General features: G+C 32.1%; 103 protein-coding genes and 1 tRNA gene (1 of these 104 running past the window's edge). 40 read left to right on the forward strand and 64 right to left on the reverse strand.

Translation table 11 applies throughout. The features are described from left to right. From Q0807_RS18915 to uvrB, 3 genes are all read left to right on the forward strand, one after another. The coding region (locus Q0807_RS18915) for a T9SS type B sorting domain-containing protein (RefSeq protein WP_367180235.1) at positions 1 to 120 on the forward strand (120 nt) is incomplete at its 5' end. A gap of 74 nt (positions 121 to 194) precedes the next feature. Beyond that, positions 195 to 2,546: a T9SS type B sorting domain-containing protein gene (locus Q0807_RS02730; RefSeq protein WP_299106122.1), complete on the forward strand. Its 2,352-nt coding sequence runs from the start codon at positions 195 to 197 to the stop codon at positions 2,544 to 2,546. 35 nt (positions 2,547 to 2,581) lie between these two features. Further along, on the forward strand, positions 2,582 to 4,585 hold the full coding sequence (gene uvrB / locus Q0807_RS02735) for an excinuclease ABC subunit UvrB (RefSeq protein WP_299106124.1): 2,004 nt from the start codon (positions 2,582 to 2,584) through the stop codon (positions 4,583 to 4,585). A gap of 49 nt (positions 4,586 to 4,634) precedes the next feature. On the opposite strand, the gene Q0807_RS02740 is transcribed toward uvrB, so the two are convergent. After that, the gene (locus tag Q0807_RS02740) at positions 4,635 to 5,036 is read right to left on the reverse strand and encodes a TerB family tellurite resistance protein (protein WP_299106126.1); all 402 of its coding nucleotides are present in this window, start codon (positions 5,034 to 5,036) and stop codon (positions 4,635 to 4,637) included. A gap of 141 nt (positions 5,037 to 5,177) precedes the next feature. Here Q0807_RS02740 and Q0807_RS02745 point away from each other — a divergent pair, with 141 nt between their 5' ends. Beyond that, positions 5,178 to 5,984, forward strand: coding sequence for an alpha/beta hydrolase-fold protein (locus Q0807_RS02745; protein WP_299106128.1), 807 nt, complete (start codon positions 5,178 to 5,180; stop codon positions 5,982 to 5,984). 42 nt (positions 5,985 to 6,026) lie between these two features. Further along, the gene (locus Q0807_RS02750; RefSeq protein ID WP_299106131.1) at positions 6,027 to 6,296 is read left to right on the forward strand and encodes a DUF1456 family protein; all 270 of its coding nucleotides are present in this window, start codon (positions 6,027 to 6,029) and stop codon (positions 6,294 to 6,296) included. A gap of 57 nt (positions 6,297 to 6,353) precedes the next feature. On the opposite strand, the gene sucC is transcribed toward Q0807_RS02750, so the two are convergent. Beyond that, on the reverse strand, positions 6,354 to 7,547 hold the full coding sequence (gene sucC, locus Q0807_RS02755; protein WP_299106134.1) for an ADP-forming succinate--CoA ligase subunit beta: 1,194 nt from the start codon (positions 7,545 to 7,547) through the stop codon (positions 6,354 to 6,356). Positions 7,548 to 7,657: 110 nt separating this feature from the next. Continuing rightward, complete coding sequence (locus Q0807_RS02760; RefSeq protein WP_299106136.1) at positions 7,658 to 8,314, reverse strand: hypothetical protein; 657 nt, start codon at positions 8,312 to 8,314, stop codon at positions 7,658 to 7,660. Between the two features lie 122 nt (positions 8,315 to 8,436). Between Q0807_RS02760 and lysA the strand changes: the two genes are divergently transcribed. Beyond that, a complete protein-coding gene (lysA, locus tag Q0807_RS02765) occupies positions 8,437 to 9,642 on the forward strand; it encodes a diaminopimelate decarboxylase (RefSeq protein ID WP_299106139.1) in 1,206 nt (401 codons plus the stop codon). A gap of 101 nt (positions 9,643 to 9,743) precedes the next feature. Further along, positions 9,744 to 10,778 (forward strand): AI-2E family transporter, encoded by a 1,035-nt coding sequence (locus Q0807_RS02770; RefSeq protein ID WP_299106141.1) that lies wholly within the window; start codon positions 9,744 to 9,746, stop codon positions 10,776 to 10,778. 11 nt (positions 10,779 to 10,789) lie between these two features. Here the strand turns inward: Q0807_RS02770 and Q0807_RS02775 are convergent, their stop codons facing one another. The 10 genes from Q0807_RS02775 to Q0807_RS02820 form a co-directional block, all read right to left on the reverse strand. Then, complete coding sequence (locus Q0807_RS02775) at positions 10,790 to 12,277, reverse strand: carboxypeptidase-like regulatory domain-containing protein (RefSeq protein ID WP_299106143.1); 1,488 nt, start codon at positions 12,275 to 12,277, stop codon at positions 10,790 to 10,792. A gap of 195 nt (positions 12,278 to 12,472) precedes the next feature. Beyond that, a complete protein-coding gene (locus Q0807_RS02780; RefSeq protein WP_299106145.1) occupies positions 12,473 to 13,351 on the reverse strand; it encodes a PPK2 family polyphosphate kinase in 879 nt (292 codons plus the stop codon). Positions 13,352 to 13,529: 178 nt separating this feature from the next. After that, a complete protein-coding gene (locus Q0807_RS02785; RefSeq protein ID WP_299106147.1) occupies positions 13,530 to 17,807 on the reverse strand; it encodes a T9SS type A sorting domain-containing protein in 4,278 nt (1,425 codons plus the stop codon). Positions 17,808 to 18,427: 620 nt separating this feature from the next. After that, entirely contained in the window at positions 18,428 to 19,591 is a 1,164-nt protein-coding gene (locus Q0807_RS02790) for a sigma-54 dependent transcriptional regulator (RefSeq protein WP_299106149.1), read from the reverse strand. Between the two features lie 2 nt (positions 19,592 to 19,593). Next, positions 19,594 to 20,484, reverse strand: coding sequence for a DUF6268 family outer membrane beta-barrel protein (locus Q0807_RS02795; RefSeq protein WP_299106151.1), 891 nt, complete (start codon positions 20,482 to 20,484; stop codon positions 19,594 to 19,596). Between the two features lie 12 nt (positions 20,485 to 20,496). Further along, positions 20,497 to 21,372, reverse strand: a complete 876-nt coding sequence (locus tag Q0807_RS02800) for a mechanosensitive ion channel family protein (protein WP_299106153.1) — start codon at positions 21,370 to 21,372, stop codon at positions 20,497 to 20,499. A gap of 3 nt (positions 21,373 to 21,375) precedes the next feature. After that, positions 21,376 to 22,689 (reverse strand): ABC transporter permease, encoded by a 1,314-nt coding sequence (locus Q0807_RS02805; protein ID WP_299106155.1) that lies wholly within the window; start codon positions 22,687 to 22,689, stop codon positions 21,376 to 21,378. Positions 22,690 to 22,691: 2 nt separating this feature from the next. Further along, on the reverse strand, positions 22,692 to 23,618 hold the full coding sequence (locus Q0807_RS02810; RefSeq protein ID WP_299106157.1) for an ABC transporter ATP-binding protein: 927 nt from the start codon (positions 23,616 to 23,618) through the stop codon (positions 22,692 to 22,694). Between the two features lie 319 nt (positions 23,619 to 23,937). After that, complete coding sequence (gene dnaJ, locus Q0807_RS02815; protein ID WP_299106159.1) at positions 23,938 to 25,062, reverse strand: molecular chaperone DnaJ; 1,125 nt, start codon at positions 25,060 to 25,062, stop codon at positions 23,938 to 23,940. Between the two features lie 48 nt (positions 25,063 to 25,110). Further along, positions 25,111 to 25,662 carry a nucleotide exchange factor GrpE gene (locus Q0807_RS02820; protein WP_299106161.1) on the reverse strand — a complete coding sequence of 184 codons (552 nt, stop codon included), beginning with the start codon at positions 25,660 to 25,662 and terminating at the stop codon, positions 25,111 to 25,113. Positions 25,663 to 25,813: 151 nt separating this feature from the next. Between Q0807_RS02820 and Q0807_RS02825 the strand changes: the two genes are divergently transcribed. Continuing rightward, positions 25,814 to 26,467, forward strand: coding sequence for a YceI family protein (locus tag Q0807_RS02825; RefSeq protein ID WP_299106163.1), 654 nt, complete (start codon positions 25,814 to 25,816; stop codon positions 26,465 to 26,467). Between the two features lie 93 nt (positions 26,468 to 26,560). Here the strand turns inward: Q0807_RS02825 and Q0807_RS02830 are convergent, their stop codons facing one another. Beyond that, positions 26,561 to 26,746 (reverse strand): hypothetical protein, encoded by a 186-nt coding sequence (locus Q0807_RS02830; protein WP_299106165.1) that lies wholly within the window; start codon positions 26,744 to 26,746, stop codon positions 26,561 to 26,563. Positions 26,747 to 26,787: 41 nt separating this feature from the next. On the opposite strand from Q0807_RS02830, the gene Q0807_RS02835 reads away from it, so the two are divergent. Beyond that, positions 26,788 to 27,174: a nucleoside triphosphate pyrophosphohydrolase family protein gene (locus tag Q0807_RS02835; protein WP_299106167.1), complete on the forward strand. Its 387-nt coding sequence runs from the start codon at positions 26,788 to 26,790 to the stop codon at positions 27,172 to 27,174. A gap of 53 nt (positions 27,175 to 27,227) precedes the next feature. On the opposite strand, the gene Q0807_RS02840 is transcribed toward Q0807_RS02835, so the two are convergent. Then, entirely contained in the window at positions 27,228 to 28,295 is a 1,068-nt protein-coding gene (locus Q0807_RS02840; protein ID WP_299106169.1) for a branched-chain amino acid aminotransferase, read from the reverse strand. Between the two features lie 117 nt (positions 28,296 to 28,412). On the opposite strand from Q0807_RS02840, the gene Q0807_RS02845 reads away from it, so the two are divergent. From Q0807_RS02845 to Q0807_RS02860, 4 genes are all read left to right on the forward strand, one after another. After that, positions 28,413 to 28,913: a DUF4920 domain-containing protein gene (locus Q0807_RS02845; RefSeq protein WP_299106171.1), complete on the forward strand. Its 501-nt coding sequence runs from the start codon at positions 28,413 to 28,415 to the stop codon at positions 28,911 to 28,913. After that, positions 28,891 to 29,349 carry a hypothetical protein gene (locus Q0807_RS02850; RefSeq protein WP_299106173.1) on the forward strand — a complete coding sequence of 153 codons (459 nt, stop codon included), beginning with the start codon at positions 28,891 to 28,893 and terminating at the stop codon, positions 29,347 to 29,349. Before Q0807_RS02845 ends, Q0807_RS02850 begins: the two co-directional genes overlap by 23 nt. 2 nt (positions 29,350 to 29,351) lie before the next feature. Further along, entirely contained in the window at positions 29,352 to 30,038 is a 687-nt protein-coding gene (mnmD, locus tag Q0807_RS02855; RefSeq protein WP_299106176.1) for a tRNA (5-methylaminomethyl-2-thiouridine)(34)-methyltransferase MnmD, read from the forward strand. Positions 30,039 to 30,322: 284 nt separating this feature from the next. After that, positions 30,323 to 31,228 carry a TIGR01777 family oxidoreductase gene (locus Q0807_RS02860; protein ID WP_299106178.1) on the forward strand — a complete coding sequence of 302 codons (906 nt, stop codon included), beginning with the start codon at positions 30,323 to 30,325 and terminating at the stop codon, positions 31,226 to 31,228. Positions 31,229 to 31,487: 259 nt separating this feature from the next. Here the strand turns inward: Q0807_RS02860 and Q0807_RS02865 are convergent, their stop codons facing one another. The 11 genes from Q0807_RS02865 to Q0807_RS02915 form a co-directional block, all read right to left on the reverse strand. After that, on the reverse strand, positions 31,488 to 35,681 hold the full coding sequence (locus Q0807_RS02865; RefSeq protein ID WP_299106180.1) for a phosphodiester glycosidase family protein: 4,194 nt from the start codon (positions 35,679 to 35,681) through the stop codon (positions 31,488 to 31,490). Positions 35,682 to 35,691: 10 nt separating this feature from the next. Continuing rightward, a complete protein-coding gene (locus Q0807_RS02870) occupies positions 35,692 to 36,936 on the reverse strand; it encodes a glycosyltransferase family 4 protein (RefSeq protein ID WP_299106182.1) in 1,245 nt (414 codons plus the stop codon). Positions 36,937 to 37,136: 200 nt separating this feature from the next. Next, on the reverse strand, positions 37,137 to 38,624 hold the full coding sequence (locus Q0807_RS02875; protein ID WP_299106185.1) for a pyridoxal-dependent decarboxylase: 1,488 nt from the start codon (positions 38,622 to 38,624) through the stop codon (positions 37,137 to 37,139). A gap of 25 nt (positions 38,625 to 38,649) precedes the next feature. Further along, a complete protein-coding gene (locus Q0807_RS02880) occupies positions 38,650 to 39,144 on the reverse strand; it encodes an ATP-binding protein (protein WP_299106188.1) in 495 nt (164 codons plus the stop codon). A gap of 16 nt (positions 39,145 to 39,160) precedes the next feature. Beyond that, positions 39,161 to 39,382 carry a hypothetical protein gene (locus Q0807_RS02885; RefSeq protein WP_299106190.1) on the reverse strand — a complete coding sequence of 74 codons (222 nt, stop codon included), beginning with the start codon at positions 39,380 to 39,382 and terminating at the stop codon, positions 39,161 to 39,163. 159 nt (positions 39,383 to 39,541) lie between these two features. Beyond that, positions 39,542 to 40,744, reverse strand: a complete 1,203-nt coding sequence (locus Q0807_RS02890) for an aspartyl protease family protein (RefSeq protein WP_299106191.1) — start codon at positions 40,742 to 40,744, stop codon at positions 39,542 to 39,544. 99 nt (positions 40,745 to 40,843) lie between these two features. Then, the gene (locus tag Q0807_RS02895) at positions 40,844 to 41,359 is read right to left on the reverse strand and encodes a hypothetical protein (RefSeq protein ID WP_299106193.1); all 516 of its coding nucleotides are present in this window, start codon (positions 41,357 to 41,359) and stop codon (positions 40,844 to 40,846) included. Between the two features lie 35 nt (positions 41,360 to 41,394). Next, positions 41,395 to 42,117, reverse strand: coding sequence for a hypothetical protein (locus tag Q0807_RS02900; protein ID WP_299106195.1), 723 nt, complete (start codon positions 42,115 to 42,117; stop codon positions 41,395 to 41,397). Between the two features lie 32 nt (positions 42,118 to 42,149). Beyond that, on the reverse strand, positions 42,150 to 43,994 hold the full coding sequence (locus tag Q0807_RS02905) for a hypothetical protein (protein ID WP_299106198.1): 1,845 nt from the start codon (positions 43,992 to 43,994) through the stop codon (positions 42,150 to 42,152). 162 nt (positions 43,995 to 44,156) lie between these two features. Further along, positions 44,157 to 45,722, reverse strand: coding sequence for a phospholipase D family protein (locus Q0807_RS02910; RefSeq protein WP_299106200.1), 1,566 nt, complete (start codon positions 45,720 to 45,722; stop codon positions 44,157 to 44,159). 316 nt (positions 45,723 to 46,038) lie between these two features. Further along, a complete protein-coding gene (locus Q0807_RS02915) occupies positions 46,039 to 48,075 on the reverse strand; it encodes a dihydrofolate reductase (RefSeq protein ID WP_299106202.1) in 2,037 nt (678 codons plus the stop codon). A gap of 88 nt (positions 48,076 to 48,163) precedes the next feature. On the opposite strand from Q0807_RS02915, the gene Q0807_RS02920 reads away from it, so the two are divergent. Both Q0807_RS02920 and crcB read left to right on the forward strand, forming a co-directional pair. Continuing rightward, positions 48,164 to 49,183 (forward strand): SRPBCC family protein, encoded by a 1,020-nt coding sequence (locus tag Q0807_RS02920; RefSeq protein ID WP_299106204.1) that lies wholly within the window; start codon positions 48,164 to 48,166, stop codon positions 49,181 to 49,183. 118 nt (positions 49,184 to 49,301) lie between these two features. Next, positions 49,302 to 49,667 (forward strand): fluoride efflux transporter CrcB, encoded by a 366-nt coding sequence (gene crcB, locus Q0807_RS02925; protein WP_299106206.1) that lies wholly within the window; start codon positions 49,302 to 49,304, stop codon positions 49,665 to 49,667. A gap of 103 nt (positions 49,668 to 49,770) precedes the next feature. Here the strand turns inward: crcB and Q0807_RS02930 are convergent, their stop codons facing one another. Next, on the reverse strand, positions 49,771 to 50,373 hold the full coding sequence (locus tag Q0807_RS02930; RefSeq protein WP_299106208.1) for a DUF1684 domain-containing protein: 603 nt from the start codon (positions 50,371 to 50,373) through the stop codon (positions 49,771 to 49,773). Positions 50,374 to 50,608: 235 nt separating this feature from the next. On the opposite strand from Q0807_RS02930, the gene Q0807_RS02935 reads away from it, so the two are divergent. Genes Q0807_RS02935 through Q0807_RS02945 form a run of 3 tightly spaced genes read left to right on the forward strand, consistent with a single transcriptional unit; the run spans position 50,609 to position 53,178 of the window. Next, the gene (locus tag Q0807_RS02935) at positions 50,609 to 51,820 is read left to right on the forward strand and encodes an MFS transporter (RefSeq protein WP_299106210.1); all 1,212 of its coding nucleotides are present in this window, start codon (positions 50,609 to 50,611) and stop codon (positions 51,818 to 51,820) included. Then, on the forward strand, positions 51,817 to 52,194 hold the full coding sequence (locus Q0807_RS02940) for a VOC family protein (RefSeq protein WP_299106212.1): 378 nt from the start codon (positions 51,817 to 51,819) through the stop codon (positions 52,192 to 52,194). Before Q0807_RS02935 ends, Q0807_RS02940 begins: the two co-directional genes overlap by 4 nt. 9 nt (positions 52,195 to 52,203) lie before the next feature. After that, positions 52,204 to 53,178 (forward strand): YpdA family putative bacillithiol disulfide reductase, encoded by a 975-nt coding sequence (locus Q0807_RS02945; protein ID WP_299106214.1) that lies wholly within the window; start codon positions 52,204 to 52,206, stop codon positions 53,176 to 53,178. A 1-nt stretch (position 53,179) separates the two neighbouring features. On the opposite strand, the gene Q0807_RS02950 is transcribed toward Q0807_RS02945, so the two are convergent. Further along, positions 53,180 to 53,623, reverse strand: coding sequence for an Lrp/AsnC family transcriptional regulator (locus Q0807_RS02950; protein ID WP_299106215.1), 444 nt, complete (start codon positions 53,621 to 53,623; stop codon positions 53,180 to 53,182). 117 nt (positions 53,624 to 53,740) lie between these two features. Here Q0807_RS02950 and Q0807_RS02955 point away from each other — a divergent pair, with 117 nt between their 5' ends. Then, a complete protein-coding gene (locus Q0807_RS02955; protein ID WP_299106217.1) occupies positions 53,741 to 54,136 on the forward strand; it encodes a hypothetical protein in 396 nt (131 codons plus the stop codon). 1 nt (position 54,137) lies between these two features. Here the strand turns inward: Q0807_RS02955 and Q0807_RS02960 are convergent, their stop codons facing one another. The 4 genes from Q0807_RS02960 to Q0807_RS02975 all read right to left on the reverse strand — a co-directional run bounded on the left by Q0807_RS02960 (position 54,138) and on the right by Q0807_RS02975 (position 59,688). Beyond that, positions 54,138 to 54,752, reverse strand: coding sequence for a DEAD/DEAH box helicase (locus tag Q0807_RS02960; protein ID WP_299106218.1), 615 nt, complete (start codon positions 54,750 to 54,752; stop codon positions 54,138 to 54,140). A gap of 60 nt (positions 54,753 to 54,812) precedes the next feature. Then, positions 54,813 to 55,352 carry a sigma-70 family RNA polymerase sigma factor gene (locus Q0807_RS02965; RefSeq protein ID WP_299106220.1) on the reverse strand — a complete coding sequence of 180 codons (540 nt, stop codon included), beginning with the start codon at positions 55,350 to 55,352 and terminating at the stop codon, positions 54,813 to 54,815. A gap of 245 nt (positions 55,353 to 55,597) precedes the next feature. Then, positions 55,598 to 56,071 (reverse strand): OsmC family protein, encoded by a 474-nt coding sequence (locus Q0807_RS02970; RefSeq protein WP_282032065.1) that lies wholly within the window; start codon positions 56,069 to 56,071, stop codon positions 55,598 to 55,600. 131 nt (positions 56,072 to 56,202) lie between these two features. Next, complete coding sequence (locus tag Q0807_RS02975) at positions 56,203 to 59,688, reverse strand: methylmalonyl-CoA mutase family protein (RefSeq protein ID WP_299106226.1); 3,486 nt, start codon at positions 59,686 to 59,688, stop codon at positions 56,203 to 56,205. Between the two features lie 145 nt (positions 59,689 to 59,833). Here Q0807_RS02975 and purU point away from each other — a divergent pair, with 145 nt between their 5' ends. Next, positions 59,834 to 60,688 (forward strand): formyltetrahydrofolate deformylase, encoded by an 855-nt coding sequence (gene purU, locus Q0807_RS02980; RefSeq protein WP_299106228.1) that lies wholly within the window; start codon positions 59,834 to 59,836, stop codon positions 60,686 to 60,688. Positions 60,689 to 60,968: 280 nt separating this feature from the next. After that, complete coding sequence (locus Q0807_RS02985) at positions 60,969 to 62,069, forward strand: OmpA family protein (RefSeq protein ID WP_299106230.1); 1,101 nt, start codon at positions 60,969 to 60,971, stop codon at positions 62,067 to 62,069. A gap of 431 nt (positions 62,070 to 62,500) precedes the next feature. Here the strand turns inward: Q0807_RS02985 and Q0807_RS02990 are convergent, their stop codons facing one another. Beyond that, entirely contained in the window at positions 62,501 to 63,631 is a 1,131-nt protein-coding gene (locus Q0807_RS02990; RefSeq protein WP_299106233.1) for a TlpA disulfide reductase family protein, read from the reverse strand. A gap of 160 nt (positions 63,632 to 63,791) precedes the next feature. Between Q0807_RS02990 and Q0807_RS02995 the strand changes: the two genes are divergently transcribed. Beyond that, positions 63,792 to 64,499, forward strand: coding sequence for a DUF4197 domain-containing protein (locus tag Q0807_RS02995; protein ID WP_299106235.1), 708 nt, complete (start codon positions 63,792 to 63,794; stop codon positions 64,497 to 64,499). A gap of 167 nt (positions 64,500 to 64,666) precedes the next feature. Here the strand turns inward: Q0807_RS02995 and Q0807_RS03000 are convergent, their stop codons facing one another. The 4 genes from Q0807_RS03000 to prfA are packed head-to-tail and all read right to left on the reverse strand — an operon-like array spanning position 64,667 to position 68,017. Continuing rightward, positions 64,667 to 65,437: an ABC transporter substrate-binding protein gene (locus Q0807_RS03000; protein ID WP_299106236.1), complete on the reverse strand. Its 771-nt coding sequence runs from the start codon at positions 65,435 to 65,437 to the stop codon at positions 64,667 to 64,669. A gap of 60 nt (positions 65,438 to 65,497) precedes the next feature. Next, positions 65,498 to 66,313: an orotidine-5'-phosphate decarboxylase gene (pyrF, locus tag Q0807_RS03005; RefSeq protein WP_299106237.1), complete on the reverse strand. Its 816-nt coding sequence runs from the start codon at positions 66,311 to 66,313 to the stop codon at positions 65,498 to 65,500. 16 nt (positions 66,314 to 66,329) lie between these two features. Further along, a complete protein-coding gene (locus tag Q0807_RS03010; protein ID WP_299106238.1) occupies positions 66,330 to 66,899 on the reverse strand; it encodes a nucleoside monophosphate kinase in 570 nt (189 codons plus the stop codon). Positions 66,900 to 66,937: 38 nt separating this feature from the next. Beyond that, complete coding sequence (prfA, locus tag Q0807_RS03015) at positions 66,938 to 68,017, reverse strand: peptide chain release factor 1 (RefSeq protein ID WP_299106239.1); 1,080 nt, start codon at positions 68,015 to 68,017, stop codon at positions 66,938 to 66,940. Between the two features lie 118 nt (positions 68,018 to 68,135). Between prfA and Q0807_RS03020 the strand changes: the two genes are divergently transcribed. After that, the gene (locus Q0807_RS03020; protein WP_299106240.1) at positions 68,136 to 68,423 is read left to right on the forward strand and encodes a hypothetical protein; all 288 of its coding nucleotides are present in this window, start codon (positions 68,136 to 68,138) and stop codon (positions 68,421 to 68,423) included. A gap of 47 nt (positions 68,424 to 68,470) precedes the next feature. Next, complete coding sequence (locus Q0807_RS03025; RefSeq protein ID WP_299106241.1) at positions 68,471 to 69,091, forward strand: ATP-binding cassette domain-containing protein; 621 nt, start codon at positions 68,471 to 68,473, stop codon at positions 69,089 to 69,091. A gap of 45 nt (positions 69,092 to 69,136) precedes the next feature. On the opposite strand, the gene Q0807_RS03030 is transcribed toward Q0807_RS03025, so the two are convergent. The 5 genes from Q0807_RS03030 to Q0807_RS03050 form a co-directional block, all read right to left on the reverse strand. Beyond that, positions 69,137 to 70,141, reverse strand: coding sequence for a DUF3078 domain-containing protein (locus Q0807_RS03030; protein ID WP_299106242.1), 1,005 nt, complete (start codon positions 70,139 to 70,141; stop codon positions 69,137 to 69,139). Positions 70,142 to 70,152: 11 nt separating this feature from the next. After that, positions 70,153 to 71,331 (reverse strand): AIR synthase related protein, encoded by a 1,179-nt coding sequence (locus Q0807_RS03035; RefSeq protein ID WP_299106243.1) that lies wholly within the window; start codon positions 71,329 to 71,331, stop codon positions 70,153 to 70,155. A gap of 43 nt (positions 71,332 to 71,374) precedes the next feature. Next, entirely contained in the window at positions 71,375 to 72,049 is a 675-nt protein-coding gene (locus Q0807_RS03040; protein WP_299106244.1) for an outer membrane protein, read from the reverse strand. A 147-nt stretch (positions 72,050 to 72,196) separates the two neighbouring features. After that, positions 72,197 to 72,334, reverse strand: coding sequence for a hypothetical protein (locus tag Q0807_RS03045; RefSeq protein WP_299106246.1), 138 nt, complete (start codon positions 72,332 to 72,334; stop codon positions 72,197 to 72,199). Positions 72,335 to 72,560: 226 nt separating this feature from the next. Continuing rightward, positions 72,561 to 74,747 (reverse strand): glutamine synthetase III, encoded by a 2,187-nt coding sequence (locus tag Q0807_RS03050; RefSeq protein WP_299106248.1) that lies wholly within the window; start codon positions 74,745 to 74,747, stop codon positions 72,561 to 72,563. A 179-nt stretch (positions 74,748 to 74,926) separates the two neighbouring features. Between Q0807_RS03050 and Q0807_RS03055 the strand changes: the two genes are divergently transcribed. Beyond that, entirely contained in the window at positions 74,927 to 75,952 is a 1,026-nt protein-coding gene (locus Q0807_RS03055) for a glutamine synthetase beta-grasp domain-containing protein (RefSeq protein WP_299106250.1), read from the forward strand. Between the two features lie 67 nt (positions 75,953 to 76,019). Here Q0807_RS03055 and Q0807_RS03060 read toward each other — a convergent pair whose 3' ends face one another. Next, the gene (locus tag Q0807_RS03060) at positions 76,020 to 76,970 is read right to left on the reverse strand and encodes a calcium/sodium antiporter (RefSeq protein ID WP_299106252.1); all 951 of its coding nucleotides are present in this window, start codon (positions 76,968 to 76,970) and stop codon (positions 76,020 to 76,022) included. 152 nt (positions 76,971 to 77,122) lie between these two features. On the opposite strand from Q0807_RS03060, the gene Q0807_RS03065 reads away from it, so the two are divergent. Both Q0807_RS03065 and Q0807_RS03070 read left to right on the forward strand, forming a co-directional pair. Continuing rightward, complete coding sequence (locus tag Q0807_RS03065; RefSeq protein WP_299106254.1) at positions 77,123 to 77,482, forward strand: BlaI/MecI/CopY family transcriptional regulator; 360 nt, start codon at positions 77,123 to 77,125, stop codon at positions 77,480 to 77,482. 2 nt (positions 77,483 to 77,484) lie between these two features. Then, positions 77,485 to 79,782, forward strand: coding sequence for a M56 family metallopeptidase (locus Q0807_RS03070; protein ID WP_299106256.1), 2,298 nt, complete (start codon positions 77,485 to 77,487; stop codon positions 79,780 to 79,782). A gap of 92 nt (positions 79,783 to 79,874) precedes the next feature. Here Q0807_RS03070 and Q0807_RS03075 read toward each other — a convergent pair whose 3' ends face one another. After that, the gene (locus Q0807_RS03075) at positions 79,875 to 81,833 is read right to left on the reverse strand and encodes an endonuclease (protein ID WP_299106258.1); all 1,959 of its coding nucleotides are present in this window, start codon (positions 81,831 to 81,833) and stop codon (positions 79,875 to 79,877) included. A 605-nt stretch (positions 81,834 to 82,438) separates the two neighbouring features. Between Q0807_RS03075 and Q0807_RS03080 the strand changes: the two genes are divergently transcribed. Then, the gene (locus Q0807_RS03080) at positions 82,439 to 82,591 is read left to right on the forward strand and encodes an SsrA-binding protein (protein WP_299106260.1); all 153 of its coding nucleotides are present in this window, start codon (positions 82,439 to 82,441) and stop codon (positions 82,589 to 82,591) included. Positions 82,592 to 82,749: 158 nt separating this feature from the next. On the opposite strand, the gene Q0807_RS03085 is transcribed toward Q0807_RS03080, so the two are convergent. Further along, a tRNA-Arg gene (locus Q0807_RS03085) sits at positions 82,750 to 82,823 on the reverse strand. Positions 82,824 to 82,908: 85 nt separating this feature from the next. Here Q0807_RS03085 and Q0807_RS03090 point away from each other — a divergent pair. The 6 genes from Q0807_RS03090 (at position 82,909) to Q0807_RS03115 (ending at position 87,184) form a co-directional block, all read left to right on the forward strand. Then, the gene (locus tag Q0807_RS03090) at positions 82,909 to 83,544 is read left to right on the forward strand and encodes a Crp/Fnr family transcriptional regulator (RefSeq protein ID WP_299106262.1); all 636 of its coding nucleotides are present in this window, start codon (positions 82,909 to 82,911) and stop codon (positions 83,542 to 83,544) included. Between the two features lie 57 nt (positions 83,545 to 83,601). After that, on the forward strand, positions 83,602 to 84,159 hold the full coding sequence (locus Q0807_RS03095; protein WP_299106264.1) for a YeeE/YedE family protein: 558 nt from the start codon (positions 83,602 to 83,604) through the stop codon (positions 84,157 to 84,159). A gap of 2 nt (positions 84,160 to 84,161) precedes the next feature. Continuing rightward, on the forward strand, positions 84,162 to 84,578 hold the full coding sequence (locus Q0807_RS03100) for a DUF6691 family protein (RefSeq protein ID WP_299106266.1): 417 nt from the start codon (positions 84,162 to 84,164) through the stop codon (positions 84,576 to 84,578). A 2-nt stretch (positions 84,579 to 84,580) separates the two neighbouring features. After that, a complete protein-coding gene (locus tag Q0807_RS03105; protein WP_299106268.1) occupies positions 84,581 to 85,384 on the forward strand; it encodes a sulfite exporter TauE/SafE family protein in 804 nt (267 codons plus the stop codon). Positions 85,385 to 85,453: 69 nt separating this feature from the next. Then, positions 85,454 to 86,860 (forward strand): rhodanese-like domain-containing protein, encoded by a 1,407-nt coding sequence (locus tag Q0807_RS03110; protein WP_299106271.1) that lies wholly within the window; start codon positions 85,454 to 85,456, stop codon positions 86,858 to 86,860. Between the two features lie 48 nt (positions 86,861 to 86,908). Then, positions 86,909 to 87,184, forward strand: coding sequence for a heavy-metal-associated domain-containing protein (locus Q0807_RS03115; RefSeq protein ID WP_299106273.1), 276 nt, complete (start codon positions 86,909 to 86,911; stop codon positions 87,182 to 87,184). Between the two features lie 48 nt (positions 87,185 to 87,232). Here Q0807_RS03115 and Q0807_RS03120 read toward each other — a convergent pair whose 3' ends face one another. From Q0807_RS03120 to Q0807_RS03150, 7 genes are all read right to left on the reverse strand, one after another. Then, the gene (locus tag Q0807_RS03120; RefSeq protein WP_299106275.1) at positions 87,233 to 87,508 is read right to left on the reverse strand and encodes an ATP-dependent Clp protease adaptor ClpS; all 276 of its coding nucleotides are present in this window, start codon (positions 87,506 to 87,508) and stop codon (positions 87,233 to 87,235) included. Positions 87,509 to 87,777: 269 nt separating this feature from the next. Beyond that, positions 87,778 to 88,818, reverse strand: a complete 1,041-nt coding sequence (locus Q0807_RS03125; RefSeq protein ID WP_299106277.1) for a M57 family metalloprotease — start codon at positions 88,816 to 88,818, stop codon at positions 87,778 to 87,780. Positions 88,819 to 89,061: 243 nt separating this feature from the next. Further along, entirely contained in the window at positions 89,062 to 89,901 is an 840-nt protein-coding gene (prmA, locus tag Q0807_RS03130; RefSeq protein ID WP_299106279.1) for a 50S ribosomal protein L11 methyltransferase, read from the reverse strand. 179 nt (positions 89,902 to 90,080) lie between these two features. Beyond that, on the reverse strand, positions 90,081 to 90,830 hold the full coding sequence (gene tpiA / locus Q0807_RS03135) for a triose-phosphate isomerase (protein WP_299106281.1): 750 nt from the start codon (positions 90,828 to 90,830) through the stop codon (positions 90,081 to 90,083). Positions 90,831 to 91,018: 188 nt separating this feature from the next. Then, positions 91,019 to 92,095, reverse strand: coding sequence for an ABC transporter permease (locus tag Q0807_RS03140; protein ID WP_299106283.1), 1,077 nt, complete (start codon positions 92,093 to 92,095; stop codon positions 91,019 to 91,021). Position 92,096: 1 nt separating this feature from the next. After that, entirely contained in the window at positions 92,097 to 93,191 is a 1,095-nt protein-coding gene (locus Q0807_RS03145) for a BT_3928 family protein (RefSeq protein WP_299106285.1), read from the reverse strand. Positions 93,192 to 93,208: 17 nt separating this feature from the next. After that, positions 93,209 to 93,751 (reverse strand): DUF1599 domain-containing protein, encoded by a 543-nt coding sequence (locus Q0807_RS03150; RefSeq protein WP_299106287.1) that lies wholly within the window; start codon positions 93,749 to 93,751, stop codon positions 93,209 to 93,211. A gap of 95 nt (positions 93,752 to 93,846) precedes the next feature. Between Q0807_RS03150 and folP the strand changes: the two genes are divergently transcribed. From folP to Q0807_RS03170, 4 genes are all read left to right on the forward strand, one after another. Beyond that, positions 93,847 to 94,674: a dihydropteroate synthase gene (folP, locus tag Q0807_RS03155; RefSeq protein ID WP_299106289.1), complete on the forward strand. Its 828-nt coding sequence runs from the start codon at positions 93,847 to 93,849 to the stop codon at positions 94,672 to 94,674. Positions 94,675 to 94,677: 3 nt separating this feature from the next. Continuing rightward, entirely contained in the window at positions 94,678 to 95,388 is a 711-nt protein-coding gene (locus tag Q0807_RS03160) for a hypothetical protein (protein WP_299106291.1), read from the forward strand. 137 nt (positions 95,389 to 95,525) lie between these two features. Next, the gene (gene cdaA / locus Q0807_RS03165; protein WP_299106293.1) at positions 95,526 to 96,308 is read left to right on the forward strand and encodes a diadenylate cyclase CdaA; all 783 of its coding nucleotides are present in this window, start codon (positions 95,526 to 95,528) and stop codon (positions 96,306 to 96,308) included. After that, a complete protein-coding gene (locus tag Q0807_RS03170; RefSeq protein ID WP_299106295.1) occupies positions 96,308 to 97,087 on the forward strand; it encodes a DUF3667 domain-containing protein in 780 nt (259 codons plus the stop codon). Before cdaA ends, Q0807_RS03170 begins: the two co-directional genes overlap by 1 nt. A 93-nt stretch (positions 97,088 to 97,180) precedes the next feature. Here the strand turns inward: Q0807_RS03170 and Q0807_RS03175 are convergent, their stop codons facing one another. Together Q0807_RS03175 and truA are read right to left on the reverse strand one after the other, a co-directional pair. Beyond that, positions 97,181 to 98,950: an ABC transporter ATP-binding protein gene (locus Q0807_RS03175; protein WP_299106297.1), complete on the reverse strand. Its 1,770-nt coding sequence runs from the start codon at positions 98,948 to 98,950 to the stop codon at positions 97,181 to 97,183. 48 nt (positions 98,951 to 98,998) lie between these two features. Then, positions 98,999 to 99,754, reverse strand: coding sequence for a tRNA pseudouridine(38-40) synthase TruA (gene truA, locus Q0807_RS03180; RefSeq protein ID WP_299106300.1), 756 nt, complete (start codon positions 99,752 to 99,754; stop codon positions 98,999 to 99,001). A gap of 100 nt (positions 99,755 to 99,854) precedes the next feature. Between truA and Q0807_RS03185 the strand changes: the two genes are divergently transcribed. After that, entirely contained in the window at positions 99,855 to 100,349 is a 495-nt protein-coding gene (locus Q0807_RS03185) for a metallophosphoesterase family protein (protein ID WP_299106302.1), read from the forward strand. 60 nt (positions 100,350 to 100,409) lie between these two features. Here the strand turns inward: Q0807_RS03185 and Q0807_RS03190 are convergent, their stop codons facing one another. Continuing rightward, positions 100,410 to 100,820, reverse strand: a complete 411-nt coding sequence (locus Q0807_RS03190; protein ID WP_299106304.1) for a DUF4293 domain-containing protein — start codon at positions 100,818 to 100,820, stop codon at positions 100,410 to 100,412. 216 nt (positions 100,821 to 101,036) lie between these two features. On the opposite strand from Q0807_RS03190, the gene rho reads away from it, so the two are divergent. Then, positions 101,037 to 102,719, forward strand: a complete 1,683-nt coding sequence (rho, locus tag Q0807_RS03195) for a transcription termination factor Rho (RefSeq protein ID WP_299106306.1) — start codon at positions 101,037 to 101,039, stop codon at positions 102,717 to 102,719. Between the two features lie 91 nt (positions 102,720 to 102,810). Here the strand turns inward: rho and Q0807_RS03200 are convergent, their stop codons facing one another. The 9 genes from Q0807_RS03200 to Q0807_RS03240 form a co-directional block, all read right to left on the reverse strand. After that, positions 102,811 to 103,269 (reverse strand): RNA methyltransferase, encoded by a 459-nt coding sequence (locus Q0807_RS03200; RefSeq protein ID WP_299106308.1) that lies wholly within the window; start codon positions 103,267 to 103,269, stop codon positions 102,811 to 102,813. A 56-nt stretch (positions 103,270 to 103,325) separates the two neighbouring features. Further along, positions 103,326 to 104,150 (reverse strand): endonuclease/exonuclease/phosphatase family protein, encoded by an 825-nt coding sequence (locus Q0807_RS03205; RefSeq protein ID WP_299106310.1) that lies wholly within the window; start codon positions 104,148 to 104,150, stop codon positions 103,326 to 103,328. A 68-nt stretch (positions 104,151 to 104,218) separates the two neighbouring features. Further along, complete coding sequence (locus Q0807_RS03210) at positions 104,219 to 106,066, reverse strand: family 43 glycosylhydrolase (protein WP_299106312.1); 1,848 nt, start codon at positions 106,064 to 106,066, stop codon at positions 104,219 to 104,221. Between the two features lie 3 nt (positions 106,067 to 106,069). Then, the gene (locus Q0807_RS03215) at positions 106,070 to 107,770 is read right to left on the reverse strand and encodes a sulfatase (protein ID WP_299106314.1); all 1,701 of its coding nucleotides are present in this window, start codon (positions 107,768 to 107,770) and stop codon (positions 106,070 to 106,072) included. After that, positions 107,771 to 110,326 (reverse strand): glycoside hydrolase family 2 TIM barrel-domain containing protein, encoded by a 2,556-nt coding sequence (locus tag Q0807_RS03220; RefSeq protein ID WP_299106315.1) that lies wholly within the window; start codon positions 110,324 to 110,326, stop codon positions 107,771 to 107,773. It lies immediately after the preceding gene. Between the two features lie 57 nt (positions 110,327 to 110,383). After that, entirely contained in the window at positions 110,384 to 112,726 is a 2,343-nt protein-coding gene (gene bglX, locus Q0807_RS03225; protein ID WP_299106317.1) for a beta-glucosidase BglX, read from the reverse strand. Positions 112,727 to 112,729: 3 nt separating this feature from the next. Next, complete coding sequence (locus tag Q0807_RS03230; protein ID WP_299106319.1) at positions 112,730 to 113,515, reverse strand: prolyl oligopeptidase family serine peptidase; 786 nt, start codon at positions 113,513 to 113,515, stop codon at positions 112,730 to 112,732. Between the two features lie 13 nt (positions 113,516 to 113,528). Next, on the reverse strand, positions 113,529 to 114,887 hold the full coding sequence (locus Q0807_RS03235; protein WP_299106321.1) for a glucoamylase family protein: 1,359 nt from the start codon (positions 114,885 to 114,887) through the stop codon (positions 113,529 to 113,531). 1 nt (position 114,888) lies between these two features. After that, on the reverse strand, positions 114,889 to 115,343 hold the final stretch of the coding sequence (locus Q0807_RS03240; RefSeq protein ID WP_299106323.1) for a glucoamylase family protein. Its footprint extends 931 nt past the window's final position; the window shows 455 of its 1,386 coding nt (coding positions 932–1,386); its start codon lies off the right edge, out of view; it ends in the stop codon at positions 114,889 to 114,891.

Here is a 115,343-nt window from a genome sequence, read left to right on the forward strand (position 1 = left end):
GGTTGGGACGGAACCTACAATGGACAAAACATGCCTGCTAGCGACTATTGGTTCACTGCGATAATTCAACAAAATGGCAAATCATTTAAGATTTTAGGGCACTTTGCACTACGACGTTAACTTTGTACGTTTAACATCTTTTATAATTTCAGAATAAGTGAGTTGTTTATCTTTGCTTTCCCTTAAGTTTAAAAATGAAACAAAGCATATTATTTTTAGTTTGTACATTCTTCTTTATGTTTACAAACGCTCAGAATATTACGGTAGATAGCCAAAACTACACACCACAACAATTGGTAGAAAATATTTTAATAGATAGCGATTGTATAAATAACATTAACGTTACTAGCGTGGTTGGTGGAGATTTTGGAGGTATAGACCAAAGCTATGGATATTTTGATGCTACAGGCACCACTTTTCCTTTTCAAAGCGGTATTATATTAAGTACAGGAAGACTCAACAATGTTCCTGGTCCAAACGCGAGTCTCAGCGATGACAACGCAACCGATTGGGTTGGTGATGCAGATTTAGAATATGTTCTAAGCGAGTCTGGTACTATTAACGCTACTATATTAGAATTTGAATTCACCTCTGTAGCATCACAAGTAAGTTTCAACTATATTTTTGCTTCGGAAGAATATCAAGAAAACAATGCTAATACCTGTCAATTTTCAGATTTATTTGGGTTTTTAATAAGACGCTCAGGTAGTCAAGATCAATACAGTAATATCGCTATTGTACCTAACACAAACATACCTGTAAAAGTAACAACAGTGACTCCAGGAGTTCCTGGCAGTTGTCCTCCAGAAAATGAAACTTATTTTGGAAGTTTCAATGATTCTACCGCGCCAATTAATTTTAATGGTCAGACCGATGTATTAACAGCTACCGCTAATGTCATTCCGTATGAAACCTATCAAGTAAAACTGGTGATTGCGGATGAATTTAATTACAGATATGATTCTGCAGTTTTTTTAGAAGCTGGTAGTTTTGAATTATCTTCAGATATTGGACCAAATAGACTAATTGCTACGGCTAATGCACTTTGCGAAGGTGAATCTGCAATACTAAATGCTTACCAAGAAGGACCAAATGCCTACAATTGGTATAAAGATGATATTTTAGTACAATCAGATCCAGCTGGTTGTACAGATTGTGGAATTTATACAGTAACTGAAGCTGGTAATTATAAAGTTGAAGTTCTTTTAGCTGATGGTTGCATTGCCTATGGAGAAGCTACTGTAGAATATGCGCTTTTACCTGTTGTTTCAGATTCAATTCTAGTAGAATGCGACCTTAATCAAGATGGTTTAACAACTTATAATTTATTTAATGCAATTAGCGATTTAACCATTCAGAATCAAAATTTGTTTATTGATAATTTTTTCTTGTCAGAAGCAGATGCCATAAACAATTTAAATCCTATTACAAATCCTCAATCATTCGAAAATACCACGCCTTTTCAAACTGTTTTTGCAAGAGTTAAAAATACCGCTAACTGTACTGATATTGCAGCGTTAGAATTACAAACTTCAAATAACATTATTAATATTCCTGATTTAAAAGGATGTGATGGTGCTATAGTAGATGGCTTTGCTACGTTTGATTTATCTGAGATCGAAACTTCAATTCTAGACCAAATTCCAACGGATGCAATAGTAAATTATTTTGAAACAGAAGATGATGCTTTTTTTGAGACTAATCCACTATCGAGCTCTTTTGTAAATACCATAGTAAATTCGCAAACGCTTTACGTAAAAGTAAGTAGCAATAATCAATGTTTTAGTATTTCTACAGTAAACCTAAATGTGCTTTACACACCTTTATTAGAAGCAAATGAAACATTAGTTTATTGTATAAATGGCTTACAAGAACCATTAACTATTTTTGGAGGTGTACTAAATGACCTACCTAATAATTATTATTACGAATGGCAGTTTAATGGAACCACAACAGCAATAAACACTTTGTTTTATGAGGTTATAGAAGCTGGTAGTTACACTGTAATAGTAACTGACCCAAATGGTTGTTCATCTAGCAGAACAATTACTGTTTTACCATCAGCATTGGCAACTATAGAAAGTGTAAACAATGTAGGTATTACACCTAATAATGTGGTGACAATTGAAATTTCAGGTGAAGGTGATTACGAAATTGCAATAGATGATGAAGATGGTATCTATCGAGATAATTTTGAATTTACAAATATCACCCAAGGATTTCATACTATTTATATCAGAGATAAAAATGGCTGCGGAACTATTGAAGAGATTATTTCTGTATTAGGATTTCCAAAATTCTTTACTCCGAATGGAGATGATGACAATCCAATTTGGAAGGTTTCTGGCACAGAAGAACAATTTCAACAAATAACATCTATTGAAATCTATAATAGATATGGTAAATTAATATCTCAGCAAACTAATTATTTTGATGGTTGGGATGGTCAACTAGAAGGAAAACAACAACCTAGTGATGATTATTGGTATGTCGCTAATTTTATTGATGGTACAACTTATACTGGTCATTTTGCTTTGAGGCGTTAATTGGGTTGCGTTAATCTTATTCGTAACTTTGTAAAATGCGATTTAAAATTGAGTCAGAATTCAAACCTACAGGTGACCAGCCACAAGCCATAAAAAAACTTGCTAAAGGCATTACTGATAACGAAAAATACCAAACTCTTTTGGGTGTTACAGGATCTGGTAAAACCTTTACCGTTGCTAACGTTATTGAAGAAGTACAACGACCAACTTTGGTTTTGGCTCATAACAAAACTTTAGCAGCTCAACTATATTCTGAGTTTAAACAATTCTTCCCAGAAAATGCTGTGGAGTATTTTGTATCTTATTACGACTACTACCAACCTGAAGCCTATATTCCTGTTTCTGGTGTTTATATAGAAAAGGATTTATCTATAAACGAAGAAATTGAGAAAATGCGACTCAGCACAACCTCTTCCCTATTGTCAGGAAGACGTGATGTCATCGTTATCGCTTCCGTATCTTGTTTATATGGTATTGGAAATCCTGTGGAATTTCAGAAAAATGTAATTTCAATTGAACGCGATCAAGTTATTTCACGAACTAAATTACTTCATCAATTAGTACAAAGCTTGTATTCTAGAACTGAAGCTGAATTTAAAAACGGAAATTTCAGAATTAAAGGTGATACAGTTGATGTATTTCCTGGATATTCAGATAACGCTTTTAGAATTCACTTTTTTGGCGATGAAATTGAAGAAATTGAAGCCTTCGACTCTAGATCAAATGAAGTTATAGAACGTTACGACCGTCTTAATATCTATCCTGCAAATATGTTTGTGACATCTCCTGATGTATTGAATGGTGCGATTAAAGATATTCAAGATGATTTAGTTAAACAATACGATTATTTTAAAGAAATAGGAAAACATCTTGAAGCCAAACGATTAAAAGAGCGTACAGAATTCGATTTAGAGATGATTCGAGAATTGGGTTATTGCTCCGGAATTGAAAACTACTCTAGATATTTAGACGGAAGAGCCCCAGGCACAAGACCTTTCTGTTTGTTAGATTATTTTCCTGATGATTTTTTAATGGTTGTAGATGAAAGTCACGTAACAATTTCTCAAGTCCATGCCATGTATGGAGGCGACAGAAGCCGAAAGGTGAATTTGGTAGATTACGGTTTCCGTCTGCCAGCTGCAATGGATAATAGACCATTAAAGTTTGAAGAATTTGAAGCACTACAAAACCAAGTCATCTATGTTTCGGCAACACCTGCAGATTACGAAATGGAAAAAACTGATGGTGTTTATGTTGAGCAAGTTATTAGACCTACAGGTTTATTAGATCCAATTATTGAGGTACGTCCAAGCTTAAATCAGATTGATGATTTAATTGAAGAAATTCAAATCCGTGTAGAAAAAGATGAACGTACTTTAGTAACAACGCTTACAAAGAGAATGGCCGAAGAACTAACAAAATATTTAACCAGAATATCAGTAAGAACCAGATACATTCATAGTGATGTAGATACCTTAGAGCGTGTTGAAATTATGCAAGATTTAAGAAAAGGTGTTTTTGATGTTTTGGTTGGTGTAAATTTACTACGTGAAGGTTTAGATTTACCTGAAGTTTCACTAGTTGCAATATTAGATGCTGACAAGGAAGGCTTTTTACGTTCAGCACGTTCGTTAACGCAAACTGTTGGTAGAGCTGCTAGAAATTTAAATGGTAAAGCCATTATGTATGCTGATAAGATTACAAAAAGTATGCAAAAAACAATTGACGAAACGGAATATCGCAGAGAAAAACAAATAGCCTATAATACCAAACATAATTTGGTACCTACTGCTTTAAATAAGAGTTTAGATAGTGCTTTATCTAAAAATTCTGTGAGTACTTACCGAACCGAATTAGATGCACAAATAGCTGCAGAACCAGAAAGCGAATATCTATCTAAGGGAGAACTAGAAAAGAAAATTAGAGAACGACGTAAATTAATGGAACAAGCAGCAAAAGCTTTAGACTTTTTAGAAGCCGCTCGTTTTAGAGATGAAATCACAGCTTACCAAAGTAAGCTCGAAAAATTAAAGGTTTAAAAGAAAAATATATATTTTAGATTACAGTTTAATACTAATAGTGAACAGACTAATTATATTGAACTTTAAAAATATCAATTAAAAAATCTGGCGGTACTATTTTATTTGGAAAGCTATCCATTAAATCCAATACTCTATTAATAGACTCATGGCTTAATCCCATTCTTAATCCAAAGTTATGAATTTTCACTAGTTGCCTCGGAGCGACTTTATGATCTAAATTCATAAGTAATACTAATCTATGAAATTGTACAATACGTTCGCTATGAGATTTTAAATGAACATAAGTAACCGGGTGCTCAAAGAGATATTCAAAATCTGATTTAGAAATATCTAATTGTTTAGCAATACTGAATAAGAAATTATATTCAATAGATTTTATGTTTTCATCTGTTTGAGCAAAAGCTATCATCTCAGATAATAAGCTCAATTTTTCAGCGCGATTAATCATGGTCAAGGGGAATTAATTTACATTGTAAAGTTAATAAGGTTGTTTATTTTATTGTCGTTGATATAATGTATCTTGTCGAAAAATTAAATGTACTTGGTCGACAAATAATAACGTTTATCAATTCATTCATTCTATTTTAGCATGAAAATCAAGCATCTATATTTATTAATATTAGCATTTACAACAGCCACAACAATAGCACAAACCACTGCCTCTAAGCAGATTAGCAAATTTACCATTGCTGCTCCACAACTAGATACAATAAAAACTATTTGGGTCTATTTACCATTAAATTACGAAAACACACAAAAAGAATATCCTGTAATTTACATGCATGACGCTCAAAATTTATTTGATGCTGAAACCTCGTATGTTGGTGAATGGGAAATTGACGAATACATGGATACATTATCAAGCCAGCAAAGTATAATAATTGGTATTGAGCATGGCAATGAAAAACGCATTGATGAACTTACACCATATACACACAACAAACATGGTGGAGGAAAAGGTAATGACTATTTAAATTTTATAAAAAATACTTTAAAACCTCATATTGATACCACGTATAAAACAAAAACAGAAGCTGAACACACCTCAATTATTGGTTCTTCCTTAGGTGGATTAATGTCTTTTTATGCAGTAATAAAATATCCTGAAACGTTTGGAAAAGCAGGTGTTTTCTCTCCTGCTTTTTGGATAAACCCAGAGATTTTCGATTTAGTAAAAACTATTGACATACCTAAAACTTCTAAATTTTACTTTTTAGCAGGTACTGATGAAAGTGAAACTATGATTCCTAGATTAGAAGAAATGCTAAAACTATTAGAAACTAAGGGTGTGAAACAAACACAATATGAAAGTCATATTATTAATGGTGGAAAACACAACGAGAAACTTTGGTCTTCTAATTTCGCAAATGCATATCAATGGCTGAATAACAAATAATAATAACGAACTCTATTTTTCAAAAGAATAAAAAAATCTATTATGACAAATAACGACATATTTAAAAAGCTAAGAGTAGCGCACAAGCTAAGAGACGATGATATTGTAAAAATCTTAGAATTGGTAGATTTCAGAATTTCTAAAAGTGAACTGAATGCTATGTTTAGAAATGAAGACCATCCTAAATATATGGAATGTGGTGATCAGATTCTTAGAAACTTCCTTAATGGGTTAATTATTCATTTACGAGGACCGATGCCTAAGAAAGGAGAGAAAAAGAAACAAGACATAAAAAAAGGTTCTCAAAATTGAGAACCTTTTTATTTATATAAATATGTCTATAAGGTTTTAGAAACCTATTAGAAAAAATTACTTATTCAATACTTCTTGAACCTTATCAGCTGCTTCTTGGAATTCAGTTGCACTCATTACATCTAGACCAGAATTATCAATTAATTCTTTTGCGATGTCTGCATTTGTTCCTTGTAAACGTACAATGATTGGTACAGAAATGTTACCCATGTTTTTATAAGCATCAATAACACCTTGTGCAACACGATCACATCTTACAATACCACCAAAAATATTAATTAAGATTGCTTTTACAGCAGGATCTTTCAATATGATTTTAAAAGCTGCTTCTACTCTAGCTGCATCTGCAGTACCACCAACATCTAAAAAGTTAGCTGGCTCACCACCTGCTTGCTTAATTAAATCCATAGTAGCCATTGCTAAACCAGCACCATTTACCATACAACCAACGTTACCGTCTAAGTCTACATAGTTTAAACCTAAAGCACCTGCTTCAACTTCAATTGGGTTTTCTTCACGTAAGTCACGTAATTCAGCTAAGTCTCTATGTCTATATAGTGCGTTTGCATCTAAAGTTACTTTAGCATCAACTGCCATTATTTTACTATCACTAGTTTTTAAAACCGGGTTGATTTCGAATAAAGACGCATCAGACTTATCGTAAGCTGTATATAAAGCTGTAACGAATTTTGTCATTTCTTTAAAAGCAGTACCTGACAAACCTAAGTTAAAGGCTATACGACGTGCTTGAAAAGGTAATATACCAGTTGAAGGGTCTATTTCTTCATTATGTATTAATTCTGGAGTTTCCTCTGCAACAGTTTCAATGTCCATTCCTCCTTCTGTAGAATATACAATCATGTTTCTACCTGTAGCACGATTTAACAACACAGACATATAATATTCATTTGGCTCATTTTCACCTGGATAATAAACATCCTCAGCAACTAAAACTTGATGAACACGCTTACCTTCTGCAGAAGTTTGAGGCGTTACCAAATCCATTCCTATGATTTGTCCTGCAATTTCTTCAACTTCTTTAAGGTTTTTGGCTAATTTTACTCCTCCACCTTTTCCACGTCCACCTGCATGAACCTGTGCTTTTATAACATGCCATCCCGTTGCTGTTTCGGCTGTTAATTGCTTTGCTGCATCTACAGCTTCTTTAGCACTATGAGCTACAATTCCGCGTTGGATTCGTACTCCAAAACTGCTTAATAATTCTTTTCCTTGATATTCGTGTAAATTCATTTTTAATCAGAAATTTATTGGTCGAACAAAAATAAGCATACTAATAGTTTCTACCAATTGTTTTTATTATTGATTTATATCTTCTCAATTTTACGCCTCTCAATATGTTTTTAATCAATTAATCGCTTTATAGCAGAAAATGCTTTATCTACCAAATAGTCTTCAACTACTATTGTAAATTCGTTAGTAGTAGAAACCACTTCGTATAGTGTAATGTTTTCCCAAGCTAAACGCTTAAATATTTGATAGTATAAACCTACAATTTTAGAATTCCCTTTAGGTAAATAGATACTAATGGCAGACAGTTTTTCTTGCAATCCTATTTGAGTTTCATTTTTAAAAGCCTTGAGAATACTATCTTTTTCTGATGTAGAAATAATTATATTACTCTCAAACATACCACGCGTAAACGCATAGAATATTTGATGATTACTACTTATTTTATCTAGAATTTGAGAATGGCTATCTATTAAAGTTTTTGAATTCTGAAATGTAAAATCACTTAAATTAGACCGTACCGTAATATCTCCTAATTGTTCAAAAGCTTTTTTTAAACTCTTAGAATTTTCAAGATTTATAGGTTGCTGATAGCGACGTAAAGCCATCATAATCGCACCTTCTTTAACAGGTTTGCGTAACATTTTAGAAATTGGCTCATTTAAATCTTTTGCTAAAGCAGAAAAATTTATAATCTGACGAGACAAACCTTCTTCTAAAAAAGGACTTGCTACAATAATCTCTTGAACACAAGAAGCAATGGTTTTCATTTTGTTAATTATTTAACATTATGTGTAAAAATAGGAATATTTTTATATTTTCATGTTTATTATAAGGATTCATTCTATTTTCGACACTTCAAATAAATTGAACTTTAAGAATTTAAAAAAACATGAAAGAGAATACCTTATTAAAAATTGCTAAAGATTTTGGAAGCCCTGTGTATGTTTATGATGCTGAAAAAATTGAATTTCAATATAAACGATTAACAAAAGCATTTGGTAAGGTTAAACAATTAAGATTAAACTATGCTGTAAAGGCATTGTCTAATATATCTATTTTAAAATTGTTTAATAAATTAGGTTCTGGAATCGATACCGTTTCAATACAAGAAGTTCAATTGGGTATTAAAGCTGGTTTTAAACCAGAAAATATCATATTTACTCCAAATGGTGTGTCCCTTGAAGAAATTGAGAAAGCCGCTAAATTAGGGGTTCAGATTAATATAGATAACCTTTCCATTTTAGAACAATTTGGAACTAAACATCCTAAAATACCAGTTTGCATTCGTATTAACCCTCATGTTATGGCTGGCGGAAATACTAATATCTCTGTTGGACATATTGATAGTAAATTCGGAATTTCCATTCATCAGATTCCACTTTTACTTCGTATTGTAGAGAATACAAAAATGAATATTAACGGTATTCACATGCACACAGGAAGTGATATTTTAGATATTGATGTGTTTTTATATGCAAGTGAAATTCTATTTGATACGGCTAAAAACTTTAAAAACCTTGAATTCATAGATTTCGGTTCTGGTTTTAAAGTACCATACAAAGCAGGCGATATCGAAACTAATATTGAAGAGTTAGGCGAAAAACTATCGAAGCGTTTTAACGAATTTTGTAAAGACTATGGTAAAGATTTGACTTTAGCATTTGAACCAGGAAAATTCTTGGTAAGTGAAGCTGGTGTGTTTTTAGCAAAGGTAAATGTAGTTAAGCAAACGACCTCAACTGTTTTTGCCTCAATAGACTCTGGTTTCAATCATTTAATTAGACCAATGCTATATGGTTCTCAGCACGATATTGTAAACATCTCTAACCCAAAAGGACGCGAACGCTTTTATTCTGTAGTTGGTTACATTTGCGAAACTGATACGTTTGCAAATAATAGACGAATCTCAGAAATAAAGGAAGGTGACATTCTTTGTTTTAAAAATGCTGGCGCTTATTGCTACTCTATGGCCAGTAACTATAACTCTAGATACAGACCTGCCGAAGTTTTACTGTATAAAGGAAAGGCTCATTTAATTAGAAAGCGCGAAGTTTTTGAAGATATATTACATAATCAGGTAGAAGTAAATTTCTAATTTAAGACTGATTTATAGCAACTACGTTAATCTTTTAATTGATTGAAGTACGTATAGTATTTGATTACATTTACTTTTGAATGCATCTAAAAGATACTATTATGACACAAATTGCGCCTAAAATTATCCGACAAATATTCGTTTTACTATTAATCTTACTGATAGGAAGTTTAATTTTTAGTGAAATGTTACCTTATTTGAGCGGTGTTTTAGGCGCAATTACATTTTATATTCTACTAAGGAAACCAATGAGACACTTAGTTAATCGGTACAAATGGAAATCTAGTTTAGCTGCATTAACATTAATGTTAGGTTCTTTTGTAATAGTTATGGTACCTCTTACTGGCTTTGGAATTATGCTTGGTAACAAAATTTCTGATGTTGCTGGTAATAGTGAAAAAGTGATTGATGCTTTTAAAGACCAAGTAGGGAAAATAAAATTTAAGACAGGTATTGATATCAACTCTCAAGTAGATACAGAATCTATAACCTCTTGGCTATCTGACGGTGCACAAAGCATGGCTGGCAATACATTTAACTTATTTATTGCAATTGGCTTAATGTATTTTATGCTTTATTTTATGTTAACTAACCGACAAGAATTAAGACAGTCATTGAGAGATTATATTCCTATGGATAATGATAATATCAACGAAATAGGGCATGAAGTACAAACGATGGTAAAATCTAACGCAATAGGTATACCTCTAGTTGCAGTAGCCCAAGGTCTTATCGCTTTAATTGGTTTTTTAATTTTTGGTATTGAAGAGCCTTTATTTTGGTTTGTAATTGTTACAATTGGATCTATGATTCCGTTTGTTGGTACGTTAGTTGGGATTTTACCTTTATTTATTTTAGCCCTATCTTCTGGTGATTCTTTTCAAGCTTGGGGAATTTTAATCTATGGTTTTGTTGTAGTAGGTTCAACCGACAACCTAATACGACTGCTAGTCTTAAAGAAACTAGACAATGTTCATCCACTGGTAACACTAATTGGTGTAATTGTTGGTGTTCCTCTTTTTGGATTTATAGGATTAATTTTTGGGCCATTACTAGTAAGTATGTTTATGGCTTTGGTAAAAATCTATAAAGTTGAATATGGAAAACCAAGGAATACTGAAACAAATAGTTTTTAATTAAGTGTGTTTTATTCAGTTTTCATTAGAGGTGAGTTTAACCAATAATCTGTTATATCTGCATTGTTTAAAGGCGCATTTCTAAGTGACTCTCCTTTTTTTATATATTTCAATTTAGAGTTATATTCACTATTTAGAAATACACGCTGAACAAAAAGCTCTCTAAATTGATAACCTTCTACTTTAGATTTCCCCATACCAAAGCCAATCTCGTCTTTATAATTTTTAAATTTTAAACTAAACAACGCTAGATTTGAGACGTTTTGTTGGTTTAGGAAATCGGAATCTTCCCTTTTAAACTTCAATTCTATGGTTTTGCCATTAATGGCATTTATCTTTAGTATCGTTAATTTCTTATCATTAAAAGAAATTTTAATATTATTTAATTTTTCAATTGATTTTAAATCTATTGGTCTATTAAATTCAATATATAAACTACTATTTTCTTTATTGTAATAATAATTTTCAACTTGTAATGCATCATTTTCTGTAATAAAAAAATTGTTATTAAAAGTTATATAGTTAAGATACATTTTACCATTTTCTCTTTGGTTATATTCAACATCTAACGTAAATATTAATTTTCTCGGACTATTAGAATACAAATTATACTCAAATTGATGTATAGCAAAATCAGACCTAGCGATATAAATATAGCCTGTTGCATTATAAGCAAAACCAGTAATTTCTTTCTTTGCTACAAAAGCTATTTTGTATAGTTCTTCATCATCCAAATAAACAATACCCTTATTTTTAAAACTGTGATTTTTAATAAAATCTTTTTCAAAAATATAAACAAAAGAAAAGCTACCTGTATTAAAGTTCCTTATTGGATTATGTATATTTAATAAAGTTAACTCATTACCAATACCACTTCCCATTTTGCCATCTTTAATTTGTTTTGCTCCATTATAGATAGAATTACTTATTAAAGAATCTTGTTTAAAATCTGTATTTAATTTATAACTATATAATGACGTGGCATTTAATGAGTCACTAATTTTATGACTTGTAAACCCTTGATCAAAAACCTCAACAATTCCTTCATTTAAATTAATATATTCTTCATCTGCAAATTGATAATCTCTATAATATGCTATATATGAAAAAGGATCAACTGGATAATTAATTTTAATATTTTCAATAGCCTTCTTTACTATTTGTCTTGTAGATAATTCTTTAGTTTTTTCAACACTTAATACGACCTCACTAAGCGCTTCTGTTTTAGGAAATAGATAAATAATATGATAAGGCTTTGAGGTTAATAAGCTCAAGTCTACTTTTTTCGAATAATAACCTATACAACTGATATTAAGTGTCTCACTGTCTTTTTTATAGTGAATTGGTATTCTAAAATCACCAAGAATATTAGCAATTGTACCATTATTACTCTTAGTAAATTTAATTGTAGCGTAAGCAACAGGTTGGCTTGATTCTGAATTTACAATTCTGAATAACAACTCATTCTTCTCTTGGGCAGAAAATTTTGACCAACTCAATGTTACAAAAATGATAGAGAGAAAGAAGAAACGCATAAATTAGTTTTAAGTCTTAAATATAAAACCTCATTTTAACTTCATCGCTAAAGTTATCTACTTTATAATTTATTGAATTTACTTTTTTACAATAATTATTTACATTATCAATTGAGCTTAACCCAAAATTGAAAAATTATGTTAGGTCTTTATTATGAATTATTCATTTTCTAATTCAGCGATATAAGAATCTATATTCGCTTTTTGCTTAGCAGGCAATTCTGACTCTTTGATATCTGTATAAGTTTTTAAAGTATCGTATAGAATCTTAGCCACTATATATCTTGCTGTTGGTTTATCATCAGCTGGAATATTGAACCATGGTGCATGTTCTTTTGAAGTTCTGTTTAAAGCGTCTTCATAATAGGTTTGATAATCCTCCCAACATTTGCGTTCATCTAAATCATCTGGAGAGAATTTCCAGTTTTTTTCTGGTTTATTTAATCTTCGAAGTAATCTGTTTTTTTGTTCATCTTTAGAGATATTCAAGAAAAATTTAAAAACGATAGTTCCATTATCTGCAATATGTTTTTCAAAATTATTGATTTCGTTGAATCGTCTGTCCCAAAAATCAGCATTAATATCATCCAAACTATTTACGTTTGGCATATTCTCATACATTAGATATTCCGGATGCACTCTTGTAACTAGTACATTTTCGTAATGCGTTCTGTTGAATATTCCAAATTTCCCTCTCGCAGGCAATGCGTTAACATGTCTCCAAAGGTAATCATGTTTTAACTCTAAATCCGTTGGTTTCTTAAAACTATGCGCTACAATTCCTCTAACGTTAAACTCTTTAAAAACTTCACGTATTAAACTGTCTTTACCTGCTGTATCCATACCTTGTATACACATTAAAACAGCATATTTACCGTGTGCATACATTTTGTTTTGAATGTCTGCTAAATTCTCGCTTACGGTACGCAATTCGCGTTCAATTTTCTTTTTATTTATACCTAAATCAATAAATGTTGGTAAATCTTTTATTTCAATTTGAGATGAGATTTTAAAATCTTCAATTTTGATATCTTTCATATGTCTATTTAATCATTGAAATATAATGAAGATTTATAGCTTTTGCAATAAACGTCTCTCATAACTGATTAAATTAGGCATTTTTAAACCGTTATATATAGCAAAAAAAAAGGCTGACACTAGGTCAGCCTTTTCACGATTAATAGAAATCAATCCTAGTTTACAATAATATATATCTTTAATTATTAAAAATTACTTTCTGTGCTTTAGAGACATTTGCGCCTTCAATTTTAGTGATAAATACTCCAGAAGATAAATTGCTAAATTCAATATTTTGAGTACTCGTATTTGTCTCTAAGTTTATAGAAGAAATTAATCGACCTTGAATATCGTAAAGAGAAATTTTAGCATCCATATCTAATAATCCTTTTAATACTAATACCTGAGAATTAGGGTTATTATAGAGTACTAATTCGGTTTGCTTTACGGTTTCTAAAGACAATGCATTACTTACAATATTTAAATAAAAACGACCTGTTCCGCTCAAATTAGAATTCGGTGTAATTACGTAATAAGATGTTGTTAATAAAGTTGTTGTATTTAACTGCGTATCTTGTAAATAAACTTGCGTACCAGATGGCAGCGTTGATTCGTCTATATTAAAAATTAAAGCTTCACCTGCATTTGCATGCACACCTAAAGGAATAGTAACATTAGCTAAATCAGCATCATTAAGAGACTGAATTGCCATAGGTTTTCCTTCATTATTTTCTACTAAATTAGAGTATAAAGAAAAACTTGGTGTCTCATTATTCCATATTGTAGAATCATAGCCATGATCTAATCCTAAAGTAGAATTAGCATTAAAATAAAAATCAGTATGATATGAATTACTAAATGTACTCGCTTTTAACTTTAGGAAAGTTAATGGAGCAGAACTACTTCTTCCTGCAATAAAATCATCTGAACTTCCAGTACTTCGCATTAGAGGTGTAAATGTCATATTTCCTAACTCATTGGGATCCGTTGCTACAAAGAAACCTTGTCCTGGTGCAATTAAAGTGGACGCTGTTGTATTGGCTAGGTTGTAAATCACCCATCCATCATGTGCTGTTCCATCATATCCATAAATTCCGAAATAAAACCCACTATTCATAGCTTCGATGTTACTGGTCTCGTTAAAAAACTCTTGTACACTAATATAAGATGGATAAGGATTACCTATTAGATTCCAAACATCTCCATTTGAAACCACTGGCACAGTTACTGTTGATGTTTCTACATTACCAGTAAATGTATAAGTTCCATTGTCTGTAGAACCGGTTCTATAACCAACACCCGCATCTAATGTTGACGAATCATCACTTGACCCATAATTTATATAGCTAAATGAGTTAGTATCAAAGGGGCCAAATAAAAATGCTGGACTTCCTCCTATTGTACCAGAAAGTATATTAGAATTAGCGGCTCTAAAATCACCAAATGTTTGACCAGTTAATGGCGCACTAATTAAATCGTTAGAAGCTGTAGCGTTTCCAGAAGATGCTGCTTCGTTAACATGTCTTTGATAAACAACATCACCGATTATAGAACCATCTAAAATTAAACTTGAATAACTTGTAGACATAGATTCTAAAAGAACTTTACAGTTCGCCGTTAAATCTGCTGTTGTGTCAATTAAAAGACCTGCACCAGCTTCAACCTTTACATTATTAGCTTCTGCATTTGCAGTTGCAATAGTCATTGTAACTCCATTAGGTATAATTACATTATCTGTAGCTGTTGGCACACCAATTGGAAACCAATTTTCTGACACATCCCAATCACTGCCTACAGCTGTTTTTGTAAGTCGCTCAGATACTACTGTAAAATATGCACCATCCTCAAAATTAATACCTGCTGGTAACTCCCAATTTGTACCATTTAATGTCAATGGTATCTCTGTTGCTCCTATTGTAAAATCTGCATCACTAAGTTTAATTATTAAACTTAAATTTGTAATACTTGAAGGTAATTTACTTGTTAAGGTACTACTATAATCTGGAATTGAAAGAAATACTGTACCAACAGAACCTGTCTCATCTATACGCCAAACTCTATCTAATATTTGCTTATCGCAAGATTCAGAATCATATGAAGACCATTGAATAGCGTCATCATTATTTCCCCATGTCATAAAACTTAAATCAGCTGCATGCTCAGTATTTCTTGTTGAATAATCTGTGTTTGACGCATCAAAATCATTATCTAGTGCAAACGCAATTAATGCATCAGCATTTCTAGATTTTGAAACACGTTGATCTAACCCTGTTTTTGTATCTAAACCAATGCCTGCAATATTGTTATTATAACCACTATTTTCAGTAGCATCCCAAGAGATATCTCCTGTTGCTCCATCCCAATTACTAGCATAATAGCTTGTTGGAGTAATGGCTTGGTTTAGTGTAATACCATATTTTAAGGCTAAGTAAGATTCTATAGTTTCAATTTTAGAAGCTTCTAATGTAACATTCTCAAAATATATGATTTCTGAAATATCACCAGAATAATACATGTTATTTCCTCCGGAATCAAAGCTAGTTGCCTCAGAACCATCACCGACATAACCATAACGTCTATTAGAACTATTTAAAGAGACATCTGTTAAATCTGCACTAATTTCTTCGGTTCCGTTTAATCTTATTGAAGTTTCATTAACTTCTGTTGTATCAAAAACATAACCTCCAAGTTGTGGTATTCCTGTATTGGTAACAGTTGTTCCTTTTACATCAACTATATCTGAATTTGTTGGGTGGTAAGAGAAACCTAAAGTACCATCACCTCCAACAGAAGTATTAAACCAATCACTTCTATCAAAATCTAAGAATCCCCAATTTCTATTATCGTAAGTATTGTTATTGGTAGATACATCTGAAAACGTTGTTGAATAAACCGTCCATACATAAACTTGATTTAAATTATCTGTACTCGAATAGTTTAAATTTTCTATTGGTAATCTATCATTTGTTCCATCAAACGTAAACGTTGGATTGTAATTCATTAAGTTAGCATTTGAAGGACGACTTGCTGTACTTGATTGTGATAAGTTATAATTATTAGCTGCTTGATTAGAAATAGTTGATACACTTCCACTAGCTTCATCAACACCTGCATCTGCTTTATACCATAATTTAGACCCGAAAACACCTCCTGGAGTAACCGGATTTTTTTCTATAAAAGTTATATAATCACCATCAGTAATATTTAACGAGATATAAAAATGAGTATCATCTTCATTTAATGTATATCTTATATCACCTCCATCAAAAACATCATCAGTACTTACTATTAAATCAACATCGTCACTATTAAAATTAGATTTAGGTACTGCTAAATAAACGTCACCAGTTTCACCAACTTCTTGAAAATACCAATGTCTATCTATTATATATTCGTCATTAGCTAGATCAAAATCAACTGCTTCAAAATCATCATCATTATGACCAAATAATAAGGATGAACCTAATGGTAAATCTGTTCTTGCCGCATCATTATTTAAAGATGAAAAGTCATTATTAGAAGCAATTATTAATTGATCGTTATTGTTAGATTGACCAACCTTTTGATTTATTGAACCAACACTGCTATCATTTATAACACCAGCAACATCATTCCAATAGGTTATGTTATCCCAGATTACAGTATTAGATGAATTTACATAACTGCCAATACTTTGGTTTAGTGTTATTCCATATTTTACGGCTAAATAAGATTCTATTTTATGAATTTCTTCAGCTGTTAAACTATTTTCTTCATATAAAATTATTTCAGCTATTTCACCATCATAATTAAAACCATTTGTAGTTCCGTTTTCTATTCCAGCTTCTGAGCCATCACCTACAAAACCGTATCTATCATTATTAGCTAAAATAGAACTCGAAGTATTATCACCAGAATAATCTACATTACCATCTAATCGCATTACAGATTCATTAGTTTCATCGCTGTTAAAAATGAACGTTCCTATATGTGCTGAATTATCATTAGATGCTGTTGTAGCCACTAAATCATGAGTTTCACCAGATTGATAAGACATAGCCAACCTACCATCTCCATGTACATAGAAATTATAAGTTTCACTTCTATCAAAATCAATAAAAGACCAGTTACCAGAATAACTTGTAGAATTAAAATCGGTCTTATAAATAACAAATCCGTATAGCTTATTAATGGACTGACCTGCTGTATAATTTAAATTAGAAATTGCAAAACGGTCATCCGAACCATCAAAGGTAAATGTGCTATTAAAGTTAATTGCACTACTTTGAGTTGGTTTAGCATTAGAAGTTGACTGATAAAGTTGGTTATTCAGTCCACTATCATCTGACCAATTTAAGGTACCAGAATCACTGACACCAAAATCACCTCTCACCCACATTGACATATCGGTTTTACCAACACCTCCAGGTGATTGCGAAAAAATTATTAAACTGTAACTTGCAAACAAGGCACAGAATAGTAAGGATTTAAAATTCATAACATTAGGGGTTTTTGATTTACTTAAATTTTTAATTAAGGGTTTGCATAAATAATAAGCGTTTACTTTAACCTTTAATCTGATAATTATAGCCCAAAGATACTTGTGATAAGGAGGTGAATTTCATTAATTCGGTGAACCATCTTTGAGATATGACGAATAACTTTTAAGTGTCGACGAATGGATTTAACCATATTTCAAGGTCATCCACACGATACACACAGGATACTAACCATAAACATTTCAACCCAAATTATGGGCATATGTAGATGCTTAATAACATGCAAACGTTACTCTACTAATTGTATTTATGAAGTAATTTTAGACGCAACGCTAAATAGGTATTTAGCGGCTCTAGTTAGGAAAAATATATTCAATAAAACAAGTTGCAATCAGATAATTACGTCTTGTCTAAACTTAAATTTTAAGACTATTTTTTAAACAAAAGAATAAGGGTTTGACTATCACAATATTTAGGGGCATTACTATTAAACTAAGGGTTAAATACAATAGTAATATACACTTTATCGAACAAAACAAACGTTTTATCGCGATTTATTATCACTCAAAAGATAGCTTGAAGCATTAATTGACAGAACGTCAAAACTATAGCTTATAATTTATTTAGAAGCAAAAGCTTTTACATCGCTCTCGCTTACCTCTTTTTCCCCTAAAATAATTAAACGTTCTACAACATTACGTAACTCTCTAATGTTACCTGTCCAATCGTAGTTTTGAAGTAGTTTTATCGCTTTTGCTGAAAAGGATTTTTTAGCGTTACCCTGTTCATTAGATATCTTTTCTGCGAAGTAGTTAATTAATAACGGAATATCTTCACGTCTTTCGTTAAGAGCTGGAACCTCGATTAAAATAACAGCTAATCTGTGGTATAAATCTTCTCTAAAATTACCATCTGCAATTTCCTTTTTAAGATTTTTATTTGTCGCAGCAACCACTCTAACATTTACTTTGATATCCTTATCACTTCCTACACGCTGAATTCTACTTTCTTGCAAAGCACGTAATACTTTGGCTTGTGCAGACAAACTCATATCTCCAATTTCATCTAAAAAAATTGTTCCTCCATTTGCCGCTTCAAACTTACCAGCTCTGTCTTTTGCTGCAGATGTAAATGCACCTTTAACGTGTCCGAATAATTCACTTTCTATAAGTTCACTCGGAATCGCAGCACAATTCACCTCAATCATTGGTCCTTTAGAACGCTCACTTTTTTGATGTAACCAATGTGCTACAAGTTCTTTACCTGTTCCGTTTGGACCAGTAATTAAAACACGAGCGTCAGTTTGTGCTACTTTATCAATCATATCTTTTATACGAGCAATGCCATCGCTCTCACCTATCATCTCATAGTTCTTGCTGACTTTCTTTTTTAGTCTTTTATTTTCAACAACAAGTTCTTTACTATCTAAAGCAATACGTACTGTATTTAATAGTCTATTTAAATCTGGCGGCTTAGATATATAATCAAAAGCACCCAAACGCATCGTATTTACAGCTGTATCTAAATCGCCATGTCCAGAAATCATAACCATTGGAGTTTCTGGTTTTATCTTTTTTACAGCTTCTAAAACTTCTACACCATCCATTTTTGGCATTTTAATATCGCATAGAACTAAATCATAATCATCTTTTTTAATCTTTTCAATTCCTACCAAACCATCTTCTGCTTCTTCTACTTGGTAGGTATCATTTTCTTCAGAAAGTATTTTAACTAATACTCTTCGGATTGCAGCTTCATCTTCTATTATTAATATTTTCGGCATAATTATATTTTAAATTTTATTCCACTTCTAAAATAGAAAGCGTTTAAATCATTTAGTTTATAGACATTATCTCTATTATCATCTCTTAAATGATTACTAAGTAAAAACGTGTAACCAATATAAGAATAAGCAATTAAATGTTTTGTAAAACAATATTCGTACCCAAGTCCTCCTAAAGCCACAGAAAGTGATATATTATCTGCAACTTGCTCATTCACAGTTATAGGTTGTTGAATATTTGCAAAGTAACCATCAAGTCCGGCAAATGTTTGAAGTATACTCTTTTCATTAAAAAAGTATTTTACATTAGATTTTGGGACGCCAATACTATAAGACCATTTTTCATTAACACGTCTAAAATAACTTACAAAAGGTAATGGAAATGGAACACCTGTTGTAGAATTATAAGTAAGACCCAAAACCAAACGATAAGGCTTATCTATATCCTTTGCATCTCTTCTGTCTTTTATTGCAAAAACACCACCATTCAAAAACATATCGTCAGTGGTTAATTTACTTGTTAAGGTAGACGCTATTCTTGGTGTAATTTGTATACCTAATCGCCATTTCTCACTAGTTTTAAAAGTATAACCCAAACTAAAATCTATAACATGTAATTTTTTTAATTGATGCGTGTTAAATGAGTATTCATCTTCGAGATTAAGTAAAATTCTGTTATACTCTCCACCAATTATTAAGTAATCCTTGTTTTTGATTTTTATTGGATAATTTAATGAAGCTCTTAACCTTGTGTATTGATCCTCTGATTTACTACTGGGAATAAATGAATACTCTAAACGTGCTAAATCCGTTAACTGAGCTTGCGCCAAATGAATACAACCTAGTGTTAGTAGAACTAGCAGTGTATAACATTTTGATAAGCGTAAAATCATAAAACTAATTTATTACTTTCTAATAATATGAATATCGCGTTGCGGAAACGGAATAGCAACATTATTTTCTCTAAAAAGGCGGTCAATCTCAAAGCGTATTTCGCTTTTAGGAAACTGCGCTTTAAAACTATCTGATAATGTAAAGACAAGTTTAAAATCTAAAGAACTTTCTCCAAAATTAGTAAAAACAACTGATGGTTCTGGTTCTGAAAGAACGCTATCATTAGTACTTGCGGCTTGTAAAAGTAACTTCCTTACTAATTGAACATCACTTCCGTAGGCTACACCAACTTCAACATTCTCTCGTGTAGTTGAACCATTTTGCGTCCAATTATAAAGACTATTTTCTAAATATAAATGATTAGGAATTACCAAAACCTTATTATCAATAGTTACTGCTCTTGTAGTTCTTAGTTTTATTTCTTCTACTCGCCCAACTTTACCATCAATTTCAATAATATCCCCAACGTGTACCGTTTGATCTATTAAAATAAAAACACCCGAAATAATATCTTGAAATAACGTTTGTAATGCTAAACCAATACCAATTAATAGTGCTGCAGATGCCGCAAAAACAGCTGTAACATTTACACCAACATTATGTAGTGTAATTAAGAATATAATGAGATAAATTACCCATCTAAAGTAGCCATAGACCACATTAAATTTACCTTTATCCTCAGTTGGAAGATTTCTTGTTATTATTTTTAAAACAATTCTTAATACAACTGATGTTAAAAATATAACAGTAATAATGATTATAATATCTAGAATTGAAATACTGATATCTTCACCAATATCCATGTGAAGCCCTAAGAAATTTTTAGTTGACTCCCATATACCACTATTAGTAATAGTCTCTTCAATATGATCTAAATCTTGAATCATTAATTAATATTTCAACCATTTAAATATTTCCTTATAAGTTGGTTTTTTACCATACATTAAAATACCTACTCTATAGATTTTTGCTGCAAACCAAACGGCTAAAATAAAGGTACCTATTAGTAACAATAAAGATAAACCTTGCTGCCAAAGCGGTACACCAAACGGAATACGCATTAACATCACTACAGGAGACGTTAATGGTATAAATGAAAATACTGTTGAAACTGTTCCATGAGGATCTTCAATTACCGTAAATACACCTACATATACAGCCAAAATTAACGGCATTAAAATTGGCAACATAAATTGCTGTGTATCTGTTTCATTATCAACGGCCGCTCCAATAGCAGCATACAATGAACTATACAATAAATAGCCACCTATAAAGAAAAACATAAAGGCTATAATTAAATTAGTCATTGGTAAATTACCAATTGCAGTAATTAAATTCTCTGCCATCGCTTGTGCTCCTTCTGCTTGTATGGCTTGATTCACCATTTCTTGTTGTGGAGTTTTAACTTGTGTTAAATCAATTCCGAAAATTGTAGAAACAATCATCATTAATACACCTCCTAAAATCACCCAAATAACAAATTGCGTAATACCAGCTAAAGAAGTTCCTATAATTTTCCCCATCATTAACTGAATAGGCTTTACTGATGAAATAATGACCTCAATAATCCTACTTGTCTTTTCTTCAATAACACTACGCATAATCATGTTACCATAAATAATGATAAACATAAAAAGCAAATAACCTGCTGCACCACCAAACGCAAGTTTCACAACATTATCTATTTTAGAACTCTTTTCACCTTCAAAACTTTCTTGTTCAATTTCTATATTCGTTTTAGAAGCTTCAATTTGAGCAATGGTAACACCATCTTTTTGAAGTTTCATTTCCCTTAAGCGCTTTTCAATTTTTTGCTCTAAACCAGACATTATGCTTAATGATGGTGAATCTTCAGAATAAAACTTAACATTATCGGCAAACACATCTAGAGAATCTACTTTAGATATATGTAATAATCCGTAATCATTTTTCTCTTTAACCAAAGCAATAGCATCGTCAAACGCTAAGCCGCTTAAGTTAGTATAAGTTGTATTATCTGTATTTTGAAACACATCTTTTAAATAACCTGTTTCATCTAAAATTGAAATTGTTCGTTGCTTGTCATTATTCAACTGAGACAAATAAGCAACAACAGCAATTAGAGCAATCATTATCAATGGACTCAAAAAGGTCATTATTACAAATGACTTGTTCTTCACTTTTGTGAAATACTCTCGCTTTATAATTAATGGTAAATGATTCATCTTTAATTATTTTTAATAGTTTGAATAAAAATATCGCTAGCCGAAGGAATAACTTCTACAAAGTGATGCACTTCTGCTTTGGATGTTAAAAATGAAAGCAAATCGTTTGGCGAGGTATGATCACCAAGTTTTATATTCAACTTAATATCATCATTTAAGTTTTTAAAAGTTGCCGGAAGTACTTCAAATTTATCTTGAATTTCAGCAAACACTCTATCTTTATCTAAAGATTCTAATCCTACTTGGAAGGTATTCGTTTTATTTTGACGTTTAATATCATTTAACTTTCCGTCTAAAATTTTGTTAGATTTATGAATTAAGGCAATATGATCACACAACTCCTCTACAGATTCCATTCGGTGTGTAGAAAAAATAACGGTTGCGCCTTCTTCCCTTAATTGTAAAATTTCATCTTTTATTAAGTTGGCATTTATAGGGTCAAAGCCTGAAAATGGTTCATCAAAAATTAATAATTTAGGCTGATGTAATACCGTAACTATAAATTGAATTTTTTGGGCCTGCCCTTTACTTAACTCCTGTATTTTCTTATTCCACCAATCGCCAATTTCTAACTTTTCGAACCAGTATTTTAAACGTTTCCGAGCCTCAGTTTTACTCAAGCCTTTTAATTGCGCTAAGTATAAACACTGTTCTCCAACCTTCATGGATTTATATAAACCTCGCTCTTCTGGCAAATAACCAATATCTCTAATATGTTCTGCTTTTAATGGCTGACCATCTAAGTGTACAGTACCAGAATCTGGCATTGTAATTTGGTTAATAATACGTATTAACGTGGTTTTACCTGCACCATTTGGACCAAGCAAACCAAAGATGCTACCTTTTGGTACAGCGATAGATACTTCATTAAGTGCTTTAAATTTTCCGAAGTTTTTAGATACGGAATTAGCAACTAATAAGTCATTCATAAAAACTTTGTTTTAGGGTTAGGATATGACGTAAAGATATTAAATGTTCTAGATTATGAATAATTAAAGCTTACTATTTGTTTGAAATTTAAAAATTCTATATTTCAATAAAAGTATGGATTGAAATATACTACAAATTGTGGTTTGTTGATTAAAAAACAGTGCTTTATCTATGTAATATTTAAAAACTAATCTAAAAACAAAACCCACCCTTATGGTTAGACAAGGATGGGAAAAAATTGCTATGAAAAAGAAAAATTATCGCTAATTAGCATTAGCGATAATTCAAATATACTCTTTTTTCTTAAAATTAACAGCTTTATGAAAACATATCTTTTACTTTTTCAAAAAAAGATTTGTCAGAACTTTCAGGTTTAGGTTCAAAATGTTCATCTTCCTTCATACTTTCAAAAAACGCTTTTTGTTTTTTACTTAAAGTCTTTGGTGTCCAAACATTTACATGCACTAACAAATCACCTTTACCGTAACCATTAATACTTGGAATTCCTTTACCTCTTAATCTTAAAATCTTACCAGATTGTACGCCTGGTTCTATTTTAATTCTCACTTTTCCTGTAACTGTATCAATTTCTTTTGAGTTTCCTAAAACAGCATCTGGCAAGCTAACATACATATCATAATGTAAATTATCACCTTCTCTTTTTAAGGTTGCATGCTCTTCTTCTTGTATAGCTACCAAAAGATCACCTGCAATTCCATTTCCTGGGGCATCGTTTCCTTTACCAGTAACTTTTAACTGCATTCCATCTACAACACCTGCTGGTATTTTTACGGTTACAGTTTCTTCTGCAACTTTTAAACCTTGCGCATCTGCATCTGATGGTTTTTTATCGATAGTCTGACCTGCTCCTCCACAAGTAGGACAAGCTGCAGAAGTCTGCATACGTCCTAAAATTGTATTAGTAACACGTGTTACTTGGCCAGCTCCATTACATGTACTACATGTTTTATAAGTAGTACCTGGTGCTTGGATTTTACGTTTTACTTTTATCTTCTTTTCTACACCATTAGCAATGTCTTCTAATGATAGCGTTACACGAATACGTAAGTTGCTTCCTTTTACAACACGTTGTCTGCCGCCTCCACCGAAGCCACTGAATCCGCCTCCACCTCCAAAGCCACCTCCGAAAATATCTCCGAATTGACTAAAGATGTCGTCCATATTCATTCCGCCTCCACCGAAGCCTCCACCACCATTACCATCAAAGGCTTGGTGACCAAACTGATCGTAACGAGCTTTTTTATCTGCATTACTTAGAATTTCATAAGCTTCAGCGGCTTTTTTAAACTTCTCCTCAGCTTCTGTGTTATCCGGATTTTTGTCAGGATGATACTTTAAAGCCATCTTACGATATGCTTTTTTTATTTCTGCCTCAGTAGCACCTTTACTAATTCCTAATACTTCGTAATAATCTTCTTTCATCAACTTTATATTCTTCGTTTCACTAAAATCGAAACTCGTATTCTAATTTTATTGTCCAATAACTACTTTAGGAAAACGAATCACTTTATCTCCCAATTTATAACCAGGTTCAATAACATCGATTACTTTTCCTTTTAAATCGTCTGTTGGTGCTGGTATTTGCGTAATCGCTTCGTGATTATCTGCATTGAAAGTATCACCTTGTCTTACCTCAATTTTAGACAACCCTTTTTGCTCTAACGTATTTACTAATTTATTGTAAATTAATAATACACCTTTTCTTAATTCTTCAGCCTCTTTGTCATCTTCAATATGCGTTAAAGCACGTTCAAAATCATCTAAAACTGGTAACATAGAAACCATTACATCTTGGCTAGCTGTTTTAAATAATTCTATACGCTCTTTTGTTGTTCGCTTTTTATAATTTTCAAATTCCGCGAACAAACGCATAAATTTATCCTTCTCAGCAACCAATTGATCTTGTAATTGCTCTTCTAGAGACCTTTCATCTTGTGCTTCTACCTCTGCTTCTGCAGTTGTTGTAGCTTGATCCTCAACTTGTGGATCTTCAACCTTTGTGTTTTTATCTTTTTTACTCATTTTGAGTTCTTTTTAAATCTTTGATTTAGAATTGGCAAAAGTACTGCCATTATTATAAAAATGTCAAAATGTCATTAACATTTTTTTATCATTCTCTAATCTATCTATTACCTATCTTTGTTTTTTAAAACAAACACTAAATAACACTGACATGAAAACCAAAATTTTTAAAATTTTCACCTTAGCTGCTTTTATCACATTTGCAAGTTGTGGAGACAAAGCAAAAGAAGCTGAAACTAAAAGTGCTGAAGAAGCAGCGATTGCAGAAGTAACAGCCGTTACTTACAATGTAAATACAACTGATTCTAATATTGAATGGAAAGGTTTTAAACCGACAGGTTCTCATAATGGAACAATAGCTATAAAAGAAGGAAACTTAAGTGTAAACGATGGCGTTATTGAAAGCGGAAATTTTGTAATTGACATGACTAGCATTGTAGTTACAGATATACCTGCAGAAGATGAAGGTAATGGTAAATTAACTGGACATCTTAAAAATGCTGACTTTTTTAATGTTGAAGCACACCCAACTGCAACTTTCGAGGTTACTGGTTTAGAAACTGTTAAAGGTAAAACTATGCTTTCTGGAAACTTAACAATTAAAGAAAAGACAAATAACATAAGCTTTCCAGTTACAACTAAAGTAAATGACAACGATGTAACTTTAACAAGCGAAACATTTACAATTGACCGTTCTAAATGGAATATTGAATATGGTTCTAAATCATTTTTTGATAATTTAGGAGATAAATTTATCAATGATGATATTGAAATGAAAGTTTCATTAAAAGCTACTAAAGCTTGATTAAAACTAAATAGTAGTTTAAAGGCAGTCATTTAATATGGCTGCTTTTTTTTGTGATAATAACTTGAAAATTTGAAATAGTAATCAATGATACTACATAAATATAAATTTAATAGCAGCAATCATACCTATAAAACCAAGAAAGGCAATTAACACCCAAATGGTACCTTTATAGTATTTTTTATGAAGTTGAAGATCTTTACGGTATTGATAACCTACAATTATAACAAAGGCTATAAAAAATAATATTCCAAAAATCAATTGACCGTTACTAAACATCTTCTTATTTTTATGCAAAAATAGGAATTAAACCAACAACTATGCAAGATAAAATTAATGCAGTAAAAGCTTTTCATACTGCTTTTAAAATAGGACATCGCGAAACACCAAAAGCTGACCTTGGGTTAGACAAAAATCTATTACGTTACGAGTTAATGCGCGAAGAAAATGAAGAATACCTTGAAGCTGCAAAAACTAATGATTTGGTTGAAGTTGCTGATGCTTTAGGTGATATGCTTTACATTTTATGCGGAACAATCATAGAACACGGCATGCAACATAAAATTGAAGAAGTCTTTGAAGAAATACAACGCAGTAACATGAGTAAATTAGGTGCTGATGGCGAACCTATATATAGAGAAGATGGTAAGGTTTTAAAAGGCCCAAACTATTTTAAACCACACATTAAAGAGATTTTAGAGTCCTAAAAAAAGCAGCCAATTGGCTGCTTTTTTATTTATTTATCTTAAATATAAATTTATTATTTCACTTCTCGTCTCCAACCATGTGCATCTTCAGAAACATTATACTGAATATCCATTAATGTCTGTTTGAATAATTTAGCGTAAGAATCCTCAGCACCAGTAATCTCAAACAATTCATCTTTATGCTGAAATGCAGAAATCTCACTAATTACAGCTGCAGTACCTGCTCCAAAAACTTCTTTTAAACTTCCGTCTTTTGCTGCTGTCTTAATTTCTTCAACCTTAATTTGTCTTACTTCACAATTAATACCTAAATCTTCCGCAAGCTGAATAATACTCTTACGCGTTATCCCATCTAAGATTCTATCACTAACAGGTGCAGTAATCAATGTATCATTAACTCTAAAGAATACATTCATTGTACCTGCTTCTTCTAAATACGTATGCGTATCAGCATCTGTCCAGATAATTTGTTGAAATCCTTCTTTCTGCGCCAAACTCGTAGGATAAAACTGAGCTGCATAATTACCTGCTGCTTTAGCTGCACCAACACCTCCATTTGCAGACCTACTAAATTTCTCTGCAACTAATACACGCACCGGAGAATTATAATAAGATTGCGCAGGCGAACAAATAATCATAAAACGATATGAGTTTGCAGGCGATGCAGAAATTGCAGGTTCTGTTGCAATCACAAAAGGACGTATATATAATGAGTTACCAATACCTGGCTTAATCCATTCGTTATCTAATTTCAATAACGTTTCTAAACCTTCAAAAAAGTAATTCTCAGGAAAAGCTGGCATAGATAAACGCGCAGCAGATTTATTGATTCTTTCAAAATTTTGTTTCGGTCTGAATAAAAATACCTTTCCGTCAGCGTCTTTATAAGCTTTCATACCTTCAAAGACAGCTTGTCCATAATGAAAAACACGAGCCGACGGTTCAAATGTCATGGCTTGGTATGGCATAATCTTAGGCGCTTGCCACTCACCATTTTCAAAATCGCAGACAAACATATGATCAGTAAAGACTTTACCAAAGTCTAAATTACTAAAATCTACACTATTAATTTTTGTAGAATCAGATTTTTCAATGCTGATATTCTCTGTTTCATTAGCCATAATTACATGATGTTTAAGCACAAATGTACATAATCGATTGCTTTAATAAAAAGTAATATTCCTTAAAATTGTGTAAATTAGCAAATAGATAATAATTCAATTCAAAATCTATCAATAATGAAAAAAACCATTTTACTTTTAGCACTTAGTTTAGCCCTATTCTCATGTAAAAATGAAGAAAAAACGACTGAAGAAAAAGCTCCTGAAGCAAAAAAAGAGATTGCATATGCTTCTTTTGGTAAAGAAATCACCGATGCTGACGCCTTAACTGGAGAACGTATGATGGAAAACTATAAAGACTTAAAAGTTGGTGACACTATTATTTCTAAAATGAAAGGAAAAATCATAGAAGTATGTTCTAAAAAAGGATGTTGGATGACTTTAGATACTGGTAATGATGAAGTAATGGTTAAATTTAAAGATTACGGTTTCTTTATGCCATTAAATGCCGAAGGCGATGTTATTATTAACGGAAAAGCTTTTGTAACTGAAACTTCTGTTGACGAATTGAGACATTATGCTGAGGATGCTGGCAAAACAGAAGAAGAAATCAATAAAATTACAGAACCAAAATTCGAATACCGTTTTGAAGCTGATGGCGTTTTACTACAACAATAAATCTCTAGGTTTTATTTTACTTACGTGTTTACTCATTTATAATTGTAAAAACGAAGAGAAAGCACCAGAATCAGCTACAAAAAAGGTTATTGAATACGAGATGTATCAACCTTCAGAAATGGCTAATTTTATGAATGCCATGTATGCATACAATGAACAATTAAAGACTAAAATTGTTGCAGGAGAAACACCTTCTGCTATGCCTTTAGATTTATTAAAATTGCATTCGGCTGAAATGACGAGTGGAAAATCTAGAACTGAAAATTGGCAAAGTTTTGTAAATGTTTTTATTGAATCTCAAAACACAATTATAGACACACTATCTAATTTGGAGTTAAAAGAGCGTTTTAATGCCTCTATAAATAATTGTTTAGGTTGCCATAAAACAGAATGTACAGGACCAATTCCTAAGATTAAAAAACTATTGATTCAATAAAATTGAAACGAAAAATAATTACCACATCAGATGGTTCTAAAACCATACAAATAGAAGATTGGAACGAACAATATCATTCTATTCATGGTGCAATACAAGAAGCAAACCATGTGTTTTTAAAACATGGTTTGCTTTTTTATTCTGAACTTCATTCAGATTCTAAACCCATAGCCATTCTAGAAATTGGTTTTGGCACAGGACTCAATGCTTTCTTAACTTTAATTGAAGCAGAAAAACTTAAATTAAGCCTTAACTATACTGGTGTTGAAGCTTACCCAGTACAACTAGAAGAAATAAATCAATTAAATTATGTTGAATTAATTTCTGAATCTCATGGAGCCATTTTCGAAAAACTACATGAAATTTCTTGGAAAAAACAACATGACATTACACCTAGCTTTAAATTAGAAAAACAGGAAAAATTCTTCAAAGACATCACTGCCACAAATGAATATAACATCATTTATTTTGATGCTTTTGGTGCTCGTGTTCAACCCGATTTATGGACTGAAGACATCTTCAAAATAATGTATAATGCCTTAAAAAAAAATGGTGTTTTGGTTACTTATTCAGCCAAAGGTAGTGTGAGACGCGCTATGCAAGCTGTTGGTTTTGTTGTTGAGCGATTACCTGGACCTCCAGGAAAACGTGAAATGTTGAGAGCAACGAAACATTCAGTGAGCGAATAGCGAATTAAATGTTGAGAGCAACGAAAACATCTAGTTAAGGAACAACATTAATTGTACCTTGACTTCACTTCCAGCGAAGTTTCCTTTCCGAAATTTATTACTTCAATTACATAAGTAAAACTATTAAGAAGCTGTAAATGTAAAATGGTTCTCGATACAATTTTTTTATGCCTCAAAATCACTCGAACTGACGGAAATGTTTCCTTTAATAAATCAAACGTTAAATCCTATCTAAATCTTACTCAGAGACTTCACGCCTTTCGTATCTTTACATAAAAAAGAAGATGACCGTTTTAATAACAGGAGCAACAGGATTAATTGGAAAGGAAATTGTAAAACAATGTCATGCTGAGGGAATTAATGTTCATTATTTAACGACTTCAAAATCTAAGCTTACTGCAGATTCTAATTACAAAGGATTTTACTGGAATCCAAACAACAACGAAATAGACCACAACTGTTTTGATGGTGTTTCTGCTATTATTAATATGGTTGGTGCTTCAATCTCTAAACGTTGGACAGACAGTTACAAAACAATTCTTTTAGAAAGCAGAACCAAGACTGCTCAACTCCTCCAAGACACTATAAAAAATCACAACTATAAAATTGACCAAGTGGTTTCAGCTAGTGCTATTGGTATTTACCCAACAAGCTTAGTTAATTATTACGATGAAACAACTACTGAAATCTCAGATACTTTTTTAGGTAAAGTGGTCCATGAATGGGAAGCTGCTGTAGATGGTTTTAAAGATTTAGGCTGTAAAGTCGCCAAAATTAGAATTGGTTTAGTTTTAGCTAAAGATGGTGGTGCTTTAAAAGAAATTGTAAAACCCATTAAATTTGGTGCAGGTGCTGCTTTTGGCAGTGGTAAACAATGGCAAAGTTGGATCCATATTAAAGATTTAGCTTCACTTTTTGTATTTGCGCTTCAAAATAACTTTGAAGGTATTTATAATGGTGTTGCTCCAAATCCGGTAAGTAATAAAGAACTCACTAAAGCTTCTGCTAAAGTTTTACGTCGTCCATTGATTTTACCCAATATTCCAAAATTTGTAATGAAATTGGTTTTAGGTGAAATGCATATTCTACTATTTGAAAGTCAACGTGTATGTTCAAAAAAAGTAGAAAGTGAAGGTTTTGATTTTAAATATGTGAATTTAAAACCTGCTTTAGAGGATTTGTTAGGATAAGTTTTGATTACTAATAATCGTTATATTAAAAAATAAATCGTCAGTTCGAGTGATTTTGAGGCTCAAAAAAAATTGTATCGAGAACTGTTATAATTCGTTAGCCTCTCGATACAAAATTCCTAAAAAAGGAATTTCACTCTAAGTGACGTTACGCTATAAAAGAGAATTCGACTGCGCTCAACCAGACATTAAGGAATAAATTGAATAAAAAAAGAGGCAAATATCACTATTTGCCTCTTTTTCAACTTTATGCTTCAAATCAGTCTTCAATCCAACCCATAATAGCATTGGCTACAAATCTTGGTTCTGGTGGTAAGGCATAAATATCTTTTTCATAATTTTTATTGTATGGTGAGATATTCATAATATTTCCATCTACAACTAACGTACTACTTCCACCTGGATCAAAGCCCATAGCTTTATCCATTCCGTATTTTAAAAGAATATCTACCATATCAAAATGTGTTGCTCCAACAGATTCTCTAATACGACCATTTACCATCAATACCATCAATTTACCTTCTTTGGTAATACCAACAGCAATTTTTGGTCCACGCATATCTGTATAATCTAATCGTGCTGCTTGTGTTTTTATGGAATTAGAGGTTTTCCAACCTTCGTCTTCCATATTAAGAGTTTGTTTTCCGCCATCAATTAACATTGGTCCTGCTTCAATTGCATAAGAAATCTCATCCCATTTATAAGGATTTTCTTCTGGCTCTAATAACTGAATTGATAATGGTTTTCCTTCCTTAAACATAGCATCTGAAAACAAGTCTATAGGAATAGATAAAGTTATCCCAACCGGAATTACAGAAACAGTTTCTCTAGGCTTCGTTTTAATAATTTCTTTTACCGTATTACCTGCTATTCTTACAATGACATTGCCATTGCCTTCAAACGTATCTTCAGCATAAGACAAATCATAGAAACAAGGTTCTGTAATGCTATGATTATTATAATTGGAACTATTAAAAGTTAACTCTTGGTTTTTCTCTTTAATTATAAATCCGGCTTTACTATTCACTTTTCTAATATCGACATCACCATTTTTATAAATTATAAAGGCTGGTTTATTGAATAATGGTGGACAAAACACCTTGTTATTCATAATTAACAAGCCTAAAGGCGAACCGATATAAGTCTCTGGCAGTCCGAGTTTACCTACCAATTCCGGATTTAAAATATAACCGCCATTCCAAGCTAGTTCAATTTTATTAGGATTGTTACTTTTCTTCTTATACTCTTTTACAAGTGCTGGTACATTTTTAGGTTCTTTGTTAGCAATATGTGCAGCGAATTTCCAATGGTATTTTTTGGTATCAATTTCAGCTAAAACACCACTCCAAGGTAAACCGTCTTCATAAACGCCTCCTGCATAAGATGATTTTACTTTTTCAACGGTTTTAGATAATTTTAAACCCTCTTTAATCTGAATTAATAATTTAGCGATAGGTGTTCCGTTTTCAATAGCATCTTTCGTTATCATACCCAACAACTCCTTTTCGCTTAATGTATCTTTTAAATCTTGATACAAATCGCTTTTAAGAACCTTATCAAAATCCTTAGCGGTTTGAATTGGTGTAGGATATGCCAAAGTAGTACGTACACCTGCTGGCACAAACTGAATAAATCCACTGCCTTTAGGAATTCCCATAATTTTGGCTGTCATTTCATACAATACTTTTCCGATATGGAAATGGTCGATTTCTATAATATCTGTCATCATTGCCGCAGATTCGCCATTGGTGATTAAGAAACCATCTGCAGCTTTAATATCTCGTAAAATCTTTATAGCCTTTGCTCCCATTTGTGGAAAATGCACACCTTCTGACCATTGCTTCGTTTCAATAATCTGAACAACGCCTGCTCTATACAACAAGCCTAATTCTGGCTCTTTTCCGCTTTCTAAATAATCCTTAATATCTGCACTAGAAAACCATTTGGTAATTCTTGCCTCGTGTATAAAAATGTAGATTTTCTCTAACTTATCTACGTTAGCTTCAAGTATTTCTGAAGTTAACTCTTGCTGTATTGTTAAATTTAATTGTGCACGAATAGGTTGTAATACAAAATACTCCAATTCATGCTTAATGTAACGTCCAGGAAAATAACCTTTAGGCACATTCTTTTTTAAATTCTTAGTTAATATTTTTCGGTCATCAATACCTAAAGATTTACTATTGGTTAGCTGAAAAAGCGCTAATTCCCAATCGGCAAAAAATTGTGGTGCTAAAGTTAAATCTGGAAGATGTTTTGGTTTAAAAACATCTGTATAAATCATATTTACCAAACCTGTTATCTCTTGAAGCGTAAAAGCTTGATAAGCATACGATTTTTTATTTCTATGACGATACGCTAAAGCATGATCATGACGAATAGAAATTTCGCCATCAACATATTTAAAAATATCATCAATAGCATTGTAATATTTATGGATGACTTCGAGATTCGTATTTACCAAATCTGGAATGTCATTTTCCATCGTTCTGGCATAACGCATTACTCGTCCTTTTACCAATTGCTGTTCAACTCTAAAAAAGCTAGGATCAATCAAAGATTTTAAATAATGCATAAAAGATAAACGACCATAACCAGGCAAATAATGTCTCGTTTTTTTATTGAGAATTGCATTAAGATCATCGTTTTCAAAATCTACAGACGCTTTATATTGTTTTAATAAATTAATCACCTGAGGATTATCGTCAATTGAAACCGAAGCCAACTGATAATACATACGCTGTAAAATATAGCGGATATTATCTTCTAAGGATTCTAAGCTGTAACGTTTTTTAATTACACTTCTATTGTGTGTTACATCTACCATTCTGTTTTGCGGATAAAACACATGGTCACATATTCTTTCTGCTAATTTCTTTGGTACTTTAGACCCTTTAAATTCTAAAACATTAAGACGAAGCGACTCGTCTAAGTGACGACCAATAACCTCATCATAAACCTCTCTTGGTTCATATTGTCTGCAAAATATAGGTGTTCCACAAGCTGCTGCTTCAATAATTGGCAAACCTCGCCCTTCCGTTTGGCTTGGTAATAAAATTAAAGAGGCAACATCAAAAAGTTGCTTTATATCTAAAGGTTTTTTATGTTTCTTTTTAAAATCATGTTTATCGAATTCACTAAACAAAAACCCAAGTAATACACGTTTTCTAAATTCTTTTGGAAGGTCTTTTAAAAACTTTTTAAAGTCTTTTTTTAAGTCTTCATAATAATTCTGCTGACCATGAGGAATGGGTCCGGAAACGATTAAGGATAATTTTAATTGTGGATTGGTAATAAACTTATCCGCAAAAGCATCGTAAGAGAACAAACGTTTAATGAGTTTAAAATTCAACTCAATAGACTTTCTGCTAATAACTCTTGTAGGTTGTAAAAACACGATGTTGTTATTTACAAAATCGAAATCCTTAATGGTTTTATATCCTAATAATATAGGTTTTAAAGAGCGTTTACTTTCTGTATGGTGTGCAGCTGTATGAACTGTAATTGTATCTTTTTTATTCGCAAAAATAGTAGACACTTGCATGAACGCTTTAATAATATCACGCTTACTCATTTGATGCATTTTGGTATCTACTGCTGTACCTAACAATGCAACATTGGCAGGATTATGTCCATTAATATTTATTAAATGGTCTTGTTGAATTCTATTGATATTTACATTCATCCAAGAGCGGCTTTCCCATGGATAAATAGTTTCTATAATTGAGAAAAACTCACCAACATGTGCATTATGAAAAAAGAAATCTCTTGGTCCTTTTTTTAAACCTTTCTTTTTAATTTCTACTGCTCTGTTGCCACCTTCCCAATAAAAATCGTGATTATTATTAATAACAGGAATACCTAAATATTCTGAAATTAAAACCGTAGCTAAAGCCAACGACACATTACCTGGATTAGAACAGACATTTATAAGATATAACAACGAAATGTCATTCTCTTCGATATAACTACCTAATTTTTCTACAAGGACTAAAACCTCAGCCCAAAACTTACCAATAAGATTATTGTAAGCCTCACTGCCACGTTCCATTTTAATCTGAAAGAAATCTTTATATAAAGGCCAAGCATCAAAAGCTTCCATTTCTGAAATTACTTTTTTGAATGCACCTTTTGGAATTAACTCATCCGCTTCCTCTTTAATTTCTCCAGCAATAAAGTGAATAGGAATATCTGGATATATGTTCTTAAAAGTTTTGGCATACTTTTCTGTTTCTACCGTGATACCATCAATTGTAAAATAAAAGGTTAGGAATGCAATACCTCCTTTCTCCACATGTGAATCGAAAGTAGAGGCATTACCTTTAAAAGCAGATGGTAAATTTTTCTCTTTAAATTTATCCATGAATAAACCTAAATCAAACCAGGTATTTATCTTTTCATTGTTAAGCTCATTTAAAATATTAGTAATTTTTGTTGTTTTCTTATCAGTCATCTTCTAGTTCTTAAAATTTAAATAATTGGCTTAACTTTTCTTCTAATACTTCATATGAAAAATGTTTTTTACCGATGTTAAAATTGTATTCTCCAATCTCTAAACAGCGTTTTGGATTATAAATAATATCAGACATTTGCTGTACACTTTCTGGTGTAAGATTGCTATCCGTAATCATTACCGTTTCAAATCCCTTGTTACCTATATCTTGGCTATAGACTGGTTTGTAATCATTTACAAAAATTGGTTTTTTAGCGAGTACTGTTTCTACAAAAGCATTTCCGAAGCCTTCATACGTACTAAAATAAGTTGCTGCTCTACCGTGAGCATACACGTCAGATAAATCTTTATGGTCTAAAACTTTGTGAGCTGCAAATATGACTTGACTAGAGAGGTTTAAATCATGTATTTGGTCTATTAACTCATTATAATATTCCTTATTCTCATCATCATTATTATTACCTGTAATGACTAATTTTAGTTTCTTATCGTTGAGTTGATCAATTAATGAAATAGCAGTTTCAATTCCTTTACGTCTTACAATGCGTGTTACTTGTAATAGAGCAATTTCATCTTCTAAAACACCGACGTCTCTTAAGAAAAATTTATTCTCTGGTGTTGGCACGCCATACACACGATTAAAATCCATAACATTAGGAACCATAGTGGCATCAATATCAAATCGGTTTTTAAAGGTTTCTACACCAAACGTATTAATAACCGCATGCTTAACATCTGGCAGCAACAACGGAAAATTTTCATCGACATACTTATTTACTTCAGGATGCGCAGATACGTAACGTTGACCACGTTCCCAATGAAAATCGTGATCATGAGTAACAACAGGTAAACCTGTAGATTTTATCAATTTTTTAATGGCAACACCCATTGATAAATGGCATGGTAAAGCCGAAGCATTTTCTGAAAGAATAACTTCTATGCGCTTTTCTAAAACCCAAGCTTCCATGGCTTGATGTATCATATTAGAAGCATCCTCAACATGGCCTAGTAAAGGATATGGATCCTTGTCTGGTTCATAAAACGCCTTACGTTGTCCCCATTCTGCTTCTACTGAAAAAAAGGATAAAGCCGGAAATAGATAATCGTGCTCATAATCCATGTTCCAGGATTCGAATTCACCAGACATAATAAAGACTTCATGTCCTAGTTTTTTTAATACATCTATCCATTTTTCGGTTTCGAGTGCTACGCCATCTACGCCTCCAATTCTTCCAATTATAATACCTATTCGCATACGTTATCTAAAGTTTTGTGTTCTTTAAATATAGAGAATAGAAAAAAGGATTGAAAGGTTTTAAAGCGCTGTATTTGCGGAATTACGACTTCAAAAATTTAAACAAGATTAAATTATGTGTACTATAATTTATGTCGCTAATCTTAACGAAATGATAATTTAGGTTTTTTAAGAAATTTCAAAAATCATCATAAAAACGGCTAATATCCGCTTATTGCTTTATGAGTTTTTAGTCCTTCTTTCACAATAATAGCAATAGACTCTTCAATATCTTTTTTAGTCGTTCTAAAATTAACGATGCAAGTTCTCATACAATAGTGTTCATTGACAATGGCGTTAGACAAAAATAGTTCGCCACCTTCTTGTAGTTTAGTGACTAAGGTTTCGTTGAGTGTATTTAGATATTCAATTCTTTTTTCGCCTGCTAACTCAAGATTTTCAGGAATATATCTTAATGTGGTAATGCTCAAGTTTTGAGTAACTAACTCTAATTCCGTATGCTTATCCGCCAATTCAGCAAAATATTTTGATAAGGCTATATCTTCACTTATCAACTTTACATAACCATCGCTACCATTTTGCTGTAATGCCAACCACACCTTTAACGCTCTAAAGCCTCTTGAATTCTGAAGACCATACTCAAAATAGTTTAGCGAACCTCCTTCTTCAGTTAAACTGAAATTATAATATTCTGGATGCGAACTATAGGTATCTATTAAATGTTTTGGATTTTTAACCAATGTACAACCAGCCTCTAATGGACTATACAACCATTTATGTGGATCTAACGCAATAGAATCTGCTGCTTCTACGCCTTTAAACATTGCTTTTAATTCAGGAATCACTGCTGCTGGTATTCCATAAGCGCCATCAATATGAAACCATAAATCTTTGGTTTTACATATGGCAGCAATCGCTTCTAGGTTATCTACAACACCTGTACTCACATCACCTGCTGTACCAACAACCATAAAAGGTTGATGTCCTTTTGCTACATCTTCTTTAATTGTTTGTTCTAAAATATGAGTATTCATTTTATTTGAAGCGTCCGTAGGAATCCAACGTATAGAATCGCTACCATGACCAAATAAAATCGCTGCTTTATCTATCCATGTATGCGTAGATTTAGAACAGTAAGAAATTAATTGTTTTGAAATATTTGAGAGTCCCTTTTCTTTTAAGTCTTTTGGTGCTTTTGCGGTTCTTGCAGCTAAAAAAGCGGTAAAATTTGCCATATTACCTCCACTTACCAAAACGCCTCCATAACTTGGCGAAACCCCTATAAATTCTGCCAACCATTTAATGGTTTGCTTTTCTATTTCGGTTGCCATCGGACTTAAAATTTGTCCGCCAACATTAGGGTTCACTGAAGCTGCTAATAAATCTGCTAATGCGCCAATTGGTGCTGCTGAGGACGTAATAAAACCGAAAAATTTAGGATGACCATTTAATAACGAATTATCAAATAATAATTTTGAAGCAGATGCTAATAATTGATCTGCTGGTTTGCCCTCTTTTGGTAATGAGGCATTACCTAATACCTCTTGCAACTCTTTTGGCGACTTACTTGTGGTTACTGGTTTATCGGAAATATCGTCGAGAAATTCTGAAATGGTATCAATGAGTTGGTAGCCTATTTTTTGAAATTCTGTTTTGCTAATTTCAATTGCATTTTCTCGCTTGTCCATAGTCAGACTTTTTAGTTAATACTATTTAGTTTTCATCTTTAATTAAAAACGCATCAATCATTTCATTTTCTGTTGGTTTTTCAAACCAGGTTTCCATAAAATCTAGATTAGCTTGGGTAACTTCAAACTCAAAAGTATCACCTCGTTCTGCGTTTCTTTTCATTACGCGTTCTAATCGTTTGGCTTTAGAAACATCTAAAAAATGCAGCTTTATGTCATAGTTATTCATTTCTGCGAATTTTCTAAACTTTTCGCGATGTCCAAATTTAGCCAATCCTAAATCTAAGATAGTATCTGTTTTTGAAGCTTCTAACTGATGAATTAAATCTAACATCACACGTTCGGACCGTTCAATGCGTTCTAAAAACCAATCTAAACCATCAGTTTCTTTTTTATCTTGAAGAAATAATACATTATTCCATGTATCAATTGAAAACACAATACCATTAATGCTTTTTTTTAATTCTTTAGCGTACGTGGTTTTACCAGAACCTGTATTGCCTACTATTAAGTGAATCATTTTATGTGCTTAATTTTTATTCTATTATTTCGTAATCAATATCTAGTTTACGCAAGGCTCTTAAGGCAGAACCAGAATTTTTGTCGCTTACTTCAATATCTACAGCATCGCCTTCTAAGAGTATATCTGTAAATTCGTTAGCCAAAGAGCCATTAACATTAGAAATCTCTGTAATACATTTAGCAATTGCTCTCTTATCTGGTCGTTGTGCGTCGCAGGATAATAGGTTTAGTTTCATAGTAATTGTTTATTACTGCAATATACAACAGTTTCTTACTCTTGTGTGCACTCGTTACAAACGAGCGCTAGCAAAATTATGTACATACTGTAAAACCACTTTAGATTTAAAACTAAAGTGGTTTTACTTATAAATGCATTTTATTATAATTCGTACTTTTTAAAATAATTCAGTTTTTAATAAATCGAATGTCAATTCTTCTCCTTCTCTTAAAATCGTAATGGATAATGCTTCTGTTCTTTGCTCAAAACTATCACTATAGATACTGCAATATTCTTCCTCTACAATATTAGCATAATTGGTGTCATTTATACTCAATATAATGTCGTCTTGCATTAAAACCTTAGACGCACTAGATGTTTCTACAATGGCATTTACGTAAACATTGTCTTCATTATAAAACATAGAGAAACCATAGGTGTTATAAGCATCGTTACCTGCTTTAGTAATTTCTATCAGTCTCAGTTTTTTCTTATTCCAGTTTAAGATGACTCTATAGTTTTTAAAGAATGCTAAACCTAAGTTATTACCAGCACCGCTTTTTACAGTTGTAAATAAATTATTGACTGTATGATTCCCAATTTTTAATTCATTAACCATTGTATGGTAAAATGGTTTCTCTTCAGTACGGCCAAATCCACCAAACGCTTTTTGACTTCCTTTTACATACTTTGTAATAAGATTGGCATCCTTTTGTTTTACAAAATAGTCTCCTCTTAATAGGTTAGTTCCACCATTTCCGAAATCTATGGTATTGTTTAATACTTTCTGTCCATTAATTTCTAGTGTGACTGCTGGTATACCTGCAGTTCCGATATACATTTTAGAATCTATAGTTTCTGTTGGAATGTCTAATTTACTTTCGTCATTAGCTATGGTGATGGTCTGATTCGGAAAATCGAAATCCCAAACGGCTTTTCGCATTAAGTTAGAACCAATAAGCCCATGAATTTTTGTACAACTGACTTCTGTTATCTTATTAAGATCAGCAATACCTGTAATTGTATTTTGAAAATTGACATTACCTATTTTAACATTATCGATTATTGAATATTCGGTTGAATTTTTAGTGTCATTAACATCTTCTATATCCTCAGCACCAAGCACTTTTAAATTCAGCTCCTCAGCAAATTCTGTTGTTACAATATTTGAAGCACCTGTGTCTAAAATAAAATTATAAGCCTTATCTCTTATTTCTACTTCTAAAACAATCCAACCATTAACATATGTAAAAGGAATGGTTGTTTTAAAATTTTCTTGAGCCACATGGCCTTGCTTTAACACTTTGTCAATGTTTGAAGTTGCGCAACTAGATAGTGTTAGTAAAATAATGAACGAATAGAATAATTGATTTAATTTCATGGTTAGCGTTTTTTGATTGATTAATGAATAGAATAAACAATGGTTTATCCCTTTTCTATACTAGACGCTAATTTTATTGTTATGGTTGCCTGAGATGCTTTATTTTAATTGCTCAGCTACCCAATTTTGGAGCTCAGAAGCATCCATTTTTATTAATTTCTCAATACGCTTATCTTTCTTTAAACCATTGCCTTTATTGGCATAATAAACTTTTATTAGACTATTAATACCAGAAATATTACCAGCTTCAACATTATCTTTATCATCTGGATTTTCAATTGCATATTTTATCCAACCACCAATAAAAATCATTAAAAGCTCAGGGTTTTTAGTCGTTAAATCTACCTGAAACGATTGCATAGAAATAGTAACCGTTGGTGTACCAGTTGCCCATTTCATTAAATAAGCATTTGCCATAAGCCTTTTATCCGCTTCCTCGCTCATTGGTGTATTTTCTAACCAATTAATACACTCTACAATACGTTGCTCATGCTTTACATAGTCTTCAGCAACTTCTAATTTTACATTATCTGGGATATTAAATGTTTGCGACCAACTTGTTTGAGCAACAAAAAGCGTTAGTACGAAGGCGATTAGGATGTTTTTAATTTTCATATTTAGGCGTTTATTTAGTTATGATTAGGCTATTCTTATTCGTCTAGATTGTTTCTGATTTTTATTCTGAATTCACCATTTTCTAACACCTTATATTCCGTTTCGTCATTAAACTTATACAACTTGCAACTAAAAGTACCTTCTATAATAAACACACCATCTGATTCTTCTAATACTGACGTTACCGTAAATGATGCGTCTGTATTATCTCCAAAACGCGACGAAAAATAAACGAGGTCATTCTCCTCGTCACCAGGAAAGAAATCTAAAGCCACATTATTAATAACCGAAGGTTGTTCATAGTAGGTATCATAAGTATAGCTATCTAGTTCTAAGAAATTATTAATACCAATCAATTCATTTTCTAAGCTACACTCGCCAACCGGAATTTTAGACAAATACATTTTTGCCTCATCTAACTGGTCTGGATTTTCTTGAAAATCATAAAACACTAATCCGCAAGCATAACGTCCATAGCAATAGCCTGTTCCTGGTTCACCAAAAACGGCAATATCATTAGTTTGGCTACCACCATAATCCATTGACCTATAATTAGGATCAACATAACCTACAACATCATAAAAATTTCTGAATATATTAAGTTCCTCACCATCTAAAGTACCCGTAAAATAGTAACGCTCTATAACCATTGGTTCTTCTGTTTCGGTATCTGAGTCACTGTCAGTTTCACAGGCTGTAAATAATAGTACACTAAAAAGTATAAAGAAAATTGATTTTGTGATGTTTTTGATGTTCATTTTTTTGGGTTGTGATTGATTTTTGTTTATAATTATTTACTTAAAGCTTTCAATATTCTCTCTTCATTTATTACAATATCTCTGAATAAAACATGAGGAAATTCTGAATATTTCGATGTTTTAAATGCCTCATAAATATTTGATAAAGTAGAAGCTGTAATAAGTGATAAATTCATTTCTGTATCCATTTCACAATCTGTAACAAAATCATCACTAAACTCAGGCGCTACAAGCAAAATTTTCACAATACGTAGATTATTCTTAAGTGCTAAATTCTGATAAGATTTTAATTGCCTTGAGACCGTACTAAACTTATTATAGCCTCTTTCCTTACTCGTCTTACATTCAACAATAATTACTTCATTATTACCTAAATTTAAAAGAATATCTATCATATCCTTTTTAGTATTAAGCTGGTTTTTAAATACGTCATCAACATTAAAACCTAAACCTTTAAAAATAACTTTAGTTAATTCCTCGAACTTTATACCAAGTTCGCTTTCTTTTACTATAATCCCATTTTCTTTTAAAAGATTTAAATTTCTGTAAGCAACATTTTCATAATTTTCTAAATACAAATTCTCAACATCTTTATAATGCTCTAGAATGTTTAAAATATCATCTCCACGTTGTTTTATTCCATTGTCTTTAATGAATTTCGCTAAATCTGGCTTATCAATTAAATCTAAAATATCTCTGGGTTTAATATTATAATCTAGCAAAAAATCTGCTTTTAAAACAAATTCATCTTGCAGTTCGAATTGCACCTTTATTTGTTTGTTTAATTTGGGTAAGGAACTATTTAATTCGGTCAGTAATTTATCAAACCCATCCAACGATATACCTACTTTTTCATCACGCTCTACATTTTCAAAATGTAAAATCAGGCTACCTATTTTGTCATCTAACGTACTTCCTTTCAAGTTTGAAATATTGAGACCTTTTTCACAAAGTTCGTTTAAAGTCTTTTTCTTTTCAGTTAAAGTACTCTCTTGTTTATAAATATCATCTAACAATAGACTTGTAAAAGAAACACCTTCCTTTATGATTTCTTCAATTTTTTGAGCATAAGGAAGTTTTCTATCTATATTATGTTCTCTTCCAATTTGATTAATTATTGGCTCTCTTAACAATTTCAAAGTTCTTCTATAAAATTTAGTTGCAACTTCCTTCTCTCGTACTTTACGCAATATTCTAACCATCTCATCTGCAACATAGATTGTGTTTTCTTTATTAGAGAAAAAGATTACACCAATATTTTTAAGACCTTTTATAACATCTTGGATATCGAGTTTTTTTATTGGTAAAATTGAATAATTTATCAATTTAATCTCTTCTTGGGAAAGTCCTAATTGTCTTGAAAGTGTAAGTATTATTGACAATTCATCTGATGTGATTTTTGCATCTCGATTATTATCAATGTCATTTTTATAAGCTGTTTCTAAGCAAGATTTATATATTCTATAATCACGTTTTCGAACTGCACTTAATTCTGATTTATCATTTTCAAAATCGCTATTTAGTCCCTTAATCCTAACTTTCAATTGTTTAATTTCGGTTTCATACAATCTCGAAAACCAATCTTGTTTCATTATACAATTACCATCACGAATGATGATATCTATTAAAATATCTAACTGTGATGTTATCTCTTGAAATTCACAATGAATATAATCTTGAAATTCTTTTTCCGTCAATGAAAAAATATTCGAAATATTCTGATTATCGACCGATTTCAATCCTTTATCAGATGAACTTAATATCTTCTCAATTTCTTTAGCATTTCTGGGAGATTTCGAAATAATATTATCTATAATTTTTATAAATGAATTTTTTTCTATCGAACCGAGTTTATCTAAAATTTTCTCTAATTTCATATAGTTTGATTTTTTAATACGGTGTATTTATCTTTTTATTCAATCTATTTCAAATGAACATACTAAATCAAAAGCAGTAATTATTTTAATTATAAATGTAAGAAATAATACACAAGCAACCTATACGTAGATCTACGTATATTTCAAATAAAAAAGAAGCTACTACAAAATAGCCTTCGGTAAAATTTTACGGGTCCACGTTTTTATACGTTTGTAGTTATCTACCTCAGCATCTGGGTTATACTCTAAAGTCGTTTCCCATGAGTTTTGAGGTTTAAATTCTATTTCCATACCTTTTAAAACACCTTCTGAGATTTGTGGTGAGTTTACAATTACGACGCATTCGGTATTTAAATTAGCGCTTCTTGGATCTAAATTAAAGGTGCCAACTACAGTTATTTTGTTATCTATCACCATAGATTTGGCGTGCAAACCAAAAATGGGTTTGTCATCTAAGGTGGCTTGCAGTTCGCCTGTCATTATACTAATGCGCTCTTCTGCATCTGGTCTAAACTCAAAAATACGTACGCCTGTTTTTAATAAAGTTTCTCTATTGCTTTGGTAGCTACTAAAGGCTTCTAAATTATCGGTTGAGGCTAAACTGTTAGTAAGGATTCTCACTTTTACACCACGTGCTGTGGCTTCTTTAAATAAACGTTGCGATAAACTGCCTGTTATTAAATATGGTGATTGAATCTCTATAGATGATTTTGCGTTTTTTACTAACTCTATTAATGCTGTAGTAGAAAGTCCGCCTCCTCCTAGTCCGTTTTCGCCATCATTTTTACCTGGTATGTCTGAGATAAATTGCACATCGTCTAACCAAACTAAATTACCAGACGCGTTAATGGTTTTAAAGGTGTTTGGTAAGTTGGCAATACGATCTCTTACTTGTGGCCAAAAATTTTCAGGATTACAAGCATACTCGTGCAAATTATCGAATCTGTTTTCTGCGGTTGCGTTGGTTGGTAAATCGTCTATTATTGTGGTGACATCTTTACTTAAAGCGTTGGTCCAGAATTGCTCAAAAGAGGTATTCATGGTTTGTGATACTTTCCCTAACAACAGAATGTCTCTGTCTCTAAAATTATACTCGTGGTCGTAATCAAAATATTCGTCTGCAATATTACGACCTCCTGTAATGGCTACTTTGCCATCTACAATAAAGGTTTTGTTGTGCATGCGTTGATTGGCAGACCTAAAATCGGTTGTAAATTTTTCAATTTTATTAAACAGGTTTTTCCCAAGGTTAACACCAGGATTGTAGATTTTAACGGTAATGTTTTTATGCGACGCAAAAGTTAAAATATCTTGTATATCTGCATCTACCATAATATCATCGACAAGGATGCGCACTTTTACACCACGATCTGCTGCTCTAATGAGATAATCGCAAGCAATGAGACCTACGTTATCCATTGAAAAAATGAAGTATTGAATGTCTATGGTTTCTTCGGCATACTCGCTAAGCCAAGCTCTGGCTACCATAGAACCACTTCCGTCTTCCAAAACATAAACACCTGTTTGGGTTTCCATTTGTTCTGTAAGCGTTGCGAGTTCTTTGGTTAATGAAGTGCTTTCATCTCTGTGAATGCTGGCACAAAAATCGGTTTCTGGTGTTGTTTTGGGTTGGTTATTACAGGATGCTAGAACTAGTGAAATGAAAAATAAAAACAAGATATTTTGTTTTCCTTTTAGGTATTGAAAGTAACTTTTATTGTTCTGCATTGTTGTTTTGTATTCTATTTTAATTCTCTTAAAAACACCACTAAAGTCCTCTGAAGGGGACAATTTAACCTAAGGGTTTTGAGGACAAATTCTTGTTCTCGATACTAATTTCACTCATTTCAATCGTAAAATTCACTCGAACTGACGAATTCTATAAAGATTGTTCTTTTGTAAATATAACAAAGACTCTAACTAAAAAGTAATAGCTTATAAATTTGACCACACATTTATTAATTGGTACAAACAGGCTTCTGTAAATATAAAAAAAGCACCTACATTTCTGTAAGTGCTTTTTAAAACATATAATTTCAACTAATTAATTCACCTCAGGAAGATGGCTATAGTTTTTGCTATAATTTAACATCTGCTCTGCAAATGCCTTTGGTTGCGTTACTTTGATTGCTGTAATTTCGCCAGCGTCATTAGTTTCTGGTACTAAAACAGGGTTTACAAAACCACTGTAAGGAGGCGAAGGAAACTGCTTGTTACGTTCTAAAACCTCAGCATGTAATGCTTGATCTACTTTTACACCATAACCTTCTACTAAAGCTTCTACAGCTTTAAAATCACCTTCGGATTTAATACGTTGTGTTTCTCTTAATAATTGACCGAAAAGAGCATGTAACTTTTCATAGTCATTAATATTAAAATACGTTTTTCCGTCTCTTGTAACTTTTTCAATAACGTTGTCTGCTTTTCCTTTTTCGAAAACCCAAGCAGAAACCCATTGTCTGTTTCTCATGTGTGCTTCTTCAACATCGTCACCAAGGTTTAAACGAATTAACTGTGTCATTAAACCATTTCTAATGTAACCATCGTAAGCCGCCATTCCAACTTTTTTCCAGTCTTCAACTAAACCTAATTCTTGTAATTTAGAATCGTATAAATAATATAGACCAACTAAATCGGCACGACCTTCTTCTAAAGTAGACGCGTAATTTTTCAACGTTTCTTTAGTTTCACCAACTCCAGGATTTAATTGTCCTGAGGCATGCCCAATTACTTCGTGCAACGCAGTATGCAATTTATCTGCTAATTGTCCGTATTCTTCTTCTAGTTGTAACTCTTCCTCATCGTGTACAAATTCTTTTAAACGACCAGAACCACCAGCATTATTGTAAGCGTGAATGATGTTTCCTAATGATACAGACTTACTTCCTACTGCAGCTCTAATCCAGTTTGCATTTGGTAAATTAACACCAATTGGTGTGCTTGGCGATGCGTCACCAGCTTCACCTGCAACGTTAACGACTTTGTAAGATACACCAACAACATTTTTCTTTTTGTGCTCGTCCATTAATGGTGAATTATCCTCAAACCATTGTGCGTTTCCAGAAACTACAGCCATTTTTTCAGACATATCAAAATCGTTGATTTGTACCACTGTTTCGTAAGAACCTCTGTAACCCATTGGGTCGTTATACACTTCAATAAAACTATTAATGTAGTCAATATTACCTTCTGTAGCTGCTGTCCAAGCCACGTTGTAATCATCCCAAGTTTGTAAATCACCTGTTTTGTAATACTTAATTAACAAGCCTAAAGCATTGCCTTGTGCTTCGTTTTCTGCAACACCTTGCGCTTTTTCTAACCAGCTTACAACTTTATCAATAGCAGAACCGTAAAGTCCTCCAGATTTGTAAACACGCTCTTTTAAAACACCATTCTCTTTAACTAACTGAGAGTTTAAACCATAAGATAAAGGTTTCTTTGGGTCTGGTGATTTTTTAGTTTTGTAAAAATCAGCAACATCTTTATTGGTTACATCTGGACCATAAAAATTCACAGCAGATTCTAATACATTATCTACACCTTTAGCTTGGTTTACCTTTTTAGCATCCTTATCGTTAAAAATAACGTCTAATGCTTCACCTTCTAATTTGGTATTGGTAGCTGCTAATAATTCATTTAAATAGTCTTTTGAAAATTCTGGTACTAACTTAGCGTTAGAATAGTGATGGTGAATACCGTTACTAAACCAAACACGCTTTAGGTAGCTTTCAAAATTTCCCCAATCTTCAGTAGATTTATCACCTTTAAATTCTGTGTAAACATTCTCTAATGCTTTTCTAATTGTAAGGTTATGTCTGTAGTTTTGATCCCACATCATATCTCTACCTGCAAGACCTGCTTGTGTTAAATAATACACTAACTTTTGCTCTTTAAGGCTTAGGTTTTCCCAACCTGGTATTTGGTAACGCAATACTTTGATGTCTGCAAATTCTTCTACATTAAAACTGAATTCTTGCTCAACAGCTTCAACCGTTTCAGCTAAATCTGGTTTTACTTCATTCTTACATGCCACTATGAATAGGGCAAAAAGACAAATTTTAAATAGTGATTTTATATTCATGTTATAGTTTTTAGTTGAAACCAAAGATAACATATATATCACATATCTAAAATGACTATCTTTGATAAACACAAAATAATTCCCGAAGATGAAAGCCATTAAATACGTGCTCTTCTTATTGCTCATCCTAGTTATTGGATTATCAATTTATGTTGCTGTACAACCCAACTCTTTTGAAGTAACACGAACCAAAACCATAAATGCACCACAGTCTGTTATCTACAATAATGTGATAGATTTTAAAAACTGGGAATCTTGGAGTTCTTGGGTTGAAGAAAAACCTGTAACCATAATTACTTTAGGCGAAAAAACAAATGGCATTGGTGGCTCTTACACTTGGAAAGATGAAGATGGTATTGGTAGCATGACAACTATTGACACTAAACCACCAAAAAACATTTCTCAAGAAATGCAATTTGGTGAATTTCCGAAATCTGATATTGAATGGAATTTTGAACCGAATGCAGATGGCTCAACAGAAGTGACTTGGACAATTACTGGAAAAAATCTACCCTTTAAATTTAAAATGTTCTCAGCATTTATGGGTGGCATGGAAAAGCAAATTGGTCCTCATTTTGAAAGAGGCTTAGTTTTATTAGATAGCGTTGTACAAGCCGAAATGAAAGTTTACAGCATAAAAGTTGAAGATATTACACAACACAGTGGTGGCTATTATTTGTACAACACCATGTCTTGTAAATTCAGTGACTTTGAAAAAAACATGAAAACAATGTTGCCTAAAGTTGGTGCTTATGCTATGACACATAATGTAACAATGGCTGGACCTCCTTTTATTTTATACCATAAATGGGACGAAGAAAATAATGCTGTAATGTTTTCTACTTGTGTGCCAACAAACTCTAAAGTAACTACAGACGAAGCCGATATTTTAACAGGAAAATTAGAATCTTTTAGAGCTGTAAAAACCGTTTTAAAAGGCAACTATTCTAACCTTAAAGAAGCTTGGGAAACGACCATGGCATATATTGCAGATAATAATTTAGAAATGGTTGCTGGTGGATCTATGCTCGAAACATATTTAACGGATCCAATGTCTGAGTTAAATCCGGCAAAATGGGTTACTGAGATTTATGTAGAAGTTAAGTAGAAAAGTCGCAAATAAAAAAAGCTTGAAATTTGAAGTTAAATGAAAATTTCTCGCAAAGGTGCTGAAGCGCAAAGAGAAACAAGCCAAAGGCTAAGAGCTAAAAATTAAAAGAATAAATTTGAAACAAATAATACTTGTATTTCTAGGTGGAGGATTTGGTAGTGCCTTACGTTTTATTATAGGAAAATGGCTCAATAACTCTGAAACCGGAATTCCTTATGGTACATTTGCGGCTAATATAGTTGGAAGTTTACTTATTGGCATTATCCTAGGCCTTGCTGCAAAAAACGAAACGTTATCTCAAAGTCAGACTTTACTTTTAGCCACAGGTTTTTGTGGTGGTTTCACTACGTTTTCAACCTTTGCTTATGAGAATCACGTTTTTTTAAAATCAGGTGATTTTATGAGCTTTGCCATTTACACCATAGCGAGTTTTGTAGTTGGCTTTTTAGCTGTGTTTTTGGGAATATATTTAACTAAATAGCTTTTAGAGAAACTACAATTGACTAAACAATCCTTGTATCTCTTATTCTATTAAAACCTAATTGATTTCCTTTTCGTGTCTCTGAAACAATTAAGCTAATATCTTAATGTTTAGCAAAGACCTTTACACCAGCTTCTATATCTGCATCAATATAATTTTCGCCAGGTACAATTGGGCAAGAATACTTTTCATTATAAGCACAGTATGGATTATAAGCTGTATTAAAATCAATTTCTATAGTATCACCTTCTGGGATTGTTAAATCAATATAGCGTCCGGCTCCATAACTTGTTGTACCATTTGTATTATCTAAAAAAGGAAGAAATAAGTGATCTTCAAATCCTTCTTTTACCATTAAGTCTTTTCCTTGGTATACATTAAGCTGAAACGGTTTTCCATTTATTTCAAATGTTAAAACACCATAAACACGTTCTAGAGCTAATCTATCTGTAGTGGTTTTCATTTCAAACCAATCTGTATCTGGTGTTCTTTTTAAAGTTGCCGTGACCACTAAAGTAGAATCGAATTTAAAGAAATCTAAACCCTCAAACGTCTTTCTATCTTTATCTTTTAAAGGGGACTTTGTAGCATCTTTAAAGTCAGCATTCATTTCTTTCTGCCAAGCTGTTTCGCCTTTTATTTCTTTCATTTCTTGAGCACAACTAAATGAAACAACCATTAAAAAAAGTAAAACAAAATTCTTCATTGCAAAATATTTTAGGCTTCAAAAATACGATATATAGAAATTTATTGTAGCTTTGAGTCAAGTAATTAAAGAAAAATAATGTTTCAAGTCATTAGATATACAAAGCAAACCAAAACGAATTCTTCGGAAAACATTCGGATGCATTATCTATTGTAGCTATACACATATACTATTTAACAATATTTAAAAGTCCGACGATAACGTCGGACTTTTTATTTTTATACCAACCACCAAAATGAAAACATTATTTAAAAATTACATCGACACCTTTAAAGGGCTTTCTACAGAAGTATGGTGGCTCGCTCTAATTACGTTTGTAAATAGAGCTGGCACAATGGTTATACCCTTTTTAACCTTATACCTTAAAGAAGATTTAAAATTTAGTCTAACAGAAGTAAGTTTAATTATGGCTGCTTTTGGTTTAGGCTCAGTTGCTGGATCTTGGATAGGAGGAAAACTAACGGATAAAATAGGTTATTACAAAGTTATGGTAAGAAGTCTCCTAAGTACTGGTTTTCTATTTATAGTATTACAATATCTAAATACATTTTATAGCCTTTGCATTGGTATATTTTTAGTGATGACAGTTGCAGATACCTTTAGACCTGCAATGTTTGTTGCCATGAGTGTTTACAGCAAACCAGAAAATAAAACAAGATCTGTAACTTTAATAAGACTGGCTATAAATTTAGGTTTTTCAGCTGGCCCAGCTGTTGGTGGACTAATCATAACATTTCTAGGTTATAGCGGCTTATTTTGGGTTGATGGCATTACATGCATTCTCGCAACCATATTATTAATGATGGTTTTAAACCCAAGAGTCGCTAAACCAATTGACAATCTAGAGATAGAAAACCCTGTTTCTATTTATAAGGATAAACCTTTTTGGATTTTCTTTATAGCAATGATCATATTCGGAATCATATTTATGCAATATTTCTCCACAATGCCTTTATACTATAAAGAAGTACATGGCTTAACTGAGCTTCAAATTGGAATACTCTTAGGACTTAATGGCTTTTTTATATTCTTACTAGAAATGCCATTAATAAAATGGTTAGAAGATTCAAAATATTCAAAAATTGGTCTCACACTTCTAGGCCTTTTATTAACAACAATAAGTTTTTATTTACTTAATATAACGTCATGGATTGGCATACTTATTATAGGTATGTTGTTTGTAACGGTTGGTGAAATGATAGGATTCCCTTTTTCTAATGCTTTTGCTATGGACAGAGCAAAAAAAGGTAAATCTGGAGAATATTTATCGATGTATGTTATGGCTTTCGCTATAGCCAATGTTTTTGGACATAGTGGAGGATTAAAATTAGTAGCAACTGTTGGATATGCCAACACATGGTATATTATGGCAGGACTAGGTCTTGTAGGCATCTTACTTTTATTGTATTTAAAGCGCGTTTTAATCTCTAAAAATGAATTAACATGAATTTAAACCAGGTCACCATATCATCATTAAACGTTGAGATTGCAACCGCATTTTATAAAACTTTAGGCTTGCTACTTATTGTAGATGCTTTACCTAGATATGTTCGGTTTGAATGTCCTGATGGTGATGCTACATTTTCGATTCATAAGGTTGAAAAATTACCCACTATTAAAAGCACCACTTTATATTTTGAAGTAGAAAATCTTTCTAAAACGGTTTCAGAACTTCAACAAAAAGGTGTTATTTTTAATTCTGAAATTTTAGAGGAATCTTGGCTTTGGCATGAAGCACATTTAAACGATCCTGATGGCAACCCAATAATCATTTACCACGCAGGAAAAAATAGAAAAAGTCCGCCTTGGCGCATAAATTAAATTACCAAAATGAACACAACACAAAAAGACGTTATTATTATAGGCGCAGGACCAATTGGGATTGCTTGTGCATTAGAATGTAAAAAGCACAATTGGGATTACACCGTAATTGAAAAAGGAGCGTTAACCAACTCTTTATTTAATTACCCTTTAAACATGACCTTTTTTTCAACCTCTGATAAACTAGAAATTGACGACATTCCCTTTATTAGCAATAATCCTAAGCCTACCAGAAATGAAGCTTTAGAATATTATAGACGTGTCACAACATCTAATAAATTAAATATTAACTTATTTGAAAACGTTCAAACTTTTGAGAAGACAGCTAATGGATTTACTGTCATTTCAGATAAAGCCAAATATGAAACTAAAAAAGTAATCATTGCAACTGGGTTTTATGACATACCTAATTTACTGAATATTCCTGGTGAAGATTTACCAAAAGTGCTTCATTATTACAAGGAAGCACATCCTTACACCTTACAAAATATTGCTATTGTAGGCGCAAGCAACTCGTCTGTAGATGCAGCTTTAGAAATTTACAGAAAAGGTGGCAACGTAACTATGATTGTAAGAAGTGATGCTATTGGAGAACGCGTAAAATATTGGGTAAGACCAGATATTATAAATAGAATTGAAGAAGGCAGTATTAAAGCCTATTTTAATTCTGAAATTACAGAAATTGAACCCGAAGAAATCACTATTAAAACACCAAATGGCAATATTAAACTTCCTAATGATTTTGTAATTGCACTTACAGGATATAGACCAAATTTTAAATTTTTAGCTAAAGCCAGAATTGAACTATCAAAAGATGGAAAGCAAATACCGATTTATAATGCTGATACGATGGAATCTAATGTTAAAGGTATTTATTTAGCTGGTGTAATTTGTGGTGGTTTAGAAACACATAAATGGTTTATAGAAAACTCTAGAATCCATGCTAAAACTATTGCAAATCACATAGAAAAGAGCCTCAGTTAAATTATTTTAATGGCTTAACCTCACTGTATTTAATAACATGAGAAAGTACAATTTGTGTCTTAGTTTCACCAAAAATAATGAGTTGATCAATAAAAGACTGAAGGTGTCTTTGGTTTTTTAAAATGACTTCCATCACTATGTTTTCATTACCCGTAATTCTGTAGCAATTTACCACCTCATCATAAGTTTTTACCTTTTCTAAAAAAGGTTTTAGCATACCCATAAATGCACTTAGTGTAATAAGTGCTTTAAACTGATAACCAACATCTAAAGGCGAAACGAATGTGGTATATCCTTGAATAATTTCAGCATCCTCTAACTTCTTTATACGCTCAGAAACCGCTGGAGATGTGATACCTACACGTCTCCCAATCTCTGCATTAGACATGCGTGCATTCTGTTGAAGACACTTTAAAATTCTCCAATTTAGATCATCGATATTCATTTTAATCTTTTAGGCTATAAAAACATAAATATTAAAGCAAATATACAATTTTGCTTTAATATTTAAAGTTAGCTTTAGTAATTAGTGCTTAATTTCGTGTGTATTCCTATTGAAATTATGAGTTACAACTTATCATCGCATTTTTCTGATTTGCCTGTTTATAAAAAGGCTATGGATATTATTGTGCTTTCTCGAAGTATTTCCACCTATCTAAGTCAAGACTTATCATACTTAAATTCAGACGGTTCAGAAGATGAACACATTTATTTCACAGGTGACATTGTACAACAATCTACAAATTTAGCACCCGAAATTATTAATGCAGAGCAAGAAAGCTGTTCAGCAAAAAAATACAAACATTTAGAAAGTTTAGACCGTTTAACAACACGCTTATATAGTAACTGCAGACGATTAGAAAAATCTAATAGTAATGGAAGAGATTATTTACCAATTCTTAGAGGTGAATTAAGAAAATTCAGAAAACTGAAGAATCATTGGATGCTGACGCTGTAAATTATTTCTGCTTTATTAAATGTGAATTGCTCATAAATGCATTTTGATAATTCTTAATTCTAGAATTCATTTCATCAGCAATTATAACAAACTGACATTTAGTTAGACTTTCCGATAATCGTAAAATGTGATTATATCCATTGTGAAGTCCTAAATAATCGGCATCTTCAAGAGCAAACAATTGTACTTCACCTAAATGAATTCCATTTAAAAAATAAAGTTTACTTAATCGAGCAGGTGTTGCAATTACGATATCTTGTCCGTAATAAACTTCGGTTTTTTGCTTGTCAATATCGTATTCATCATACAATGCATAAACTCTTAAGTCTGTATTCATAGTGAATCTTTCAAACTCTTCTTTTAAAGCTATAGCATCTTCTTTATCCTTTACCGTAATGATAACACGTGGCGAATCCTCAAAAGCAGTAGCTTTTAATTTATGAATAATTGCAATGATTAGTGCTGTAGTTTTACCACTTCCTTTTGGTGCAATCACATAAGCATCTGAACCTCCTTTTAAAGTGGGTAATACTTTTTTCTGAAATGCATTTGAAGTTTCAAATCCTGCGTTTTCTAAGGATTCTTTTAATAAAGGGTGTAGTTTTTTGAAAGACATCTTACTGTTTATAAATATAGCTTGATTAACAATTTAGCTATAGAAGTTTCAAAGATACTATTATTGACAAACTTTACAGTCGGCTTTCTCTTGTATTTCTCCAACTAAATGACCTTCGTCATTCATTTTAAAGCCACAGCAATCCATAAATCCTTGCGCTATCTGTTTTCTTGCACGTTGAATTTGAGATTTTACCGTTGGTAATGATAAGTGTAATTGATTAGCAACCTCTTGTTGTTTTAAGCCCTTTATATCAGACAAAAACAAAGGATCTCTATATTTTTTAGGCAAGCTTTTTATAATTCCTCTAAGGCAATCTTGCTCGGAATGCTCTTTAGGTTCTGGTTCTGATTCTATTTCTAAATCTTCTACCGGAATTTCTTTTTTATTCATTCTGAAGTAATCCAAAATAGTATAGCGCGCAATGGAAAACAACCATGGTTTTAGCTTATTTTCATCTTTTAAGGTATGTAACTTCGTGTGTACTTTAATAAAAGTTTCCTGAAGAATATCTTCCGTAATCACAGGATTCTTTACTTTACTTAAAATAAAGCGTCTTATGTCTTCTGCATAAATTCCCCAAACATCTTTCGTAGTCATATTCTAAAGTAATTAAAATTAGTTCGGACACAAAACTTTGCATCCGAACTAACACTAATTTAACAATTGCAATTTGTACATGTACAATTCTCACATGTACAGTTTTGACAATTTCCTTTTGAGCAACCTTCACAGTTACAAGTACATTCTTTATTTTTCATGATATCTATTTTTTATGTTCATATAATAGACGAGATAATCCTAAAAAAGATGCAAAAAAGATGAGAATATTTATTGAAGCTGAACTATTTAACCAATATCAGTGCTTTGTGAGTAATTGGAAAGTTGCAAGAATTGGCTATAAAGCATAAGCTGTTTGCTTCTTTATGTAACCTTAGCGCTAATTCTTTTTGATTAATATCCTTTATAGTCACAACAGGTTTTAATCTTACGGTTTTAAAGCTTCCGCTTCCTTTATCATTAACTTCTAAATCACCTTCAGCACTATCTGTATAACTTAAGACTTCTATACTGTTTTGAGCACAAACGTATAAGTAAGACATCATGTGGCACGATGTTAAAGCGGATAATAATAAATCTTCTGGATTGTATAAACTATCATCACCTCTAAAGGTTTTTGCTGCAGAAACATTTAATGGTGTTGCTTTGTTGTCTATTATCACCTCATGATTTCTACTGAAGTTTCTTGGGTTTTGCGTGCTTTCGCCATCAATGATTTCCCAGTTAACAGTAGCTTTAAAAGTATGTTTTATCGACATGTTGTTTTTATTGAATATAAAAAAAGCGTTTCAATTGAAACGCTTTTTTTGATTTATTCGTTGAGATCCCAAAACCAGTTTGGGATAAGCGATTCACTCACTTTTCGAAAAATCGAAAAGTGTTTCTCTGCTTACATATTTCTGCGATACTGTCCTCCTACTTCAAATAAAGATGACGTAATTTCTCCTAAACTACATACTTTACAAACTTCCATTAAAGCTTCAAAAATATTTTCGTTGTTTATGGCACGTTGTTGTAAATCTTTCAACAATGCTGTTGTATCATTTGCTTCATGAAGGTTCGCTAACGTTTTAATCTGAAATTGTTTCTCTTCTTCAGTGGCTCTAATCACTTCCGCAGGAATAACCGTTGGTGACCCTTTACTACTTAAGAAGGTATTTACACCAATAATTGGGAATTTCCCGTTATGTTTCAACGTTTCGTAGTATAAACTTTCTTCTTGTATTTTACTACGTTGGTACATCGTTTCCATGGCACCCAAAACACCACCTCTTTCTGTAATTCTGTCAAATTCTTGTAAAACTGCGTCTTCTACTAAATCGGTTAATTCTTCAATAATAAAAGACCCTTGGATTGGATTTTCGTTTTTATTTAATCCTAGTTCTTTATTTATAATTAATTGAATTGCCATTGCACGTCTAACCGATTCTTCAGTTGGTGTTGTAATAGCTTCATCATACGCGTTAGTGTGCAATGAGTTACAGTTATCATAAATAGCGTATAAAGCTTGAAGCGTTGTACGAATATCATTAAAGTCAATTTCTTGAGCGTGTAAACTACGTCCAGACGTTTGAATATGATATTTCAACATTTGTGCTCTTGCATTTGCACCATATTTGTGCTTCATGGCTTTTGCCCATATTTTACGTGCCACTCGACCAATTACGGCATATTCTGGATCAATTCCGTTTGAGAAAAAGAATGATAGGTTTGGACCAAACTTATTGATATCCATACCACGACTTAAATAATATTCTACGTAAGTGAAACCATTAGATAACGTTAACGCTAATTGTGTTATTGGGTTTGCTCCTGCTTCTGCAATATGGTATCCAGAAATTGATACCGAATAGAAGTTACGGACATTATTCTCAATAAAATACTCTTGAACATCTCCCATTAAACGCAACGCAAATTCTGTAGAGAAAATACAAGTGTTTTGTGCTTGGTCTTCTTTTAAAATATCTGCTTGAACCGTTCCTCTAACTTGAGCAATCGTATTCTTTTTAATCTCGGCATACACATCTGCTGGTAATACTTGATCTCCTGTAACACCTAAAAGCATTAAACCTAAACTATTGTTTCCTTCTGGTAATTCACCATTATAGGTAGGACGTTCTTTACCTTTATAAAGCTTAGCAATTTTTGCTTCAACTTCTTTTTCTAAACCATTTTCTTTAATGTAAAACTCACATTGTTGATCTATGGCAGCATTCATAAAAAAGCCTAGTAACATTGGCGCAGGACCATTAATAGTCATACTTACCGATGTCATTACATTTGCTAAATCAAAACCAGAATATAGTTTTTTAGCATCATCTAAACAACAAATACTAACACCTGCATTACCAATTTTACCATAAATATCTGGTCTTAAATCGGGATCATTTCCGTAAAGCGTTACACTATCAAAAGCGGTAGATAAACGTTTTGCTGGTAAACCTGCACTTACATAGTGAAAACGTCTGTTTGTACGTTCTGGTCCACCTTCTCCTGCAAACATACGTGCTGGATCTTCGCCTGTACGTTTAAAAGGATATAATCCTGAAGTATATGGAAATTCTCCTGGTACGTTTTCTTGCAATGACCAACGTAATAAATCTCCCCAAGCTTGATACTTTGGTAAAGCTATTCTTGGTATTTGTAAATGAGATAACGACTCAGAATGTGTTTCTATTTTTATTTCTTTATCTCTTACTTTAAAGCTATAAATTGGATTTTTGTATTTGTTTACTTTTTCATCCCAACCTGTAATAACTTCCCAATTGTAAGGATCTAAATTTAATTTTACGCGGTCAAATTCTTTAATTAAAAGCTTAAGTAAATCTCTTTGAGATTCCTCGTCAGTCGTTCCTCCTTCTGTCGGAATGACATTACCTTTATCATTCTTGGCTTCTGCAAAAACAGCGTCTTCGTTGAGACCTAACTTTCCAATAAAAGACTTTTCGTCTTCAATTAAGCTAACGTTAGCAACAGAGCCAATAGTTTTATAAATACCGTATAATTTCTGAGCAACTTCAACTTGTGTATTTGCTGTTTTATCATACGCACGATTACTCTCTGCTATTTCTGATAAATAACGTGTACGCGAAGGTGGAATAACGAAAATTTTCTCGCTCATTTCTTGAGAAATTTCGAATGTCGATTTTAAAACCGAATCCGTTTTCTCTACTAACTTATCCATGATTGCTTTGTAAAGCGTATTCATTCCTGGATCGTTAAATTGCGACGCAATTGTGCCATAAACTGGTAAATCATCTTGGTGTACATCCCAAAGATTATTGTTACGCATGTATTGCTTTTTAACATCACGAAGCGCATCTAGCGAACCACGTTTATCAAATTTATTGATGGCAACTAAATCTGCGAAATCTAGCATATCAATTTTTTCAAGTTGAGTAGCTGCTCCAAATTCTGGTGTCATTACATAAAGGGCAACATCAGAATGCTCCATAATCTCAGTATCTGATTGTCCGATACCAGAAGTTTCTAATATAATTAAATCGTATTCGGCAGCTTTTAAAACTTCAATGGCTTCGTTAACATATTTTGATAAGGCTAAATTAGACTGACGTGTTGCCAAACTACGCATGTACACTCTAGAATTGTTAATCGCATTCATACGAATACGATCTCCTAAAAGTGCACCTCCTGTTTTGCGTTTAGAAGGATCTACAGAAACTAAACCAATAGTTTTTTCTGGAAAGTCTATTAAAAAACGACGAACCAGCTCATCTACTAAACTAGATTTACCTGCTCCACCAGTTCCTGTAATTCCCAAAACTGGAGTTTTAGAAGCTGCATTTTTAATATGAATTTTATCTAAAGTCGCTTTTGCAACTTCTGGGAAGTTTTCTGCTGAAGAAATTACTCTCGCAATTGCTTTTGGGTTTTTAGTAGGAAGTATGTCTCCCTCATTACTCAGTACATCACCAATTGCAAAGTCTGATTGCTCAACCAAATCATTAATCATACCTTGTAAACCTAATGCTCTTCCATCATCTGGAGAATAGATTCTGGTAATTCCATAATCCATTAATTCTTTGATTTCTTCAGGAAGAATTACTCCTCCTCCACCTCCAAAGATTTTAATGTGCTCTGCTCCTTTTTCCTTGAGCAAATCGTACATATATTTAAAATACTCGTTGTGTCCGCCTTGATAAGACGTTAACGCAATAGCATTTGCGTCTTCTTGAATGGCAGTATTTACAACTTCCTCTACACTTCTGTCGTGACCCAAATGGATCACTTCTACTCCTGTAGATTGTATAATACGTCTCATTATATTTATAGCAGCATCGTGCCCATCAAAGAGCGATGCAGCAGTAACTATACGTACTTTATATTTTGGCTTATAAGGTGCAACTTGTTTCATTCGTAAAAATATTGCTGTTTTGAGCGACAAATTTAAGGAATATTCAAAAATTTAAAGCAACAATTGATAAATATCTAAAACACTCAGAAAATCTGAAATGCTTTCAAATTTAATTACTTTTAACATTCCATTCAAGACTAAATATATGCAAAAAATCACACTACTTATTCATTGTGAAGACCAACCAAATATTATTGCTTCGGTTACTAATTTTATGGCTTCAAATGATGGCAATATTGTATATATAGATCAGCATGTAGATAGAGAACAGAATATCTTTTTTATGCGTTTGGAATGTGAATTTGCTTCAGATTCATTTTCACTTGAAGAGTTTAAACAACTATTTAGCAGCACACTAGCCGAAAAGTTTAAACTCGATTGGAAAATTTTTGCAGCCGAAAGAAAACCAAAAATGGCGTTATTTATTTCTAAGTATGATCACTGTTTGTATGATATATTAGGTCGATACAATTCGGGTGAATTACATCTTGAAATTCCTTTTATATTAAGTAATCATCTCGATTTAAAACCAATTGCTGACAATTTTAATATTCCTTTTTATCATGTACCTGTAACCAAAGCAACAAAACAGGAAGCTGAACAAGAGCAATTAAGACTGCTTGAGTCTCATAATATTGATTTTATTGTTTTAGCAAGATACATGCAAATTGTTTCTGAGACCTTAATTGATAAGTATCCTAATAGGATAATTAATATTCACCATTCTTTTTTACCCGCTTTTGTAGGTGCAAAACCCTATCATTCAGCTTATAAACGTGGCGTTAAAATTATTGGAGCAACAAGTCATTATATTACTGAAGAATTGGATGCAGGCCCAATTATACAGCAAGATGTAGCACATGTATCGCATACACATTCTATTAAGGACTTAATTGCTAAAGGACGTGATTTAGAAAAAATTGTATTGTCTACTGCTATAAAACTTCATGCGGATAGAAAGGTGATGGTTTTTAATAATAAGACTGTTATATTCTCCTAACATAATCGGTTTCAATAACATAAACTACTCAAAATATTATAATAAAATAAATTATTCTTAAAAATTTTGTTAAAATATTTAATATTTTTCATAAATTGCAGTTCCTATTGTCATTATTGACAATCAAATCTTCCATAGTTTAATATTTATTCATTAGCGAGAATCCTAACTAAAAGTTAATGTGACCTATCTTATATTATTGTATCTAATAATATGTGAGGGAATATATTCTCTTGTAAAACAAAAATTTAAACTATTAATTAACTTAATTATTTTATCCATGAAACAAAAACTATTATTATTGGTATGCTTTATTGCAGGAATCGGATTCTCTCAAGCACAAGGCTTACCTACAAACCCAGAACCAGGAAAGTGTTACGTAAAATGTATTACTAAAGATTCTTTTAAAGAAGTAGAAGAAACTATACAAACGTATCCTGCTTACACAACTTTACAAGTTGTTCCTGCAACTTACAAAACTGTAGAAGAAAGTGTATTAGTAAAAGAAGCGACTAAGAAGTTTGTTTACGTACCTGCTACATATGAAACTATTGAAGTACCTTACGTTAATCAAGAAAGTCGTACAGATTTAAAAGTTGTACCAGCTAGTTTTGGTAACGACTCAAGAACTTTTGAGGTACATCCTCAAACTTCAGGATGGGAATATAAAGTATTAGAAGATTGTCCTTCTGTAAATAAGGATGATTGTGTTGCTGCATGTTTCGTTCAGTATCCTGCGCAGTCTAGAGATGTAAGTTTCACAACGTTATCATCTGACGCAAGCACAAACGCTGTACCTGTAGCAGAAAAAACAACTACTTATAAGAAACGTGTTATTAAAACTCCTGCAAGAATGGATGAAATCCAAATTCCTGCTGAGTACAAAACAATCAAAAGAAGAGTTATTGAAACTCCTGCTTCTACAACTACAAATACAATTGCTGCACAGTACCAGACCGTAACAAGAACTGTATTAGACAAGAAAGGTGGTATTACTACTTGGGAAGAAGTTGATTGTGAATTATTAGATCCAAATGTATTACCAGTATTTTATGAATTAGGTAGTGCAAGATTAACTCCAGCTTCTAAGAAGACTATTGATGATACTTTATTACCAATCTTAACTGATTCTGCAGTAAGTATTGAAATTATGTCTCATACAGATTCTAGAGGTAACGATGACTTTAACCAGTCTTTATCTCAACAAAGAGCTAACTCTGTAGTAAACTATTTAGTATCTAAAGGTATCTCTAGAAGCAGATTATCTGCAAAAGGATATGGTGAAACTAGATTAACAAACAGATGTTCTAATGGTTCTGATTGTTCAGAAACTCAACACCAAAGAAACAGACGTACTGAATTTAGAGTTTTAAGTAACTAATATTTAGACGTTAATTATAATTTCAAGAAAAGCTCCTTTAAAAGGAGCTTTTTTTGAAATAAACTTTATATTAAATCTTAGTACGTAGTATTACTATTTGGTTAGTATCAAACCTCTTGTATAAATGAGCCAACAAATACTAAGAACACATTTAACAATTGATAAACACCTATTAATTAAACAAATAGACTAATTGCTATCGTTGTAGTTCTCACAACCTAGGTTATATAAAAAAGAAAAAAACATACAAATTAAAAACGACTAATCACTATTAAGATATATTCGTTATAACTACAAAAAAAGTGAAGCTCCTTATATAAGGAGCTTCACTTTTTATTTTGATAAACTAAGTTAATACAGATTATTAAAAACAAGATACTTTTAATACCATTATTAAGTATGCGAAACTACAAGTACAACAAACAACTTAATTAAGGTGCTTTTTTCTCTATATGATACACAGGATAAGACACTGTTTTCTTCTCTGCTTTTATACCATAGTTATCTTCTAAATCTGATTGCATTAATTGAAAAAATTTATAATGAAAATCCCAATCATGCAATGACAGACTAATATCATTATCTTCTGGAACTATAATTGGCATATCTAAAACATAAGCCAATTGATAAGCTACATCTCTTAAAGATACATTATCTGCCTGAATTTGAGAATCTCCTACTAAATACTTAGCATTGTTTATTCCCCAATCAATCTGCTTGGTATCCCAAAATTTAGAAGCATCAGCAGAAAAACTAATACCTTCACCTTCATTGTACTTTCTAACCACACCTAATTTCATTTCTGTAATAAGTTTTACTGCTAGATTTTCAGATTGATTAAATGGCTTTTTAAAATAAACCTCATAATTGGTATCTAAACTCTCATCTAAAACAATTTGATTTTTATAGATTTTTGCTAAATAGCCAACAATCTGCTTAAGCGAACCTGTTAATTTTAAATAATCTTCAGCATCAGCAACTTCTAATTCCTCAACATTATAACTTAAAGGTTTAATTTCTAAACTTTCGTTAGGAATATACTCTGCGATAACATCTTCTTCAATAGATTCTACACTAAAAAAGGAATCTAAAGATGATTTTGAAGAATTTTGTCTTAAGTATTTAGCCACAATTTCTTTCTTCAAATCTGGTGCTCCACCTCTCCACAGCACTTTACCTTGACTATTAAAAAGAACGCCATCTGGCAAAACAGCAACTTTATAATTTTTAAATGTTTCTTTATTATAATCAATAGCAATGGCTAAATCAGTAGACTTCTTTTCTAAAAAACGCTCAACAATCAATGGATTTTCAGATGTAAGAGACACGATATATAAATCATCTGGAAATTGTTTTTGTAAAACACCTAAATGCTCCTTTGCTGTTATACAAGGTCCACACCAAGTAGCCCAAAAGTCTACAAAATAGAGTTTATTATTGTCTGCTGACGCAATTTTAGATTCCTGAAGAAACTCCGAAACCTTAACATGACTCTGGGCACCACTACTAATAATGATAAAAAACAACAAAAAACTTAGTATTCTACTTTTAAATAATTCCATTAACAATGATAATTTTACTAGCTATAATCAAATATGATGCTAAAGTAGTAATTTGTAAATTAATTCGCCTTTCAACAAAAAAACTATTAACAATTATTTGGCTACTAATTATAACATTACGCCTTTCGTTTTATTATATATTTGCAAAAAACATATAATTATGAAACGAATTTTAGCCTCAATTTTATGCCTTTCACTTTTAGTTTCTTGCGCAGAGCTACAACAAGTTGTAGATTCAATACCACAAACAAATGGTGTTCTTAGTAACACTGATATTGCCTCTGGATTAAGAGAAGCTTTAGATTTAGGTATAGAGAAACAAGTTACCAAACTAACAGCTACGGACGGCTTTTATAAAAATGAATTAGTTAAAATACTTTTACCAGAAGAGTTACAAAAAGTAGATTCTGCATTACGTAAAATAGGATTAAGTAGTTTAGCAGACGAAGGTCTAAAAGTATTAAACAGAGCTGCTGAAGATGCCGTTAAGGAAGCAACTCCAATTTTTGTAAGTGCAGTTAGCGATATCACTTTTGATGATGCTAAAAACATTTTATTAGGAGAAGATAATGCTGCGACAACTTACTTAACAACAAAAACTGAAACTGACTTATATAGCAAGTTTAAACCAGTTATTGAAAATTCTTTTAGTAAAGTTGGTGCAGATGAAATTTGGACAAATCTTATTACAAAATACAACAACATTCCGTTGACAAACAATGTTAATCCAGACTTAACAGACTACGTAACTACAGAAGCATTAAAAGGTGTTTATACAATGATTGCTGTTGAAGAAAAAGAGATTAGGACTAAAGCTTCTTCTCGTGGTACCGATTTGTTAAAGAAAGTATTTGCATTACAAGATTAAATAGAATGTTACGTTATTTTAATCATCTCCTAATGTTAGGTTAACATATAAAACAAAGAATGTATGCACCTTTGCAGTGCAAAGATTTAGTTAGTATTAATCTTAGATTAGAATAGTTAGTTTAAAGTCGGTATTTAGTGAGGTATCGACTTTTTTTATGCCTAAACTTAAAGTCTTTTAAAATATGAATAAGACTTTAATAAGCGACTTCCATACCACGAAAACATTTCACCATCTACAATTTTTATAGTCTTCTCAGGAAATTGAGATTGAAGTTCTAATACATGCTCCTCCTTAAACGGAAAAGGCTCACTAGACAGAAAAACAAGGTCGGCTTCTGCTAAAGCTTTATAATTTAAGTCTATTTCTGGATATCGCTTTTCATGTTCAAAAGCATTTAAAAATCCGGCTTCCTTAATCATTATATCTATAAAGTTATCTGAAGCTGCAACCATCCATGGATTCTTCCAAATGAAATAAGCGACTTTTAACTTATCTTTATTTTGAAATTGAAGTTTAAATGCTTCCCGCTCAATCTGAATATTAGAGATTAAATCTAAAGCGTTATCCTCGACATCAAAAATTGCAGCATACATGTTAATCAATTCAAAACAATCTTCAAGATTATAAATATCACTAACGTGAATTGGAGCAATATCTTCTAAACTTTTAATAATCTCCTCAGTATTTTCCTCTTTATTGCAAAGAATTATATCTGGTTGAAGTGCTTTTATTTTTTCAATATTGATTTGTTTTGTACCTCCAACAACGGCTTTAGACATCCTAAGATGCTTTGGATGTACACAAAACTTAGTTACGCCAACAATTGAAGACTCTAAACCTAAATCTACTAATAATTCGGTTTGCGAAGGTACCAAAGAGATGATGCGCCTTGGTATTCTATTAATTTGAATTTTACGATTTAGTTGGTCTTTCATTTTTCAATTTATCAGTGGCAATTACAGTTCCTCAGAATCGTGTTTATAAATAATCTGTGACTACGAACTTAATTCTACAGCCATTTGTATTTGTAACTCTTCAGCTTTTTGAGCTGCAGCCTCAGCAAAATTCTCATCTTGTGATGCGTAAATAATTCCTCTAGAAGAGTTAATTAATAAACCTACAGAATCATTCATTCCATATTTACAAACCTCTTGAAGATTACCACCTTGTGCACCAACACCAGGAACTAATAAAAAACTATCAGGAATAATTTTTCTAATATCTCCTAAAAATTCAGCTTTAGTTGCACCAACCACATACATTAAGTTTTCAGAATTCTCCCAAGATTTAGAAGTTTCTAAGACTTGCTTGTACAACTCTACACCATCAATAGTTTTGGTTTGAAAATCGAATGCACCTTGGTTAGATGTTAAGGCTAAAAGAATGGTGTGCTTATCTTTAAAAGCTAAAAAAGGCTCTACTGAATCTTTTCCCATGTAAGGCGCAACCGTAACACTATCAAAACCTAAATCCTCAAAAAATGCTTTAGCATACATAGAACTTGTATTACCTATATCACCTCGTTTTGCATCTGCTATAGTGTAGATTTCAGGATGATTTTCGTTAAGATAGTTGATGGTTTTCTCTAAAGCTTGCCAGCCTTTAATTCCGTATGCTTCATAAAAAGCCGTATTAGGTTTGTAAGCCACACATAGATGATGAGTTGCATCTATTATCGCTTTGTTAAAAGCAAAAATAGGATCTTCCTCTTTTAATAAATGTTTTGGAATTTTATTTAAATCGACATCTAAACCTATACATAGGAAAGATTTCTTTTTGTTGATTTGGGTAGTAAGTTGCTGTGTAGTCACTTTATAATAACTTAAATTAATTAAGAATTCGAGATTTTATCGTTTTAGTAATATCTTCAATTGAACCTAAACCATCAAAGTCTTCAACCTTTAATTTAGTTTTCATATATGCGATGGCAGGTTTTGTTAAAGTCTCGAAAACATTAATACGTTTTAAATGAATAGCTTTGTCTTTATCGTCTTTTCGATTTGAAGTTTCCGCTCGCTTTTCTGCTCGTTTTAATAACTCTTCTTTTGGAACTTCAATATTTACAACACTGCTTATTCTTAGTTGTCTTTCTTCTACAATTTCTAAAAGGTCATTAACTTGAGCTTTCGTTCTAGGGTAGCCATCTAAAATAACACCATTATTATCAGAGTTCTCGTCCAATATATTTCCGAAGAGATTTTTCATAATTTCATCAGGCACCAAATCACCTTTCTCTTCATACTCAGACATTATTTGTCCGATTTCAGTCTTATTCAATTTCTCGTTCCGACAACGATCTCCTGTAGAAATATGTTTATAGCCAAAAATATCTTTTAAAAATTCGCATTGCGTCCCTTTGCCACTATAAGGTGGTCCTGTAATCACTACTATGTCCATTTTACAAATAAAAAAAGCCTCAAAAAAGAGGCTTCAGTTTAAATTACATCATCGTTAGCTTTTAACAACTCTGTGTTTTCTGCTAACATTAATTCGTCTATTATTTTTTGAATATCACCATTAATGATATTTGATAAATCGTAAAGTGTTAATCCTGGTACTCTATGATCCGTAACACGTCCTTGTGGATAATTGTAAGTCCTAATTTTAGCACTTCTATCACCAGAACTCACCATACTTTTACGTTTTTCAGAATCTGCTGCTTGTTGTTTAGCTAATTCTAAATCGTATAAACGCGAACGTAGAACCTTTAAGGCTTTCTCTAAGTTTTTATGTGATGATTTTTGATCTTGACAACTTACAATCATTCCTGTTGGTTCGTGATGCAACTTAATTGCCGAATAGGTTGTATTCACCGACTGACCACCAGGACCAGTTGATGTGGTGCGCTCAATACGAACCTCAGTCATATCTAATTCGTAATCAAATTCTTCTGCTTCTGGTAACACCATTACTGTTGCTGCACTAGTATGCACACGACCTTGAGTTTCTGTCTGAGGTACACGTTGCACACGATGAACACCTGCTTCAAACTTTAAAGTTCCGTAAACATCTTCTCCAGAAACCTCAAAAATAATTTCTTTAAAACCACCAGATGTTCCATCACTCTGACTCACTACATCTACTCTCCAGCCTTTATCACTGCAGTATTTAGAATACATTCTATATAAATCACCAGCAAAAATACTCGCTTCATCTCCACCTGTACCAGCTCTAACCTCAACAACTACATTTTTAGCGTCGTCTGGATCTTTAGGAATTAGCATAAAGCGAATCTCCTCTTCAAGCTTTTCAATAGTTTCTTTAGCTTCTTCTAATTGCATTTTAGCCATGTCTACCATTTCGGCATCAGAACCATCTGCTATAATCTCTTCTGCTTCGGCAACATTATCCGTAGCTTCTTTATAAATCTCGCCTTTGTCTACAATTAATTTAAGATCCTTGTATTCTTTCATCAGCTTTGTGTAGCGTTGCTGATCTGTTATAATATCGGGCTGTATGATAAGGTCATTTACCTCATCGAAGCGTTGTTTTATAATTTGTAATTTCTCTAACATCTCTCTTCAAAAATTGGAATTCAAAAATACGTTTTTTTATGGATTCTCTAGCTTGAATTTTTGAGGACATTTTCACAATCAAAAATAAATTACATAAAAAGAACGTTTAGTATGTAATATGTATCGTTTCCTAGCTATACTATCATTTTACAAGCCGTTTGTGGTTTGGTCGCTTCTGGTAACTGCTGTCGTTGCTTTTTTCAATGCACAGATTGCACCAGCAATTGCTACTAAACTATTTCTTACGGTTTTTGCATGGTATTACGTGAGTGAAACGCCTAATAAACGTAAATTAACATTTTATAAAAACAAAGGGATATCTCCTTTTCAGCTGTTTTCAATTATGTTTCTTGTAGACTGCTTTTTAACCATTATTTACTTAACTGTTTTTAGGGAATTCACTTAGATACCTTTAAATATTAAAAGTGAATAGAAATTTTTTATTAAAAATAAATGATATTTGAATTAGACAATGTAGAACTTTACTTTAAAAACAAACGCATTTTAAACGGTATTTACCTAAAAGCTGAATCAGGAAAAGTAACAGCTATTTTAGGAAGCAATGGTTGTGGAAAAAGTAGTTTACTCAACATTGCATTTGGTAATTTGAAACCAAAATATAAATTAGTAAGATTGAATAATAAGCCACTCTTAAAACCACTATATACTACAGGAATTACCAAATACCTACCTCAATATAATTTTATCCCTAATGGAATGAAACTTTCGTTTGTTTTTAAATTATATACGCTCAATTGGAATGTATTTATTGAAAAATTTGAAACTTTTTCAAAACACAAAGCGCATAAATTTAAAGACTTATCTGGTGGTGAACGCCGAATTATTGAAACTTACATCATTCTAAAAACAAAAAGTGAAATAATATTTTTAGATGAACCGTTTTCACATTTATCACCTATACATATTGAAACCGTTAAACAGATGATTGCAGAAGAAAGGAAAAACAAGGCCATTATTATCTCTGACCACATGTATCAACACATTATTGAAACTGCTGACGTTATTTATCTATTAAAAAATGGAACGACTAAAAAAAATAAGAAAACTTACTGAACTCGAAGATTACAAATATTTAAACGAAGGTAGTTTACTAAAAAATTAAGGTGCGGTAGAAGGCTTTATAATATTATCTAAATCTACAACCACACCAACACCTAAAATCTGTTTCCATTGTAATTTAGGACCAATAACAACAATTTCTTCATTAGTCATTTCATTGGTTTCAACTTCTATTTTAATATCGTTATCATATCTAAGATGCGACCCTAAGGTTGCCTTAACATACTTATTCACCTTCATATCCATATTGAGCTCCCATTCTAAATCAATATTACCAAAGCTATTTATATAGTCTGTATATAACCTTAAAAGGCTAGTAACTTTTATGTTTTCTAAAACTTCTTGTTCGTATTTGTTGGTTAATAAAATACCCAATTCTTGCTTTACTTTTTTACCTTCTCTTAATAAATTACCATCTAAATCATAGATTGCAGGATCCACACCAAAAGAACCCTTATTGGCTAAATCTTCGTCTAAAACAAAAGTTGTTTTTAACGTAAAAGGAGAAGCATAGAATGACAATCGTTCAATAAACCGACCATATTCCATTCCTAAACCTAGGAACATATAACCAGGAGCTAAAAATCTTGAAATCGGTTCATCTCTATCTGGATAATTAAAACCGTTAGCGAGCTGCGTATTAAAACTAAATTTCGCAGAATAAAACCAATTACTTTTTGGGTCTTTTTCTAAGCCAACGTTAGATATTACTTCAATAACATCTTCTGTCTTTCTTAGATTTTGATTGTCTTGTTTATTTAATCCGTAACGGATATTAAAATTAGAATTCCAATACCATTTTTCTTGTTTGTATTTGGCTTCGGCTTTACCTATAATAATTCCAGAGATAGAATTTGTACCACCAGAATTCCAATTGGTAAATGAAACTTGGTTAAGATTCAAACCAATTTCCTTTTTTGTTCGCCAACCTAATTGAACATCTTTGTTTTTCTTCTTTTGAAAAAACACAGAATCTGGCTGAGCAAAAAGCACGCCTGAACTTAAAATAAATACACTAAAAATGAACCACAAATTGGTTTTCATGCCCAAAAAATTTAATACAAGAATGTACCGTATTCACTATCGATAGTTAGTTTTTTCACTTCTGAAGTTTCAACTCTACCAATAATTTTAGCATCTACATTGAATGATTTTGAAATTTCAATAATAGCGTCAGCCACTCCTGGCTTTACATATAATTCCATTCTGTGACCACAATTAAATACTTGATACATTTCTTTCCAATCTGTTTTAGATTGTTCTTGAATGAGTTTGAATAACGGAGGAACCGCAAACATATTATCTTTTACAATATGAAGATTATCTATAAAATGTAGAATTTTGGTTTGTGCACCACCACTACAATGTACCATTCCATGTACGTCTTCACTATTAAATTTATTTAAAATAGCTTTTATAATTGGCGCATAAGTTCTGGTTGGTGATAAAACTAACTTACCAGCATCAATGGGAGAATTATCTACCGCATCTGTAAGTTTAGTTTGGCCAGAATAGACTAAATCTTCTGGTACAGCTGCATCAAAACTTTCAGGGTATTTTTCAGCTAAATACTTCGAAAACACATCGTGTCTTGCAGAAGTTAATCCGTTACTTCCCATACCACCATTATAGCCAGTCTCATAAGAAGCTTGCCCAAAAGACTCTAAACCAACAATAACATCGCCTTCATTTATATTAGCATTATCAATAACATCACTGCGCTTTATACGCGCTGTAACTGTAGAATCTACAATTATAGTTCTCACTAAGTCACCAACATCTGCTGTTTCTCCTCCTGTAGAATGAATAGTGACTCCAAAAGATTTTAAATCCTCTATTAACTCTTCAGTTCCGTTTATAATTGCAGAAATAACTTCTCCTGGAATTAAATTTTTGTTTCTACCAATTGTTGAAGAAAGCATTATATTATCCGTTGCACCAACACAAAGTAAGTCGTCAATATTCATAATTAACGCATCTTGAGCAATACCTTTCCAAACAGAAATATCTCCTGTTTCTTTCCAATACATATAAGCTAAAGACGATTTTGTACCTGCACCATCAGCATGCATTATTAAACAATAATCACTATCATTAGTAAGGTAATCTGGTACTATTTTACAGAATGCTTTTGGAAACAATCCTTTATCAATATTCTTAATAGCATTATGAACATCTTCTTTTGAAGCTGAAACACCTCGTTGCGCATATCTTTTACTAACCGAATTACTCATAGCATTACGTATTTGTTTGGTAGTGCAAAAGTAAGAATTGCGTTCAATTATAAGGAATGATTTGGTTGGAATTAATAACTGTTTTTAATTTTCTTTGATACATTTCCTTTTTCTTCTTACCTCCAAAATAAAAATTGAACCCTAAACCCATTCGAATTAATGCATCATCTGTATCGCCTTCTATAAGGCCATCAATATCATCTGAAAACAAATAATTGTATTCCCCAAAAAGCTTTAAGCCTATATGAGGTGCCACAATTAATTCAAAACCAAGACCGGCTTGCACTTTTGTCGCTGTTGACTCAAAATAATTAGCTGCATTGTAACCACCTCCTGCAAAAAGGAATGGACTAAATTTAGTATATGGAGAAAAGAGATATTCTAAATTAAGATCGAAAGACATAAACCCTTCATTAGACACATCTTTAATTGAAACATTATATTTATTGAATGTAACGTTAGCATTAAGATGGCTGGTAAGTTGGCGTTTATATCCTATTCTAAAATAAATATCGTATTCATATTCTGGGTAATCACCTTCCATTTGCAAAGATCCTGCTGCAATATCAATAGCATTTGTGCCTCTAAATTCTAAAAAAGTAAATTTACGAGTAATAACTCTTTCACTTTTAGATATAGAATCTTGAGAAAAAACTAAATTAAAACAACCGATAATCATTGCAACGCATAATAACTTTGCATTGAATTTAGAAATCATAAACTTTTTTGTTAGGAAATAAGTTTACGTTCTTATGGAAATTTGGGTGGAACTAGAATGATAAAAATAAAAAAAAAGGATCAACTCGAAATCCGAATTCATCCTCTATGTCATTGGTAATAAATACCAGAAGCGCAATCTTAACTCTTAAGATTCTGCTTGTAGTGTAGATTGAATGTTAACAACATTTTCTTCAGTCACTGAATTTAAGTCATCAGACTTATCCTGTGATAATACTAAAGTTGCCCCAACAAGAATTGCTACACTTAGTAGTAATTTTTTCATTTTTACAAATATTGATTAATAGCCCTACAAAAGTACACAATAACCGTATTTATAAAATGACTATTTTCAATTATTTACACTAGAAGCACCACCTTTTCGATAACTAGATTGAACTCATCGACAAACGACACTTTTCATAAAGTTTTAATGCCTTTATATACGTAGTTATACTTACACCTTTTTAATAAATCAATGAAAAACAAACCTTTATGAATGATGATAATTATTACTTTGTGAACAAAAGCTCTCTATATTTAGTTAATGGCCACAATTCATCATCAATCATTATTTCTAATTTATCACAATGATATCTTATATCTTCAAATAAAGGTTTTATCTTTTTACAATATCCTTCCGCTTTCTTTTCTATATTGGTCAGCTTATTTATTGTTTTACGAGTATCAATCATTTCTGTAACTAGAGAGTTAATAGCCTCAATATGTTGTGATATTTGCTCTATAAGCGACAATTGTTCTTTCGCAAACTCTTTAAAACGATCTCCATATATAGTTTTAAGGCCTGTAACATTTTCTATTAGTATGTTTTGGTATTTTACAGCTGTAGGCACCACATGGTTTCTAGCAATGTCACCACTTACCCTACTTTCAATTTGAATATGAAGTATATACTCTTCCATTTCAATCTCGTAACGCGCTTCGGATTCTACCTTATTAAGAACACCTAAACTTTCAAATAGTTCAATGGTTGATTTAGATTTTTTAATTTTAAGAGCTTCTGGAGTCGTCTTATTATTACTTAAACCACGTTTTTTCGCTTCTTTTTCCCAATCATCACTGTAACCATTACCTTCAAAAAGAATTTCTTTAGACGTTTTAATGTATTCTCTTAAAACATTGAAAATGGCATCGTCCTTTTTCATTGCTTTTTCTTCAATTAACACATCCACTTCTGCTTTAAAGTCTATTAACTGTTTGGCGACGATGGTATTTAAAATAGTCATTGGATTTGCACAATTTGCGGTTGAACCTACGGCTCTAAACTCAAACTTATTACCTGTAAAGGCAAATGCAGACGTTCTATTTCTATCTGTATTATCTCTTAAAATTTCTGGTATTTTACCAACAACATTCAACTTTAAATCCGTTTTTTCCTTAGGTGATAATTTACCTTTAGTTACAGACTCTAACTCGTTTAAAACTTTGGTTAATTGCTCACCAATAAAAACAGAGATAATAGCAGGAGGCGCTTCATTAGCTCCTAAACGATGATCATTACTCGCAGAAGCTATTGCTGCTCTTAACAACTCTTCGTGAGTCTGAACAGCTTTTATTGTATTTATAAAGAAGGTTAAAAACTGAAGGTTACTCATAGGTGTTTTACCAGGCGATAATAAATTAACTCCAGTGTTTGTACTTAGACTCCAGTTATTATGTTTCCCAGAACCATTGACACCTGCAAATGGTTTTTCATGCAATAAAACCGTGAAATTATGTCGCTTCGCTATTTTCTGCATCAAATCCATTAATAATGAATTATGATCTACTGCTAAATTTGCCTCTTCATATATAGGAGCTAATTCAAATTGATTTGGAGCCACTTCATTATGTCTTGTTTTAACAGGAATTCCTAATAACATACAATGATGCTCTAAATCTCGCATATAAGCCATAGCTCGCGATGGAATTGTACCAAAATAATGATCATCTAACTGCTGTCCTTTTGCAGGCGAATGACCAAAAAGGGTTCTTCCTGTTAGTAAAATATCTGGTCTAGAAGCTGCCAATGCTTGGTCAATTAAAAAATACTCTTGCTCCCAACCCAAAGAAGCCGTTACTTTCTTTACATTTTTATCAAAAAACTTACAAATTGCAACCGATGCACTATCAACAACTTGTAATGCTCGTAAAAGTGGTGTTTTAAAATCCAATGCTTCACCTGTATAAGACACAAAAACAGTTGGTATACATAAAGTCCCATCAAATACAAATGCTGGCGACGTTGGGTCCCAAGCAGTATACCCTCTTGCTTCAAACGTATTTCTAATGCCTCCATTAGGAAAACTAGACGCATCTGGTTCTTGCTGCACTAATTGGTCTCCTCCAAATTTCTCAATCGCCATTCCATCACCTATAGTTTCAAAAAAGGCATCATGTTTTTCTGCCGTTGCACCTGTTAATGGCTGAAACCAATGCGTATAATGTGTTGCGCCTTTAGAAATTGCCCACTCTTTCATTCCTGTAGAAATATGACCCGCTACATTACGATCAATTTTCGTTCCTTTCTCAATAGCTTCAGTAACACTTTTCAGCCCTGTCTTAGTTAAGTATTGACGCATAGCCACTTCATTAAAGACATTTTTACCAAAAATTTCTGAACGTCTTTTAGACTCTTTTATTTTAATAGGTTTACGCTCTAAAGACGATTTTACAGCATGAAATCTCAATGTTGACATATTGACAATATTTTAGGGCAAAAATACGAAATATTTAAAAATAACATAGCCACCCATTCAAAATTAGGGTTGTTAACAATAATTAAGTACATTTCGTCTAAATCACCCTGTTTTTTTTGACCAAACGAAAAAAAAAGCAATCTTTGTAACAATTATTTTAGATAAACAAAAATTTTATTATGGCAAAAATTAAATTAGAATACATTTGGTTAGATGGCTACTTCCCAACTCAAAACTTGAGAAGTAAAACGAAAGTAGAAGAGCACGAAAACTTTCAAGGTACAGTTGAAGAATTAGGTATGTGGTCTTTTGATGGGTCATCTACTAGACAAGCTTCAGGTGGTGCATCTGATTGCTTATTAAAACCAGTCGCAATTTATAAAGATCCAGACAGAATTAATGGATACTTAGTAATGACAGAAGTTTTAAATGCAGATGGTACGCCTCACGTTTCTAATGGAAGAGCTACTATTGATGATGATGATAATGATTTCTGGTTTGGTTTTGAGCAAGAGTATTTCATTATGGATACTAAAACACAATTGCCATTAGGTTTCCCAATTGGTGGATATCCTGCACCGCAAGGAATGTACTATTGTTCTGTTGGTGGAAAAAACACTCATGGTAGAGGTTTAGTTGAAGAGCATGCCGATTTATGTATCGATGCTGGTTTAAACTTTGAAGGTATTAACCAAGAAGTAGCTTCTGGTCAATGGGAATTTCAATTATTTGCTAAAGGTGCCAAAAAAGCAGGAGACGAAATTTGGGTTGCTAGATACTTATTAGATCGTTTAACTGAAAAATATGGTTACTATATTGAATACCACCCAAAACCATTAGGTAAGGATATGGACTGGAATGGTTCTGGTATGCACGCAAACTTCTCTAATGAAGTTTTAAGAACATGCGGCTCTGAAGAAACGTACGGAAAAATCTGTGAAGCATTTAGACCTGTAGTAAAAGAACACATTGCAGTTTATGGTGAGTTTAATGACCAACGTTTAACGGGTGATCATGAAACAGCTGCTATTACAGATTTCTCTTGGGGAATTTCTGATAGAGGTGCTTCAATTCGTATTCCAATTATTGCAGTTGAGAAAGGCTGGAAAGGTTGGTTAGAAGATAGAAGACCAGCATCTAATGGTGATCCATACAAAATTGCAGGTAGAATTATTAAAACTGTAAAGAGTGCTAATATCTCTTAATTAGCATTTATAATTATATTAAAAAAGGCTTGTAGAAAACTACAAGCCTTTTTTTTATGGCTGAGCCTTATTTAAGGGCCGTATAGATAAAGAATAAGTAAGCACCAAAAAGCACCACTCCTTTTATTCTTCCTATTTCAAATCGTTTTGGTATTATTATAAACGGAATTAAAATTGCTGCAAATGCAATCATCCACCAAATATTAGTAGATAATATTTCGGGCGTTTCAGGGTTTACAACAATTGGTTTTATAATAGCCGTTAAACCCAAAACCGATGCAATGTTAAATATATTAGAACCAATTAGGTTACCCAAAGACAGGGCTTTTTCTTTTTTTAATGCTGCAATAACTGAGGCTGCTAATTCTGGGACACTAGTACCAATAGCAATAACCGTAACCGAAATAGCATAATCACTAATACCAATAGAAGTTGCTAATTGTTTTGCGCCTTCAACCAACCAGTCTGACCCAAAATACAGTCCTGCTGCACCAATTAATAACCAAACTACAATCTTAAAATTTGAAACCACGGCTAACGAATCATCTACTTCGTCTGTATTTGCTTTTGTAGATTTACGAGAACTTCTTATTAATACAATTAAGAAAACTACCAAGGCCAGAAACATTATGCCTCCTTCTATTGCTGTAAGTACTAAATCATTTTTTAAAAAATAATAAAGCACAAAGGACAACATCATCATCATTGGCCAATTCAATTTATAGAAATCTTTATCTACTGCTAATGGAGAAATAATAGCTGTAATACCTAAAACTAATCCAATATTTGCAATATTAGAACCAATAACATTACCTAATGCAATATCTGAGACACCATCTAAGGCAGCTTGCAAACTCACTAATAATTCTGGAGCAGACGTTGCAAAAGACACAACCGTCATACCTATAACTAATTTTGATAATTTAAGCTTAAAACTTAAACCAACAGACGCTCTCACCAAAAAATCACCACCAACAACCAATAATGCCAAACCAGCAATAACTAGAAATAAACTCATCCTCTACTTTATAACTTATTTTATTAATGCCGCGAAGATAACATTTCATTTTAAGAGAAACTGAAAACTATGATTTTCGTTAAATAACTATTAATTTAGTTGCTTAACTATAAAAATAGTTATAGATTTGAATGAAATAATTAAAATAGACGATGCAAAAACTAACGAATAAGGAAGAAGAAATTATGCACATTTTATGGAAGCTAGAAAAGGCTTTTGTAAAAGATGTTTTAGCAGAAATAAAGATAGATAAGCCACATTACAACACTCTTTCTACAATTATTAGAAACTTAGAAGAAAAAGGTTACGTAAGTTATAATGCCTACGGAAAAACACATCAATACTTCCCTGTCGTCTCTAAAGAGGATTACAAAACTAAATTTATGAATACTGCTATTGAATACTACTTTAACAACTCTTATAAAAATGTAGTTTCCTTTTTTGCAAAAGAAGAGAAAATTAGTGTTGACGAGCTAAAGGAAATTATTAAGCTAATTGAAAACAAAAAATAATTATGGAATATCTATTAAAAGCTAGTGTAGTTATAGCCATATTCTATTTGTGCTTCCATTTATTATTAAAAAAAGAAACCTTCTTTAATCAGAACAGATGGTTTTTACTAATTGGTATTATCATTGCTTTAATTTTTCCGTTTTTAGTAATTCCTGTTCAAATAACAATAGAACCAATAATAGCAACTGATAACACTTTTGTAATTACCGACAATTCATTTTCAACTCTTCCTGTTTCAACTCCAGAAGCTTCTTTTGAATGGCAATCACTTCTTCCTATAATATATAGTATTGGATTTTTAATTTTCACAATTCAATTTTTGCTTCAATTTGGATCACTAATTTGGTTGTTACTTAAAAATCCAAAAAACAAAGATGGTATTTACACCTATGTTATTGTGAATAATAAAATCTCTCCATTTTCATTTTTTAAATGGATTGTTTATAACCCAGAATCTTTTACACAATCAGAATTAGACCTAATGATGACGCATGAAAAAGTACATGCATCGCAACTCCACTCTATAGACATTTTATTAATTCAACTTGCGTGCAGTATATTTTGGTTTAATCCATTTATATGGTTTTACAGAAAAGAAGTAAGACAAAATTTAGAATATATCGCAGATTCTAAAACCCAGGCTAGTATCAACAACCAAAAAGAATACCAACGTCTATTATTAAAAACCAGTGTTGCTAATCACAACATTTCATTTTCAAATAACTTTTATAATTCATCAATTAAAAAACGAATCCTTATGTTAAAACAATCAAAATCAAACAAACAAAGACAATGGAAATACTTATTAATACTCCCACTTTTAGCTGGTTTATTAATGAGTATGAATACTGAAACTATTTATATTGAAACAAATGAAACTGATGCTATCCTAAAATCTAGTATTACAACCGAAAAAGATGTAAACGTAAAGCATATAGAATTAATTAATAACTCTAATACTATTGAATTGGTGGTTACAAAGAACACAACCAATAGAGAATTAGCATCTATGACTTCTGCCATTGAAGAAAAAGGTGGCACACTAGTATTCAGTCAGATTCAAAGAAACGCAAACAATGAAATCACTAATCTATTTTTAAAATTAAACAATCATAGTTATGGTGGTGGAAATTCAAAAAACGGAATAGACGCTTTTATTATCTATAAAGAATTTTTTGATTTAGGAGGTGGCTTTGTTGGCAGAATCAATGGAGCAACTTTACATTTTGACGATAAAGACAATATACATAACAAAAAAGCAACATCAGCACTTAAAAAAAGAGCGTATAAAGCGATTATAAAATCTGGTATACAAACAATAGATGTTTTGCAACCACAAAAAAATCTTAAAGAAACACCTTCAACTAAACAAGAAAACATTAAAATCATCTTCTCAAAAGAGATTACGAATAAGCAATTAGATGCCATTAGAAAAGAATTACAATCTAATGGAATTGAGATGACTATAAATAAAATAAAACGTAATAATGATGGTTTAGTTTCTGTTCTTAATATTGATTTTAAAACCAAAAATGGATCTACTAATTATAGTATAAAAGATACAAAAGGCATTAAACCTTTTTACTTTGAAATGAAAACCGATGGTAGTTTTGGAGTTGCAGCAATTGAACAAGAAAAGAATATAACTAATAGTGAGAGCATTAATAATGCAATAACTAAAGATAGTATTTATACGGATGCGAATTCAAATACTAGCGCTAAAACCAATAAGAACAAGAGAAATAGTGTAAAATATTCTAGTGATAACATTCAGCCTTTAATTATAGTTGACGACAAAGAAATAAGTAAAGAAGACTTAAAAAATATAAAAGCAAACCAAATAGAAAATTTAGTTGTTTTAAAAGACGAAAAAGCAATTAAAAAGTACGGAGAAAAAGGTAAACATGGCATTATTGAAATCACCTTAAAGGATGAAAAAGATTTAGACGACAATATTTCTACAAAAAACAATAATGAAAAATCAGAAAGCGCTGAAATGACCAACATATCTTTTACTTCTAATGAAGATTCTAATAAGAATGGATATATCGCCTATATTTCAATGGATACAACAGATGATGTTTTAGAAAATCATAAAACAAATCTTAGCAAACAAGGTATAACCATTAAATACACAAAAATAAAACGTAATAACGCTGGTGAAATTACTACTTTAAAAATTAATTTAAAAGACAACAAAGGAGGAGAAAGTAATGCGAGTTGGAAATCGAATCAAGGTATTCCTAAAGTAGAATTCGGAATTGCTAACGGTTCTTTAGTCGCTAGTTCCCATGATTAATATTTTTAATTACTTCAAATAATCTTTATAACTAAAAAAAAGCCAAACTACATTGCAATAGTTTGGCTTTTACTTTGATTATAAGATTTTCTTTAATTCACTATTACTTTTTTAATAGTGGTTTTATTTCCTGTTGTTATATTTAAAAGATAAATACCCGAAGCCACATCTAAATCTATATAATCTTCAATGGCATTAAAATGCTTTAGCAATTTGCCTTCTATAGAATAAACCTCAACATCAGCAGCTGTATTCAATTGAGAAATAAAAATTCTACCATTTGTTGGATTCGGATAAACTAAAACCTCACCTAATTCATTTTCAGCAGTACCTAAAGACTGCATCCAAACATCACCAACATTGGTTCCCCAAATATATTCTACCATCAATGGTTGATCTATAAATGGATTTCTATTTTTCTGCCAATTATAAACGATGTTATTTCTATTCATTTCAAAATCATCTGGTGGATCATTTCTATGCCAATCTAACAACGTTGCTAAGTCACCCATTTGACCAGACACATTAGGAAAACCATTTACCACTGACAAGCCATTATATCTTATTTCCATATACAAAACACTACGTGCTACATCACCTTTAAAACTTCCTAAAGTTCCTGTTGGCCCATTATATTCACCATAATGTTGATTGTTTCTTGTACTATTTTCAGTAGCATCTGCCGCTCTTAATGCATGTGCGTCAGAATTTCCATGACGCAGCGAATCTGCTTTGGTTTCCCAATACACATCTATTCCGTCTGCGACTTCGTCTTCTTCTATATCAAAAAAACCTCCTAAAGATCTTGGGAATGTATGTTCTCTATTCCATTTATCCGTATTATTAGATCCTGTTTGTACATCTAGTTTTGCTCTACCTTGCTCTGTATAAAGTAACCAAACCTGATTACTATTTGCTGGGTTTTGATCAGCTTCATTTAATATTGCTAAGATATCTGCATACGTTTGTGCTCTAACTATTGTTGGATCCGCAATTATATCTTGCAAGGCTTGTCTTAAAGCCACATCTGCCAATCCATTAGTGCTATCATAATAACCATCTGGTTGTGTACTTTGCACAATACCTGTAGTTGGATTAACAGGTGTGCCAAATGGTGCAACCGTAAAATCATTATCTACGATTCTAACTTCAACATAATCGTTAGAAGCAACAATTGGCTCTACTAAATCCAAAAATCTAATTTTAGCGACCTCATCACCTTCATCAAAAGTATCATCAACTAAAGTAATTGTAGTTGTCACTGAATTTTGACCATTAGAAAAAGTTAAGCTCGTATTCCCTGTAAAATCAGAGGTATTAAAACCATAATTATCTAAACTAATATTGAAATTTAAATCTGATGTTGGTGCTGTTTCTATAGTAAATGTAATATCAAACATTGCATCTTCACCATATTGCGATTGCGCAACAGAAATAGTTATTGGATTAATAACAATGCCAGAACCATCATTTTCTCGTCTTGGGGTTGGTGTAGCAGCTGCAAACGTTATATTATCCATAGCGTCGACATATCTCTGAATTGACTTAGGGTTTGCGTTAGTTCCGTTATCATTATATTGTTCGGTTTGCCCTAACAATGCCATTAAGCCTGTGTCGTCAGAATCATTTGTATCGTAAACAAGTGCATCTATTAAATTAGTTTGTGTCGCCAAAGTACCTTCAGGAAAATCATTAATACTTGCTTGGTAAATACCAACTGCATCAGCACCATTCTGAATGACATTTTGAGCAATCAATAATTGCGGAAATGGAGAAACACCTGTACTACCAACAACCAATAAACCATTTATGTCTGTTGTATAGCCATTTAAATCTATAACCATATAACTTTTATCACCTCCACTACTTGAGCCATTAAAAAAGACTAGAATATAACCATCCGTCGAAAAATTAGGTGATTGAGACTTTAATTCTATAAACTCTGCCGTATCTGTACTTGGAGAATCTGGATCTATTTCGTTAATCAATAAAACTTGAGACCAACCAAATCCTGATATTAATAATAAGGCGATAAGTATAATTCTTTTCATTTTGTAATTTTTTTTACAAAGATAGCTGAATAATACATCCTAATGTTATCATTAAATTAAATACTAAAAATGACTTAATTAAAACATGAAATTTATCATAAAAATAAATTCACAAAAAGACAAAACATCAAATAAATATAGAATTAACAACGAAATGCCTCTACGTTTCTAAAAACTAGTTAAAAAACACCCTATAAAAGTATTAAATCAAAACAAATAATTTATTTTTAGTTAATATTTATTACTTAAATAAAGACAAGTCACAAATTATTATAACAAGTATCATTTATTTAGTTACAAATTAGAATCCAAATTCGTCGATTTTAGTAAAAACATTTGGAAGACAGCGTATTGAGTTTATATATTGAAAACTCAATCAAACAAACAAAGTATTTTATTAACCTCTAAAACCAACTAACTATGATGACACTTGCAAAATTGATTATTGAAATCATTATTTCAATATTCTAAATCCAAAACCAATCTAATTACCAATCAAATAAAAATGTGGAACTTAGTTCTAGAATAAGTTTTACTATTTTTGTCACTAACTAATGACATTCAGCAAAAGTTTTAATTACACTTTAGCTACAACCAAAAAAAAAATGAAGACCAATTTCTTTAAGCTTATTGCAAAAGCGAACAAAGCAATTCTTCCAAGTTATTCTAAAAAACAATTAGACCTTAGCAAAGCTTCTAAGCTTCAACTCGCTATAATAGTTTGGCGCGTTTATGTTACAAAAAATGCGTTAGGATAATTTTATTTTTCTTTCTTAATTTAAAATCGAGAAATTTATTTCTTCTCAATAAAACAAGAACACTTTTTTGTTTAAAAATTCTCTAATTTAAAAAACTTAAACTTTAATAAAACAAAAAAAAGTCCATTTCTAATAAGAAATGAACTTTAATTTTTCTGTGACCTCGACTGGATTCAAACCAGTAACCTCTTGAGCCGTAATCAAGTGCGCTATTCAGTTGCGCCACGAGGCCTTTTTTCGTGGGTGCAAATATAATACTTTTATTAAAATACAACCAAACAATTTATTTCAAATTTTAAAATTAGTATTTTTGAAGTATGATTTCTAAAGATTTACTACAGCCATTTAACTACTTATTCGACCCTGAATTAATCGATAAAATTGCCGATGTTGCGTTCTTAAAAACCTTCCAAAAGGCAGATATCATTATAGATATCGGTCAAGATTTAAATTATATTCCTCTATTAATTTCTGGTAATATTAAAGTCTTAAGAGAAGATGATAACGGAGACGAACTTCTACTCTATGTTTTAGAGTCTGGTGATACTTGCGCTATGTCATTAACCTGTTGCATGGTTAAATCTGTTAGTAAAATACGAGCTATTGCAGATGAGGAAGCAACCGTAATAATGATACCAATAGAAAACATGAAACTCTGGTTCAACACCAATGAGTCATGGAGAAACTTTATTTTACAGAGCTACCAAGTTCGTTTTGACGAAATGTTAGAAACCATAGATACATTGGCATTTATGAAAATGGATGAGCGCTTATTTAAGTATCTAACTGACCACGTTAAACTATCTGCTTCAACCAATTTAGAAATTACACATCAAGAAATTGCAGAAGACTTACATACCTCTAGAGTGGTTATTTCTCGACTTCTAAAACAATTAGAACGAGAAAATAAAATAGAACTCGGCAGAAACAAAATTTCTGTTTTAGATTTTTAGTCACATTTGTCACACAACATTTTTAATAAGTAACTTATTTTTACAAAAGATTAATATATGGAATACATTTTACAACCTTGGCCATGGTTTATTACGGGTCCATTGTTGGCTTTAGTAATGTTTCTTTTGCTTTATTTTGGAAGAACATTTGGTATGTCATCTAACTTAAGAACCTTATGTGCTATAGGAGGCGCAGGTAAACGTGTTGAATTTTTTAAATTCGATTGGAAAAGCCAACGTTGGAATCTCGTCGTTGTTCTTGGTGCTATTTTGGGTGGTTTTATTGCGCATTATTTTTTATCAAACCCTATAAATATAGACCTGAGTGAAGCGACTGTAAAAGATTTAAACGCTTATGGGTTTAATAATGTTGGCGAAAGTTTATTACCTCCAGAATTATTTAGTTGGGATGCTGTATTCAGTTTAAAAGGCATTTTAATTCTTGTTGTTGGCGGTTTTTTAGTTGGTTTTGGTACACGATATGCAGGTGGTTGCACATCTGGTCATGCCATTACAGGATTAAGTAGTTTACAATTACCATCACTAATAGCTGTAATCGGTTTCTTTTTAGGCGGTTTAATTATGATTCATCTTATATATCCAATACTATTTTAATTATGGGAAAATATTTAAAATTTTTAGCTGTTGGTATGTTCTTCGGAATTGTTTTAGTAAAATCTGAAGCTGTCTCTTGGTATCGTATTTTCGAAATGTTTAAATTTCAATCATTTCATATGTATGGCATTATTGGCACTGCAGTTGTAACAGGAATAATTCTACTTTTAATTTCTAAAAAAATAAAAATAACAAATACAGAAGGTTCAACACTAAGAGTTCCCTTAAAAGATCGTGGCTTTACACGCTATATTATTGGAGGTACCATTTTTGGATTGGGTTGGGCATTATGTGGTGCATGTCCTGGACCAATGTATATTTTAGTAGGTACAGGTGCATTCTCAATATTAATTGTCATAGCCGCTGCATTATTAGGTACCTATGTTTACGGTTTAATAAAAGATAAATTACCTCATTAAAAATGGAATTAGCAGAAATTATAGGATATATAGGCGCTTTAATTGTAGGACTTGTACTAGGCCTTATAGGTGGTGGTGGCTCAATTTTAACGGTTCCTATTTTAGTTTATTTTCTAGGGTTTAGTCCAATAATCGCAACAAGCTACTCACTATTTGTTGTTGGGAGTACTGCGCTTGTAGGTACTTTTGGTAATATTAGAAAAAAAACTATTAACTTTAAAACTGCAATAATATTTGCAATTCCTTCAATCTTAACCGTTTTTATGGTGAGAAGTTTAGTGATTCCTAACCTACCAGACGTTCTATTTACTATAGGCAGTTTTTCTCTCACCAATTCACTTTTTATAATGCTATTGTTTGCATTAATTATGCTTTTAGCAGGTTGGTCTATGATAAGATCTAAAGATATTACTGCAGACCATGAAATAAAAGAATATGACAGCAATCACCTTTTAGCAATTGGCACACAAGCAATTGGTATTGGTGCTTTAGCAGGATTGGTTGGTGCTGGAGGAGGATTTTTAATTGTACCAGCATTAGTACTTTTAGTTAAATTACCAATAAAGAAAGCGATAAGCACGTCTCTATTTATAATTTCTATTCAATCATTAATAGGCTTTTTAGGCGATTTAAAAACATTAAATATAGACTGGAAGTTCCTTATTACTTTCACCATTATTTCCATAATTGGTATATTTATAGGTCTAGCACTTTCTAAAAAAATAAGTGCCAAAGGACTAAAAAGAGGTTTCGGCTATTTCACTTTAATAATGGCTGTTTATATAGTTTACAAAGAACTATTTTAACACTTTGTGATAATTATCACATTTCAAAATTTCAAGTTTATTAAATTTGCATTACAACTAATATTAAATATGAAAATCGAACAATTATATACAGGCTGTTTAGCACAAGGTGCTTATTATATTGAATCCGAAGGTGAAGTAGCCATAATTGATCCACTTAGAGAAGTACAACAATACATTGATAAAGCTGAGGCCAATAATTCTAAAATAAAATATATTCTAGAAACACATTTCCATGCAGATTTTGTTTCTGGTCATGTAGATTTAGCAAAAGAAACTGGTGCTACTATTGTTTTTGGCCCAGGCGCTACTACCGATTACGCTATTCATTCTGCTACAGATGGTGAAGAATTAAAAGTGGGTAATATTACAATTAAGGTTTTACATACACCAGGTCATACACTAGAATCGGCTTGCTATTTATTAATTGATGAAAATGGAAAAGATTATGCCTTATTTTCTGGTGATACACTATTCTTAGGTGATGTTGGACGACCAGATTTAGCTATAAAATCTGATTTAACAAAAGAAGATTTAGCAGGTATGTTATTCGATTCGCTTCGTAATAAAATTATGACTCTTGCAGATGACGTCATCGTATATCCTGCTCATGGTGCAGGTTCTGCTTGCGGTAAGAATTTAAGCAAAGAAACAGTTGGTGTTTTAGGGGAACAGAAAAGAACAAATTATGCCTTACGTGCAGACATGACAAAAGCAGAGTTTGTTGAAGAGGTATTAGATGGTATTGCACCTCCTCCTCAGTATTTTGCTAAAAATGCAATGATGAACAAAATGGGTTATGATACTTTTGAAACCGTTTTAAAAACCGGTAACATCCCATTAAAACCTGAAGAATTTGAAGCCTTAGCAAACCATGAGTCTGCATTAGTTTTAGATGTTAGAACACAAGCTGACTTTATTAAATCTCATATTCCTAATTCAATTTTTATTGGGTTAAACGGCGGATTTGCCCCTTGGGTTGGCGCTTTAATTAAAGATATTAAGCAACCCATTGTTTTAGTTGTCCCTGAAGGTAAATCTAAAGAAGCTATCACAAGACTATCGCGTGTTGGTTATGATAATACATTAGGATATCTTGAAGGTGGCTTAGAGGCTTGGAAAGAAGCAGGAAAAGATATTGAAACACTAGAGTCTATATCTGCAGAAGAATTTGCAGCTAAAGCAAAAGCAAACAAGCTCAATATTTTAGATGTAAGAAAGGATGGTGAATATTTATCGTCTCATCTAGAAGGTGTACAACATTTGTCATTAGATTTTATTAATGAAAAGATGAATGAAGTTGATAAAGACAAAACCTATTATGTGCATTGTGCAGGTGGTTATCGTTCTGTAATTGCAGAATCTATTTTAAAAGCCAGAGGTTATGACAAATTAATAGATGTTGAAGGTGGTTTTGGTGCTATTAAAAACACGGATTTGCCTGTAACAGATTTTGTTTGCCCTACGACGTTATAAATAATAACAGATTAATGTCAGATTTAGTTTGAAAAAAAATAATTAAAAATGAAAAATACTTTAAACATACAAAACCTAAAATGTGGTGGTTGTGCAAATACAATCGTGACACAGTTATCTAAATTAGAAGGTATTTCTGAAGTTGAAGTTAATAATGATACTCATGAAGTAAGCTTTAATACTATTTCTGAGGCTGAAATTGAAACTGTAAAAAACAAATTATCCGATTTAGGCTACCCAATCGTTGGAGATGCTAACTCTTTACCTAAAAAGGCAAAATCCTTTGTGAGCTGCGCTGTTGGTAGAATGACGAAACAAGATTAACAGTTAAAGCTGAATAAAAAAATCCCACTCATGAGTGGGATTTTTTTATTAAACTATTTCTGCACTAAGTCCTGCTTGTAAAAGTTTGGAACATCTTGGTTCTAAATCTTCATACGAGCCTGTTTTCACAGTACACTTACCTTTATAATGCACTAACAAAGCACATTGTTCTGCTTGTTCTGGCATATGGTCGCAAGCATAAATAAGTGTATCAATAACGTGATCAAAGGTATTAACCTCGTCATTAAATAATACAATTTCATTTTCTTTTAATACTTCTTCTTCTAGAAGTAGCTCTTCTTGTCCTTTTTCTTGAAAACCCATAATGATAATATGATTTAAGCTAAATTAAAAAATATTTACTATTTAAACGAAGAAGCGGAATATTTAGATATTATGAAAATGTTAAAGTTTTTGAGTAACACTTAATCGAAGCAAAAACGATAGTTCTAGATTTACTCTTTTACAGCATCATATAGAACAATCTATCAATAATTATTGCTAAACACAAAATGGGTCATTTAACAAAGTTAAACAACCCATTAGGGTTTAGTATTTTAATAAATGTTTTTTATACATTAAAAAAGATATCACTAGCTACAAGACGAAATAAAAGTCCATCCGCTTGATGTACGCTCATATAAATTACCCAGATAAGTAACACGTGACCCTACAGAATAAGTTACACCACTTTGCCATTCTGATACTCCATCACAAGGACCAGAAGTACTTTGTGGATACATAGCTCCTAGAGCTGTAATATCATTATTATTAAAGTTTCCGCTTACACTAGTAGAAAAACATGCTTGCATTACCGATGTAAGATCTCTTCCTGTTGGTGTACCAGAAATGTGAACCGCTCCATCAGAACCAGTACCTTCGTTACCTTGAGAAGATGCAGGACAACTTAAGCGGTCAAACCAGTCTGTATGACGAAAACCAATAGAATGACCTACCTCATGTGTAATTACATGTTCGTTAACATTAGTAGAAAATTGTTCGATTCCATAAATCTGAACAAACTTATTTGGTAATCCGCTAGAATCTGGAAATCCTGCAACACCACCTGAAGAGCCAGGATTATTAACCGTATTATCGTACACTACCATATCTGCCGCTTGGTAATTAGTACCAAATGTGAGGTTAAAATCTAGCGTGATATTACTAATGTTGTTATAATTAGCAACTGCTCTAGTTAAAGCTGTTTGGGCTTTACTAGATAAAGCCTGACTTCCGCCTGTATAACCTAAGATATTAACCGTTTGATTGCTGCCTGTTACTAAATTAAAGGTTCTGTATTGTTTCGCAACACTTTCACTAACTTCAATTAGTTTATCTAATTCCCTTCTTTCAAAAACTATATCACTACCTATATAGATCCGTTCCTCAATGGTTCCATCTGGAAGATGAAAATCTCCTACGGAAACAATGCCGACATCAATATCTAAAGTTTTAATTGAGTTTAATAAATCAACATCTGTAATTAGTGTTCTATTTCCTAATTCATTCATGTTAATGACAACATCCTCTGATAGAATTGAATCATCTTGTGAGACATTTTCTTTTTCACAGGATGTGAATAAAAGCGTTAATAATGATAAGGAAAAAGCTAAAAATTTTATTATTTTTTTCATTTTACGTGTATTAAAATTAATAATTTGTTTGAGTAGTTTACGTAAACGAGTGTGTAGAAAGTTGTGTTGAACTATATGATATAGAACAGCATAAAAAATCTACAACTAAATAATATTATTTGTACAAATATAAATAGAATATGTAAGTTTGAATTACGGTAAAACCACACATTTTTAATTATTTATGTTAATTTATCATAATTAATTAAGCATAATTCAATAAAATTATTAAAAAATTAAAAACTACACAGTTTCAAACTTAGCAGCCATCCACTTCCCCTTTAATATTTTATCTCTAAAAACCAAGTTGTTTTCTGAGCAAGTTTTAGTAATTATTTCTAAATCGTCATCATAAAACCCACTTAAAAACAGGGTTCCGTTTGCATTTAAACATTTTACATAATTAGGAATATCAGCTAATAGAATGTTTCTATTAATGTTAGCTATTATACTGTCGTACTTTTTACCCTCTAGCAACGTTACATCACCTTCGTAAACAGAGATATTATGACAATCATTACGCTCTACATTTTCTAAACTATTAAGGTAACACCAATTATCAATATCAATAGCATCGAGTTTTGTTGCGCCAACTTTTTCTGCTAAAATGGCTAAAACACCTGTACCACAACCCATATCTAAAACCGATTTTCCTTTAAAATCATTTTTTATAATATGCTGAATCATCATATGTGTGGTTTCATGATGACCTGTACCAAAACTCATTTTTGGTTCAATGATTAAATCGTATTTGGTATCTGGCTTTTCATGAAATGGCGCTCGTACAGAAACTAAATCATCTACAATGATTGGGTTAAAATTTTTCTCCCATTCTTCGTTCCAGTTGGTTTGCTCTATTTCATTAAAGTCGTATGAAATTTTAAATTCGTCTGAACTCAGTATATAAATATCATCCAGAATGTTTTCATTCCACTCTTCTTTCTGAATGTAAGCTGTTACACCTTCTTCTGTTTCTACAAAACTTTCAAATCCGGCATAACCTAATTCTGCAATTAAAATTTCAGTAGCTGGTTGAAGTGGTTTTACTTTAAAGTTGTATCCTAAATATATTGTATTAGACATTTTTTAATTTAAAATTAGAGTATTACTTAAGCTAATATAGTTTACTTACGCACGTGTGCATGCGTTAGCGGTAGAAACGGCATCCTTTTTATTTGGTAACTACGCGAAGCAAAAGTTACCAAATAAAAAGATACAGTGAATGACGCGACCCTTGTGGTAACGCCAAAGTTATTTAATAATTAAAAGGCATTTACAATAGCGTAAAAATCTTCTGCATTTAAAGCTGCTCCTCCAATTAAACCACCATCTACATCTGGCTTAGAGAAAATCTCTTGTGCATTAGCTGGTTTTACACTTCCTCCATAAAGGATAGAAACAGTGTCTGCAACGTCTTTTCCATACTTGTCAGCTAATGTCTTTCTGATAAATGCATGCATGTCTTGTGCTTGCTCAGGACTTGCTGTTTCACCAGTTCCGATTGCCCAAACAGGCTCGTAAGCTAAAACGATACTTTTAAAAGCATCTGCACCTAAATGAAATAATGCATTTTTAATCTGGCCTCCTACAACAGCTTCTTCATTACCAGCTTTACGATCTGCTAATTCTTCACCAAAGCAAAAAATTGTTCGCATCTTATGAGCTAAAGCTGCATCTACTTTTTTAGCTAAAGACTCATCTGTTTCATTGAAATAAGCACGGCGCTCACTATGACCAAGAATTACTGTTTTAATACCAATACTTTTTAACATGCTTGCGCTAATTTCACCTGTATAGGCTCCATTTTCTGCAAAGTGCATGTTTTGTGCCACAACCTCTATATCATCTTGTCTTAAAGACTCAAATGAATGCCAAAGATTTGTAAAAGTTGGAGCTATCATTACCTCTGCATTTGAGGTTTTAGTCTGGTTTTTTAATTCTGTGATTAACTCTTCAGTTTGCGCTAAATCGTTGTTCATTTTCCAGTTTCCGGCTACGATGTTTTTTCTCATAATGTTATGTATTAACTTCTTAACATAGAAGTATTTATTGACTTGAACTTTCTTATACAAAAATAAGATAAAAAGACGACACTAATCTGGTCTGAAAGCAGGAATAATCAGCGAAAACGTTGTAGAAATACGAATTAATTTTTATTATGAAGTTGAATCGCTAATTTGTAAAAAAATCTATAGTTTTATTATGATAATTTTACTCTTGGGTCTAACCATGCATACATAATATCCACAAAAATATTAATGGTAATAAAGATGATAGCAATGACTAAAACGGCTCCCGTTATTACAGGAAGATCTAAAGTATTTAATGCGTTTACGATTTCTTTGCCTAAGCCATTCCATCCAAAAATGTACTCTACAAAAACAGCACCTGCTAACATGGATGCAAACCAACCTGAAATTGCCGTAACCACAGGATTTAGTGCGTTTTTTACTGCATGATTTTTTATAACCTGAAACTCACTTAACCCTTTTGCTCTTGCGGTTCTAATGTAATCTTGATTAAGAACTTCTAATAATGAATTTCGCATTAATTGTATAACGACTGCTAACGGACGAATCCCTAAAACAATAGCCGGAAGTATTAAATTTTTCCATTTAATGGTCATCTTTTCTCCAAAATCATCGAGCTCATACAAACTACCGGTCATTTCTAAATTGGTGAATTTATGTAATACAAAACCAAATAACCACGCGAATAGAATAGCACTAAAAAACGACGGAACACTCATGCCAAAGGTACTTAGAATCTGTATCGTTTTATCTATCCAAGTGTCTTTATACAAAGCAGAAATAATACCGAATATAATACCCAAAGTAATAGCAATAACAATTGCCGAAACGGCCAAAACAAAAGTGTTTGGAATAGTTTCACCAATAACTTGAGTAACTTTTTTACCTTGTTTGGTAAAGGATTCTCGTAAATAAGGTGCTTTTAAAACGGTAGTAGTATTCCCTATTGTAAAAAGCTTTGTGGCCGTATATTTATTTGGACTTAAATGTGTGTAATCGTTTACTGTATTTGAATGAAATGAAATTGGCGATAAATCATTGAGATAATACAAAAACTGAGTACCAATGGGCTTATCAAATCCATATTTATGTTTTACTGCAGCAACTTGTTCTGCTGTTTGGTTTTGACCTAGCATCATTTTTGCTGGATCACCTGGCAGAATATTAAACAAAAAGAAAATGACAGTAACTACACCTAATAAGGTGATAAAGGCATAGAAGATTTTATTTATTAAATAGCTTATCAAATTATAGTTCTACATCTTCAAAATCGTTCCAATGTGCTTTATTTGTAACGGTACCTTTATTTAAAATTATAACTCCAGGGTTTGAGCGCACAATGGTCTTAACTACTTTTTCATCAGTAGAATAAAATCTAAAATTAAGATTATTTTCTCCAACTAAATGTGCCACATCCTCTGCGCCAGAAGCCGTAACACCAATTACAGTGTACCCTTTTGCAATTGCTTTATCTGTAAAGGCTTTTAATTTACTTACACCATCTGCTTCTGCTTTACTTATTACATAAACTGTTACAATTAGAAGTTTTTCTTTTTCTAAAAAGTAGTCTAACTTATTTTCACCATCTTCTTCAATTGTAAAATCTTGAATTGGTGGAATATAACCTTCATCTATAACTTCTGTTTCTACACCAACATACTTACCATCTACTTTAGGGTAACTTCCGTTAGTTACAAACTCTTGGTTTTCTCCATTTACATTAAACATCCATGTATATTCTGAAACTGGCTTAGCTGCATCTTCTGGTATTACAATTTGCTCTTGGATGTTTTTACCAATAGCATAAGCTCTAAAATCAATAGATGGTAAATGCATTAAAACATGGTAACCAAACCAAAGCGAAACCACAAAGCTTAACAATGCAATTACTGTTGTTGGTAATTTTGTGAAAATTGGTTTAATATACTTCTGCCCTGCAAATAAAATTAAAATCAATACTAATAGAACTACATCTTTTGTAAAGCTTTCCCATGGTGTCAATTTTAAGGCATCACCAAAGCAACCACAATCTTTTACTTTATCGAAATAAGCTGAATAGAATGTTAGGAACGTAAAAAAAACAATCATTAGGAGCAAACTCCAAACCGTGAATTTTGGTTTATAGCCAATTAATAAAAACACACCTAAAACAACCTCAAACACCACTACTATAACAGAAATACCTAGCGCAAAAGGAATTAAAAATTCCATATTTAAAACATCTGCACTAAAGTATTCTTCAAGTTTATATGAAAATCCTAATGGGTCGTTTAGCTTAATAAATCCTGAAATTATAAATAATATTCCGGTGAATATTCTACTAAGGTGTACTATGTTTTTCATATAATATATTATTCTAACTATTTACTTTCTCCCAAATGAATCATTGCAAAAACGGCATAATTTATCATATCTTGATAATTAGCATCAATACCTTCGCTCACTAACGTTTTGCCAGCATTGTCTTCAATTTGCTTAACACGTAATAATTTCTGTAAAATTAAATCCGTTAGTGAACTCACACGCATATCTCGCCAAGCCTCACCATAATCATGATTCTTATCTAACATTAACTGCTTAGTTACTGCAATTTTCTCATCGTAAAGTTTAGTCGCTTCTTCGGTGTTTAAATCGGGTTGTTCTACCACACCTTTTTCTAACTGAATCAAAGCCATTGCACAATAATTAATAATGCCAATAAACTCGCTCACTTCACCTTCATCAACTTTTCTAACATCATTTTGTTGCAATCCTCTAATGCGTTGAGCCTTAATAAAAATCTGATCAGTTAATGACGGTAATCTTAAAATTCGCCATGCACTACCATAATCACTCATTTTATTTATAAAAAGCGCTCTACATTTTGCGATAACAGCATCGTATTGTTTTGAAGTATCTTGCATCTATTACGTTATAATTTCCGTAAATTTCGCATAAATAAATTAGAAGTTCAAAGTTTGAGGTTTAAAGTTTTCTTAACGCCTTTTTTAGATTAAACATGAATATAAATTGTAAAGGAAAATTAATCAATTTATCCACACCAAAAGTGATGGGAATTTTGAATGTTACGCCAGATTCTTTTTTTGATGGCGGAAAATATAAGGACGAATCTGGTATTTTAAACCAAGTGGAAACGATGCTGAAGCATAAGGCCACATTTATAGATATTGGTGGTTATAGTTCTAGACCAAATGCAGATGATATTAGCGAAAATGAAGAACTTAGTCGTGTGTTGCCTGTTATAAAATTAATCTTGAAGCATTTCCCTAAAACCTTGATTTCTATTGATACCTTTAGAAGTGAAGTAGCCAAACAAAGTGTTGAAACTGGTGCTGCTTTGGTTAATGATATTTCAGCAGGAAAACTAGACAACAATATGCTTGCTACAGTTGGAAAACTTAGTGTACCTTACATAATGATGCACATGAAGGGCGACCCAAAAACCATGCAACAGCAAACACAATATGATGACTTAACTAAAGAAGTACTATCTTATTTTGCTGAACGTATTGCTGCTGCTCATAAAGAAAAAATAAATGATATTATTATAGATCCTGGCTTTGGGTTTGCAAAAACCATAGAACAAAATTTCAAGTTATTAAACCAACTCGAATTATTACAACTCGCAGATCAGCCTATTTTAGCAGGTGTTTCTCGTAAATCTATGATTTACAAAACGCTAAATTCAACTTCTAGAGAAGCCCTAAATGGAACAACAGCTTTACACATGGTGGCTTTACAAAAAGGAGCGAAAATTTTACGTGCTCACGATGTAAAAGAAGCATTGGAATGTGTCACACTTTTTAATAAATTGAAATCTAATTAATCTATGCGCTTTATTTATTTACTACTCATTTTATGTTGTTTTAGTTGTAATAACGAACGTGTTTTATTACTTCCAGAAATTGAAAACGCTGAAGTCACAGAAGTCTTAGACGTGTCTCCTGGCTATATTTTTTATGATGAAACACAGCCTGATTCTACCCTATTAAATCGAAAAAATTTAATCATTACAACCAATTGGTTAATCAATGTCGATAAGCGATTAACGCTGAGACAAGCGATGCCACATATTAAATTTTTACAAGACAAAAAACGAAATGCAGAAATGCATAAAAATGAAGATGCGAAGAATTATTTTTCTTGTAACGATACTAGTATTGGGAATTTAGGTTTTTTGGAGTTTACGGATGTAAATTATGAATTAATCCACGTTAGCAGAGACTCAATTCGTTTTCATGCAGCGAAGTCTAATCCTGCAGAAACTAGTGTAATCTCAGAATTACTTACTCCTGAAAGTTATTTAGTGATTAAAAAGGAAAATAAAGCTGATTTTGAAAATTTAATTAGCCCTATTTTACAACAAAAAAAGGATTTCGCTTTAGCTTTACCTGATGAAAACATGAAAATTTTAGGTTTTTCGATAAATATATACTTTGATGAAAATTTAAGTTTTCAAGATTATATTTCAATAAAATCTAAATTTGAGAAGCTGAATACTGCTAAACTTAAAATTATTACAAATGAATTTATTTTCTAAAAATGATACTTGATAGGGTTTAACTTCTATTACGCGCAGCCATAGAAAACGAAGAAAGTCTTAGTTTACAGATTAATCATAAAGAAATTCAGTTACTAATTAACATAAATTCTTAAATTAGCAAAAACACTAACCATTTGGAAAACTTACAACTTTGGGATTTTAGATTTATAGACTTCGTGGACGTCTTCCTCGTAGCTATTCTACTCTATTACATCTACAAACTTGTAAAAGGTACTGTTGCTATCAATATTTTTATTGGAATTCTTGTGATTTATTTTGCATGGAGACTAACCGACTTCCTTAATATGCGTATGCTCTATAGCATTTTTGATGGTTTTATGAAGGTTGGAATTATTGCTCTAATCGTTGTCTTCCAGCCAGAAATTAGAAAATTCCTTTTAATGGTTGGCTCTACTAATATTGGAGGAAAACGCAGCCTATTTAAAAACTTTAAGTTTCTAAAAAATGACGACCAAACTTCTACAGATGTTGAAGCTATTATTAATGCTTGCAATAAAATGGGAGCAACAAACACAGGTGCTTTAATTGTTCTTGAGCGAAATAACAACCTAGATTTTTTAACGGACACTGGTGACGAAATGAATATCTTAGTCTCTCAACCCATAATTGAAAGTATCTTTTTTAAAAATAGTCCACTTCATGATGGTGCAATAATTATAGATAAAAATATTGTTAAAGCAACACGTGTTATTCTTCCTGTTAATAATGAAAAAAATATTCCTGAGCGTTTTGGTTTACGACATAGAGCTGCGATTGGTATTACAGAAAAAACGGATGCTTTAGCACTTTGTGTAAGTGAGGAAACAGGACAAATTTCTTATATAAAAAATGGAGAATTTGTAATATTTAAAGATACTGCAGAGCTTACACAAAAAATAAAATCAGATTTAGGGTAGTGAATTGTAAAAACTGTAATAACAACCTTAGAGATTCACAAAAATTTTGTGACGAGTGTGGCGCAAAAATTATTCAAAATCGACTAAAACCAAAAGTATTAGTTGCTCAAGTTAATGAGCAATTCCTTTGTGTAGACAATAAATTTCTTCGCACTTTTATTCACCTTTTCACTAAACCAGAAATGGTAATTGTTAGTTATATAGACGGAACCAGAAAAAAATATATCGACGTCTTACAATATTTTGCCATTGCCTTGACCTTAGCTGGAATTCAGTTATTTATAATGAGTACGTTTTTTAAAGAGTCTTTAGATTTTCAGAGTGGTTTTGTGGATGGTCTTAATTCTTCTACATCACAAAAAGATAATCCTTTTAAAGGTATCGACACTGAAAGTTTTAGCAAATTCCAGAGTGTAATTTACATTTTAATTGTTCCTTTTTATGCATTAGGGACGTGGTTCACCTATTATCTTTTAAATGAAAGAGTTTATAATTTCACAGAACATATTGTTATAAACTTATATTATAATGCTCAAGTTATTATACTAACAGCTGTATTTGGAACTCTATTTGCTATAATCGGAGTTGAATATTATATAGTATCTCTAATACTATTTGTTCCGACATTTCTTTATTTATTCTATATTTTGAAACGTGTATTTAAAGATACTTTTTGGGCTGCATTTTTGCGATTCTTAATTGCAAGTTTCATCGCAATGACGTCTATGTTTATTGTTGGTATTATTATTACATTACTATTTATAATACTCTCTATTTAAAACATTATGCAGACTTTAAGTCCATTTGCATAATCTCTTATAAGCATTGATTAATACCTCATCCCTATTTGCAGTAAAGTATTTTGTAAAAAACTAAACGACTTCAGCCTTTAAAAACTGAACTTCATAAAGATTCTTGTAGTAACCAGTTTCTTTTTCTAGAAGTGATTTGTGTGTGCCAATCTCAACAATTTCTCCAGCGTCCATAACAATTATTTTATCTGCTTGTTGTATTGTCGCTAATCTATGAGCAATAACAATAGACGTTCTGCCTTCCGTTATTTTATCGGTTGCATCTTGTATTAATTGCTCCGAATAAGAATCTACAGAAGATGTCGCCTCATCCAAAATTAAGATACTTGGATTAGTCACATAAGCTCTTAAAAAAGAAATTAACTGACGTTGACCAGAAGATAACATCACTCCTCTTTCTTTCACATTATAATGATAACCACTAGGAAGGCTAGAAATAAAATCATGGATTCCGATGGCTTTTGCAGCTTTTACAACATCGTCTTCAGTAATATTTTCATTATTTAAAGTAATATTATTTAAAATAGTATCTGCAAATAAAAATACATCTTGTAAGACTACTGCAATCTGACTTCTAAGCGAACTTAAAGTCATATCCTTGATATCTGTATCGTCAACTTTTATCGTTCCAGAATTAATATCGTAGAAACGATTTAATAAATTAATAATAGTAGATTTTCCGGCTCCTGTTGCACCTACAATGGCAACAGTTTCTCCTGAATTAACATTAAATGAAATACCTTTAAGAACTTCTTCATCTTTAACATAGGAGAATCTTACGTCTTTAAATGAAATATCACCTTTAAAATGTTTAGCTTCAATTGTACCAGAATCATCAATATTAGATGTGGTGTCTAACACTTTAAACACACGATCTGCAGCAACCATTCCCATCTGTAATGTGTTGAATTTATTTGCAATTTGATTTAGCGGTCTAAATAACATAGGAATAAACATGGTAAACGAAATTAAATCTCCTAATGTTGTATCAGGAACCTCAGAAATCGCATCAAAACCACCAACCAAAATTACCATTGCCAAAGTTAGAGATCCTAAAAATTCTGCAATAGGAAAGAATATAGAATTATACCAAACCGTTTTTAACCAACCATTTTTATGACGATCGTTAATAGCCTTAAACTTTTTATATTCGGTCTCTTCTCTAGTGAATAACTGAAGAATTTTCATACCAGTTACACGCTCTTGTACAAACGAATTTAGATTAGAAACTTCTGTTCTTACATCTTCAAAAGCACGCTTCATGTACTTCTGAAAGATTTTAGTTGCAAAGATTACAATTGGCATCGTTACAAAAACAATAAGACTTAATTTTAAATTTATAAAAGCCATAAAACCAGCAACTACCACCATTTTTAGAATATCACTAAAAATCATAAACAGACCTTGCCCAAAAATATCAGCAATACGCTCCATGTCTGTTACTGCCCTTGTGATTAAAACACCAACCGATGATTTATCGAAATAAGTCATTTTAAACTTAAGCATGTGTTTAAATAATTTAACACGTATATCTTTTACAACAGACTGCCCTAACCAACTTGCATAATAAATAAAGAGTAATTGCGAAACCACTTCTAACACCAACAATGCAAGCATAACAAGCATATAAACAACAAAGCCATTGTATTCCTTATTTGCAATTTTTACATCAATCGCTTCTTTTAGAATGTAAGGTCTAAAAGCACCAAATACAGCTAAACCAACTACACAAAACAAGGAAATCACAAAAACTGTACGATAAGGCTTTATGTACTGTAATAACCGTGTAAACAACGATACATCAAATATTTTTTTGCTTTTTTCTGCCATCTTCTGCCGAATTAATTCGGTATCTATTTTCCTTAAATCGGAAATTTTTTAAATTTTATTTTCTAATTTTATTGTTTCAGGATATGATATTTCTACTAAATACAATCCATGAGCAGGAACTGAAAATCCAGCTTCACTCCTATTTTTTGAACTTATAATTTGATGCAAATCTTCTGGTTTTAGTTTTCCTAAACCGATATTTACCATTGTACCAACAATAGCTCTAACCATATTTCGTAAAAAACGGTCAGCTTTAATTGTAAATATTAATTGGTTCTCCTTCTCTGACCAAAAGGCTTCCATTATATCACAATTATACGTTTTTACATCTGTATTTGACTTTGAAAAGCATTGAAAATCTTTATACTGAAATAAGATTTTACAAGCTTCATTCATTGCTGCTACATTTAAAGGCAAATGCACTTCATAGGCGTAATCGTATTCAAATACATTCTTTGAAGTAGAAATTTTATAATGATACATTCTACTTAATGCATGAAATCTCGCATGTACATCTGGTTTCACCTCAAAAATAGAAGTGACCGCAATATCCTTTGGTAAAAAGGAATTGAGCTTGTAAACTAAATCCTTCGACTCAAAACTACCATCAAAATCAAAATGTGCAAACATTTGCGAAGCGTGAACACCTGCATCTGTTCTGCCTGCTCCCATTATTGAGATTTCAGTTTTCAAAATAGTAGACATCGCTTTTTCTAATACTTCTTGTACAGAAATAGCATTGGGTTGATTTTGCCAACCATGATATGTTTTACCATTGTATGAAAGTTCAATGAAAAATCGCAATAGAAATCTTACTTTTGTTAAAGTGCAAAGTTACAGTTTTAGATGCTAAAGAAATCCTAAAATATGAAGTTATAGTTTAGCGATTTCTCCAAGAATAAATATGAAAAAAATACTCCTTTTATCAGACACGCATAGTTACATTGATGATGCAATTTTAAAACACGTTAAACAAGCAGACGAGGTATGGCATGCAGGTGATATTGGTAATTTAGCAGTTACAGATAGTATAAAAAAACTAAAACCATTAAAAGCTGTTTACGGTAATATTGATGACGCTAAAGCCCGAACCGAATTTCCGCTAAATAATAGATTTATGTGCGAAGATGTTGATGTTTGGATAACGCATATTGGAGGTTATCCACCAAAATACAATAACAAAGTCAAGGCAGCTTTGGTTGCTAATCCTCCAGATATTTTTATAACAGGTCATTCTCACATCTTAAAAGTTATGCCTGATAAGAAATTAGATTTATTACACATGAATCCTGGTGCAGTTGGCACACATGGGTTTCATAAAGTAAGAACTATGCTTCGTTTTAAAATTGATGGTAAAAACATTAAAGACCTAGAAGTTATAGAATTTGAAAAACGATAAATAAAAAAACCCAAACGGCAGCGTTTGGGTTTTCACACTAATACTACTAAGATTTTAGGTCTATCGTAATCGATCTACAGATTTCACGAGATCTTCATCCTTTTTAATAGCCTTGTTAGCCAAGACTAAACACACAATAGAAAAAATAGGAAGAAGAATCCCAATACCTTTCTCAGAAACGTTAATTTCTCCAGATAAATTTAGAGATTGATATACAAAGATTCCTAGTAAAATAAAGTTTAATATTATATTAAGTCGTCCCAAAACAAATTGAGATTTCCTGTCTTTAAATCTAAATATTGAAACCAAAGATAATAATGCTGAGCCTAAAAACAAGCCTAAATATAAATATTCATCTAGAGCAAATATTTTTACACCTTCATTATTGGTCCACAAATGGAACACAAATATTAAACCAGCAGAGATAACTGCGGCCAAAAATAAATATAAGGTCTGTATGCGTTGAATCATATCTTTTACTAAAAAAGTTCTGCAAAATTAGGAGTTTATTTCTTAAAAATATAGAAAATGTTTTAAAATAAAATTGTATTATTGCAATAGAAAGAAGTAACAGACTGAGTTGCATCCTTCTAATCTTCCAAATTAATCTCTCTTTTTTTCTTTTTAATTTCATTTAGAAAATATTGAATTAATAATATCAAATTAAATACCTTATACAACATACGAATGTTTGAAATTTCCCAGTTAAAAGCTAAAAAACTGCCTGAATTACAGGAGATAGCGAAACAACTAAACGTACCTAAATACCGTACACAAAAGAAATTAGACTTGGTGTATCAAATCTTAGATTACCAAGCAGCTAATCCTGGCGCTGTAAAAGCTAAAGTAGAAACTGAAGCTAAACCAGAACCTAAGCCAGCAGCAAAAAAAGCGCCTCAAAAACGTGCTAGAGTTCCTCAAAAGCCAAAAGAAAACCAAGAACAAAAAACTCTTGACCTTTCAGATAAGCCAGAAATTAAAGAAGAACTAAAAGCAAAGCCTCTAGAGCAGAAGAAACCAAATCCTCGTAAACCTCAGGAGCGCAAACCTCAAGAAAACAAATCGAATGCAGATAAACCTGCAAACGACAAAACAAATAATAAGCCTCAAGAACAAAAGCGACCTAATCCTCGTAAAGATGACAAAAGACGTCCTCAAAACGATAATAGACAGCCACGTTCTAAAGACGGGAACACGCATAAAAACAACGGTAATAAAGATAGCAGAAATCGCTATCGTGAACCTGATTTTGAATTCGATGCTATCATTGAAAGCGAAGGTGTTTTAGATGTAATGCAAGATGGTTATGGATTTTTAAGATCATCGGATTACAACTATTTATCGTCTCCTGATGATATTTATGTTTCTCAATCACAAATTAGGTTATTTGGCCTTAAAGTTGGAGATACTGTTTTAGGACAAGTAAGACCTCCAAAAGAAGGTGAAAAATATTTCCCATTAATTAAAGTAAGTAAAATTAACGGTCAGTTACCAAATGTAGTAAGGGACAGAGTTGCTTTTGAACACTTAACACCATTATTTCCACAAGAGAAATTTAACATCGCAGAAAAACAAGCTACCATCTCTACAAGAATTATGGATTTGTTTGCTCCGATTGGTAAGGGACAACGTGGTATGATTGTGTCGCAACCTAAAACAGGTAAAACAATGTTGTTAAAGGATGTGGCCAATGCAATAGCAGCTAACCATCCTGAAGTTTATCAAATGATTTTATTAATTGATGAACGCCCTGAAGAAGTTACAGACATGCAACGTAATGTGCGTGGTGAAGTTATTGCTTCTACTTTTGATAAAGAAGCACATGAGCACGTAAAAATTGCTAACATCGTTTTAGAAAAAGCAAAACGTTTAGTTGAATGTGGACATGATGTAGTAATCTTATTAGATTCTATTACGCGTTTAGCAAGAGCTTATAACTCGGTTCAACCTGCATCTGGTAAAATATTAAGTGGTGGTGTTGATGCAAACGCATTACACAAACCTAAACGTTTCTTTGGTGCTGCTCGTAATATTGAAAATGGTGGATCTTTAACTATTATTGCTACAGCATTAACTGAGACTGGTTCTAAAATGGACGAAGTAATCTTTGAAGAATTTAAAGGAACTGGTAACATGGAACTTCAATTAGATCGTAAGATTTCTAACCGTAGAATTTTCCCAGCGATTGATTTAACCTCATCAAGTACAAGACGTGACGACATTTTATTAGATGCTACAACGATTCAAAGAATGTGGGTAATGCGTAAGTATCTTGCAGATATGAATCCGGTTGAAGCGATGGAATTTATCAATGACCGTTTTAAACAAACAAGAAATAATGAAGAGTTTTTGATATCTATGAATGGATAAAACGCTTTTAAATACTATATTAAAAACCTTGAATTTATCGTTCAAGGTTTTTTTATGTTTAAAATTTAATGATTTCAAATAAAAAAAGAAGCTAAACGCGTGGTTTATCAATTCCTCTATCATACATCACAATACTTCCTGCTACTGAAACATTAAGACTCAATTGCGAATTAAATTTTATTAAAAAATGGCTTTTATCTATCGCTTGTTTAGATAAACCATGATCTTCAGCACCTAACAAATAAACACAACGTCTTGGATGATTAAAGGTTTCTAATGGTACAGCTTCATTTGTTAATTCTACACCAACAAGCCTCGCTCCTTTTGGTATATTATTAAAAAAATCCTCGAATGTATCGTAATGAAAATAAGGCATTGACTTTACTGCATTGTGAGTATCACAAGCTTGTTTTGCATAACGATTGCCAATAGTAAAAATAAAACTCGCACCTAGATTTTGGGCTGATCGCCAAAGAACTCCTAGATTTTCTGGTGTTTTTCCATTTTGAATTCCAATGCCGAAGAATTCATTTGTGAAATTATCATTCATAGCACAAAACTAACAAAGCTATTCCTCTAAAAGAAATAAGTTAGAAAAATAGATTGCTACAAATCGAATGAAATCATAATAGGAAAATGATCCGAAGGATATTTTAAATCCCAAGAATCACTTAAAACAGCATATTTTTTAACTTCAACATTTTTACTAACAAAAAGGTAATCTATGCGTCTTGTTACAGGCTTATCAAAATGAAAACCATTGAAAGTACCAACTGGTCCAAAGGTAAGTTCTGATACTTCTTTACTATCCTTTAAGCTTTTACTTAAAAATTGAATACTCTCATGAGTGTCTTCCATATTAAAATCACCACTTAAAACAACTGGGTACTTCTTTGTATTTATTTCTTTGATCTTTTTATCAATTAATAGCGCACTTTTTACTCTTGCGACTTCGCCAACATGATCAAAATGTGTATTAAACATATAGAATTTCTTCCCAGTTTCAATCTCTTCAAACAAAGCGTAAGTACATACTCTATTGCAAACAGCGTCCCAACCCATAGATACTTTATCTGGCGTTTCGGACAGCCAAAACGTTTCAGATTCTATAACTTTAAGTTTTTCGTTCTTATAGAAAATCGCCGAATATTCTCCTGCATCTTTTCCATCGTCACGTCCCACACCTACAAAACTATACGCTACTAAAAGACTATCCATTTCTTTCATTTGATTAGGCATAGCTTCTTGTACTCCTAAAACATCTGGTTCGTAAAACTTAATTTGATTAATAAAAAATGGTTTTCTGTTTGTCCAGCTATTTTTACCTTTTTTTGGTGAATCTAGCTTAATATTATAAGACATTATTTTCAATTCTTGAGCTGGTAAAACCATCAAAACAATTAAAAAAGTGAGTGTTAAAATATGTTTCATGTTTTTATATTTATTGTTTTTCAATATTCGCGGTACGTAAATAAAATTATGCTCTTTAATGTTTCATATTATTCAATATACTGAATTTTACTTTTTTCCGAAATTCCGTTTTCATTAAAGGCTTCAATACTAAAATAATAAGGCGTATCACGATCTAAACATCTCATAAAATGCTTATCAGTATCATAAACCAACCAAGAGTGATAAAGCTTGTCTGGCGCAATTCCCCAACGTATGTTATAACCTTGAGCGCCTTCTACTGATTTCCAAGAAAATGCTATATCTCTTCGGTCTTCTTCTCGCTTAATTTTAAATTCTGAAACTTTTTCTGGCTTAACTCCTAGTCCTAAACCAAACACTCTAAACTCTGACATCGCGAAGTTTGCACCTGGAACCTTTTTGTTATTATAACGAACAAATTTTGCCTTCATTGGTTTATCTAATACAATATACGCATTTGGTGCATCTTTTTCGCTATTACTTCTATCAACGGCAGTTTCCCAGTTCTTTCCGTCTTCTGAAACTTCAATTGTAAATTGATGCTTCAACCCTTCGGTACGTGTGTAAATTCCGGATTCGTGATCATGGAAATTCAATTGAAACGCATAAATATTTCCAAGATTCGGCATATCTATCGTTATCCATTGTTTATCATTATTAGCTTCTGCTACCCAAAATGTTTTTGGATTTTCATCTGTTAATATTTTAGAAATTATATTTCCTGCTGCATCTTTTTCTAATGGCAATTCTGTGACTTTTACTTCGTCATCATTTGAGGTAAATTTCATAACCTGCTTTAACGATGAGGATACTTTGACATTGCCTTTATAAGACAATAACATCCAACCAATATGCTCTCCTGCTTTAGAAGGATGATTAGCACCAAAACGTGGATAATCTCCATATGACGTATTGGTGTACATTAAACCATCATCATCAAAATAAGTTGGAAACATACACAAACGACGTTCCCATTGCGAATTTGAAGCCAATGCCATCGTTGCAAAATGCCAATATTGTCCATTGGTTTGTTTTACCGTAATACCATGACCAGCGCCATTTGTAAAACCACCTGGTTTAAAACTCATAGGATTACTTTTCATATAGGTAAAAGGACCAGTTGGCGAATCACCAATATAAACACCATCTGCATACACATTAAATTGTGTACCAGGAGCTGCATATTGTAAATAGTATTTCCCGTTATGTTTGGTCATAGAAGCACCTTCCATATAACCTTCTTTTAACGTTGGATGAAAATTATTCTCACCAAAGCGTTCCCAACCATGCTCTTCTTCATTAAGGTTAATTAATTCCTTTTTCACACCAGTCTCTAAAAAACGGTCATCTTTGTTTAACATTTTTACATGAAGTGGATGTATGTTGGACGATCCCCAAAATAGATATGACTTACCATCATCATCAATAAATAATTCTGAATCTTGAATATTAGTAGATATTGAAGCTGTTGGTCTCCATGTTCCTGTTTTTAAATCATCGCTGTAAAGAATACTTCCATAACCTGCTGGATCACCAGCAAAATAAACCAAGGAATCCTTGTAGTTAAAAGCTGTTGGTGCATTACTACCTTCAAAAAACCATTGTTTAGGCTTAATAAAATTCCAGTTAACCAAATCTGTAGAATGCCAATAACCAAAAGAGCGCGTAACAAACATATAGTATTCGCCACGAAATTCAACAACTGCTGGATCTGCTCCAGAACGATACGATTTGTTTTTGCTTGAGTTATAAACCATATAGCTATAATCAATATCTAATGGATTACAATACGTTTGATTTGTGTTTTTAGTTTCTGTTTTTACCTCAGACATGGAAGGCGCTTCCTCCTTCTGATTGTTCTCTGTTTTACATGAAACAAGAAGTGCTATAGTGAAGAAAAAAAGTATTTTTTTCATGGTTTATATTTTAGTGTCTTTATCAGTTTCTGGATTGTAAGAAGTGCCTCTATGACCTCTAAGTCTTTCAAATTGCTTAAATGCTCTTTCAACATCAATCTTAGGCGCATTTTTAAACTCTTCTTCTGTTACTTTATATTTCTTTTGTAGCTGTGTTAATCTATTTCTTAATTCAGATTCAATTATATCGTAATCAGAATTATCTATTTGATTATGAATTTCTGACGGATCTTCTTCTAAATCATACAATTCCCAAGTATCGATATCATCATAAAAATGCATGAGTTTATAGCGCTTTGTTCTAATACCATAATGCTTCTTAACCATGTGAAACGCTGGATAATCATAATAATGGTAATACACTGCATCTCTAAAGTCAGCTTCTTTAAATGTGTTTTCTAATAAAGGACGTAAGGATTTACCTTGCATATCTGCTGGAATTTCAGCTTGTGCATAATCTAAAAAAGTCTCTGCGAAATCTAAGTTTTGAGTTAGATCTTCAATGACAGTACCTGGTTGTATAGCTTTAGGATATTTTATTAATAAAGGCATTGCTAAAGATTCTTCATACATGTAGCGTTTATCAAACCAACCTTTTTCACCTAAATAAAACCCTTGATCCGTAGTGTAAATTACAATGGTATTTTCAGCTAAACCATTGTCTTCTAAATAATCTAAAACACGTCCAACACCTTCATCTAAAGAAACAATAGTTGCTAAATATTCTTGCAGGTAACGTTGCCCTTTCCATTCTGCCAATGCTTTACCTGATAAATTAGCATCATGGAATGCGTCATTTTTTGCTTTATAGGCTTTATCCCAAGCTGCACATTGCGCTGGTGTCATTCGTTCAAAATCAGTTTTCCAAGGGTTCCAAGCTAATTCTGAACTTCCTTTTGTTTTCGTCATTTTTAAATCATGACCTTCATACATATCTTTATAAATAGTTTGTAACTGTGCATCTGAAGCTAATGAACCTTCATGATTTGTAAAATACGTTTCGGGCAAAGGGAATTTTATGGAATCGAATTTATTAGCGTGTCGTAAAGCTGGCATCCAGTTTCTATGTGGTGCTTTATGCTGCAACATTAACATAAATGGCTGGTCTGAATCTATTACACTTTTAAGGTAAGCCAATCCTTCCTCAGTAATAATATCTGTTGCATAGCCTTCTATTCTCGTCGTATCAATAATTTTAGTTGTTTTATGAGGTGAAATAAAATCTGGATTATAATAATTGCCTTGATCAGTTAAAATGTTCCAATAATCAAATCCTTCTGGCTTGCCATGCAAATGCCACTTGCCAATCATTGCTGTATTATATCCTGCTTTTTGTAATAATTTAGGAAAAGTTTGCTGACTACCATCAAAACGATTTCCATTCATTTTAAATCCGTTAACATGACTAAACTTACCTGTTAAAACTACAGCACGACTTGGACCACAAATAGAATTGGTACAAAAGTTATTTTTAAAAAGTGCGCCTTCATTTGCTATTCTATCAATATTTGGTGTTGGTGCTAATTGACTAATCGGATGACCATAAGCACTAATAGCTTGCTCAGCATGGTCGTCTGCCATGATATAAATAATGTTTGGCCGTTGATAATTCTCTATTTCAGAATTATCTAAAGCTTTATTGTCTTCGTTTTTACAAGATTGAAAAACGGAAAGGCAAATTAATAAAATAAATAATTGTTTCATTTAGTCTGTTTTTTCAATTAGAATTCCACTTAATACAGTTTCTCCAATAATTGGATTAAGTCTAATCGTTAATCCTATATTATTTGTGATATTAATTTTTGAAGATTCAGCTATTCCATATTTATCAGCATAGGCTTTTGCCATATTAAATTGGCTGGCTATCGTTTTATCATTCAACTTTACATCAAATACTCTATGCATAACATCAGTTTTTGAATCATCCTTTGCATCCGTTAAATTAAAAAGCACTTTGGTTTTATTCTTTAATTGAGGCTCAACAAAATATAAGGTTACTTTGTATTTACCATCAGGAATATCAACTTTGTAAGTATTACAATCTACAAGTACGGTTTGATAAACAGCTTCATTAATTGTGTTACTAACATTAAAAGGAATCAGTTTTCTATTGCATTTTCCAGAACTTGGCAGATAACCAAATAAATTTTTAGTGTATGACCTATCTTTTAAATAAGTAACTCCAAAAACATCATCTCTAAAGCTAATATCTGTACCAACATTAATTGCTAAGACATCGAAGTCGTCTGTTTTTAAATCTTTAATAATTTTTACATTGAAGATAGTGTCGTCAGATGTGCTATCAGTCTCAGCTCTTACTGTATTTATACCTTCTTTAAATGGGATTGTAACTTTAGCAATTCCTGATTCAAAATTCATGTGTTTAAAGAATTCATCATTCACATATAGTTTGCCTTTATCTTGATTTGAAAAAACCACAATTTCATGCGTATTATTCTCTAATAAATTTAATTCCTTTTGATAATTAGTAACATGAACAAATGGGTCGTTTGTTTTTAAAACTGATTGGTACCAGTAATAAACTTCCTTTGGTTCGCGATTATATTGTACTAAGCCTTTTTGGTTAACATGCGGAATGGTTTCTCCTCGAAATTCCGAACCAAAATCTGCAAAATTCCAGGCTGTCATTCCGGCAACAAAATCACGGTTTCCCACTTGATTATAGTAACCAGAATGCAACACTAATTGATATTCTTGAGAATAATCGTAACGCGAAGGTTCCGTTGCAGAAACACGAACATCTGCTCCTGGTCCATATTCTGAAACCAATAAAGAACGGTTAGGATAACGTTGATGTTGGTCATCTAAAAAAACACCTAAATCCTTTATAGTATCGTGATACCAGCCAAAATAGAGATTCCAACCAACAAGCATTGGTAAATCAGCAATTTTAGTTTCGTTATAAAGTTCATTAAAATGCAATGCCATTACAGTAATATGATTTGGCGCTTCTGTTCTTGTTAAATTTTCTAATTGCTTTGCTAATGTATAAGTGTATTTTTTTCGATTTTCTTTCTCTAAATCGGTCTCTTTTTTATCAAAGGCTAATCTTAAAAAAATTTCATTCATATAACCTATCATTACTACAGATGGAAAATTATAATATTGTTTAATGTGTTCTTTTTGCATTTGCTTTGAAACGTCAAAAAATGCATTAGTATTTGTTACTTTGTTTACAATTGGAATCTCTGTCCAAACTAAAATCCCGAGTTCATCACATTTTTTATAAAGTTCGCGAGCATGCGGATAATGAGCAAAACGAATAACGTTTGAACCCATTTCTTTAATGAGTTCAATATCTTTTTTCTGTAATGAAAGTGGAACAGCATTACCATAATTTGCATAATCTTGATGACGATTTACACCAATCAATTTAATTGATTTTCCGTTTAAAAAAAATCCTTTTTCTGAATCTACAGTGGCCCAACGAAAACCAAGATTTGAAGATTTTGAATCTAATACATAGCCATTTTTATCGGTTAAAGTAATTTCTAATTTATATAAATATGGATGTTCTGGCGACCATAACTTTGGGTTTTCTATTTCTGGGAATTTGATATTTAATTCTTTTGAAGTAGACGCATCTATTTTAATCCCTTTGTATTCCTCTAAAATGAGATTACCTGTAGCATCTAAAATTTTTAAGTATAACCGGTTTTTAGATTTAGACGTTTCAAAATTATCTATCAATAACTTTACCTCAACACCAGCTCGCTTTTCTGAAATATTATAATAATTCACATAATAACCCTCTGAAGCAAAATCATTTAAACTAAAATGTTGTTTAGGAAGTGAAATCAATCCTACATCTCTATAAATTCCACCGTAAAATGTAAAATCAGCATCTAAAGGAGGTATGTTTTCATTATGTGAATTATCTACGGTAACCTCAATGAGGTTATAATCATCATATTTTAAAAATGCTGTTATATCGAAATTAAAAGCTGTGTAACCACCTTTATGATTTCCGACTTTAATACCATTAACTGAAACTGTTGCTTCTTGGTTTACCGCATTAAATTTCAGATAGTGAATATTATTACTTTCCGCTGAAGCTATAAAAATTTGCTTTTTATAATACCCCAACCCACGACGATAACCTGGCGCATCATCAAAAGCATCTTTATCGTTCCATGTATGTGGAATATTTACATTTCCCCAAACGGATTGGTCTTCAGAGAATTGCCAGCCAGAGTTTATGATTTTAGATTGCGCGTGAGAATTAAAAGAAAATGTCACACAAATAAATAAGCAAAGGGAAAAAATTTTATAAATTTTATGTGACATATCTCGCTACTAATCTATAAGGGTTATAGTATTTTTGAATGCTACATTAGAATTTGTCCCAATTGCTACTTGGAAATCACCAGGTTCTGCAACAAAATCTAAATTAGTATTATAGAATTTTAAATCTTCAACTGAAATGGTAAATGTTACGGTTTTGGTTTCTCCTTTTTTCAAAAATATTTTCTCAAAACCTTTTAATTCTTTTACAGGTCTTGTTACTGAACCAACGACATCTCTAACATACAATTGAGCAACCTCTTTACCATCATAATCTCCAGTATTAGTAATATCAACAGACACAGTAACTGTATCTTTACTAGACATAGACGTCTTATCTAGTTTAATTTCTCCATATTTAAACGTTGTATAACTTAATCCGAAACCAAAAGGATAAAGTGGTTCATTACGAGCATCTATATAATTGGATTTAAATTTTTCGAAATGTCCTTCAGAATTTCCTAATGGTCGTCCTGTATTTTTATGATTATAAAATAATGGTACTTGACCAACATTTCTTGGGAAAGTTGCAGTTAATTTTCCGGAAGGATTTATATCGCCAAACAACACATCTGAAATTGACAAACCAGCTTCACTACCAGGAAACCAAACATTTAGAATGGATGGTACATTTTCATTTTCTTCAACCAAGGTTAATGGTCGCCCTGTAAACAATACTAAAACTACTGGCTTTCCTGTTTTTAGTAATGCCTTTAATAAATCTTTTTGAACCTGAGGAATTCCTATATCTGTTCGACTGCTGCTTTCTCCACTAAATTCTGAAGATTCTCCTAAAGTAGCTAAAATCACATCCGATTTTTTTGCAATAGCAACAGCTTCATCTATCATTTGCTGATCAGTTCTATCATCTCTTGGAATGGTTTTGCCAAACATTGTAGCACGTTTTTCTAACTTTAAATCGTAATCAACGTTACTACCTTTAGCATATAATAAATTTACATCGTCTCCAACCGTTTGCTGTAATCCGTCCCAAACTGAAATACAACTTTCATGGTCTGTAGACACACTCCAAGTACCAGCCATATTATTACTAGCCTTTGCTAAAGGTCCTATAACAGCAATTGTACCTGATTTTTTTAATGGTAATATTTGGTTATTGTTTTTAAGTAAAACTGTTGATTCTGCTCCAACTAAACGTGCATAATCTCTATTCTCTTGTGTGTAAGTATCATTCTTTGCGCGCTCTTCATTACAATATTTATAAGGGTCATCAAATAAGCCTAATTGATATTTTGCTGTAAGTACACGTTCTACAGCTTTATCAATATCTTGTATTTTAATATCACCGTTATCTAAAGCAGTTTTTAAATTTTTAATAAACGCAGCAGAAATATTTGGTGAGTCGCCTGCCATATCCATATCTAAACCAGCTTTTAAAGCTAAAGAAGTTACAGCTACTTCGTCTCCCATTCCGTGTGCCATCATTTCGTAAATTCCGGTATAATCTGAAACCACAAATCCGTTGAATTCCCAATCATCACGTAATAAATCTGTAAGCAACCATTTATTACCAGTTGCTGGCACACCATCAATTTCATTAAATGAAGCCATAATAGAACCGACACCTGCATGTACTGCGGCTTTATATGGTGGTAAATATTCGTTGTACATTCTAATACGACTCATATCCACTGTGTTATAATCTCTACCAGCTTCTGCTGCTCCATACAAGGCAAAGTGCTTTACGCATGCCATTAAAGTATTATTGGCAGACATATCGTTTTGCTGATAACCGTTTACCATGGCTTTTGCTATTTGACTTCCTAAGAAAGGGTCTTCTCCATTACCTTCAGAAACTCTTCCCCAACGTGGATCACGAGAAATATCTACCATTGGCGAAAATGTCCAGTTAATCCCATTTGCACTTGCTTCCGAAGCAGCAATCTGAGCCGTTTTTTCAATCATTACCATATCCCAAGAAGCAGAAAGACCTAATGGAATTGGAAAGGTGGTTTTAAATCCATGAATCACGTCCATCCCGAAAATAAGCGGAATCCCTAAGCGGCTTTTTTCTACGGCTATTTTTTGAACTTCGTATATATTTTTAATATCCTTAATATTAAAAAGACCACCTATTTTACCTTCTTCAATTTTTGAAACAACATCAGTGCTTTTTGAAGAACCTGTTGTAATTGGACCTGTTGCAGGTAAATTTAACTGACCTAGCTTTTCATCTAACGTCATTAAACTAATAATGGAATCTACTTTTTCCTCATAAGGATTATCGCTTTTAGATGCTGTTGTTTTTTTATCATTGGTATTGCACGACAACACGGTTAGAGCACCTATTATTAGTGTGAAATATTTTATTTTGGCGAATTGAAGTTTTTTCATTTTTTATTTTTTTGATTTAGAGAAAAGCCATGTTAATAATTCTGGTTCTGCAAAGGCAGAATCCCAACTGTTATGATTGTCGTCAGCGTATAGTGTAAAATTAGGTTTGCCTCCATTTTCTAAAATAGCGTTTACCATTTTTACAGAGCCTTTTGGATCTACAACATTATCATCTGCTCCGTGAAAAATCCATAGATCTACTTTAGTTGCATACTCCTTGGCTAATTCTGCATTACCATTGCCACAAATAGCAAAAGCAGCAGCAAACATATCTGGTTGTCTCGATAGAATTTCAAACGTTCCCATGCCACCCATAGATAAGCCACCAACATATACTTTTTCCTTATTTACATAATCCTTACTCGTTACTTCTTCCATTAAATCTATAACCAATTGCATGGGCTTTGTTGCCTCTTTATCTTTTGGAAACTTTAAACTTATTGGATAACTACTTCTGTCTACATCTGCATTAGACCAATAACTATCTTTTGGACATTGAGGAAAAATAACAATTGCCGGAAATGCACCACGATTAATCTTATCCGTAAACAATTTACTTCCATTTGCTAATTGTTTTTTATTATCGTTTCCACGCTCACCTGCTCCATGTAAAAACAACACGACAGGATATTGGTTGTCTTCTGAAAAATTTTCGGGATACATAATGCGATACTTCAAAGTGTCTTCTCCTTTGATATGTACTTTTTCTTTAAATAAATCTTTTTGAGCAAATACAGTTGTTGAAGACAGCACCAAACAAAAGATTAAAAAGTTTTTTAATTTTTTCATTTTTTAAATTGATTTAATAAGTAAATCCTAAGGCATCTAAACCATTTTGAACATCTTCATTTTGCATGAATAAATTCCATAATAGTTGCGACCTATAGTTTTCTATCATTATAATTTCAGGACCTTGATCAATAGCTAAATAACGTTCTGTAACCCAATCATTATATTGAGGACTAAAAGCATCGTAAAAACCTGCATTACCCAATAAAATTTCGTTTTTACTATAAAAATAATGCATAGCTGCTAATGACTTTTCTGGCGTATATGGAATAGAACTAATTGCTGCAGTAGGCGAAATAACACCTGTATCATTTTCTGGATCGTGAGCCGTATAACCTACAGAACCATCAGAATTTCTCGTATAACTTGCTGTTAAACCCCAACAATCTTCACCATAATCTACATAACTGTTTGGATTATCTACACAGTATAAATAGTTAATGTTTGTATGGTTCACATTTAAATCCCAATAATTAGCATATTGATCTGACAAATTTCTTGGATCTAAACCTAAATAAGAATAATGTGCCCAAAAGAGAGGTCCTGTTCCTGTACCAGCATGATCTAAAATTAAAGTTGTATTATATTGACTAGCAGAAGAGACAATATTTCCATTATCTGCCCAACCTTGATGGTAAGCCTCAACCGGAATTGAATAATCCAGCGAAGCTGCACCTAAAACAAACGCTATTAATGTTTCGTTATACCCTTTTAATTCTAAATTTATTGCAAAATTGTTAGACGGACTCCAATGCCAAAATAATGCATTTTGTCCTTGAGTGTACCAATCCCATTCTACACCTTTCCACAGTAAATCTGCTTGTGCTGCAAGTTCTGCTTCTTCTGTAGAACCGTCTTTAAAATATTCTTTTACGCAAATTAGTCCTTGGGCTAAAAAAGCGGTTTCAACTAAATCGCCACCATTATCTTGATCACTGAAAGGAATTATGCCACCTGTTCCTCCATCTATCCAATGCGACCATGCTCCATGAAAACGGTCTGCACCTTCAAAGAAGTTTAAAATTTGAGATAATCTTGAAACACCTTCTACTCTTGTAATATAACCACGTTCAATACCAACCAAGATAGCCATTAAACCAAATCCACTTCCTCCTGTAGTCACTACATTCTGACTATTAGTAGGGTCGTTAGGGTGATATCTTTCTTTTGCTGCACCAGAGTTAGATTCGGCATAGTCCCAGAAATACTTAAATGTCGTTTCTTGAGTCAAATCCATTATTTCCTCATCAGTTAATGTTTCAACAACAGGATCATCATCACTTGGGTCATAAGGTTCTTGATAACCCGGTCCATCATCTGAGCCACAGCTAACCATTACTAATGCTATAATTACTAGTTTAAAAATCTTCATATTAATCAATATTTTCATATTTAAAACCTAATTTATTTAGGCCATTTTGTACATCTTCATTTTTCATAAATAATTTCCAAAACAAACCTGTTCTATAGTTTTCTATCATTACCGGAATTGGTCCTTGGTCTATAGCTAAATATCTAGGTGATGACCAATTATGCTCAAAACTAAAAGCATCATAAGGCCCATATTTACCAACTAAACTATCGTGATTTTTATATATATTTTCTAATACGTTCATACTCTCTCTTGGTGTATAAGGAAACGATGATAAAGCTGCTGTTGGTGAAATAACACCTATATCATTTTCTGGTCTATGCCCATAATAACCTTTCATAGAATAGCTTGATGTTAAACCCCAAAGACTATCTCCATAACCTTTAAAACCTTTTGGATTATCTACAGCGTATTTAAAATGAATTTTAGCTTGATTTTGGGTTAGTTTCCAATAGT

Origin of the sequence: uncultured Winogradskyella sp. (genome assembly GCF_947495255.1) — a bacterium.
In the GTDB taxonomy this organism is placed as follows: domain Bacteria; phylum Bacteroidota; class Bacteroidia; order Flavobacteriales; family Flavobacteriaceae; genus Winogradskyella.

Bases quoted from the DNA above. Each gene is read 5' to 3' on its own strand.
- Q0807_RS02730 (WP_299106122.1), top strand. From the start codon at position 195: ATGAAACAAAGCATATTATTTTTAGTTTGTACATTCTTCTTTATGTTT.
- uvrB (WP_299106124.1), top strand. From the start codon at position 2,582: ATGCGATTTAAAATTGAGTCAGAATTCAAACCTACAGGTGACCAGCCA.
- Q0807_RS02740 (WP_299106126.1), bottom strand. From the start codon at position 5,036: ATGATTAATCGCGCTGAAAAATTGAGCTTATTATCTGAGATGATAGCT.
- Q0807_RS02745 (WP_299106128.1), top strand. From the start codon at position 5,178: ATGAAAATCAAGCATCTATATTTATTAATATTAGCATTTACAACAGCC.
- Q0807_RS02750 (WP_299106131.1), top strand. From the start codon at position 6,027: ATGACAAATAACGACATATTTAAAAAGCTAAGAGTAGCGCACAAGCTA.
- sucC (WP_299106134.1), bottom strand. From the start codon at position 7,547: ATGAATTTACACGAATATCAAGGAAAAGAATTATTAAGCAGTTTTGGA.
- Q0807_RS02760 (WP_299106136.1), bottom strand. From the start codon at position 8,314: ATGAAAACCATTGCTTCTTGTGTTCAAGAGATTATTGTAGCAAGTCCT.
- lysA (WP_299106139.1), top strand. From the start codon at position 8,437: ATGAAAGAGAATACCTTATTAAAAATTGCTAAAGATTTTGGAAGCCCT.
- Q0807_RS02770 (WP_299106141.1), top strand. From the start codon at position 9,744: ATGACACAAATTGCGCCTAAAATTATCCGACAAATATTCGTTTTACTA.
- Q0807_RS02780 (WP_299106145.1), bottom strand. From the start codon at position 13,351: ATGAAAGATATCAAAATTGAAGATTTTAAAATCTCATCTCAAATTGAA.
- Q0807_RS02785 (WP_299106147.1), bottom strand. From the start codon at position 17,807: ATGAATTTTAAATCCTTACTATTCTGTGCCTTGTTTGCAAGTTACAGT.
- Q0807_RS02790 (WP_299106149.1), bottom strand. From the start codon at position 19,591: ATGCCGAAAATATTAATAATAGAAGATGAAGCTGCAATCCGAAGAGTA.
- Q0807_RS02795 (WP_299106151.1), bottom strand. From the start codon at position 20,484: ATGATTTTACGCTTATCAAAATGTTATACACTGCTAGTTCTACTAACA.
- Q0807_RS02800 (WP_299106153.1), bottom strand. From the start codon at position 21,372: ATGATTCAAGATTTAGATCATATTGAAGAGACTATTACTAATAGTGGT.
- Q0807_RS02805 (WP_299106155.1), bottom strand. From the start codon at position 22,689: ATGAATCATTTACCATTAATTATAAAGCGAGAGTATTTCACAAAAGTG.
- Q0807_RS02810 (WP_299106157.1), bottom strand. From the start codon at position 23,618: ATGAATGACTTATTAGTTGCTAATTCCGTATCTAAAAACTTCGGAAAA.
- dnaJ (WP_299106159.1), bottom strand. From the start codon at position 25,062: ATGAAAGAAGATTATTACGAAGTATTAGGAATTAGTAAAGGTGCTACT.
- Q0807_RS02820 (WP_299106161.1), bottom strand. From the start codon at position 25,662: ATGAGTAAAAAAGATAAAAACACAAAGGTTGAAGATCCACAAGTTGAG.
- Q0807_RS02825 (WP_299106163.1), top strand. From the start codon at position 25,814: ATGAAAACCAAAATTTTTAAAATTTTCACCTTAGCTGCTTTTATCACA.
- Q0807_RS02830 (WP_299106165.1), bottom strand. From the start codon at position 26,746: ATGTTTAGTAACGGTCAATTGATTTTTGGAATATTATTTTTTATAGCC.
- Q0807_RS02835 (WP_299106167.1), top strand. From the start codon at position 26,788: ATGCAAGATAAAATTAATGCAGTAAAAGCTTTTCATACTGCTTTTAAA.
- Q0807_RS02840 (WP_299106169.1), bottom strand. From the start codon at position 28,295: ATGGCTAATGAAACAGAGAATATCAGCATTGAAAAATCTGATTCTACA.
- Q0807_RS02845 (WP_299106171.1), top strand. From the start codon at position 28,413: ATGAAAAAAACCATTTTACTTTTAGCACTTAGTTTAGCCCTATTCTCA.
- Q0807_RS02850 (WP_299106173.1), top strand. From the start codon at position 28,891: ATGGCGTTTTACTACAACAATAAATCTCTAGGTTTTATTTTACTTACG.
- Q0807_RS02860 (WP_299106178.1), top strand. From the start codon at position 30,323: ATGACCGTTTTAATAACAGGAGCAACAGGATTAATTGGAAAGGAAATT.
- Q0807_RS02865 (WP_299106180.1), bottom strand. From the start codon at position 35,681: ATGACTGATAAGAAAACAACAAAAATTACTAATATTTTAAATGAGCTT.
- Q0807_RS02870 (WP_299106182.1), bottom strand. From the start codon at position 36,936: ATGCGAATAGGTATTATAATTGGAAGAATTGGAGGCGTAGATGGCGTA.
- Q0807_RS02875 (WP_299106185.1), bottom strand. From the start codon at position 38,624: ATGGACAAGCGAGAAAATGCAATTGAAATTAGCAAAACAGAATTTCAA.
- Q0807_RS02880 (WP_299106188.1), bottom strand. From the start codon at position 39,144: ATGATTCACTTAATAGTAGGCAATACAGGTTCTGGTAAAACCACGTAC.
- Q0807_RS02885 (WP_299106190.1), bottom strand. From the start codon at position 39,382: ATGAAACTAAACCTATTATCCTGCGACGCACAACGACCAGATAAGAGA.
- Q0807_RS02890 (WP_299106191.1), bottom strand. From the start codon at position 40,744: ATGAAATTAAATCAATTATTCTATTCGTTCATTATTTTACTAACACTA.
- Q0807_RS02895 (WP_299106193.1), bottom strand. From the start codon at position 41,359: ATGAAAATTAAAAACATCCTAATCGCCTTCGTACTAACGCTTTTTGTT.
- Q0807_RS02900 (WP_299106195.1), bottom strand. From the start codon at position 42,117: ATGAACATCAAAAACATCACAAAATCAATTTTCTTTATACTTTTTAGT.
- Q0807_RS02905 (WP_299106198.1), bottom strand. From the start codon at position 43,994: ATGAAATTAGAGAAAATTTTAGATAAACTCGGTTCGATAGAAAAAAAT.
- Q0807_RS02910 (WP_299106200.1), bottom strand. From the start codon at position 45,722: ATGCAGAACAATAAAAGTTACTTTCAATACCTAAAAGGAAAACAAAAT.
- Q0807_RS02915 (WP_299106202.1), bottom strand. From the start codon at position 48,075: ATGAATATAAAATCACTATTTAAAATTTGTCTTTTTGCCCTATTCATA.
- Q0807_RS02920 (WP_299106204.1), top strand. From the start codon at position 48,164: ATGAAAGCCATTAAATACGTGCTCTTCTTATTGCTCATCCTAGTTATT.
- Q0807_RS02930 (WP_299106208.1), bottom strand. From the start codon at position 50,373: ATGAAGAATTTTGTTTTACTTTTTTTAATGGTTGTTTCATTTAGTTGT.
- Q0807_RS02935 (WP_299106210.1), top strand. From the start codon at position 50,609: ATGAAAACATTATTTAAAAATTACATCGACACCTTTAAAGGGCTTTCT.
- Q0807_RS02940 (WP_299106212.1), top strand. From the start codon at position 51,817: ATGAATTTAAACCAGGTCACCATATCATCATTAAACGTTGAGATTGCA.
- Q0807_RS02945 (WP_299106214.1), top strand. From the start codon at position 52,204: ATGAACACAACACAAAAAGACGTTATTATTATAGGCGCAGGACCAATT.
- Q0807_RS02950 (WP_299106215.1), bottom strand. From the start codon at position 53,623: ATGAATATCGATGATCTAAATTGGAGAATTTTAAAGTGTCTTCAACAG.
- Q0807_RS02955 (WP_299106217.1), top strand. From the start codon at position 53,741: ATGAGTTACAACTTATCATCGCATTTTTCTGATTTGCCTGTTTATAAA.
- Q0807_RS02960 (WP_299106218.1), bottom strand. From the start codon at position 54,752: ATGTCTTTCAAAAAACTACACCCTTTATTAAAAGAATCCTTAGAAAAC.
- Q0807_RS02965 (WP_299106220.1), bottom strand. From the start codon at position 55,352: ATGACTACGAAAGATGTTTGGGGAATTTATGCAGAAGACATAAGACGC.
- Q0807_RS02970 (WP_282032065.1), bottom strand. From the start codon at position 56,071: ATGTCGATAAAACATACTTTTAAAGCTACTGTTAACTGGGAAATCATT.
- Q0807_RS02975 (WP_299106226.1), bottom strand. From the start codon at position 59,688: ATGAAACAAGTTGCACCTTATAAGCCAAAATATAAAGTACGTATAGTT.
- purU (WP_299106228.1), top strand. From the start codon at position 59,834: ATGCAAAAAATCACACTACTTATTCATTGTGAAGACCAACCAAATATT.
- Q0807_RS02985 (WP_299106230.1), top strand. From the start codon at position 60,969: ATGAAACAAAAACTATTATTATTGGTATGCTTTATTGCAGGAATCGGA.
- Q0807_RS02990 (WP_299106233.1), bottom strand. From the start codon at position 63,631: ATGGAATTATTTAAAAGTAGAATACTAAGTTTTTTGTTGTTTTTTATC.
- Q0807_RS02995 (WP_299106235.1), top strand. From the start codon at position 63,792: ATGAAACGAATTTTAGCCTCAATTTTATGCCTTTCACTTTTAGTTTCT.
- Q0807_RS03000 (WP_299106236.1), bottom strand. From the start codon at position 65,437: ATGAAAGACCAACTAAATCGTAAAATTCAAATTAATAGAATACCAAGG.
- Q0807_RS03010 (WP_299106238.1), bottom strand. From the start codon at position 66,899: ATGGACATAGTAGTGATTACAGGACCACCTTATAGTGGCAAAGGGACG.
- prfA (WP_299106239.1), bottom strand. From the start codon at position 68,017: ATGTTAGAGAAATTACAAATTATAAAACAACGCTTCGATGAGGTAAAT.
- Q0807_RS03020 (WP_299106240.1), top strand. From the start codon at position 68,136: ATGTATCGTTTCCTAGCTATACTATCATTTTACAAGCCGTTTGTGGTT.
- Q0807_RS03025 (WP_299106241.1), top strand. From the start codon at position 68,471: ATGATATTTGAATTAGACAATGTAGAACTTTACTTTAAAAACAAACGC.
- Q0807_RS03030 (WP_299106242.1), bottom strand. From the start codon at position 70,141: ATGAAAACCAATTTGTGGTTCATTTTTAGTGTATTTATTTTAAGTTCA.
- Q0807_RS03035 (WP_299106243.1), bottom strand. From the start codon at position 71,331: ATGAGTAATTCGGTTAGTAAAAGATATGCGCAACGAGGTGTTTCAGCT.
- Q0807_RS03040 (WP_299106244.1), bottom strand. From the start codon at position 72,049: ATGATTTCTAAATTCAATGCAAAGTTATTATGCGTTGCAATGATTATC.
- Q0807_RS03045 (WP_299106246.1), bottom strand. From the start codon at position 72,334: ATGAAAAAATTACTACTAAGTGTAGCAATTCTTGTTGGGGCAACTTTA.
- Q0807_RS03050 (WP_299106248.1), bottom strand. From the start codon at position 74,747: ATGTCAACATTGAGATTTCATGCTGTAAAATCGTCTTTAGAGCGTAAA.
- Q0807_RS03055 (WP_299106250.1), top strand. From the start codon at position 74,927: ATGGCAAAAATTAAATTAGAATACATTTGGTTAGATGGCTACTTCCCA.
- Q0807_RS03060 (WP_299106252.1), bottom strand. From the start codon at position 76,970: ATGAGTTTATTTCTAGTTATTGCTGGTTTGGCATTATTGGTTGTTGGT.
- Q0807_RS03065 (WP_299106254.1), top strand. From the start codon at position 77,123: ATGCAAAAACTAACGAATAAGGAAGAAGAAATTATGCACATTTTATGG.
- Q0807_RS03070 (WP_299106256.1), top strand. From the start codon at position 77,485: ATGGAATATCTATTAAAAGCTAGTGTAGTTATAGCCATATTCTATTTG.
- Q0807_RS03075 (WP_299106258.1), bottom strand. From the start codon at position 81,833: ATGAAAAGAATTATACTTATCGCCTTATTATTAATATCAGGATTTGGT.
- Q0807_RS03080 (WP_299106260.1), top strand. From the start codon at position 82,439: ATGAAGACCAATTTCTTTAAGCTTATTGCAAAAGCGAACAAAGCAATT.
- Q0807_RS03090 (WP_299106262.1), top strand. From the start codon at position 82,909: ATGATTTCTAAAGATTTACTACAGCCATTTAACTACTTATTCGACCCT.
- Q0807_RS03095 (WP_299106264.1), top strand. From the start codon at position 83,602: ATGGAATACATTTTACAACCTTGGCCATGGTTTATTACGGGTCCATTG.
- Q0807_RS03100 (WP_299106266.1), top strand. From the start codon at position 84,162: ATGGGAAAATATTTAAAATTTTTAGCTGTTGGTATGTTCTTCGGAATT.
- Q0807_RS03105 (WP_299106268.1), top strand. From the start codon at position 84,581: ATGGAATTAGCAGAAATTATAGGATATATAGGCGCTTTAATTGTAGGA.
- Q0807_RS03110 (WP_299106271.1), top strand. From the start codon at position 85,454: ATGAAAATCGAACAATTATATACAGGCTGTTTAGCACAAGGTGCTTAT.
- Q0807_RS03115 (WP_299106273.1), top strand. From the start codon at position 86,909: ATGAAAAATACTTTAAACATACAAAACCTAAAATGTGGTGGTTGTGCA.
- Q0807_RS03120 (WP_299106275.1), bottom strand. From the start codon at position 87,508: ATGGGTTTTCAAGAAAAAGGACAAGAAGAGCTACTTCTAGAAGAAGAA.
- Q0807_RS03125 (WP_299106277.1), bottom strand. From the start codon at position 88,818: ATGAAAAAAATAATAAAATTTTTAGCTTTTTCCTTATCATTATTAACG.
- prmA (WP_299106279.1), bottom strand. From the start codon at position 89,901: ATGTCTAATACAATATATTTAGGATACAACTTTAAAGTAAAACCACTT.
- tpiA (WP_299106281.1), bottom strand. From the start codon at position 90,830: ATGAGAAAAAACATCGTAGCCGGAAACTGGAAAATGAACAACGATTTA.
- Q0807_RS03145 (WP_299106285.1), bottom strand. From the start codon at position 93,191: ATGAAAAACATAGTACACCTTAGTAGAATATTCACCGGAATATTATTT.
- Q0807_RS03150 (WP_299106287.1), bottom strand. From the start codon at position 93,751: ATGCAAGATACTTCAAAACAATACGATGCTGTTATCGCAAAATGTAGA.
- folP (WP_299106289.1), top strand. From the start codon at position 93,847: ATGAATATAAATTGTAAAGGAAAATTAATCAATTTATCCACACCAAAA.
- Q0807_RS03160 (WP_299106291.1), top strand. From the start codon at position 94,678: ATGCGCTTTATTTATTTACTACTCATTTTATGTTGTTTTAGTTGTAAT.
- Q0807_RS03175 (WP_299106297.1), bottom strand. From the start codon at position 98,950: ATGGCAGAAAAAAGCAAAAAAATATTTGATGTATCGTTGTTTACACGG.
- Q0807_RS03185 (WP_299106302.1), top strand. From the start codon at position 99,855: ATGAAAAAAATACTCCTTTTATCAGACACGCATAGTTACATTGATGAT.
- Q0807_RS03190 (WP_299106304.1), bottom strand. From the start codon at position 100,820: ATGATTCAACGCATACAGACCTTATATTTATTTTTGGCCGCAGTTATC.
- rho (WP_299106306.1), top strand. From the start codon at position 101,037: ATGTTTGAAATTTCCCAGTTAAAAGCTAAAAAACTGCCTGAATTACAG.
- Q0807_RS03200 (WP_299106308.1), bottom strand. From the start codon at position 103,269: ATGAATGATAATTTCACAAATGAATTCTTCGGCATTGGAATTCAAAAT.
- Q0807_RS03205 (WP_299106310.1), bottom strand. From the start codon at position 104,150: ATGAAACATATTTTAACACTCACTTTTTTAATTGTTTTGATGGTTTTA.
- Q0807_RS03210 (WP_299106312.1), bottom strand. From the start codon at position 106,066: ATGAAAAAAATACTTTTTTTCTTCACTATAGCACTTCTTGTTTCATGT.
- Q0807_RS03215 (WP_299106314.1), bottom strand. From the start codon at position 107,770: ATGAAACAATTATTTATTTTATTAATTTGCCTTTCCGTTTTTCAATCT.
- bglX (WP_299106317.1), bottom strand. From the start codon at position 112,726: ATGAAAAAACTTCAATTCGCCAAAATAAAATATTTCACACTAATAATA.
- Q0807_RS03230 (WP_299106319.1), bottom strand. From the start codon at position 113,515: ATGAAAAAATTAAAAAACTTTTTAATCTTTTGTTTGGTGCTGTCTTCA.
- Q0807_RS03235 (WP_299106321.1), bottom strand. From the start codon at position 114,887: ATGAAGATTTTTAAACTAGTAATTATAGCATTAGTAATGGTTAGCTGT.